The sequence below is a fragment of the uncultured Bradyrhizobium sp. genome (assembly GCF_936943645.1).
In the GTDB taxonomy this organism is placed as follows: domain Bacteria; phylum Pseudomonadota; class Alphaproteobacteria; order Rhizobiales; family Xanthobacteraceae; genus Bradyrhizobium.
The window spans coordinates 1-112114 of sequence record NZ_CAKZJO010000100.1 but is presented as its reverse complement, the minus strand read 5'-3'; the positions used below and the strand labels follow the sequence as shown (position 1 = coordinate 112114).

Genomic DNA, 112114 nt, shown 5'->3' with positions numbered 1-112114 from the left:
CGGCGCGGCCCAGGAATTGAGATCCTCCTCGATCAGCGGCTTGTTACCCTTCGGCTGCTTCGGTCCGGTGAAGCCCGGCGTCAGCGCGAACGGATCGTTCAGGATCGCGATCAGGCTGATGTCCTTGGCCACGGCGTCGAAGGTCGCCTTCGCGCTCGCCGCGGTGCCGCCGGACAGCGTGCCGCGCATGTCGCGCACACGGCCCTTCACGCGCGCGGCGGGTGCGCCGAACACGCGCTTGGCCTCTTCCTGCACGAAGAACGTGCCGAGCTCGAACGGCACGGAATCGAAGCCGCAGGAGAACACGATGCGCGCCCCGCTCTCCTTCGCCGCCGCCTCGTACTTGTCGATCATCTGCCGCATCCAGATCGGCTCGCCGCAGAGATCGAAATAATCCGTGCCGGTGGCGACGCAGGCAGCCAGCAGCTCTTCGCCATAGAGTTGATACGGCCCGACCGTCGTGATGACGGACATGGTCTGCTCCGCCATCGCCTTCAGCGAGGCGGCGTCGGATGCATCGGCCACGATCAGCGGCGTACTTGCCGGCGCGCCGATGGCGTCGCGCACGGATTTCAGCTTGTCGAGGCTGCGGCCCGCCATCGCCCATTTCAGGGACTTGTCGTCCTTGTAATGCGCCGCCAGATATTCGGCGACGAGCTGGCCGGTGAAACCGGTCGCACCGTAGACGACGATGTCGAATTTCGCAGAGGTCATGACTAGCCTTTACTTCTTTGCGTAACTCACGCCCATGCCGGCACGGACGTCGCTTTGAATGCCATAGGGCGGAATCGGATAGCGCAGGCCGTTCTTGGCCAGCGCTTTCATGCCCTCGATTGCCTTGGCGAGATGCGAAGGCTTCAAGGCCATCAGCATCTCCTCGTCCGGTACGCCGCCATAGCGCCGTTCGGCATAGCATGGCAAGGACAGGCTAGGCTCCCCGGTCTTGAGCGCCCGCCCCCAGGAATCCGCGCATGCGGTCTCGCCGACGACGCCCCATTCGAACTTCTTGTAACCGGTATATTGCAGCCCGTTGATGAGGATGATCATCTGCCCGGGCGTCGCATAGACGAGGCAGATGTCGGGCGGATCGAGCCTTCCGCTCGCGAGCGGACTGACGGCGAGCGCCTGATACTGTCCGAACGGAACCACATCCAGCGCCTCCTGGCGCTTGCGCGCGTCCTCGGCGGTGCCGTGCCAGACCCCGACATAGTTTTCACCGGCAAGCCATTTGTCGTCCTGGGGGCTGAGGCCGATCACCGCGCGGCACTGCGCGCCGACGAGATCATCGGCGGTGATGCCGACGGTCCAGCCCAGCCGCGAGGCCATGCTGACGATCTGGTCGGTGGTGTGGATCGCATTCGGCCGCCGGATCTTCGGGATCGCTTCCATGTCCGCGGCGCGCGCGAACAGCTTCATGCCGATCACGTTCGTCTTCAGCCGCAGCAGGCTGTTGAGATCGGCGACGAGGCCGGCAAGATCGATGCGGTCTGCGCTCTGCTGTTGCATGGCTTCCTCCGGGAGCGGCGCGTTCCGCCGCATGTTCTTGTTTTGCAGTCTTGGTTCTAGTCCTTGGCCGGCCCTGGAAGCAACTCGCCGGTCCGGCCCATCAGACGGTAGGCGACGAGGCCAATCCACTCGCGCACCGCGACTTCGGTTCGGCCGAGCCCGTCGGCGCCCATGTTGGTGAAGGAGAACAGATCGTCACGTCCGCCCATCCGCCAGTCCACCGGATAGGCCTCGACATCGAATCCGGCTCTGCGGAAGATTCCCATCGAGCGCGGCATGTGAAAGGCCGACGTCACCAGAAGCCAGCGCTCGCCCGGCTTCGGCTTCACCAGCTGTTTCGTGAAGATCGCATTCTCCCAGGTGTTGCGCGAGCTCCGCTCCAGGATGAGGCGCTCTTTCGGAATGCCCAGATTTTCCAGGATCGGCGCGGAGTAATCAGCCTCCCTGGCATCGGTCGAGACCAGGTTCGCAGTCCCACCGGTAAAGACGATGCGCGCGTTCGGGTAGCGGCGCGCGAGCTCGGCTGGCGCGAACAGACGATCGGCGGCGTGCGCGACAACAGGCGTGCGATGCGCCGCCGACAGATCGGTGTCGACGGAGCCGCCGAGCACGATGATGCCGTCGGGCGCACCGCGCGCGGCGTCCCACGCCGGAAAGCGCGATTCCAGCGGATAGATCAGGAGATTGCCGAGCGGCGAGAACGCCGCCAGCGCCAGCAGCACCAGCGTGGTGACGGCAAGCTTGCGGCCGAGCGCGGCAAAGCGCGTCGCCATCAGCAGCAGCGAGACGATGCCGAGCTCGACCAGAAGGTTGATCGGCAAGAGCGCGGTGCCGATTGTCTTGGACAGAACGAAAAACAGGGGAGCCTCGCCGCGATGATCGTGCCAGTCTGCGCAGGGCTTGACCCGCCCTGCCATGTTCAGAAATCTTCTTGGAAGAGGATCGATCGCCGGGTCAAGCCCGGCTTGAGGAAAGCGACCGGACGCGCACATGACCCATCACCACCTGCATTCCAGCCCCAAGACCTGCCATTGGGGCTTCTTCGAAGCTGCCCTCAAGCCGGTCCTCACCATCGCGAGCGGCGACGAGGTGACCGTCGACACCATCAGCGGCGGCCCGGACATGCTGCCCGACCGCGACAAGTTTCACATTCCCCCCGAGATGTACGAGGTTCATGCCAGCAACGAGCGCATGCTGCCCGGCCATATCCTCACCGGGCCGATCGCGGTCGAAGGCGCCGAGCCCGGCGACGTGCTCGCGGTGGAGATCCGCGACGTTCAGCTCCGTCAGGATTGGGGCTGGAACATGATCAAGCCGCTGTCCGGCACCCTGCCCGACGATTTCCACGAGACGCGAATCCTCAACATCCCGCTCGATCGGGCGCGGATGACCGGCCGCATGCCGTGGGGCCTCGACCTGCCGCTAAAGCCCTTTTTCGGCGTGATGGGCGTCTCGCCGCCGCCGAGCTGGGGCCGCATCTCCTCGCTGATTCCGCGCGCGATGGGCGGCAATCTCGACAACAAGGAGCTGGGCACCGGGGCGACGCTCTATTTGCCGGTGTTCGTGCCCGGCGCGATGTTCTCCTGCGGCGACGGCCACGGCGTGCAGGGCGACGGCGAGGTCTGCGTCACCGCGATCGAGACCGCGTTGCAAGGCCGCTTCCGCCTGACCCTGCGCAAGGACCTGAAATTCGACTACCCCCGCGCCGAGACGGCGACCCACTACATGACCATGGCGATGGACCCCGACCTCGACCAGTGCGTGGTCCGCGCGCTCAGGGACATGATCGCCCTGATCGGCGAGCGGCGAAACCTGTCGCGCGAGGATGCCTACACGCTGTGCAGCCTGGCCGCTGACCTGCGGGTGACCCAGACCGTCAACGGCTCCAAGGGCATCCATTGCATGATCGAAAAGGCCATCGTGCACGGCTGATCCGGCCCCGCGCCTTCCGCCCTGTCAATGCTCCGCCGCCCCTGGCTAGGTCCTGCGGCGTGCTGAGTCGTGGCTATTTTTCCGTGCGATTCCAACGCTCTGAACGTCAAGCGCAGACTGCATTTGACTTCAGCCCCTGAACCTAAATAGAGTCTTAATCGTTACTTTTATGTACCTGCGTATGAGGCTAGCGTTCGGACCATGGCCACCGAAAAAGCCGAGACTGACCGTATTCCCGTAACCTTGGCGCTCTCGACCATCACCTACCTGGAGAAGTTGGTGAGACAGGGCACCCACGGCACCAGCGTTCCCGGCGTCGCACGGACCTTGATCGAGGAAGGCATCCGTCTCGCCATCAAGGACGGGCTTTTGTCGATCCGCGACAATGGCAGGACGTGAGCGCGCGCCGGTGCGTGAAGCGGACGGATCTCGCGAGGCGGATGGCCGACATCTGCAACCTGGGACCGTTTACAAATGCCTGTTCTCTCACCCACCTGGACCGACGAACGAATTGAACTTCTGAAGCAGCATTTCGAGGCCGGCCTCTCCTGCCGCGAGATCGCCGCCGACATCGGCGTCAGCCGCAACGCCGTGATCGGCAAGCTGTCCCGCCTCAATCTGACGCGTGGCCGGACCGTCGACGACCGCAAGGTTCAGGACAGAAGCTCAGCGCCGGCAAGGGTGCGGGCCGTGCCGCGGCTGCAATACGAGATGCTCGCCTCGATCTATGGCGAGACCGATGCCCCCGTGGTCGCAGGTCCCATCGACGAGGCCAATCGCTGCTCGCTGCTGGAGCTGGCCGAGAACCGCTGCCGCTGGCCGATCTCGACGCCGGGCGCCGAGGATTTCTGCTTCTGCGGCAATTCCGCGCCCGACGGCCAGTCCTACTGCACCGGCCACAGCCGCCTCGCCTACCGGCCGAATTCGCGCGCCCGAATGATGCGGGGCTAATCGTCTAGCGTTGGGTGTCCGCGTCGCTCCAAAACGCTGCGCCGCCCAACAACGAAAAACCTCCGGCGGGGCATCACCGGAGGTTCTTGGAGGCTTAGCATCAAGGCGGAAACCGGCGCCTATGATCAGCCAAACATACATGAGTAACTCAGGTAAGTAAACAAGTAAAAGCCGGCAGAATTGCATTGCTCTTATCTGCTGTCCGACGAAGGGCCGGCGCGAAGCCCGCCCTCTCTCGACAACGCCCCCGGCGGGTTCAAGCCGGGGGCGTCCGTCATGTCGCGATGACCTTACCAGTTGCGCTGAGCGCGGAGCAGCAGCGTGAAGCTGTCCTGATCCTTCAACTCGTAGACCGCGGCGGGTTTGGCCGAGCCGGCAACGGCCGGCGCGGCGACCGTACCAGAGTACTTCTGATCGATACGAGTCCAGTTGAAATCACCCGAGAAGGTCAGGTTCTTGACGGGAGTCCAGCGGGTGATCACGCCGACCTGCGCAATGTCAAAGTCCGGATTGCAGGTGCCAGTCAACGCCAGAGCGGTCATACCGGCACTACCGCAGATCAGCCCCTTGGCAGTCGAGCTGTAGCGGACCGCACCGTATGCACCGTACAGAGCGCTGTTCCAGTACGGGTTCCAGTTATGCGTGTATGCGCCACGCATACCGTAGGTCGTGGTCAGCTCCATGCCAGTGCCGGTCGCGTAGACCGCATCGGACACACCGGCGAAGCCGACGCTCTGATAGGCACCGGCACCTGCGCCGCTGTACATCGAGTAACTGGTATTGGCGAGGCTCTGGAAGTTGTAGCGGCTCGCACCCTCGGTGTAGACGCCCTGGATGTTGATCTGGTCACCCGCACCAGTCGGGATGTTCTTGATCGACAGGGCCAGCGCTGCGGCCCACCCCCATTTGTCCGACGCGTGCCCAGTGACTTCGGTGGCTCCGTAGTAACCGGCGTGGTTGTCGTGGGCCGCCACCGATGCCTGGAACAGGCCCCAAGCCTGATCGACGCGGACCATGCCGACGATGTCGGGAGCGCGGGTACCGCCGATCGCGTTGGACCCGTAAGCACCGCCGAGGATTCCGCCGGCCGTCGCGCCAGTTGCGTTCCAGATGTTGGTCTGGCCATAGGCAACCTGATCCTGCGCCGAGATCGCCGCCGTCACGCCCTGACCGAAGTCGGCCGTATAGGTCAGCTGGTTGACGCCGGTCACGCTGCCACCGCCACCGACGAGACCGTCGAAATTGTTGCCGGGATAGTTGGTCCAGGGCGCGTCGAACTGCGACACGGACTTACCCATTGTGAAGCCCGCGAACTGGATGAACGCGTAGTACACACCGAGTGAACCGCCGGCGATGCCGCCATCAGACGGGTTGCCGACGCCACCAAAGCCGCCCGACTGGGCGGCGCCCGAGTAGACCGTGGTGCCCGTGCCGGAGCCGGTGCCGGTGTAGCTGCCCGAGGTCCAGGTGAACACCGCATCGAAATAGGTGCGGACGACTCCGTACTCGGTTGCGGTGCGCGTGTCGATGTTCAAGTCCGCGCGGGAGCGCATGGAGTAGTCGTTGGTCAGCCGGTTGTGAGCACCGGCCACACTGCTGAACTGACCGTTGTAATGGCCGCCCGAGTTGAGCGCGACTTCAGCGCGCAGATAGCCGCCAAGCTTGACGCACGTGTCGGTGCCCGGGATGTAGTAGAAGCCGGCGCCGTACAGCGAGCAGATCCTGACGTATTCAACCGCCTTCGCTTTGACGGGCAGATCGGCTGCCTGCGCTCCACCCACGGCGATTAGACCCGCCGCTGAGCCGAGCAAAAGGCTCTTTACCAATTTCATAGTAACCTCCAAGTTTTCATCACGGCGAGGCGGGCCGTAGCGCCCCCCAGTCCCCGCCTCTCAAATCCGCCCAGCCGCTTCGCGCATCCGGACCACCCACTTGACGCGAGTGATCCGGGCGACCGCCTGCAACGGAACGGTCGAGAATTCCCCCCACCGTCGATGAAATTATGCATCCAGCCATTTGCTAAGCACAATAGCTGATCAAGTAAGCTTTCTAATTCGCTTCTCCGCTGTGTCTCCACGGCAACAACAAAGATGACGTAGTCGGCTGAGTGCGTCATATATGTCGATTTTACAACGGTGGCTTCGCACTGCTCTTGAAACAGATCAGACTTGCGTAAAGTATGGCCCCAATGGCAAGAGCCGGTTCACGGGAGTGACGCTGTGTCCGCGACGAGGAAAGAAGGAGCGCGAATGCGCTCGATCGGCAACCTGGATATCATCCGGCGTTTCACCTGGGAGATATCGTCGATCAACATGCACCTGGAGGAATTGCGGCAGTTCTGGGCGAAGACGCTCGGCATCAGCGGCCCGCAATGGCTGATTCTGATGGCCATCTCCGACCTCGACAAGGACGACGGCATCCCGGTCAACGTCGTCTCCAAGCTGCTGCACGTGGATCCGTCCTTCATCACCACGCAGTCCAAGCTGCTGGAGAAGAAGAGCCTGCTGCGCCGTCGCCCCTCGCCGACCGACGCCCGCGTGGTGCGGCTGTCGCTGACCGACAAGACGCAGAAGCACATCGCGAGCCTGAACGAGCAATACAAGACGATTCGCGAATTCGTCTTTCAGGAGTTCGACGAGAACGAGCTGACGGAGTTCACGGCAAAGCTCGCGACGCTGAAGAACCGCCTCGAGAAGGCCTGCGTCCGGATCTCGCTCGACTTCGACACCTGAGATCCTGGTCAGATACGCCGGGCAGCGGCACCGAGCCGCGATTCGAGCCAGTCGAAGATATATTCGTTGGCAAGGCTCGGATTGTCCGCATGGGACTGCGCCGCCCCGGTCTCGGCCGCGGTGAACACCTTCAGCATGACGTCGGACGCGCCGTGCCGCGAGCTCTGGACGATCTGGCGCGCCCGGTCGGCCTTGAGCCAGCCGTCCTCGCCGAGCGTGATCAGCACCGGACAGTCGGCGCTCGAGGCCATCAGCGGCGCATGCGGCACCGGCACGACACCGACGTCGCTCAGCGCGAATCGGCTGGCAAAGAACGCCCGCTCGTGCAGGTCCCAAAGACCGCCGTCGCAGACGGCGGCGGCAAGCCGCGGCTCCTGCAGCACCGCGCGTGCCACGAAGGACGAGCCCCAGCCATCGGCGATGATCCCGACCCGCGCGAAATCGACGTCGCTGCGCGCTTCCAGATGGTCCATCACGCAGGGAATCGCGCTCTCGAGATCTCCGCGCCGGAGCAGCACGTCGATGTAGTCGTCGCGCTGGTCGCCGAACAGGTCGAGCGCCAACATCGAGAAGCCCCGCTCGCGCGCATGCGGCACGAGCTTGTACAGGAACTCCTCCTTGCGGTGACCGGGCTCGCCGATGCAGATCACGGTCGGCGCCCGCACGCTTCCCGGAGGTGCCGGCAGGAAGTAGCCCTGCAACGCATGTCCGTTGAGCCAGGGGATCGTCACGACCTCGCCGGCGGGGCTGCGCGCTGAAAGATAACGGCGCGCGCATTCCTGCATCGCCAGCACGGCGACCCAGCGACGTTCGTCGGCCTGGTCGAGCGGCATCGCCGCGGCACCATAGTAGTTCATGGCGCGCAGCCAGTTGCGCTGGGCGCTCGCCATGTGGCCTTCCGCGAAAGCGGCCTCGGCGCGCTGACGGTTGGCTTGCGCCAGCCGCTTCCACTCGCGGTGCCAGGAGCGGTCGTCGCCGCGCTTGAGATGCCGCGCGATCATCAGGCATTCGGCGATGGTGGCGCCGCCCTCCTGCGCCGCAGTCAACAGCCGCGTGAATTCAGCGGAGATGTCCTCTCGCTCCGGGCAAAGGGTCCAGTCGTTGGAGAGGCATGCGGGTATCATTGGGAGCTACGCTCTATCTCGCGTTACCCCTGATTGACTAAACCATTTCAGTTCGCCGACCAAGCAGCCGTGCACTGAATGAGAGCCGCTCGAGATCACCATCGCTTGAACGATGAGCCGTGACGCATGCATGACATTCCAATTCGGCATGCAGGCCTGAACATCGGCAAGAACATTGGCAAAAACATTGGCAGGAGGTGGCACGCAAAATCAGCGGCGCACCTCTTGTCATGATGATGATCATACCTACATGAGCGCGCCGCGCGACCATGCCGGCCCGGCGGCTCAACCGAGCCGCCAGCCGACTTCCTGCGTGAAGCTTTCGTAGAAGGCGCGGTCATAGGCCTGCTCGGGCGTCGCGCGCACGCGCTCGTCGAGCCGCTTGGCGTCGTCACCGACGAGGATGCGCCAGCGCTCCGCCTTCACCCCGTCGAGGATGATCTTCGCCGCTTGCGCGGCCGTGGTCGGCGCATCCTCCAGGAAGCTGCGGGCGCGCTCGGCGAACACCGCCTGGATGTCCTCGTCCGACATCTTGTCGGCATCGGGCACGCCGGCCGCGACCATGCGCTTGCGCGTCAGCGCGACCTCGTCGGGGTTGAGGCGCTCCGATCCATCGGCGCTCTGCACCTTGCGCGAATTGGAGACGATCGAGGTGCCGATGTGGCCGGGCATCACCACCGAGCATTTGACGTGCGGCGCGTGCAGGCGCAAATCGTTGATCAGCGCTTCGGTGAATCCCTTCACGGCGAACTTGGCGGAGCTGTAGGCCGTGTGCGCCTGGCCCATGCCGATGGAGGCCCAGAAGCCGTTGACGCTGGCGGTGTTGACGATGTGCGCCTCGTCGGCGGCGACCAGCATCGGCAGGAAGGTGCGCACGCCGAGATAGACGCCGCCCCAGCAGATGTTGAAGGTGCGCTCCCACTGCTCGCGCGTGTTGGTGAACAGGCTGCCGCCGCCGCCGATGCCGGCATTGTTGAACAGCAGGTGGATCCTGTCCGTCTTCTGCTGCTCGGCGAGCTCGTCGCGAAAGCGCTTCAGGTGATCCTCGATCGCGACGTCGGCGACGTGCGTCGTGACGCGCAGGCCCTGCGGCAGCTTCTCGACCTCGCAGAGCCGCTTGGTCTCCGCCATCGCGGCTTCCGAGACGTCGCACATCGCGACGTTGCAGCCCTCGGCCACGAGCTGCCGCGCGAGCTCGCGCCCCATTCCCGTGCCGCCGCCGGTGATGACCGCGATCTTTCCTGCGAAATCCTTCATGGGACTTTCGGCCCCTCCCTTGTCGGTATGTTTCTTCGTCGCCGCGCCGCCAGCGGGCGCGCGCGCGAAATGTAGCAGCGCCGCCTCCGCAAATGAAAGAGATCGGCGATGCCAGCGTTATTTCGGCACGCGGATTATCCGGCATGCGAGGCTATCGTATGTGAGGCAGCCTCGCCCGCAACGCATCCTTCGAAACGCCCGCCGCTGGGGGCCCTCAGGATGAGGGCAGAGGATGCGGCGCCAATTTTCAACTCGCGACAACGCCACGTAGCCTCATCCTGAGGGACCGCTGAAAGCGGTCGTCTCGAAGGACGAGGCGCTTGCTCAGTCGTCGGCGGCAATCGCCGTCGGGAGGCATACTGGCCCTGCGCGGAGCCGTACTTCCCCGGTTCCCGTATTTGACCGGCTTCGGTTTAGGGGCAATTTTTTTACAATCCGAATCGTCAAATGGACTCCGGACGCTGGGTCGAGTCGGCCAGGCCAGCGTGTTGTTTGCGTGTCACAGGCTCTGGCACTCCGCTTGCATCCTCTTCGTGGTCTGCAACTACCGATGAGGTGACAGGAATGTTCGTGACCGTCGTAGCCGTGCTCTGCCGGCTTAGCGCAGCTAGCTCAGGCAGTTGCGTCGAGGAAATCGTGACCGACAGCAACATGACGCCCGAGATTTCGATGATGCAATGTGCGGTCGGCGCACAGGCACCCCTCGCGAAATGGATGGGCGAGCATCCGATCTATCACGCCAATTGGCGCCTGGATCGGTACAAATGCGTGCCCGGCCATTACGAGATCAAGGGCCACGCCTAAGGCCCCGCAAAACTACTGATACGCACTAGCGTATCCGAGGAAACGCCCCGGAGGCCGCCTCCGACGGGCCGCACCGCGCCAGTCGCAATGAGACGGCGCGCGTCCTGTGACATCGCTCACACGCCCCCTTTCATCACGCCACCGCCCGCAAGATCATCGCCCGCGCGCGCCGTCCCTCCGGCGTCGGCATCAGCGCATAATTGTGCGGCTGGTCGCGCAGCAGATGCAGCTCCACCGGTACACCCACCGCCCTCGCCCTTGCCGCGAGGTCGACGCTGTCGGGATAGAGCAGATCGCGCGTGCCCGAAAAGATCGTCATCGGCGCCAGCGCGCGGAAGGCGCCGTTGAGTGGGCTGACGAAGGGATGGCCGATATCGAGCGCGCCGGCATAGAGATGCCCGGCCTCGACGATCCCCGGAATGTCCTGGAGCGGATCGCGCCTTGCGATCTCGACCTGCTCGGGACGGCTGACCGAGGCGTCGGCGGCGGGCGAGATCAGCATCATCCGGTCCGGCTGCCGATGCCCGCGATCGCGCAGCCATTGGCACGCGGCAAGCGCGAGCCCCGCGCCGGCGGAGTTGCCGACCACCGTCACCTTCGCGGGCCCCGCGTCTTCCAGCAGCATGCGCAGGATCTCCGCTGTCGCCGGCACCACATCCTTCGCGGTGGCGCGCGGCGCCAGCGGATAGATCGGCACGACGCAGACGACGTTCGCCTTGCGCGTCATCTCGCCGACGAAGCGCCAATGCGCCGGCACGATCTCGTTGATGTAGCCACCGCCATGCAGGAACATGACGAAGTTGCAGCCTTCATGGCCCGAGGACGGCGCAGTGTAATAGACCGGCCATCCGCCCATCTTCGTCAGCGTCGCCTCGACGCCGCGGCCGAGGTTCGGCGGCTCGAACGTAACAGGCTGCAAGGCGAGCTTCTGCACATGCGCCTGCACCGCTTCGGCGGATGCGAGCTGCTGCTTGTAGGGGAGCTGTGCCAGCAGCGCGTTGAACAGCCTGCTCTGCAGGCTCGGCCCGGGCTCGCGGCTCCGCGGTGCGCACATGACAGGACAAAACTGCAAGGCCGACACAAGTCTTGCGACGCTCATGGTCCCCTCTCCGCCGGGCTTTCGCATCCATATGGCGACGAAGACGCTTGCCGGAAGGTCGCCATGGGGCAATATAATGCGAGCATTCGCTCGCTTTTCCTACTCGCATTCGGATCGCAACGCCATGGCGCGCACGCCGCCGACAAAGCCTCGGAAAAACGCCCTGCAGGCGCGATCACGCGCCACCGTCGACGCGCTGGTCGAGGCGACCGCTCGCATTCTGGTGCGCGACGGCTTCGAGAAGACCAGCACCAACCGGATCGCGGAAGTCGCCGGTGTCAGCGTCGGCTCGCTCTACCAGTACTTTCCGAGCAAGGAGGCGCTCGTTGCCGCCGTGATCGACCGTCACAACGAGGAGATCATGGGCATCGTCCGCACGGCGCTGACCGAGGTCGCTGACCTCCCCGTCGACAAGGCGGTGCGCAACCTCGTCACCGTCGCGATCGAAGCCCACCGCATCAACCCGAAACTGCATCGCGTGCTCGCCGAACAGATCCCCCGCACCGGCCAACTGAAGGACGTCGAAGCCTTCAACCGCGAGATCCAGGCCCTCGTGCGCACCTACCTCGAAAGCCGCCGCAAGGAGATGCGCAAGGTCGACCTGGATGTCGCAACTTTCATCTGCGTCAGCGCAATCGAGTCGGTGGCGCACAACACGGTGCTGAATGGGGCGGAGATGCTGTCGGAGAAGATGGTGAAGGTGCTGGTGGACGAGACGACGAGGTTGGTGGTGGGGTATTTGAGGTAGAGCAAGCAGCTTGCCCATCGACGAACATCTCTCACCAACCCGTGATGCCGTCAGTTCGAACCGGGCTCCGGCGCGTCAATACAGATTGAAAGGGCAGGCATGGAGACTTGATCATGTCATTTCGAAATTGCTCGATAGCGGCCGCCCTGTCTCTTGTCGTGATCGGAATTCCTCAACTCGCCTCAGCCTTGCCGAAACAGGGCACGGGAAAATGTCGCTGCACCTGCGTTGCGCCGAGCGGGATGGGCGGTCAGATCTGGGGCGACAACATCTATAGCGCCAGCGGTTTCTCGTGCGGCGCCTTCACCGGCAAGACCTGCACAGTCGACAATCCAAACACCGGCGGAGTTGCGACTGGCGAGATCATCGGCTGCGAAGCGGCATCGGCATCACGACGCTCAGTCATTATTTTCAATCCCATCACCGGCGGTCAGCTCGTGCCCTCGAAGCGCTGAGCCCAGTGCTTCCGAGTTGCGACAATGGTGCACTTGTTTCGGTCGAGACGGTCCCGCGAGATCGTTGGGGTGTGTTAGATTGACTAAGTGCACTGGTGCAGTCCAGCACTGTCACCGTGATTCCGGTGTCCACACAATGGGAAGACCCTATCGAGCGCACTGATCGAGCATGCCGACAAGCTTCGGCCTGCCGCCCCCAACGCTCATTCCCTCGAACCCGAGGAATATGGGTGCCTCATACGAGAATTGCACCGCCACGCCAACATTCTCTCCCTTGCGAAGAGCGGCTGTTTCCTTTTGCGACAGAGGGTATGTGACATTGAACAGCCCGTTTTGAATCCGCTTGGACTTCGGACTCAGTCGATACACCTGCCCGTCGATCAAAAGAGAATGAGCGGCCATATTCATGAGCTCTGTGTCCCTACGAAGAGCATCGAAGATAGCGATCAAGAATGCGCGGCGCTTTTCGCAGTAGAGGATGAACTTGTTGATTCCGGATTCCTCGGTTGTTCGCTGTCCCTTCAGATAAAGTTGTCCGTCCGTACTTTCGATTGTCCAGACAGGTCGGGTCCGCCCGTTATTGACGACATTCAACCGTTCCAAAGTCGCCTTGTCGATTTCCTGCATCCCGTCAGGGCTCGCGGCGGCGCTCAACGTGAAAAGATCTGGATCAACATCCATCGAGCGCATGTATTCGACTGCCAGAGCGGAGATGACCTGAGCAGTCCCTTCAACGCGATCATCGGCCCGCACCGACTTGAATTGGTGAACGCCGTATCGGGAGCTCTGTCTTAAATATCTGAATTGACCGCCCAAATAGGCGTATGCGCACGCGCTGTAGCAGCCGCCCTCATCAATATCGGAGGACTTCGAGGAGAAAGGTGATTTCCGACCGACATCGGTAGAAAAGCCATATTTCCGAAACAGGCGGCCGAGTTCTAGTCCCGCAGCCAAGCTTCCGCCGGGAGAGTTCAGATAGACAATAGACCGGTCGGGAATACGATTCTGCGTTACATATCGCTCAAACCGCTGGGGTGCGTCCGGATCGATGTCTCCGTCCAAGAAAACGAACCACCGATTGCCCGCTATCTCAATGGGTAACTCCGGCGGGAATCCCTTTACGGTCATGTTCGATTGCGCGTCCGCTGATCCCGACTGAAAAGCCAACAAGAGAGCGAGCGTGTAAATCGTTCGCCTCACCATGGCTGTCACAAGCTGCGCCATCGATTACATTTCCTGCCCCAAACGCCACAAGGTAGCGTGCGAGCACAGGCCGCCGCTACACCTTTTGGTAGAAGCAGGTTGGTAGAAGCAGGCCTCACGCACGACAAATCGATTCGGAAAATGACATCCAATCAATGACATCGCTACTGTGCATGGGGTTGTTTTCGAGCATTTTGGTTTGCCGACCATCTAAACAGCCACCGCTGCCGACCGTCGCGCACGCATCCTCGGCCAGCGCGCGCCCTACGCCCCGGCCCATCCACCCGACAGATCATTTGGAAAAAATGGTCGGAGCGAGAGGATTTGAACCTCCGACCCCTAGTCTCCCAGGCACGGGCGCTGGCTGCAGCATTTATCAAGCCTTCCAATAGGTTATCCTGCCTTGACGGCAGGTATTCGGGACCTTTTTCGGGACTTCTCCCGGTTTTCCTGCATGGCCTCGATCGCGCCCGCGATCTCGTCATCCAGGACGTGAGCATATTTGAGCGTGGTCCTAATGTTGCGATGGTTGAGCGCCTTCTGGACCAGCTTGAGGTTCCGACTGTCGCGAAGGAGTTTCGTCGCGAAGTCGTGACGCTTGTCGTGGAACCGGAAATCCTCCACCCCCGACCGCGCACGATGGCGTTTCCATTCGGTCTTGAGACCACTGTACGTGACAGGGTAGCGGGCTCCCTTGGAGAGGTGGCGACGCTTCTGGGTTCGCTTGGCCACGTAGGTGAAAACAAACTCCTCGTGGTGCCCGCGAAGCGGCCAGAGGATACTCCTGATCAGCGGCGTTATCCGGACTACGATCTTGCGGCCACCCTTTCCGGCCTTGATGATCTGTCGGGCATCCCAATCGACTTCCGACCACCTCAGCAAGCATTCGCGCAAGCGAACGCCTGAGGCATCCGCGAAATTCATGATCGGCCGGTAATCGTCCCGGCCAGCGGCATCCAGACGATCTAGCTCGTCCGCCTTCAGCTCCCTAACCCGCTCCTCCGGCTCGTCCAGCATGTGCTTCGGCCAGTCCGGTTCAGCGTCAAATTTGACGTTCCAAGCCTTCGCCCTGGTGAAGAGCTTTTTGAGCACCTCGGTGGTGCTGCGATTCACCGTTGCCGAAGCGACCAAAGGCGCCGGCGGAGCACCCTTCGGCGGCGGGTTCTTCCGGTGCACCGTCCGGCGATGTGCCCGCCGCCATGCCACCAGCTTGGTAACGTCGTCATCAGTGATCTCATTGATCAACTTGTCCGGGCCGAAATAGGAGATCAGCCTGGCAAGGTCGCGTTCGGTGGTATCCGCACCAACATGATACTGACCCTTCTCAAGCCAATACCGATCGGCAACGTCGTCGAGCCTCAAAGAGACGGCAGTCCTGCCGGCGACTTCAAGCTCTTTGCGCGCCGCGACCTTCCTCAACCGCTCGAATTTTTCTGCTTCTCGCTTGCCAGCATGGCCCGTCGAGCCGTGAAACCGATGACGTTTGATTTGGAAGTCGTAGTGGTAGAACGGCGAGCCTTTGGGGCGGTAGACGGACACGGCACGTCTCTCCTGGTCCGACGGGAAATGAACTCTTCAACGAACTCCGGGGTGTAGCGCCGGCGCTTATTCTTGCCGCCGCGACTCAAATCGACGTAGCGAATCTCACCAGCGTCCGCATAGCCATCCAAGGTTTTTACAGAGACCTTCAGCCGCTCGGCGACCTCTTTGGGAAACAGCAAAATCATGCGCGTTCCCCCTCGCCTGCGATCGCCTTCAAGCGATCGAACACGGGAGAGATCAAGTCGGAATGACTGATGAAGATAGCGGCCTCACCATCGCGAGGCTCAATGAATTCGATCTCTTCGACAGTGATCGCCGTGCACAAAGCGTGGCTGAACCAAATCGCCAGCCCCTTAGGTTCGATTTCGCCGCTGTCCACCACACGCTGAAAGACCGGAAGCGCCTGGGAAGCCGCACATACCGCAAAACGCGGCGAAATTCCGATACTCGTGAGCCTGGTCACCAGGTGAACTGCGAGAACCTCAGCGAGCGTAAAGGCAGTCCAGCCGCCAAAACGGCCTGGCTTGCTTAGCAGACCATTCCGATTTCGCCACGAGCGAAGTGTTTCAGCAGAGCAGCCGACCGCGCTGGTGACAGCAGCTGAGTAATATCTGTCGCTTTTCAAAGCCAAACATCTCGATCTCCAGACGATTTGTTGGCATCCACCCGGCGAATCAGCCGGAGCTTCCGTCTTCATTCTCCAACATCTCGATCTGCACCCGATCTGTTGGCCACACATCCGCGCTGCCCTAACGGCGGATTGGAAGGTCGGAGTTGCCCAAACTCCGCAATGAACTTCCACTCGCTTTCATGCCCTGATTTGCGAAACGACGCAAGAAAAACGATCTTCCGCGAAATTTTCAGCTGAGGAAAAGCCCGCGCAGCGCCGCCGCGACCCGGGCCGCTTCAACTCCTCCAGCCGCTACCATCCGAAGCCTCACTCCTGCGTCCGGCAGCCAAGACGCCCGGCCGCCGCGAGATGCCTACGGGCCCGTGCGACAGGGTCATTTTTCTTGAGTTCCCCCAGCTCATGCTCGAGCCGATCGAGCCAAGGGCCGTATTGCGGACCGTGCTGAACGATCACTTCGGAAACAAGGCTGATCGCGGAGAGCAGCCATTCCTCTGTGAAGCGACTCGCTGAGCGAGGTGCCATCGGCGTCATAAATCGGTCACCTCTTGTCGCACTCGATCCGGCCGATCAACGCGCATTCCCGGCGCCAGCGCGATCTTCTCGATGATCTTCAGTTTCAGATGCAGGCCGTGACCGTCGCCGTATTTCGGCTTCTTGGTGTCATGGCCCATCAGCTCGTCCTTGAGCTCGTCCGTGGCCGCGGTCTCGCGCAGCCGGTCCTTGAAGCCGTGCCGCAGCGAATAGGCCGTGTGCCGCTCGCTCTCGCGCAAGCCGTGCTCCTCCAGGAACTTGTTCACCGCGGCCGAGAAGGCATCGCCATTGTCGCGGTAGCGCGGGAAGCCGTCCGGGAATTGCCGCATCGCCTCCAGCGAGATGCCGACCAGCGGGATGTCGCGCCAGGAGAACTCGGTCTTGAGCACGCGCTCGTCGGGACGGACCTGGATGTGCGGAATGTTGGACTCGAGGTGAATGTGCGCCGCGCGCAGGTTGATGATCTCTGAGGGTCGCGCGCCGGTGTTGATCATCACCAGCAGCGCGGCGCGCTCCTCCGCGTTCATGGCGTCGAGGCGACCTGGCGCCAGCAGGCGGTTGACGATCCACCACGCCGAGAACGGCGGCCGCGGCCGCGAGCCTTCGCCTTCGAGCCGCAGGCCAGTGAACACCGGCTCGAGCTGCAGCCGGTGCCGGCGCGCCACAGCCGTGAGCATGCCGGTGATGTGGGTGAGGTTGCGGTTGGCGGTCTCGGCGACCACCTGGCCATCGACCACGCGCTCGGCCCAATGATCCATGAATAGCAGGGCGTCGTCGCGGCTGATGCGGTCGATCGCCTTGTCGCCGATGATCTCGGTCAGGCGCGCGATCGCGCGCAGCTTGCCGTTGCGCCATTTGCGCCGCTGGTTCTTCGAGAACCTCGCCAGCGTGGTTTTCTTCGCCACCTCGAACTCGCCGACCAGGCCGGAGAGCATGATCTGCGGCAGCGGAACGCCTCCAAGGACGGCCGCGACGGTTGCGCCGTCATGGCGTCGCGCGCCCACCGCTAGCACATCGAGCCGGCGGATGATCTGCTCGGCGCTCTCCTGCGCGGCGATCTCGGCCGGCTTGTAGTCGAGATGCAGCGTATTCGCCCTGCGGCGCGCTTCTTCGACGTCAAGAAGGGCCTTGCGCGTCCCTGCGCCGGCGGCGAACTGCCATCCCGCTTCCAGATCAAGATCGATTTCGCGGGCAATCCGCGAAGCCTTCACTGCGCTGCGATCATGAGCGACCCTGATACCGGTGGAAATCCGAATGTTGATCCGCGGCTCAACCGTCGCAAATTTCGGAGGCCGGCGCCGAACAAAGTACCAGACGCCATCGCGGTTTGTCAGTCGTCTCGATCTCACCGCGGCCGGGGCACGCCGTTGGTGTCGAGAACCCTGAAGCGCTTCTTCGATTGTGCTCATACTTCGTCGCTCAAGTTCAGAAATGGCCCAGCACCGCCCACACCGCCGCCACTCTCTGTGACGGCGGCGCGGCGTTCCCGCAGCAAAGTTCAGGCCCGACCTTCCAACGCCAGCCTTTCGACAGGCTCGCCGGTCAGATCGGCAATCAAACCGTAGATCAGCCTTGCATCCGTGCAGCCGCAGCCGCCAAGCTGATCTCTTGGGTCGCCATTCCAAATCGACCGGTAGAGGACGCGGGCCTTCGCTTGAACGCCCTCGAGCGAGCTGGCGCGGAGCTGCAGCATCTTCTGCCACATGGCACGCAGATCTTCGTGCAGCTGCTCCGAACGCTTGTCGAGCTCGTCGACGCGTAATTCGCGCCTCAACTCCTCGAGATCGAGCTGCCAGCGGTCAAGCGCGGCGACCAGTTCGTCGGCCCTGGCCTGCCCCTCGTGATCCTGGACTTCGCGCCAGAGATGAGCACATTGAGGAAGCGGGCGGCGATCTTTATCAAAGCGGTGGCTCTCGTCGCGCTCCCACTCCTCGTCTGTGCCGACGAAATCCCAGCGCATCAGCGGCTTGCCTCGCAGCTTTTCGATATCCGCATCGAGGCACCAGAGCCGGCCACGCCGCTGCGCCTGATAGGGATGCTCGACCTTGAGATCGACTTGCTCGACGTCATAGGTCACCGGATCGTCAGGACGCCAGGCGAGCTCTGAGGGGCGCTCCGGCATCTGTTCATAATAGGCCTCCCAGGCGGCTTCGCTGGCCTCGCAGGCTCGCTGGTAGGCCGGCTGAACGCTCTCGACGCGCGCCGCCAGCTCAACCAACCGTCGATCGTCTGGCGGAAGTTGGTCGAGCGAATGAGCGATCGAAGGGGTCGCGACGATGGGCAGGACGGCAACGCTGTTCATGAATACTCTCCGAGATACGCTTACGCCCGCCTCACGCGCGGGCGAGCCATGGTCGCACCGCGATACGTCGATTTTTTGGGTCATGGGGTCAGGTCCAGTTTTAGGCTTCTCACAGCCCCGCCGGTGACAGACCGGCAGCCGGGGGGTGAGAACCAGCCTGGACGACTGGTCGGCAGCGCTTTTAAGCCTTGCGGCTCTGGACATGACGCACCGCCCCCGGCCATAATGGCCAGGTGGCGCGCCCGCCAAGGCGCTCCCAAAAGCGCCATAGGAAACCCGCCAAGGTCTCCTCCGCGCGCATTTCAGCGGCCCCGCCAAGGGCCGCCATAGTCCAAGTCCGGGTTCTCACACCCACGGGCAGATTCTATGATTTGTGACCGGTTGCCAAGCCCCTTTGGGGCCAGTATCGGCATGCCGCCTTCTCATCTGACCAGGTGAACCCATGACGAGAGAGCCACGCGGCCGCGCGCCGGCCTCGCCGGAGCGTCAACGCGTCAAGATCGCGGAAGCGGTTTCGATCTTGGGCTTGGAGGCTCGCACCATCCGGGACATGGCTGCGCGCGGCCAGATCTCCGGTGCGGCCAAGCCAAGAGGAATCTGGACGTTCGATCGCGACGGGCTGCAGCAATACCTTCGAGATTGCGAAGCGGAGGTGCAGCAGAGGGCGGAGAGCCTGCAAATCAACCGGGTCGCTCCCGCCAGGCCAACCAACACAAGGCGCCCACGGCCGCTGCACGCCGATAGCATCAGCGCCGTGATCGAAAGATTGCGGAAGCTCGCGAAGGCTAGGCCGGACGAGTGACGGCGAGATCGGTAAATCCCCTGCGTCGCACTGCGAAAGGTCCAAAGGCCGGAGTGGAACGGCTTGATCACGCGCCCTAGTTGCGCTTGGATGCACGCTTTAGGTCTTGGGGAGACCACAATGCGTATTTCAGCGATTTTGGCGCTCTGTGCGCTGCTGGGCGGCTGTGTCACCGGTGGAGACACCGTCGCCTTCCGAGCTTCCAACCCGCAGCAACAGACGATGATGCGCGACGGGCAGCCCGCCTTGGTATCACGGCAAAAAAGCTCGCTGGTGCTGGTCCGCCCCGCAGCTCGGCAGCTCCAGGTCAACGGCAGGCCGGTGTTCGTCGTCGGCATCAATAATCTCGGCCGGCAGCCGGTCGACTTCCGCGTCGGCCAGGTCGAGGCCTCGCAGCACGTCGCCGGCTCCGACTTCGAGATGAAAGTTGTCACCTATGAAATGCTGGTCCAGGAGGAAAAGAACCGGCAGGTGGCGGCCGCCCTGCTCACCGGCATCGCGGCCGGCGCGAACTCCTACAGCGCATCCCGAGCCGGATACGGCCATTACACGACGCCCAGCGGCCGCACCGGGACGTTCTACAGCCCGACCGCGGCAGCGATCGCGCAAGGCAACGCAGCCGCCCAGAACGACGCCATGATCGCCAACACCGTCGAGGCCGGCCAGCGCAACATGGCCGCGCTCGAGCAGGCGGTCATCAAGGACAACACGCTGATGCCCGGCGAGTGGTACGGCGGCCAGCTCCACCTGGCGCCGCCGACCGACACCGGCGGTGGTCAGAAGACGTACACCATCGTCATCACCGTCGGCGCAGATCGGCACGTCGTCGAGGTCGCTCAGGGGCCGGCGGGCGCTTAGCTCTTGCCCGTAATCCTAACTTTTGAAAAGGAGTGCACACGATGGAAGGCGTTCGAACGAGCGACGAAAAGACAGTGATGATCTTGACCGAACAGGAACGCGCCCACCTTGCCAAGGCCCTGGTCAAGACGAGCGGACTCTCCGCCGACGAGCAGGCCACCATCGACGCGGCAGTCGAATTCCTGACCAGGATGGCGCGAGCCGCGCGATAGCCGCCGCCCATGACAGGCATCACCGACTTTATTGCCCTCGACGTCGAGACCGCGAACGCGGATCTCGCGAGCATCTGTTCCATAGGACTCGCTCATTTCAAAGGCGGCGAGCTGTTCAAAACCCTCACTATTCTAGTTGATCCGGAAGACGAATTCGATCCGGTCAATATCGGCATCCACGGCATCCGGCCACAAGACGTTGCTGGGAAGCCGACCATGGCGAAGGTCTTTCCCGTGATCGGTGCAGCGCTGCAGGACGCCGCGATCGTGCATCACAGCCCGTTCGATCGGACCGCGCTCTGGCGCTCTGCGGAGAAGTACGGCGCGGGCGGCCTCCCTTGCTTCTGGCTCGACAATCTCCAGGTCGCGCGCCGAACATGGGATCGCTTCAAGGACGATGGTGGATATGGACTGGCGAATCTCGCCCAGGCGTTCGGCCTTTCGTTCCGCCACCACGATGCCGCGGAAGACGCCAGGATTGCCGGGCAGCTGCTGCTCAAAGCCGTCACGGATGGCGGCACATCGCTACAGCAATGGATCGACGAACTAGGCTATGCATCGGCTTCGCATGGGATAGCTCCGAAGCGGATCAAGCCTTACCGATCTCCAAGGGTTGCACGCGAAGGCGATGGTGATGGTCCCCTGCTCGGCGAAACCGTGACGTTCACCGGCCAACTGACCATCGCCCGCGAGGCCGCCGCTGCTCAGGCAGCCATCGCCGGCGCCGACGTCGCCGATAGCGTCAGCAAGCGAACGACGGTCCTGGTCGTTGGGGATCAGGATCTCCGCGCGACGAAGGGCCAAGAGAAAAGCACGAAGCACCGGCGGGCCGAGGAGCTGATCGCGAAGGGCTGCGCGATCAAGATCGTCGGCGAAAGCGATTTCATGCTCATGACGGCGAGCTAAGCGAGGGATCAAGAACTAACATGGACAACGGCACTTTGATCAGCTTGACTTCCGCCATCGTCGCCGTTGCTGCCGCCGGCATATCGATATGGCAGGCAACGGCCGCCCGGCGCCAGGCCGCAGCTGCTCACGGCGAACTCGATCCCACCTTCCATGTTGTCAAAGCGTCGAATCTTGGCATGCCTCCGTGGCGGTTCGATTTCGTTGCCAACAATTTCAACCGCCGAGCGATTGAACTTCTGGAAGTCGGTATACAGATCCCGAATTGCGTTGTTTACCGAGAGCATGAACAGAGCCGGGAAGTCATCCGCTCGATCATCCAGGGTGCCAGGCAGGACGGGGACATCGCATTATTTGATTTTACCCGATCGGTCGGCTTCACACTGCCAGGCGTAGCGCCGAACTCAGCGGACCCTGGGAATCCGCTTTGCCTTTGGCCCAAAAGGGAACGCGCTGGTGCCCCCGACCGTCATGATCGAGATCTCAACGCAGTGGACCTATGCCGACGGAGGCAAGAGGCATATCAGGAAATTTAAGAAGGAGATATCCACCGTCGGCGAAAGTTGAGCGGGCAGGAAACGCCTCAGGCCCGGCCGGCCGGCTCCGAATTCCTCGCTTCGACAATGCGCCGGCGACTGACGAGCCTCGGCCTGTGCTGTCTGCAGCAGCACCGCGATCAGATCGATATAACATCAAGATCGTGGTTATCGCCTGTCGACGGGAGGAGCACCGGGCGGCAAGAACACCTTCGATAGTCGCTGGCTCTGCGCTTGCTTCGCTGCTGCCAGCATTTTCTCAGTACTCTGGATATAGATTGCCAAAGTCACATCATCCATCGCTGCAATCTGCGCCACCACAGCCGTAAGCGCTGCGGCAATCTCGCTACCATTTTCGATTGCAGCTTCCCGTGGCCTCTTGCTCATCGATGCCTGCCCTCCGAATCGCAGTACCGCATCATTGTAAAACAACCTTGCCACCGTCGTTCTGAAAGTCGATCAGCTTGCCGGCGAGTTCGCGAACCTGCTCGCGGCCGAAGAAGCTGCCATTGAGCGACAGGAACATGGTCTGCGGCTGCGCGGCCGGCGGCGCCGGCGCGGCAGCGGCGCTTGCTGCATCACCGCCGCCGGGGGCAGCGACTGTACCACCTCCACCACCGCCACCAAGGCTTACCCCATTCAACTTCGCAATGTACGCTGCTGTCCCCACGGCAGATGCCGCCGCCATGATTGCACCCATGCCCGGAATGCCCGTCGCATTGCCGGCTGCGTAGGCTGACACGGCCGCTTCGTAGCCTTTGACAAGAGCGGTCGCCGACGAGATAGCCTTGAAGATCGCGAATTGCTTTGCGCCCTCATCGCCGACCAGGCTGGTGATATCGCCCATGGCGCTGTCGACGATCCCAGCCAGAGCCGAGTACTGGCGCGCCTGAAGCTGGACCGAATCGAGCCGCGCCCTTTCCTCGATCTTGCGCCGGAGCGCGGCGGCCTGCTCAACGGTATAGGTGCGATTCCTTTCGAACTCGTCGAGGTCGGCCAGCTGCTTGGCATAACGCTGCGCCATCAGCTCGTCCTCGGTCGCGACGCTGTCCTCGAATCGCTGCTGCTTCAGGGCCTGCAGGTCCTTCTGGTACTTGTCCTCGATCTGCAGGCGCAGCGTGGCCGCCTCGGCCGTCGTCGCGATCTTCTTCTGCTCGAGTTCGGCAAGGTCCTTGAGCTGGTCGTCGCGCTGGATACGCAGCTGCTCGTCCTCGGCCGCGATCGACTTGCGCAGGCGATCGAGCTTGTCCTGTTGCGACTTGCGCTCGCTGTCGGACATGCCGTCGCCCGTATCGCCGCTGCCGGCGTTTGCCTTCTTGCGCTGGTCGACGACCTCCTTGGCGGCGGCCGCAGCTTTGTCCTTGAGGCCCTGCCACCACTTGTCCCACTCCTCATCCGTGGGAGGAGCCTGCAGCGAGCCCCGCAGCTTGCCGAACGTGTGCTCGATGTCGTGATAACCGACATCGGCGGCCGTAATTGCGCCGTTCGTGACTTTCTCAATGGTCTTCGGAATGAACCCGGCGGTGTTGTTAAAGAGGTTGACGATGTCCTCGCCGAACTCATCCAGCTCAATGCGATTCTGCTGTATGGCGCGCTGCACCTGGCCGAACAGCATCACCCCCATCTTTACGCCACCCTGGATCGCATCAGCGAAGCCATGAGTTTCGCGACCCGCATCCGCAAGGTTGTCGGCAACGTTCTTGATCAGCGGCGACAGCGCCACCGCCAGCTGGTTGCCGATGCCGGTCAGTGCCAGGCGCGCCGTAGTCCAGGCGTCGTTCGCCGCCTCGATCGAGGCCGCATCGATATCGGAGACGGCGACACCGAAGGCCTCGACGTCCTTGGTGGCATTGCGGATGCCATCGCCGCCGCCCTCGAACAGGCTGATCATCTCCTGTCCCTTGACGCCGAGCTGCTTAAGCGCATCGGCCTGCTGCGCCGTGTTGTAGCCGAGATCCTTGAACTTGTCGGCGAGCGTCGCCAGGCGCTCATCGACCGGCAGATCGAGGAACGCCTTGGCCGACAGCCCGAGCCGCTGCAGCGCCTCATAGGCCGGGCCCTGGCCTGTCCGCGCCGCTTCCGCCAGCTTCTGGTTCATCTTGCCGACCGAGGTGGAGAGCATTTCCATCTCGACGCCGGCGAGATTGCCAGCATGGGTGAGCGACTGGATTTCCACCACCGTGCCATTGAGGCGCGCCGCCAGCTTGGACTGCACGTCAATGGTCTCCATCGACTTCGCGATCAAGCCCGCGGCCAGCGCCGCGCCAGCGCCGGCGGCGGCCGCGGCATAGCCGGCCAGGTGCGCGACCTGGCTGTTCAGCCCGGTCGACAGTTTGCCGACGATGCCCTCAGCCTTCGCCGCGGCCTTGTCGAGCCCAGAGATATCGCCGCCGATCACGATCGACAACGAACCGAGGACAGCGGATTGAATCATTATCGCCTCCGCGCGTCGGAATGCTACCGTTTCTGCGGTTGATCTGAGATGACAGAGCCGCGGCAGATCTGAACGCGGTCGGCAGTCTCTGCCTTCCGAAGCGCGACGTAGCAGCCGACATCGGTGAACTCGCGCTGCAGATCCGGCGTTGCCGCGAATTCGGCCGCCCATGCCTGCTCGCCCGTAAGGGCGGCCGGCGCCTGTGCGGCGCGCGTCGCGGGCGGCTTCGCCGCGATGGGCTGCGGCACAGTGCGCTGCGCCTGGACAGCCGCAACACGCGCCCGAACCTGCGCAATCCGCTCCGAGGCGACTTCGGCGGATGAATTCAGCGGATCAACGAAACCAGACATGCGCTGCGCTTGGTCGGGTGGCAGCGATGCTAGGTAAACGGCAGCAAGGCTGGACATTCGGAACCCCTTTCTGTCTTGCGGCGAGGGGCGCTTGCCGCGTCCCTCGCCGTCGTTCGGTTGACCACTTTGGCGGACCTGGCTGGAGGTAAGAGCCGGGCCTAACGAGAATCCTGCGCAGATTCCCCTGGTGTTCATAGGACCAATTAGGACCAATCAATTCTACCGAAGCACCCCGCGCGCGCCGCGCCCCCGCCCCCTCCGCGCGCGAGCGCATTCGACGCCCAAAACCCTCGCATCTTCCCACTGACTATTCGGAAGCCGGCGAGCCAAGATGTTCCGCAATGACTTTTTCCAGATCGATCTGGACGTGCTCCGGTAGAGAAGCGGCGCGCGCTCTGCACTGTTTGGCGTATTCCTCTCGCATTTTTCGAAACTCTTGCCGGAGAAAGAAGATCACGTCCCGCTGCGACGCTTTAAACTCCGTCGCGAGGCGCGTAGCCAAGTCGATGTGCATGGCTTCCATCAAAGCGATCACGTGGCCGCTGCCTTTGATCACTTCTCTCCGTGCGTCCGCTGCGACGATCAGCGCCCCACACTGGATCGCGAACTCCACTCTTTCTCGTTCGTTTCGGCGTTTGATCTCGATCAGCTTCTGCTCGGCGATCTGGTCCTGCACCGTGTTTGTGGGCGGCACGCTGGCGCCGGTTATCGGCTCGTTGCCGGCGCTCTGGCCTGGCAGCCGATCAAGCAGCGGCGCCTCAAGCCTGGTCGACAGACCATTGCCAAAACGCTGTGACACGTCGAGGGAGCGTTTGAGCTGCTGGCAGGCCACCGTTTCGCGGATCCGCGCCCCACGACCTTCGCCCACGATCGCAGCGCCCTTGATCTGACCCGCGTTGATCCACTGCGTCACCCGAGCCGGCGCCACGTTCCGCCGGCGCGCAAATTCCGACTTTGAGATCACGTCCGGATCGTGCTGCTCGGTCGGGCCGTCGGTCAAATGAGCCTCTTAAAACCAACTTTGAAGGCAGGCTTTTAAGACTATAAAAACCGGCTCAGACTGGAGAACCGTCGCGGTCCGAATTACTCGCGGTGGGCGTTTCGCCAGAGGGACCCGTGATCGGGCCGAAGGTCACGATGAGCTTCGCGAGAAATGGTTCCGGAGAGAACCATTGTGGTCGAACGGCCGAACAGAGATCCAGCTCAACCTTGCCAGCCCGTGCGAGGTCAATCGACCCCGCGCTGATCGGAATGAAAATGGTCGTTGTGCTCGACCATTTCCCGAGAGGCATCGGACGTGCACTCGTCGATCAGCGCGACTGCGCCGGCGGGCAGCGTGTTGGCAACCTGGTCGGAGAGATAGACCCGCTCGGTTGCCTTGAACTCGATCTCGTCCATCACGTCCACGATCAAGCACTGTTCGATCTCCCGGACCACGCGCAGGCGTGCAGCGCGGCCGACGAGCTGATCGTGCGAGACGCCGATCGTGCCGGCAATGATCTTCAGAGGCGAAGTGGTGACGCTGTAGAGCTTCATCGTTTGCGAATCCCGCAGTTGGAGAGGTTGCCACGTGATCGAGAAATGGTCCTAGCTCGCGACCATTTCCTCGATCAGCTCAATCGATTGATCTGTACGGGCCGCCTTCACCAGGTTGACGGGCGATAGCGCTGTACCGGGAAGCGCGCCCATGGCCGTATCGCAAAGCCACACGCGTTCGCCCTTTTTGAACTCGACGTCGCCGCGCACCTCGACGGTGACGTGAAGGCTGTTCTCCGACAGCACCCGCAGCCGTGCAGAGCGGCCGACGAGCTGATCGTGCGAGACGCCAATCGTACCGGCGATGATCTTCAGAGAAGTGGTCACGCTGTAGAGCTTCATCGTTTGCGAATCCCGCATGCTTGAGAACGGATGCGGCCAGCAAGCCAGCTTCCTCGCTGGAATTCTAGGAACAATCCGGACCAATCAATTGGTCCGATAGGTCCGGGAGGAGCCGGGAGGTTTCGGGAAGAAAGGCAAACGATCAGGCCAAAGGCAAATCTGTTAGATCCACAAGTGGTTAGCTTCCTTTTGGGAGGATACGGGAAGATCGGGAGGTTATTTATGATCTTGTATTGCGCGCCTGCGCGCGCGCACGCGCATGTAGGCATCACGGGAAAATCCTCCCAACCTCCCACGCGCGTTGATTTCGCTCGCGTTTCATCCTCCCGGGAGGATTTCGGCCGGGAGGATGACATCCTCCCGGAAGGTCCGATCTGAGATGTAGTTGCCCTTCATCGTGCAGCATCGGAGGCCTTTCGATCCGCGAAGCGCAGTCCGATCCACCAACGGACGTTCGAGTGCAGCCGTTTGATACCTCGTTCCTTGAGATGCAGCGCGAACCGCCTGGCCGACAGCGGCGCTTCGCCCCGAACATCGCACCACCTGACATATGCCGCATATAGGATCGAAGCCTGGATGCGATCAGCCGAAGATCCTCGCACCAGGGAGTCATCGAAGAAGCTCGACAGCGCGTCTGCAACGACAACGCCGCCTCGCCTAGTAGTCGCCGGCCGCACCACATCGCGAAACAGCTCCGCGAGAAACTTCCGCCGCGCCGGCTCGCTTGACGCAGACCAAGCGACCTGCAGCAGGCCGACCTCCGAATTGACGTCAGGCATGCTCATGCTCCTCTGCTCGTGAAGTGTGGAAGTGTGCACCCGGAGGAAATTCAACGATCGTCCCAATCCGGGAGCTTGGCTCGCATTTCCCCCCTTCAGGGGGCGCGGGGGCGGCACTCGATCTGCCAGAAAGGTGCGGCATGACCTGGCTCGGAAGCCGGTTCGGGAAACTGCGCCGCGTCGGAACCGTTTCTCCAGTGAGATCGGGCGATTTCATCAGTCTGCGAGGGTTTCGAGGGTTTTGCGAAGGTTTCCAAAAGTAAGTGCGAGGGTTTTTCTTCTTTTCTTTCATTTGATTAGGAGGAAAACGCGAGGGTATCGAAGGTTTTCCTCGTGTAGCGCGCAAAACAACATCGCATAAATCGTTGAGCAGATTGCGCCCGGCGGCAGCGCTTGCACCCCGCCCGTCGCTACGTGTACGCGCGCGGAAACCCTCGAAACCCTCGCAGGATGAGTTTATCGCTCTGAATGCGCTGATCATTTCCAGACTGCGATAGTTTTTTCATACCTTCGCAAAACCCTCGAACCTTCGGATGCAAATTTGCAACAACGCGAGGGTTTGCGCTCTCAAAAGCTACGCTCATGGAGGGGGAACGGGGGCAGCGCTGGCGCTGCGCAACGCGATTCCCGTCCACCAGACAAAGCGGCTGCGAGACGAGCGCAGCCCTCGTCGCTTCAGCGCTGATGCGAGCCGACAACTCGTCCAACGAACACAGCCGGCGCTCTCAGCCCAAGCGTTGAAGCGATCGAGGATCTTGGAGGCCTGCTCGCGGCGATGGGCCCCCTCGATCGCATGCGCATCCAGGAAAGCCGAGAGGCATTCATCGTCGCTGCGGTGGAGATCTGTGCGCTCTGGAGGGTCGAGCTTCGGCGCCCTCAGAGCGGCGAGGCAGAGATTGCCCACCACCTCGGTCAAGAACTGCCGTTGCACATCCGCGCCGGCGCTCGACCAGGCGGCACGCAACATCAACAGATGCCCGTCAGCCTGGCGGCTTTCGAGGCGCACCCGCGCCGGCCGCCTCAAAGCTTGACCTCCTTCATTCGCGCCATCGCGGGCCCTCGCGGATGCCGCGGGAAATAGCCGCGCACGCCATTGGCGTAACCCTGCCGAGGCGTCTCGCTCGCTTGCCCGGAGTCGCCGATCAGCTGCATCAGCTTCTCCCAAGGGCTCGCGACGACCAGATCGGGGCGGCCGTTATCGACCGCGAACTTGTTAAACTCCCTCAACTCCTCTTCGTCGCTGCAAATCTCGTCGACCAGGGGGCCGGCGGCACTGAGGTGACTGTCCAAATTGATGTACGCGCCGCGAAGCTTTGCCTGCAGCTTCTTCGCGTCTTTCATCCGCTTTTCGATAGCGGCCCCTAGTTCGGCTGCTGCAGCCTCCTGGCGCCGGCGGTCCGCTTCCTTGATCTGAGCGCGAAGACGGTTTTGAAGCGCCTTGTTCTCGGCGATGGCCTTCTCGACTTCTTCGACCTTCGCCGGCGATTCGAACGATGCGATGCCGAGGCGCTCATTGAGATCGACCTCGGCCGCTTCGGCTGCGAGCAGCTGATCTTCGAGTTCCGGCAACACGGCAGCGAACTCCGCCGCGGTCTTCAGCTTTGGCAGCTTGTCGAGGAGAGAGCTGATCAGGTTCATGGCAGTCTTGTCCCTGCTGATTTGAGGTTTCGATCTGGAGAGGAACGATGGAAGAGGCGCCGACGTCTAGGCACCAATTCGGAACAATCAATTGGTCCTAAGCGCCCGGCGGCTTGAACACCTCGTAGAGAGCTGGACGATGTCCCTGAATATGCTTGAGAATTGACTTGATCTCTGGAACGCCGTCCGGAGCGTGCTTCCTTGTTAGCCCCTCAAACTCCCGTGCGACACGCGCTGCAAGTCCACCCCGCGTTGGCCATGCTGATTTCGGCACGAGGCTGACGAGAACGCGATCAATCGGCAGGTCATAGTCGTGGGTTGGTTTGGCTCCGGCCTTCTGGCCCCACTCGTGCAGCTCGAGCGCGCCGCTCTCGACGGCCAGCTTGAACTCTTCCTGAAGAGCGCGGAGGATCTCGTGAATCGCTGAGACTTGCACCTTGCGGGTTTGCAGTTCGTCGTCGAGAGCGGCGGCCGCGCGCTTGTCGCCCGATTGTTGAGCCGCGAGCAGCTTTCCCGCCAGCTCTTCCACCTGGACATCGTCGACCAGCAACCTGCCCTGCAGACGATTGTGCAAAAACCCGTAGAACTGCGCGGCGGATGATCCCGCCGGCGGCTGCTCGAAGGAAGTCGACGTGCGCGCCACTCGCGCGTCATAGAGAATGCTTCCAGTGGGCGATTTGAGCTTGCCGCGATCGGCGTCGAGCAGCAACAGCTCACAAGCCACACGTCCCTCGATTTCGGTACGCGTTGGGTCGCCAGGATCTCGAATAACGGAGAGCTTCAGTCGCCCGTCATGCAGCAAGCCGCAGAGCTCGTCCCAGCAGGCTTGGGGCGATCGCGTTCGTTCACCCAGCGTGCGCCGGCGGCCATCGGCACCGACCTGGTCGGATAGCCCCATGCTTTCGGTCAGCCCGCAATAGTGCAACAAGGCATCCCAGAGGCTGAGATCGTCTTCACGGTCGTCCATCACGTCACCCCCCTTGGATTTGATGCGAACAGTCTGACGACACCGCGCGCAGCGGCGGCCGCAGATCCACAAGAGCCGCGTTGACCGCTGAGGCGATCTCGATCAGATCAATCCGCATTCCCGGAACGTGCAGCGCTTCGCCGTCGTCAACGAATTCGACGAAAGGAACGGCATGGCCGGCGCGGACAGGGTGAACCAGGGCGACCAGTGGCCGATCCTGCGCATCCGTCGCGCGCTTGAGCAGCCGCGTCACCGTGTGGAGCATCTTGGCAGCAGCGCCGGCGGCCCCCCGGGGCGAGATGCCACGGTCGAGGAGCCGCTGAGACATCAGCACGCCAGCCACGTCAGCAGTGATCCTGGCGCGATCCGCGAGCCGGTTACGGGGAGCCGGCGACTGTTGGCGCCAGGCGGCCGCAGCTGCCGGCGAGCACTTTGCGAGGTCGATCGCAACGTGAGGCGGATAGAACAGGCGTGGCGCACGCGACATCACTGGCGCCCTCCGAGCACCGCGCCTGCGCCAACTCGACACTCAAGAGCGCGAGCTGTGTCGATCGAATGCTGGAGGGTCTCGCTCGTTGTCAGAACGAACGAGGAGAGAACAGTCTTCGGGAGAATTTCGGGACTTTTTGCGCGGAACCGCGCACTTTGGTGCCATTCCGTTCCAAATGCGGCACAAAGGCCGTACCCGGCAAATTCAGCACCTTTTTGAATTTGCTGGACAAAAATGGTCGGAGCGAGAGGATTTGAACCTCCGACCCCTAGTCTCCCAGACTAGTGCGCTAACCGGGCTGCGCCACGCTCCGAACGTCGTTCCATTAGCTAGGATCGGCGCGATGCGCAAGGCGAGGCCGCAGCATTTTGGTGCCTCTCCTCGATCGGCTTGGAGCCCCGGCCACCCTGCGGAACTGCCGCAAGCGGTCGGAATACCGCCGCTCACCCGTCGTTCAGCGCCTGATCCAGCATCTCGCGGCAGGCCACGAGGTCGGCGAGCGCCTTGCCGAGGCGTTCGCGGTCCAGCGCGCTGGGGCCGGCGGGCGCGGCAGGGCTGCCGCCCTTGCGGAAGGTGGTCAGGATTTCCTCGTCGTCGACCTCCGAGAAGCGGAAGTCGATGCCTTCCTCCTCGTCCCCCTGGTAGTCGTCATCGTCGGCGTCAGCGACGCCCTTGATCGGCGCCTCCTCGTCATCGGGCTCCATCAGGCTGGCGCCGATGGCATCCTCGATGGCGCCGAACGAGACCGCGGCGGCGCTGTCGGCGAGGCCCTGCACCGATTTGACGCCGTGCTCCTTCAGGATCCGCTGCACGCCGCGGATGGTGTAGCCCTCCCCGTACAGGAGCCGGCGGATGCCCTTGAGCAGGTCGACGTCGTCGGGGCGGTAATAGCGGCGGCCGCCGCTGCGCTTCATCGGCTTGATCTGGGAGAAGCGGGTCTCCCAGAACCGCAGCACGTGCTGCGGGATGTCGAGCTCCTGCGCTACTTCGCTGATGGTTCGGAACGCATCCGGCGCCTTGTCCAAATGCCAATCCTTATCCGTTGGGCGTTACGCCTCGGGTTGGACCTTGCTGCCGTCACCATTGGTGCGGTGCTGGGCGTTGATCCGCTGCTTGAGGATCGCCGACGGCTTGAACACCATGACGCGGCGCGGCGAGATCGGCACCTCGGTGCCGGTCTTGGGGTTGCGGCCGATGCGCTGGCCCTTCTTGCGGACCATGAAGGACCCGAACGAGGACAGCTTCACCGTCTCGCCCTTTTCCAGGCAGTCGGTGATTTCCTTCAGCACGAGTTCCACGAACGCAGAGGATTCCGTCCGCGACAGGCCCACCTTCTGGTAGACGGCTTCGCAGAGATCGACACGCGTTACGGTTTTACTTTGATCGGTCATCGCCCTGCCCCACATCACGGCGAACAATTGTTGTCTGAAATTATGAACTTACGATACGGCGGTCAACAGCGTTCATCAATGCAGACGCATCGATAGTCCCAGCTGATTCCGGCAAAATTTTATCGACTGTGGCTCTACCAGCGCACGAGCGCCGAGCCCCAGGTGAAGCCGCCGCCCATGGCTTCCAGCAGCACCATGTCGCCCTTCTTGATGCGGCCGTCCTTGCGCGCCACCGACAGCGCCAGCGGGATCGAGGCCGCCGAGGTGTTGCCGTGACGGTCCACCGTCAGCACCACCTTCTCGGGCGCGATGTGCAGCTTGTGGGCGGAGGCGTCGATGATTCGCTTGTTGGCCTGGTGCGGCACGAACCAGTCGATGGTCTCGGCATTGAGCCCGGTCGCCTGGAAGGCATCGACGATCACGTCGGTGATCATGCCGACCGCATGCTTGAAGACCTCGCGGCCCTCCATGCGCAGATGGCCGACGGTCTGGGTCGAGGACGGCCCGCCGTCGACGAAAAGTTTGGCCTTGTGGCGGCCGTCGGAGCGCAAGTGAGTGGTGACGATGCCGCGGTCCGTCGCGGCATTGCCCGCCTGCGCCTGCGCCTCGAGCACCACCGCGCCGGCGCCGTCGCCGAACAGCACGCAGGTGCCGCGGTCGTTCCAGTCGAGGATGCGCGAGAAAGTCTCGGCGCCGATCACCAGCGCGCGCTTGAAGGCGCCGGTCCGTAGGAAATTGTCGGCCGTGGCGAGCGCGAACACGAAGCCCGAGCACACCGCCTGCAGGTCGAAGGCCGCGCCGTGGTTGATGCCGAGCCCATGCTGTACGGCGACAGCGGTCGCGGGGAAGGTGTTATCGGGCGTCGAGGTCGCGAGCACGATGAGGTCGATCGACTGCGCGTCGAGGCCGGCGTCGGTCAGCGCGGCCTGCGCCGCCCGGATCGCCAGATGCGAGGTGAACTCGCCCTCGGCCGCGATGTGGCGCTCGCGAATGCCGGTGCGCTGCACGATCCACTCGTCGGAGGTGTCGATACGCGCCGCCAATTGGGCGTTGGTCACCACCTGCTCCGGCAGGTAAGAGCCGCAGCCGAGCACGACCGAACGAATTTGAGTCACGAAACAGCCTCCTGCGCGGCCTGCACGGAATTGAGTGCACCACCCTCGCGGTTGAGCATCTGATTGATCTTGTTCAGGAGATCGTAGTGAGCCATCTCATAGCCAACATCGATCGCATAGGCAAAGCCTTCGGCGCTGGTTCCGCCATGGCTCTTGACCACGATCCCGTTCAGCCCCAGCAGCACGCCGCCGTTGGACTTGTTGGGATCCATCTTGTCGCGCAGGGCCTGAAAGGCGCGGCGGGCAAGGAGATAGCCGAGCTTGGTCAGCCAGCTGCGCTGCAATTCGTTGCGGAGCAACTCGGCCATCTGCCGGGCGGTTCCCTCGGCGGTCTTGAGCGCGATGTTGCCGCTGAAACCCTCGGTCACGATGACGTCGGCGACGCCCTTACCGATGCCGTCGCCCTCGACGAAGCCGATATAGTCGAGCTCCGGCAGGTTCCTGGCGCGCAGGATCTCGCTGGCCTCGCGGATCTCCTCGTGGCCCTTGACCTCTTCGGTTCCGATATTGAGCAGGCCGACGGTCGGCCGCTTCTTGTTGAACAGCACGCTCGCCTTGGCCGCGCCCATCACCGCCATCGACACCAGATGGTGGGCATCGCCGCCGAGGGTGGCGCCGAGATCGAGCACCACCGATTCGCCGCGCTTGGTCGGCCAGATCGCGGAGATGGCGGGACGGTCGATGCCCGGCAGCGTGCGCAGGCAGAACCTTGCCATCGCCATCAGCGCGCCGGTATTGCCCGCGGAAATCGCGACATCGGCCTCGCCCCGCTTGACCGCGTCGATCGCCATCCACATCGAGGAGGTCTTGCGGCCGCGCCGCAGGGCCTGGCTCGGCTTGTCGTCCATGCCGACCGCCACATCGGTGTGGACGATCTTCGAGGCGGCTTTCAGCTTCGGATGGTTCTCGAGCTCCGCCTCGATCCTGGCACGGTCGCCGACCAGCAGGAATTCGGTATCGCGATGCCGGCCAAGCGAGATGGCCGCGCCCGGAATGACCACGGCGGGGCCGACATCGCCTCCCATGGCGTCCAGCGCGATGCGAACCTTGCTTGGCATAAAAGTCCTGGAAACCTGGTCTGGTGCGGTCTTGGGAATCAGCGGGGCCGCAAAATGGGTTCGCCACGGACATGGCGACCGGCCAAGCGCCACGCCGCACCCGGGCCGGGGCGCGACAATAGCGTTTTGTTACCCCGAAACAACCTCTTGCCCCCAGCCTTTTGCTTTCCGGACGATCCGGCCGCGAATCCCGGATTTCACAAGAAACATATTGAAATCAAACAGATAAATGACTGTTTTAGACCAAGGCGGCAAATGCCTCACGCGCGCTCGCAAGGCGATCCCCCGTAGTCATCCCACCGCCTAGTCCTTCTTGTTGTCCTGCTTGTTGTCCTGAAGCGCCTTCAGCGCCGCGAACGGGTGGTCCTCCGGATCGGGCGCGGTGACCTCCGCCTCGAACACGGCCCCCTCCTTGCGCGGATAGGGATCGATCGCCAGGAACAGGGCGTCGGTGGCGAGCCGGCCGAGGTCGATGATGCCATTGACGATGGCCTCCGGCGGGTCGACGACCTCGGGCGGCTCCTCGTCGTCCTGCCCTTCCTCGATCAGGTCGGCAAGGCGCCGCGCCTCGGCCTCGGGGGCGAACATCAATTCCACCCCCTCCTCGATCTCGCTCTCGATCGGATCGAGCGTGACCACGCAGGTCTGGCCGACCCTGGCCCTGATGGTGCCGGTCACCTGAACCCGGCCGCCGCTCTTGGGCAGCACGTCGAAATCGGCCTGGGCGGACAGGATCTCCCGCACGCCCGCGATCTCGGCCATGGCCTGCCGCTCGGCAGCCGAGGCCTCGAGCTTGCGATGCAGGCCGGTATCGGGAATCTGCGCCACGATGACGGGCGCCCGCCAGGGATCGGGCTCGGATCCGGTATTCGGTCGGCTCATGGCGTGACATCCTCGGAACGCGCTGGAGGAAAGGTGAAGGAGGCCTGCAGCAGCGCGGCCTCGCCGGTCTGGCCGAGTGCGGCCTCGCTGGCCCTGGCATAGGCCGCGAGCCGCCTGGCGTGGTCCAGGCCGGTCCCATTCAAGATATTCTTGCAGATCGCCTCTGCCAGGGCCTCGCCGCCCGCCTCGACGGCCTGGTCGTAGGCCTGGACGCGGCCGTAAAAGGCCTCGCCGAAGGCCCGCATCCGCTTCGGCACGGTCTGGTCGCCCACCCCCATCTCGCGCAGATTGTCGTCCATATCTTCGCAGAAGCGGTCGAACAGCGCCTGCGACAGCTCCGAGGCGCTCTGGACCGTGCGCAGGCGGCGCAGCAACAGCCACAGATGCAGCAGCAACAGGTCGAAACGGCCGTTAACCGTGTCGGGCACGCCCAAGTCGCGGTAAAATATGGGTTCTCGCGCCTGCGTCACGATCATGCCATAGATGGCTTCAATGGTGCCCGGCGGGGTTAGCCGGGGTTTCCTGAAGTGATTGAACGGCCAAAGCATTGTGGTTTCCGCAAGCGGGCGCGCGCGAGTTGCATTCAGACGCCCAGCCCGGTACTTCAGCGCCTCGCGCGACGCAAGGGGACGGAATCAGTTCCACGATGACGACAACGAACCAGACCAGCCCGCGCGCAGCTCAGCGACGCGGCCTTCATGCACGCTGGCGCGGCGTTTATCTGCGCTGGCGCGGCCTGCGCATGCTCGCGGCCGTGACCCTGGTCGGCGCCGCCCTTGCCGGCTGCACCGGCGAGCAATTCCAGAAGGGCTATATCCTGCCGCCCGGTGCGCTGGAGCAGATTCCGATCGGCGCGAGCCAGGACCAGGTGCTGATCGTGATGGGCACGCCCTCCACCGTCGCCACCCTCGACGGTGAGGTGTTCTACTACATCTCGCAGCGCTCGGAGCGCATGGTCGCTTTCATGAACCAGAAGGTGATCGATCAGCGCGTGATCGCGGTCTATTTCGACAAGAACCGCCGCGTGCGGCGGTTGGCGAATTACGGCCTGCAGGACGGCAAGATCTTCGACTTCATCAGCCGCACCACGGCGACGTCGGGTCAGGAGATGAGCTACCTCGCGCCGCTGTTCAAGCTGCTCAGCTTCAACTAAGTCGCCGCAGCGTTTTTCGAGCGGCGTCGGGACCGGCTGGCGTCGAGGCAAGGCTTCAGACAAGCGTCTGAGCGCTTTCCAATTCCGCAGGAAGGCATATGACCCTTGCCTGCGGCGTCGTGCCGCCCTCCGCGCGATATCTGTCGTCGCGCGCGACTTGCCGTCGCACGTGCGGTTCCCTACGCTCCCTGCAAAGAAAGAAGCAGGGAGGGATTCGTGCCCAAGAAACTTCAGAACACTTTGTTGTCCCGCCGTCGCGTGCTCACCGCTGCCGCCGGCCTTTCGGCCGCAGCGATCCTGCCGCGATCGAGCCTTGCGGACTGGAAGCCGACCGAGACCGTTCGTCTGATCGTCCCGGCCGCAGCCGGCGGCTCGACCGACGTGATGGGCCGGCTGCTGGCCGCGCATCTGCAAACCGCCTGGGGCCAGTCGGCCGTGGTGGAAAACCGCTCCGGCGGCGGCGGCACCATCGGCACCGCCGAAGTGGTCCGCGCCAAGCCTGACGGCCACACCATCCTGATCGGCAATCCCGGCCCGAACGCGATCGCCTACAGCATCTTCAAGAATCTCACCTACAAGCCGGACCAGCTTCAGCCGGTCTCCAACATGATCCGGATTCCGAACATCGTGTCGGCACATCCGAAGACTGGCATCAAGTCGATCCCCGAGCTGATCGCCTACCTCAAGGCCAATCCGGACAAGCTCAGCTACGCCTCCTCCGGCGTCGGCCAGAGCCCTCACCTCACCGGCGCCTGGTTCCTGCAGCTCACCGGCCTCAAGATGACGCACATCCCGTTCCGCGGCGCCGGCCCCGCGCTGCAGGCCGCGCTCGCCGGCGACATCCAGATCCTGTTCGACAATCTCTATCCGAGCCTGCCGCAGGTGCAGAACGGCACGCTCACCGGCCTCTGCGTCACCACCACCGAGCGCAGCGAGCTGGCGAAGGACCTGCCGACCATGCGCGAGAGCGCACCGGAGCTTTCCAACTTCGACGTCTCCTCCTGGTTCTCGGTGTTCCTGCCGAAAGGCGTCTCGCCGGAGGTGCTCAACGCGCTCAATCTCCAGGTCAAGGCGATGCTGGAGCGCGACGAGATCAAGAAGCAGATCGTCGCCATGGGCGCCCGCACCGACTACGGCACGCCCGAGCAGTTCGCCGCCTTCGTGGACGCCGAGACGAAGAAGTTCGCCGGCATCATCCAGAAGGAAGGGCTGCAGATGGACGTGCAGTAGCTGCACGCTCCATTGTCCCAGCCCAAATGTCTCTTGACTTAGAGCGCACTCAAACTCGTAGTTTCCGTGCGTCGTGATGAGAGACAGGCATGAAAATCGGCGAACTCGCAAAGCGTTCCGGCCTCACGGCCCATACGATCCGCTACTACGAGCGGATCGGGTTGTTGCCTTACGCCGATCGGGATCGATCGAGCCGACGTGACTACGATCCCTCGATCCTGGTCTGGATCGAGTTTCTCGGCCGCCTGAAGACGACGGGCATGCCGATCCGGGACATGCTGCTTTACGCGGAGCTCCGGGATCAAGGCAGCGGCACCGAGGCCGAGCGGCGCGCACTGCTGGAGCGGCACCGGGAAAGCGTGCGTGCCCATGTCGACGAACTCAATGCCTGTCTTCTCGTCCTCGACACCAAGATCGGCGGTTATGCCGAAACGGAACAGAGGATGAAAGAATATGACGCAACACTTGCCGAACGCCGGCGAAAGCCGGTTGGAGCGCGGTCGTCGCGCGCTCGCTGAAATCGACGGAGACGCCGGCCACAAGGTCGTGGCGGCGCTCGGCGACATCGCCCCGGACTTCGCCACCTACATATTCGAATTTCCATTCGGTGACATCTACTCACGGCCCGGGCTCGACCTCCGTTCGCGCGAGATCGCAACGATCGCAGCGCTCGCGGCCATGGGGAACGCGACACCTCAGCTCAAGGTGCATATCGAGGCAGGCCTCAATGTCGGCCTCAGCCGCGATGAGATCGTCGAGATCCTGATGCAGATGGCCGTTTATGCCGGCTTCCCGGCCGCGCTCAACGGGCTGTTTGCCGCAAAGGAGGTGTTCGCGCAGGTACGCGATGACGATTCAACCTGATCCCATCGCGCCTTAGGACGCCTTGTTGATTTTCTTGACCTTGGCATCGGTGGCCTCGATCGCCAGAGCGAGTTCCAGGATGGCCTTGGACAACAGTTCGGAGGCCTCCTTCTGGTCCTGCGACTTGGCGGCGCGGAGTGCATAATTGCGGGCGGATGAGAGCGACATGGATTGATCTCCGTATTTGTTCGCATGCAGCGAACGAGGTTCTTCTCACGCAAAACCCCGCGGCTCGCGCCGCGGGGTTTTCTCTTGTCACGTCTGCGAGGCTCAGTGCGCCAGGATCGCCAGCAGCAGCAGGGCCACGATGTTGGTGATCTTGATCATCGGGTTCACCGCGGGGCCCGCCGTGTCCTTGTAGGGATCGCCGACGGTGTCGCCGGTCACCGCCGACTTGTGGGCGTCAGAGCCCTTGCCGCCGAAATGACCGTCCTCGATGTACTTCTTGGCATTGTCCCAGGCGCCGCCGCCCGAGGTCATGGAGATCGCGACGAACAGACCCGTCACGATCACGCCGAGCAGCATGGCGCCGACGGCCGAGAACGCCGCCGACTTGCCGGCCACACCGCCCCCCGCGATCGCGTAGATCAGGAAGTAGACGACGATCGGCGACAACACCGGCAGCAGCGAGGGGATGATCATCTCCTTGATCGCCGCGCGGGTCAGCAGGTCGACCGCCTTGCCGTAATCCGGCTTGTCGGTGCCCTGCATGATGCCCGGCTTCTCGCGGAACTGGCGACGAACCTCCTCGACGATCGCGCCGGCGGCACGGCCCACCGCGGTCATGCCCATCGCGCCGAACAGATACGGCAACAGGCCGCCGAACAGGAGGCCGACCACGACGTAGGGATTGTTCAGCGAGAAGTCCGGATTGACGCCGGCGAAGTAGGGATGGTGCGCGGAGTCCCCAACGAAGAACTTGAGGTCCTGGTTGTAGGCCGCGAACAGCACGAGAGCACCGAGACCGGCGGAGCCGATCGCGTAGCCCTTCGTCACCGCCTTGGTGGTGTTGCCGACCGCGTCGAGCGCGTCGGTGGACTTGCGCACCTCCTTGGGCAGGCCCGCCATCTCGGCAATGCCGCCGGCATTGTCGGTGACGGGGCCGAAGGCGTCGAGCGCGACAACCATGCCGGCCAGCGCCAGCATGGTGGCAGTCGCGATCGCGATGCCGAACAGCCCGGCGAGGCTGTAGGTGATCAGGATGCCGGCGATGATCACGATCGCGGGCAGCGCGGTCGCTTCCATCGAGACGGCAAGGCCCTGGATCACGTTGGTGCCGTGGCCGGTCACCGAGGCCTGGGCGATCGACTTCACCGGACGATAATCCGTGCCGGTGTAGTATTCGGTGATCCAGATGATCAGCGCGGTGACGACGAGGCCGACGACGCCGCATTCGAACAGCGCCATGCCGGTATAGTCGACGCCGTCGAGCTTGCCGAAGCCGATCAGGTAGTAGATCACCAGCGCGATGCCGATCAGCGACAGGATGCCGGTTGCGATCAGGCCCTTGTAGAGCGCGCCCATGATCGACTGGCTCGGCCCGAGCTTGACGAAGAAGGTGCCGATGATCGAGGTGATGATGCAGATGCCGCCAATCGCGAGCGGCAGCGTCATCATGTTGGCGAGGATCGGCGTCTTGGCGAAGAAGATCGCGGCCAGCACCATGGTGGCGACCGCGGTCACCGCATAGGTCTCGAACAGGTCCGCGGCCATGCCGGCGCAGTCGCCGACATTGTCGCCGACGTTGTCGGCGATGGTGGCCGGGTTGCGCGGATCGTCCTCGGGAATGCCGGCCTCGACCTTGCCGACGAGATCGCCGCCGACGTCCGCACCCTTGGTGAAGATGCCGCCGCCGAGACGCGCGAAGATCGAGATCAGCGAGGCGCCGAAGCCGAGTGCCACCATGGCATCGATGACGATACGGCTGTCAGGCGCAAGCTTCAGCGAATGCACCAGGAAGCCGAAATAGAGCGTCACGCCGAGCAGCGCGAGACCCGCGACCAGAAGGCCGGTGATCGCGCCGGCCTTGAAGGCGAGCTCGAGGCCACCGGCGAGCGACGTCGTCGCGGCCTGGGCCGTGCGCACGTTGGCGCGGACCGAGACGTTCATGCCGATGAAGCCGGCCGCCCCCGACAGGACGGCGCCGATCAGGAACCCGACGGCAACGTAGATACCGAGGAAATAGACAAGCAAGATGAAGATCACGACGCCGACGATCCCGATCGTCGTGTACTGGCGCCGCAGATAGGCCTGCGCACCCTCAGCGACTGCTCCTGCAATTTCCTGCATGCGCGGCGACCCCGCATCCGCGCTCAACACCGAAGACGTCGCCCAAATCGCGTAGACGACGGAAAGCACTCCGCAGAGCACAATCAACCATAATGCTGTCATGTGATTTTTGCCTCAGATCCTTGATGTACCCCCGGCGCCTTTGTTGTCCGTCGTGCGGTGCGGCGCCTTGATTTCGAACAAAACCGCCCCTTGCCCAAAAGGGGCGGCTTCAGTCGCCAACAAGCTTGCCAAAATCAAATTGAGGGTGCAACGCCGGATGAGGCCGAAAACGCCGATCTCGGCATGTATTTAGGCTGGATCCAAAGCAGCATTTGGCCGCCGGTTGCCGCAGCGCGGGCGGGATACCTCCAAACCGGGCTAAGCCCGCCCGTGGCCATGCCTAGGCCGCGGACTTCACGGGATGGCGGGATGAGGATGCGATCTCGAGTGTCTGACCATCATCCATCGTCCGCAGCGTTGAGACCTTGACCTCGTAGACACCACCGTTGGGACCGGGCTCCAAGCGAACCGCGATCGTCTGCTCGGGTCTCACAGGACCAAGCGCCACATCCTGATCAGGCAGCACTAGCGTTGCCAGCTCGTTGACGAAAACCACCACGTAGATGCCCTTCGGCATGTTCTTCGTCGCCCATTGCCGCAAATGACCATGATACGGCTGCCGGCTCCATGCCGATGGCAGGCCCGGGTCGACCTGGATATGGATGTTCTGGCTGATCGGATGGATGGTGGCCACCATCTTCGCCTGATCCGGCTTCCATTGCGCCGGCATCGCCGCGTCGGTTCGCCAAAGGCATTCGAACTGCGCGCACTGACTCGGCAAATTGTCGTGAATCTTGCATCCGCGGCCGGGCTTGCATTGCCCGCACCACTTTCCGGCGGCCTTCTGGATTTCGTCAATGTAGTAGACCTTGCAGCAGAGCGAGCAGCTTCCGCATTCCCTGCCGGGAACGGGCTGCAGCTTGCTTTCCGTCGAAGCCGTCGTCATCCGAATCAAGTCCATCAGTCGCGATTGCCGATATTACCCGCTTTTTCCGGCAAAGCAGAGAGACTGCGCTCGTCTGCCCTCGGGCGTTCGGTCGCACCAGGGCTAGAAATGGCTATAGGAAAGACGGTGCAGCGTCACGTCGCGGCCTTCCGCGTCCGTCCATCGCGGGATCTGTTGGACGGCGATGATAGTGCCGATCGCGGTGACCGGAACGCCCGCCAGGTCGGCTTCCCGTGTGAAATCCGCGCAGCGCGATTGCGGAACCGCACACAGGATTTCGTAATCGTCCCCGCCGGACACGAGCTTCTCAAAGCCGACAGCGGAGACCGCGGCAGCAGCAGGCGGCGATAGCGGGACGCGATGCGCCTCGACCAAGGCACTGACGCCCGAGGCGGCGCAGAGCTTGGCGAGATCACCCGCCAGGCCATCGGATACATCCATCGCTGCGCTCGCATGGGCGAGCACGGTGCCGGCCAATGCATTGCGCGGCAGCGGAACGCGGTAGCGATTGATCAGGTGGTCCCGCGCAACCTGGTCAACCGTCAGCACGCCTGCGCCGCCGGTGAGCAAGTCGAGACCGAGGGCGGCATCGCCGATCGTACCGGTCACCAGGATGCGGTCGCCCGGCCGCGCGCCGGTGCGGCCGACCATACGTCCCTTCGGCACGCGGCCGAACGCGGTGATCGAGATCATCTGCGGGCCCGGCGTCGACACCGTGTCGCCGCCGAGCAGCGGGCAGCCGAAGCTCTTCGCGTCCTCGCCCAGTGCGTCCGCGAACGGCCTGAGCCAGGAATCCTCCTTGGCTCGCAACGCCAGCGTCAACACGAAGCCTGCCGGCGTCGCTCCTTTCGCCGCGAGATCGGACAGGTTCACCCGCAGCGCCTTGCGCGCGATGGTGTCAGGGGGATCGCTGGCAAGATAGTGCACGCCCTCGACGATGGCGTCGGTGGTGATGACGATATCGTCGCCGGCTGACGACAGCACCGCAGCATCATCGACCAGCCCGAACGCGCCGGGATCGGTCGCCAGCGGCTTGAAATAGCGCGCGATGAGGGAGTCTTCGGGGGAAGCTCGGTATTGGTCCTGCGTCACGATAACCAGACCCGTCATCCTGAGGTGCGAGCCCTTGCGAGCCTCGAAGGATGCGCGGCCGAGGTGCACCTTTAGTGGCACGCCGCCGCCCTTCGAGGCCTCCGCTTCGCTCCGGCACCTCAGGGTGACGGCTACGGCGGAGGTCGTCGTCCCGATTTACCCCCGCCCGAACTCGTCGCCGCGAAATTGCCGGCCGATCTGGTCGAGCACGGCGTTGACCATGCCGGTCTCCTCGCGGTCGACGAAGGCGTTGGCGACATCGACATATTCGGAGACGACGACGCGGCCCGGCACGTCCTTGCGGTGCTGGAGCTCATAGGCCCCTGCCCGCAGCACCGCGCGCAGGATCGCCTCGATCCGCTTGAGCGGCCAGCCCTTCGACAACGCCTCGTCGATCAAGGGATCCAGCTTTTTCTGGTCGCGCACGACGCCGGAGACGACGTCGCGGAAGAACGCGGCTTCCGCTGGCAAATAGGTGTCGCCCTCGACCTCGTTGCCGAGCCAATGGCTCTCGAACTCGGCGAAGATGTCGTTGATGCCGGCGCCCGCGATATCCATTTGATACAGCGCCTGGACGGCGGCGAGCCGCGCCGCACCGCGCCGGTTCGCTTTCTTCTCTCCAGCCGCCGCCGGTTTCTTCGGTTCAGCCATGGCCTTAAGCCCGCGCCAGGCGGCGCTTGATGCGCAGCATGGCCAGCGCCGCGCGCGCGGCATCGCCGCCCTTGTTGAGCTCGCTGGCGCGCGCCCGTGCCCAGGCCTGGTCCTCGTTGTTGACGGTAAGGATGCCGTTGCCGAGCGGCAGCTTGCGCGCCACGGCGAGGTCCATCAGCGCGCGCGAGGATTCCTGCGAGACGATCTCGAAGTGGATGGTGTCGCCGCGGATCACGCAGCCGAGGGCGATCACCGCGTCATAGGGCTTGCCGTTCGCCGCCGCTGCATCCACCGCGATGGCCACGGCCGCCGGAATTTCCAGCGCGCCCGGAACGGTGATGACGTCATGGGTCAGGCCGGCCGCCTTCAGCTCGGTCACCGCGCCGTCCAGAAGCGCGTCCTGGAGATCGTCATAGAACCTTGCCTCGACGACAAGCGCGCGCGCGCCGGAAATGTCGGTCTGGTCCTTCAGGGGTGCGCGCCGCGCGTCTGCCATCGTTAAGATCCGTTCTAGGGGGGTCGGCGCGTTATGTAGTCGCCGCAAGCACATAAGCCAAGTTAGAAACTGTCATTCCGGGGCGCGAAGCGAACCCGGAATCTCGAGATTCCGGGTTCGATGCTTCACATCGCCCCGGAATGACGGCTCGGCCGTCACTTCATTTCCGTCAGCCGCGCCGCATAGCGGGCCATCAGATCGACCTCGATATTAACCTCACTGCCCGCCTTCCAGCCGCCGATCGTGGTGACCTCGAGCGTATGCGGAATGATCAGCACGGAAAAGGTCACGTCCTTCACCGTATTGACCGTCAGCGAGACGCCGTCGAGCGTGATCGAGCCCTTGGTGGCGATGAACCGCGCCAGCTCGCGCGTGGTCGAGAGGAAGAACCGCGCCATGTCGGGCAGGTCCTCGCGGCTGACGATGGTCGCGATCCCGTCGACATGGCCGGCGACGATATGGCCGCCGAGCTCGTCGCCGATCTTCAGCGCCCGCTCGAGGTTCAGTTTCGTGCCGAGCTTCCAGTGCTTGGCCGTGGTCAGCGCCAGCGTCTCCGCCGCAGCATCGACGTCATACCAGGTCTTGCCGCCTGCGACGCCGGAGGCAACGACCGTCAGGCACACGCCGTTGCTGGCGATCGAGGCGCCGTCGGCGATGGTGGCCTGGTCATAGCTGCAGGCAATGCGCAGCCGGTGCAGCTGACCCTGCGCCACGGGCGTGAAGCTGACGATCTCGCCGATGTCGGTGACAATGCCGGTGAACATTACGCGCGCTCGTAGATAGTGAGAGTATCCTTGGAAGTATCCTGTCCGAACGTTTCGCTAGCATGAACCTTGTAGGCCGGCGACTGCGTGATTTTCGACAGGGGCAATGCATCGAGCGCATCGACGCCGGCAGGGCCCACCTCTTCCGCGCCGCGGAACAGCCAGATCTCGTCGGCGAGGTCGGCGGACACGAACGAGGCCGCAACGCGGCTGCCGCCCTCGACCATCAGCCGCGTGATGCCCTTCTCGGCCAGCGCATGCAGCACGGCCGGAAGATCGAGCCCGGATGCACCGTTCGGCGGCATGCGCATGATTTGCGCACCGGCCGCGCCCAGGCGGGTCGCCGCCGCGGCTTCTGCAAGCTCGGACCCAATCACCCAAAGCGGCGTCTCGCGCGCGGAGCGCACGAGCTGGCTTGAAGCGGGGATGCGCAGGCTCTGGTCGAGCACCACACGCACCGGCGAGCGCGCCTCCATGCCCGGCAGGCGACAATTGAGCTGCGGATCGTCCGCCAGCACCGTGCCGATGCCGATCAGGATCGCATCGCTCTGCGCGCGCAGCAGATGCACGCGATTGCGCACCGCCTCCCCCGTGATCGCGACCGGCTTGCCGCCGGCGGCGCCGATCTTGCCGTCGGGCGAGACCGCGAGCTTCAGGATCACGTGCGGACGCTTGTCTCTGATGCGGCGGAAATGGCCGGCATGGTCGAACGCCGCTTCCGCAGCGCAGAGGCCCACGTCCACCGCGATGCCGGCGGCACGCAGGCGTGCATGGCCCTGCCCTGCGACATCAGGATTGGGATCCTCGATCGCCGCCACCACCCGCTTAATGCCGGCGGCGATCACCGCGTCGGCGCAGGGCGGCGACTTGCCGAAATGCGAGCACGGCTCCAGCGTCACGTAGAGCGTGGCGCCGCGCGCGGCCTCGCCGGCTCGCCGCAACGCCTCGGGCTCGCCATGCGGCCGCCCGCCCGGTTGCGTCCAGCCGCGGCCGACGATGACGCCGTCCTTGACGATGACGGCGCCCACGGCCGGATTGGGCCAGGTGCGCCCCTGCCCGCGCCTGCCCAGCGCCAGCGCCAGCTGCATGAAACGAAGATCGGCGTCCTTGGCCTCGCGGGCCTTCTGCGCGAACTGATCTTCCAGGATACGGAAGATCATTTGCGGATCGCGGCGAGCCGCGCTTCCTCCTCACCGGAGAGCTCGCCGAGCACGTCGGCGAAATCCTTGGCCTCGCGGAAATTGCGGTAGACGGAGGCGAAGCGCACATAGGCGACGTCGTCGAGCGTCCGCAGATGCTCCATCACGGTCTCGCCGATCACCTCGGACGAGATCTCGGCCTCGCCGCCGGTCTCGAGCTCGCGCACGATGGTGGAGACCATCTTCTCCACCCTTTCAGGCTCGACCGGCCGCTTGCGCAAGGAGATCGACACCGAGCGCATCAGCTTGTCACGGTCGAACGGCACGCGGCGGCCGTTGCGCTTGATCACCGTGAGCTCGCGCAGCTGCACGCGCTCGAAGGTGGTGAAGCGAAATTCGCAGGCGACGCACACGCGCCGCCTGCGGATGACGGAAGAGTCCTCGGTCGGACGCGAGTCCTTTACCTGCGTATCGAGACTGTTGCAGTTCGGGCAGCGCATCCGATGACCTTAACCGGTTTTCTTGGCCTTACTGATAGATCGGGAACCGGTCGGTGAGCGCCTTGACCCGTTCCTTGATCGCGGCTTCGACCAGCGGCGCCTTGCCGTCGGAGGACTGCGCGATCGCGTTGAGGACCTCGGCGATCATGCCGCCGACCTGCTGGAATTCGGCGACGCCGAAGCCGCGGGTGGTCGCCGCCGGCGTGCCCAGACGAATACCTGACGTGACGAAGGGCGACTCGGGGTCGAACGGAATGCCGTTCTTGTTGCAGGTGATGGCGGCGCGAACCAGCGCCTTCTCCGAGGCGTTGCCCTTCAGGCCCTTCGGGCGGAGGTCGACCAGCATCAGATGGTTGTCGGTGCCGCCGGAGACGATGTCGAAGCCGTGGCTCTTCATGGCTTCCGCCAGCGCCTTGGCGTTCTCGACGACGTTCTTGGCGTAGACCTTGAAGTCCGGACGCAGCGCTTCACCGAAGGCGACCGCCTTGGCCGCAATCACGTGCATCAGCGGGCCGCCCTGCAGCCCCGGGAAGATCGCCGAGTTGAACTTCTTGGTCAGCGCCTCGTCATTCCACAGCATCAAGCCGCCGCGCGGGCCGCGCAGCGACTTGTGCGTCGTCGTCGTGGTGATGTGGGCATGCGGCACCGGCGAGGCATGCACGCCGCCCGCGACGAGGCCGGCAAAGTGGGCCATGTCGACCAAGAGATACGCGCCGACGCTGTCGGCGATCTCGCGGAAGCGCTTGAAGTCCCAGGCGCGCGAATAGGCCGAGCCGCCGGCGACGATCAGCTTCGGCTTGACCTGTTCGGCCTGCTTGGCGACCGCATCCATGTCGATGATCTGGTCCTCGCGACGCACGGTGTAGTGCGCGGCCTTGAACCACTTGCCGCTCATGTTGACGGGGGAGCCGTGGGTGAGATGGCCGCCGGCCGCAAGGTCGAGGCCCATGAAGGTGTCGCCGGGCTGCAGCAGCGCCAGGAACACCGCCTGGTTCATCTGGCTGCCGGAGTTCGGCTGCACGTTGGCGAATTTGGCGCCGAACAGCTTCTTGGCGCGATCGATCGCAAGATTCTCGGCGACGTCGACCCACTCACAACCGCCATAGTAGCGCGCGCCCGGATAACCCTCTGCGTATTTGTTGGTCATCACCGAACCCTGCGCTTCCAGCACGGCCCGGCTGACGATGTTCTCGGAGGCGATCAGCTCGACCTCATGGCGCTGACGACCGAGCTCGCCCTTGATGGCAGCAGCGATTTCGGGGTCGGCCTGCTCGAGCGAGGCGGTGAAAAACGAATCGGGCGCGGAGGCGGTCTTGGCTGAGGTCATCTTGCGAATATCTCCACCGCCGCAGCCTTTTGGCGGGCTACGGGCGGGTCTGGTGTGGCGATCGGAAGCGGCGAGCGCGATCTACCACATCGCCCGCAACAGGCCAAGGGTTTGCGGGTCGGGCTTGATATTTGTGCAAGATATGGTGGGGATTGGAGGTTTTCGGCAGCCGGGGCGGGTTCGAGGAACCGCCCGACCGCCTAAACCCGAAATGGGGCCGAGTCGGGCCTTAAAGTCTCACCCCTGGCCGCGGGACAGCGGCCGATGTCACGTCACAGCCCGGTATACCCCGCCTTCACCGGGTCCACGCTGCCGTCGAGCTGGCGCAAATAAGTCAGGCCGCAGACTGTCAACCTGTGCGGGTCCTTCTCGCCGGCTTCCATCAGGGTGGTGAGGTAGTTCGTGACCTTGGCCCTCGCCTCCTCGCTGGCCGCGGCGGTGCGGTTGGCGAGCAGGTCATAGGTCTGCATGATGCGGTCGATGGCGGCTTCCATGGCACCCTCTGGTTCGTCGATGGTTTGGGACTGTTGATCAGGCAACCGCGCGGACCTCAGACTCCGCCTGAAACCTCGATATCGCCTTGTTGGCGAGCCTGATCTTGTTGAATTCACCGTGCTGGATCAGCTTGATGATCACCTCGAGCAGGCGTTCGTTGGTGACGAGCGTATCGGGGATGGCGCCGGAGCGGCGAAGGTAGTTCGCGGCGATGGCGTAGGCCTCGCTCACGAGTTCCACGTTCATCGCCTGAAGCCCGCGCTCGATCAGCATCGCAATGTCTCCGATCCGAAGGAGATAAGCGCCAGGGGCGGAACTGGTTCCTCGCAGCCGCGAATTTTTTCGCAGGTGCAAAATGAAAACGCGCCGGTCCGGGGCAACTCCGGGCCAGCGCGCTTGGGGAAGTCAGGCACGTTTCGGGAGGCTTGCCGGTCTTGTTGCGGGCCGGCTTGGCCTTGTCCCTTGGAAAAATCAGAGGCGATACAGGATCTGGTCGGTCCAGAACCGCTCGAGGCGATGCAGCGACTTGTTGAGGGTCGAGAACTCCTCGCCCGAGATGCCGCCGACCTGCTCGACCGTCTTGACGTGCTTCTGATAAAGCGCATCGACGATGCGGCGGACTTCCTGGCCCTGCGGGGTCAGGCGGATGCGCACCGAGCGGCGATCGACGCGCGAGCGCTGATGATCGAGGAAGCCGAGCTCGACGAGCTTCTTCAGATTGTAGGAAACGTTGGAGCCGAGATAGTAACCGCGCGTGCGCAGCTCGCCCGCGGTCAGCTCCTTGTCGCCGATGTTGTAGAGCAGGAGCGCTTGCACCGAGTTGATGTCCGCGCGGCCCCGGCGATCGAATTCGTCCTTGATCACGTCGAGGAGCCGGCGATGCAGCCGCTCCACCAGAGTCAAAGCTTCCAGATAGAGCGACTGCACCGAACCCTGCTGGCCGGAGACGCGCTCTGCGGTATCTGCCGCAGTTGCGACGGCTTTCATCATGACACTTCCCCTGTTGTCGTTTTTATCGACACTTATTCGACGAAACTTGTGTCCCGTCTGATAGGTGCAACTTAAGGGGCGCGTTTGAAGATCGGCTTAAATAAGAGAATAAAGAGATCATGAATTTAAGACAGTGAATTGCGGATTAAGCCTGTGCCACAAGCACTTTTCGCAACCCTCTGTTGACCTTCGCAAGGTCCTGTTCACCCTCCGTCCGGCCCAACTGTCGCATTCCAGAACAGCCCCGCCCCGTTTCGAAACGCGCGCGTAAGAGCTGTGGCGGAACCGGCTGGTCAACGAAAACTTACCGCAAATTTTAGGCAACCAGCGGTCAACCAAACGGGCAGGACGAAGCAGGCCCCGCTCTCGTGTCCCGGACGAGCGGAGCGAACATCCGGGACCCAGAAAGCCACAAACGAGATCTCGGAGAGATGGGCCCCGGCTCAGCGGCGCATCACTGCGTGCTGCGCAGCGTCCGGGGCACGAGAGCATTTTCGATATTTGCGAGCCGCCCTACGGCGGCCGTTCGCGCGCGGCCATCCAGGCCAGCGCGAGATAGGCGGCGAGCATGAAGGCTTCGACGCCGACGACGATCAGGCTGCCGCCGTAGATTCCCGGGAACATCAGCTCGATCACCGCCATCGACACCACGGTGGTCAGCCACACCACCGCGCCCCATGGCGTTGCCAGCCACAGGCCGACCGCCGCGACGAGCTCGATCACGGCGAAGTAGACGGTGGCGGCCTGCCAAGCCATCGACTGGTTCTCGAACGCCTCGTCCTCGCCGCCGACGAAGCCGGTGACCTGCGCCCAGTGATAGAGCCCCTTGAGGATCGACAGCAGCGCCATCACCCGCAGGAACAGCACCAGGCGGCGCGTCCAGACATTGTCGTCGGACTCGGTCCGCTCCGACGAGATCGCAGCGACCGACATGGCGGTCTCCCGCGCCGTCTCTCTGGCGGTGTCTCTGGCAGCGTCCCTCGTGCCGTCGCGGGCCGCATCGCGGGTGGAGATCTCGGACATGGACCCCTTGTGGCTGCTTCGCCCCGCAAAATCAATCGGCCGCGCCGTCCGTTCAACTCTGCCTTGCGGCAGGTCAAGCCGCGGTGACGGGAACCGTGCGAGCTGGTATAAGAATAATTCCAGCCGGAGGAAGAGTGATGGCGATCAAATACGGACGTCCGATCGAATTGCGCGAGGTCTCGCGCCACGAGGGCACGATGGTGCCCCATGCCCTCGATCTGACCGTCCGCCCGCGCCGCAACCGCAAGGCCGAATGGGCCCGGCGCATGGTGCGGGAGAACGTGCTCACCACCGACGATCTGATCTGGCCGCTATTCCTGATCGACGGCAACAACAAGCGCGAGCAGGTCGCCTCGATGCCCGGCGTCGAACGTCTCAGCGTCGACCAGGCCGTGCGCGAGGCCGAGCGCGCCATGAAGCTCACCATCCCCTGCATCGCGCTGTTTCCCTATACCGAGCCGTCCCTGCGCGACGAGGAAGGCTCGGAAGCGACCAACCCGAACAATCTGGTCTGCCAGGCGGTGCGCGCGATCAAGAAGGAGTTTCCCGAGATCGGCCTGCTCTGCGACGTCGCGCTCGATCCCTTCACCAGCCACGGCCATGACGGCCTGATCTCGGACGGCAGGATCCTGAACGACGAGACGGTCGCCGTGCTGGTGCGCCAGGCGCTGGTGCAGGCCGAGGCCGGCTGCGACATCATCGCGCCCTCCGACATGATGGACGGCCGCGTGGCCGCGATCCGCGAGGGGCTGGATCGCGCAGGTCAATCCGACGTGCAGATCATGGCCTATGCGGCCAAATACGCCTCCGCCTTCTACGGCCCGTTCCGCGACGCGATCGGCTCGGCCAAGACGCTGACCGGCGACAAGCGCACCTATCAGATGGACAGCGCCAACACCGACGAGGCGCTGCGCGAGGTCGAGCTCGACATCGCCGAAGGCGCCGACATGGTGATGGTGAAGCCCGGCATGCCCTATCTCGACGTGGTGCGCCGCGTGAAGGACACTTTTGCGATGCCGACCTTCGCCTATCAGGTGTCGGGCGAATACGCGATGATCGCAGCGGCTGCGAACAACGGCTGGCTCGACGGCGAGCGCGCGATGATGGAGAGCCTGCTCGCCTTCAAACGCGCCGGCGCCGACGGCGTGCTGAGCTATTTCGCGCCGAAGGCGGCGGAGAAGCTGCGCAGCCAAGGATAAGCTGGCACAACAATCTCCGCCGTCGTCCCCGCGAACGCGGGGACCCATACCGCGTGATCTATCGGCGATGCCGACTATTGGTACCGGCGAAGAGATCCACTTCTCGTCTTCGCCAAACTGCTCCCTGTGGTTATGGATCCCCGCGTTCGCGGGGACGACACCGAATATGCGGCACCGGTATCGGCTCTCCCAATACCAATCCTCCCCGCCCCCGAATCGCCGGAATATTTCGGCTTGTTAATGCCCCTGCGCCCTTGGCAGGGGGAGAGCCTGTTCCCATGTCCTGCCTCGAGGGTTTTCCCTCTGTTTCCCCCTTGGGAGGACGGACATGTCGTACGAGACGGGCAATTCAGGCGCCTGGCGCAATGACGGCGGGGTGCAACCGCATGCCTACGATCCCTATCTGCACCCGGAACTGTTCCGCGGCGTTGCGACGCGGCGGGTGTTCGCCTTCCTGATCGACATGGTCGTGATCTCGGTCCCGGTGATCCTCGGCTACATCTTCATCGCCTTGTTCGGCGTGGTCACCCTCGGGATCGGCTGGGCGCTGTTCTGGATCGCCTGGCCGGCCTCCGTGGTCTGGGCCATCGTCTATTATGGCGCCTGTATCGGCGGCCCCTCCTCCGCCACGATCGGCATGCGCCTGATGGATCTGGAGCTGCGCACCTGGTACGGGGCGCCAGGCTATTTCGTGCTCGGCGCCACCCATGCCGTGCTGTTCTGGGTCTCGGTCTCGTTCCTGACGCCCTTCGTGGTGCTGGTCGGCCTGTTCAACGGCCGCCGGCGCCTGCTGCACGACATCGTGCTGGGAACGGTCGTGATCAACACCTCCGTCCGCGCGCCCATGCCGCAGGGCGCAAGGACATACTGAGAAGCTGGCGATCAAGGACCTATCAACCTGGATCACTTAAGCTGTCTGACCTGACCTGCCGAGTAGACCAATTGACCAAGGGCTTCCGTAGCGCGATGCTGAGACCCACTTCGGAGGCCCACGACGTCCCTTGACCCAGCACTCGCGCGACACCCCCCAATTCTACCTGACGGCGCCCTCTCCGTGCCCCTATCTGCCGGGCCGGCATGAGCGCAAGGTGTTCACGCACCTGGTGGGGGAGCGCGCCGGCGATCTCAACGACCTCCTGACCCATGGCGGTTTCCGCCGCAGCCAGTCGATCGCCTACCGGCCGGCCTGCGACCAGTGCCGCGCCTGCGTCTCGGTCCGGGTCGTCGCCAACGAGTTCCGCCCCTCCCGCAACTTCCGCAAGGTGATGGCGCGCAATTCCGACATCATCGGCGAGCAGCGCAGCGCGGTCCCGACCTCCGAGCAATATTCGGTGTTCCGGGCCTATCTCGATGCCCGCCACCGCCATGGCGGCATGGCCGACATGACGGTGCTCGACTACGCCATGATGGTCGAGGACAGCCATGTCGAGACCCGCATCATCGAATACCGCAAGCGCGGGCCCGACAGCGGCATCACCGGCCGCGGCGAGGAGCTGATCGCGGTGGCGCTCACCGACGTGCTCAGCGACGGCCTGTCGATGGTCTATTCGTTCTTCGAGCCGGGCCAGGTGAGCCGCTCGATGGGCACCTTCATGATCCTCGACCACATCGCCCGCGCCCGCCGGCAAGGGCTGCCTTACGTCTATCTCGGCTACTGGATCGAGGGCTCGAAGAAGATGGACTACAAGGCCCGCTTCCTGCCGCAGCAGCGCCTCGCCCCCTCGGGCTGGCTGCGCATCGACGCGCAGGGCGATGAGGCGTCCGAGCCGCAGGACTGAGGTCCGACTTCGCGGCTTTCAGGGGGCCGCAGCTTCGGCCACTTCCGATGTCGCGAACTTTGTAGCCCCCTCCTCACCGACGATGAACTTGAGCGCCGCAAGTCCCGGCAGGAAGAAGTAGCCTCCCCCAAGCGTCGTTGTGAAGTTCGCCAGGGAGACCTCTCCACCGCTCGGCAGACCCGGCAACGACAAGGCCTTCGGGAAGGTCTGAGGGTCGGACGACCCGACGAACGGATCATCGGCGTGAAGGTTGACGAAACTCGGATTCCGCGCCCAACGCTGCTGGACGAACTCGAACTGCCGCTCGAGATCCGCATTGCAGGCGATGAAGAAGATCCCCTTGCGCGTCTCGCCGTTGCTGTCCTCGCGATACGGCCGGCCGCGACGAAGAAGCCTGTGCAACTTGGTCGACTTGATGCTCGACTCAATGTCGACGCCGAGCGTATCCCGCGGATTCACCCGTCGAATGTGAGCCCCCTTCGGGCAGGTGAAGCCGTTGGCGTCGTCGACACGGTAGCGGAACGCGTCAAGTTCCGAATCCGTTTTTGGATTGCTCGGGTCGTATTTCCACGCGAGCGGCCAGCCATTGTCCTGGCGGCCCATCAGTTTATTGCAGATGTCTTGACCGTTCGCCTGCCGAAAGGCGCTGAACGCCTCGACGTCCTGCTCGATCTGGCGCACGGCGAGATAGCTTCCGTTCAGGGCAAACCGACCGCCGTGGTGATTGGCGAGACCTGACTGCCTCCATCCCACCACGTCGGGGCAATAAGTGAGCTCATCATATTCGTTGCGATAGCCCAGGATGAACTCGCCAGGCTGGACGACGCTGTCGTCATACAGCGTATCGGCCTGCTTCTTGTCTTTCTCTGACCGGCGCGGTCGGAAGCTGTCGTCTTGCTTCAATCCTTTGATGACGGGCTGCGCCAAGCCGTCGCGAAACCCGAATGCTTCGCGCAATTTCTCTTCGTTGTCGCCTTCCAGTTTTTGAAATGAGCAAGGATCGTTATCGACCTGGATGGCGCTGAATATCGTCTCATCCGGGCGCGAAATGATCGGCCCGACGTCTCTCTCCGTCCATTCCGCAATCAGGACATGTACGGCATCGCCGCTGTCGCCATCGACGTCGGACCAGCGCCATGCGCGGGGATTGTCCCTCAGCAGCAACGCGCGCGCATCGCTGCCCATGCCACTGCGGAAGGGCGTCGGGAACGGATGAAGGGTGTCTTCCACGCATCCGAGCTTTGCCAGCCCCGAGAAACTGAACGCGATCGCCGCAGCCTTCGCGATTGGATGCGTTCTCGACTTCCCGACCTCTTCTGCGTTGGCAACGACGCCGCTCTCCACGAATTTTGCGAGCCACGCCCGGGCCGCCGTCTCCTTCCCGTCCCGGATCGTCAGCAGCCAGAACCGACTGTCTTGCAGCCAGCCGTAGCCGCTCCTCAGCATTCCCTGGATGTCATCGAAATGATGCGCGAGATGCGCTGCCGGCGCTTTCATGATTCGATCGCCCTCATGATTAGGTCGTCGTTGCTGTCGTTGCGCGCTCCGAACAGAGCGTCGCGCAGTCCGGTCGCGAGGTTGATCTGGTCGACCGACTCCTTGCGGGCGTCGAAGCGGAACATGTGCGGAAGCATGCTGTCGCGCGCATATGACTTGAACTGAAGCTCGCACTTCACGCCCCGGAATACGATAAATCGCGTCGGCGGGAAGCTGCGCGCATGAACGACGGCGGGCTGTCCGATCGCTGCCGAACCACGGGGCTTCAACGTGGTCCACCGCCAGGCGAGGTTGGTCCCGATCGTGGCACCATTGATGAAATCGTCGAGATAGCCGCCGAAACTGCCATCGTAGTTCGAGCAGAACAGGTAGCGGCGCCCGTCCTCGATGATGTGCCAATGGCCGAAATGAATGCCCGGCGCACTTCCCAGCCGGCTCTCGGTGAAGATCACACGTCCAAACAGTGTCACGATGCGCAGCGACACCCGGATCCACCAGGCACTCCAGCCGTTCGGACTGCGGAGATCCGTCAGGCTAACCATATGGGCGGTTTCGCGCACCACCAGCCCTTCGCTGTTGTCGATCGATGGATCGACCTGTTGGGCACGCAGCACATCCTCTTCGTAAGGTTGAAAGAACCAGTTGCCAACCATCGCGAGATCCTGATTGATCCGGGACAGCAGGCCGACCGCGCAGATCAACACGACGATCGCGAGAACGACCAGGGCGATGATCTGCCACCCGAAAAGGTTGGCAGTCCATGCCTTGTATGCGTCCACGATCGTCCAGGGCGAGAAGATAAAGGCGAACGCGAGCGCGACGAGGGCGAAAGCGATCGGCACGCTGAGCAACAGTCCGATCCGATAGGTAAGCCATGACGACCACGTTTCCGTGGGCCGGTCGAGCTCGCGCCCCACGCTCTCCAGCCAGCGTCGCCACGTCCTGGAAAGGGCTGGCAGAGCGATCAGGAGGAGCCATACCAAGACCCCGAGCCCGAGCAGCGCAAGTACGATGCGGATACTGACGCCAAGTACCCAGCAACTCGCCATTGAAATGAAGGCCACGACGTCCGTCACGCCGGAATAAGGCGGCCCGAACAACCAAGTGTAGATGCCAAGCGCACCGCGCGGCACTGCGCCGACCAGCCAGACTGCGAGTAGCCACAGCACGAACAGCGTTAGCACGTAACCGGCTTTTGCGGAGATGCTCGCGCCTTTGCCGCGCCAGTACGACCGCGGCGCCGGATCCAGCGCCCAGCCGAAACGACGATTCTGGAATGCCCGTTGCGCAAGCGCCAGCGCGAACGCAGCGCGATCATCGCCATACAGCATGGCTTGCTTCATGGCCCGCGCCTCGTCTCGCGTCCACTCAAGCAGCTCCTGCTCCTTCTCGATCTGTCGAGCCGTCCGGTCGCGGGCGCCGATGAAGCCGCCATCGGCGATGCTGAGATGCTTCATCAACATCTTGTGCAGCTTGTCGTTGCGTTCGCTCCGCAGCGCAGTGGCATCGCTCGGCCAGAAGGAGCTGTACAGCGACCACATCGCCTCGCTCCAATGGTAGACGAGCCGGTAAATCATATCGTAGGGATCGATTCCCTCTTCGATCGCAAGCTCGAGCATCAACCAGGGCCTCTTGTCGACTGCGTCGGCCCTCGCCGGCAGCAACGCGATGGAGGCGAATTGGACCACCTCGACGTCTCGGAACAGAGAGTACAGCCCCTTGGAAACGGGGCTGTCTTCCGAAAGATCGGTCGTGCCGTTCCAGCCTGGCACTGCGATGCAGATCATCTGCTGGCGGACTATCTTGAGCATGCCCGTCCTTCTCCCGCCTGCTAAATGAAACTCACGCGCATCCGCGACATGAGCGGTCCGTCATAGGTGACGGGCTTGCCCTCGCCCCGCGTCAGTTGCAGCTCGGGCAGGATCAACAGACCGATCAGCGCGCTGGTCAGGATCTTGACCGCGTAGACCATGGCCGGACACTGGCGGGTACCGTATCCGAACATCAGCCAGCGCAGATCTTCGTTCGTGCCCCAGTTGCGCGCCGGAGAAAATTGGCTGATGTCTTTGTCTATCGCGGTATCGAACATTGCGGCGATCCCCCAGATCGCCATCTTTCCGCCGGCGGGGCATTTGGCATTGTGCCGCGCACCCGTCTCGAATTCCGTGTCGCGCGGCACATCGCGCGCGAGCAGCGGAAAAATCGGGCGGAAACGCAAGAGTTCGAGGACATGATCTTGCACCAGCTTGCGGAAGGCCTGGTCCTCCCAAACCTGGTTCGGACCCATTTTCAGGAGCCGCTGCGCCTGCTCGCGCAATGCCTTGTGAACATCAGGGCGCCCCAGCAGCTCTTGCACGGCGAGCGCCCCCGATTGCACGGTGACCGGATGCGAGATCCAGGCGAGGCCAACGGCGTTCCGCTTGATGACATTGAACGGACAGGACGTCCCCCATGCGAGCTGGATGTCGTTGCCGACGCCGGCGATACGCGATCTCAGTGCGTCAGCGTTGAGTTCAGCCCTGCGCTGCACTCTCAGCGTCGCCGAGCTGCCAGCCAGTAGCTGCCCCGCCACATAGCGGATCTCGAGGAGATATTGACGCTGCAGCCCGGGATCATCGAGGCTTCCGGTCGCGCCCGCTGCCACCTTGTTGGTCGCCTCCCCAAACAGGGGATGCATTGCGCGAAACACGATCCACATCAGGTAATCCTCGATGAGATCGAACGATTTTCTCTTGCCGATCAGCCGAAGCTTCTCAACATAATCTCGGGCCGCAAGATCGGCCGCGGCGGGCAATGTCGCGTCCAGGACAGCCAACCGATCATCCAGCAGAAGCCTATCCCCCTTGTATGTGGCGTCGGGATCCATGCCGATCAGATAGTCGCCGGCCGACAGGTTCGCCGCGTGCGCGGTGTTGGAGAAACTGTTAGGCCGGGTCAGCACCTTTTTGACAGCGTCGGCCCGGGCCGCCATGCCCAACCAGCCGCCGACGAACGGCCAATGCCGAAGCACCGCACCGACCGCGCGCAAAGCGCCCGGATGACGATTGGCCCAGCAAAAGATTCCGTAGAGGAGGCTGCGGAGCCCTGGCGGCATTGCATCAGGAGTGCCGGCTGAGAGTTTCATGCTGCGTACCCGTCCTTCCGCCAATCTGCGAGCACCGCGGCGGCCCGTCCTTGATAGTGGGGCATGCCCAGACGCTCCGCTGCCTCCGCGACCCGCCTGAAATGCGCTTCGGCGCCCGCGAGATCGCCGGCCTGCCGCAAGGTCTCCGCAAGCTCGTAAACGGCTTCGGTCTGGTGACCGTATTCTTCGGCGGCGTCCTCGACGGCCTTGCGACCGACCGCGATGGCGTCGTCGAGCCGATCGAGCTTGCGATAGGCCAGGCCGAGGCTCACGCGCATGAACGTCCGGCCGTAGGGCCCGGCCGCCTCGTAGATGCGGTCGGCGAACCCCTTCTCCAGCATCGTCGCCGCCTCGGCGGCCTTGCCGTTGCGCGCGAGCGCGCTGCCGAGAACACCCGTGCAAACCGACAGCATGGTCGGGACGTTATGCGTCATGCATTGCTGCACGCCGGTGCGCATCAAGGTCTCGGCCCGATCGAGATCCCTGCTCTCGATCCAGATCTGCGACTGGACGGTGTCGATCAGCAGACGGGAATAGGGATGGTTGATGCTCGACAGGATCTCATAGGCCTTGGCACAGAACGCGTGTGCCCTTGCACTGTCTCCGAGCCGCCAGAGCGTGCTGGCATGAAACGCATACAGATTGATGATAGGGATGGCGGCCCATCCGGGTTGGACGCAATGCGCTGACAGCTCAGGTCCGTAGTCGGAGAGCAGAATCTGCCCCTCCATGGCGGCCTCTGCGTATCGACCGAGAGCGTGGAGGTTCATCAGGCGGGTCTGATGCGCCGCCATCATCATGTGGCGGCGTTGCGCCAGGCGGGCCGCGTCGAGCCCTCGCGTGGCGTAGCGCAGACCCTGCTCGAAGCGACCGCGCATCCACAAGAAGACCGCCGTCTCGGTCGACACCGCCGCCCGTGCGCGCTGATCGTTCAGTTGCACCGCGATCGCTTCCGCACGCTCCATATTGCTGAAGATGTCGTCGATCTGCCCGAGGGCCAGCATCGCTCCGATGGCTTCCAGGCGAAGCGCCAGCTCCAGGGTCTGCGCAACCGAGGCGTCATCGACACGGCGGGCTGCCTGAAGACCCTTCTCGAACAGCTGGAGCGCTTCCTGATTGGCCGAGCGCGAGATCGCACGCGCCATCGACTTGACGGTGAATCTCGCCGCCTGCTCCCATTCCTCGCCCTTGAAGGCATGGTGCGCCAGCGCCGGCGCGATATCCGCCTCGGCCGCTCCCGGCCGCGCATGAAGCGCCAGGAAGGCCTGGCGATGCAGCGCCTTGAGCCGCGTCCGCGTGAGGGTGCCGAGCACGACGTCGCGCACCAGTGCGTGGCGAAACGCGAACGCGTGCTGCTCGAGCCGGCCGAGCGCCTGATCCGGTCCGGTCAGCAGCCCGGATGCAACGCAAAGACCCAGCAATTCTTCGGCACGCCCCAAGTCCACGGCCTGCATCGCGGCGATCAGTTCGCCCGTGATGGGGTCGCCGAGGATCGCCGCCGCCTCGAGCGCGGACTTGGCAGCTTCGGGCAGCCTGTCGACGCGCGCGCCGATCACCGCGGCGATCGAGCCCGGCACGCGCAGCTCTCCGGGCGGTCGCTGCAGGCGGTATGCCCCCGGCGTTCCCTCCAGCGATCCGTCGTCGATCAGCGTGATGACCAACTGCTCCAGGAAGAAGGGATTGCCGTCGGCGCGCGCGACCAGTTCGTTCATGATGCCGAGCACGGACAGATCGTCCCCCATCAGGGCGCGCGCCAGCCTGAGCAGCTCGCCGTCGCGAAGGGGCTCGATCAGGCGCTCCGCAAACCACGGGGCCTGGCGCCACTGATGCTCGAAATCGGGTCGATAGCTGACACAGACCAGGATGGGCAGACCCTGAAGCTTTGGAAGCAGCGCCTCGAACAACCGCCGGCTCTCGCGGTCGGCCAGGAAGACATCCTCGAGCACGAGCACGAACGGACCTGCCTGGGCGCGTCTGCGCACGAGCCACAGCAATGCATCACCGATCCGGCGCCGCCGCTGGACCGGATTCAGCGCCAGCCAGGCCTCGTCCGGCGCCGCCAGACCCAGCAAGTCATTGACCGCTGCCAGATGCGCGGCACCTTCGCTGGCCCATTCGGCGGCCAGGATCTGCCGGACGGATTGGGGGTCCGTCGCGCTTGTTTGCGGCAACCCGGCCAAGCTTGCGATCAGGTCCGCGGCGGTGCTGTAGGCGCGCGCGCTTGCATAACCTCTCGCTTGCGAAAGGCAGACCTCCGTGCCCTGACTTGCAAGCGCGGCGATCCAGTCGGCGATCAAGCGGGACTTGCCGATCCCGGCATCGCCGCACAGCCCGATCGTCCGCATCACGCCGGTTCGAACGATGTCGAGATCTGCAGTGAGGATCCGCAAAGACTCTTCGCGGCCGACCAGGGGCGCCCAGCGCTGCTTCCGCGTCAGCGGCGCGGCCGCCGAGCTTTCAGTGGCGACCACGACCTCATGGAGCTCGACCGGGTCGTCCAGCCCGCGCACCGGCCGCGTCCCCACCGGCCGCGTGTCGATCTGCTGCGCGACCAGGCGCTGCGTCGCGGCACTGATCAGGATGCCGCCGGGCGGCGCCATCTTTTCGAGCCGTGACGCCAGATGAATCGTCTTGCCGTCCGCCCCGTAGTGCGACCAGCCGTATTGCCCGACGACGCCGACCAGGACTTCGCCCGAATTGATGCCGATGCGCAGCATCGGACTGGCCATGCCATGAACCTCGTGGCCGGGAACGGTTGCCCTCTGCATCTTGAGCGCGGCAAGGCACGCGCGCAGGGCATGATCCTCCTGCGCCACGGGCGCACCGAACAGGGCGACGAGCCCGTCGCCGAGCAATTGACTGACCGTGCCGCCATAGGTCCCGACCGCTTCGGCCAGATGGTTCAGCGCCTTGCCGAGATAATTGCGGGATTCCTCGGGGTCGGAATGCTGGAGCAGCGATGTCGAGTCGCAGACGTCGACGAAGAGAACGCTGACCTGCTTGTTCTCGGTCAACATCTGTGACCGAACCGCCGCATGATCATGCAGCGGAACAACCCGCACCGCACGGTCAGTTGTGCTAATCGCCGATGGACCGGAGGACTGCTCCACGGCGCGATCGAGGCGCGCGCCGCATTGAGAGCAGAAGCGATGCTCGCGAGCGACACGGGCTGAACATGCGGGACACTTGGTCACGGCAGTACACGCTCATCAATGACTACAACGCAGCAATCAACGCTTTCTGGCCTGATCATCGTCCCCTCCCAGGACGTGAACCCGCGCAGCAAAAATCAATCCATCACCAATGGCGGCGCCACTGGCCTCGCGCGCCTACCTTGCGCGCAACCCGTTCGAATTGTCCGGAGAGAATGCGATCGGCGCATCTACTCCGGCGCGGGACCGCCGATTATCCCGCGGGGAGAAAAATCAATCCTGAAAAACGCAACGTCATAATATGGCCTGTCAGTAACTGTGGCCTATCAGCAATTGAAGGTAGTATACCCTCTTCGTACCAATTGAAAAGCGGTCATTCGCCGGCGCGCGACGAAAGCGTCGGTCGCCGGCCGGTGCGCATTTTCGAAGGACCGGACCCACGTTCGCGCGAAACGGGTACGGCCGGCGCGCGCCAGGGAGCAGTTCGCCGCAGTGCCCTCCGCACGAAACGTGCGGGCAGTCCCTGCACTCATCCAAACAACGTGTCGAACAACAGCTTCAGGTTCAGGACCACGATCACGCCTGCGACGATCCACGCGATCGCCGCGACGTAGGAGGGAATCGCGAACTTGCCCATCTTGCGGCGGTCGGAGACGAAGCGGACCAGCGGGATGACGGCGAAGGGCAGCTGCATTGACAGCACGACCTGGCTGAATACCAGCAGATCGGCCGTGCCGCGCTCGCCATAGATCGCGGTGACCACGATCACCGGAATGATCGCGATGCCGCGCGTGAGCAAACGGCGCGCCCAGCTCGGCAGGCGCAGATCGAGAAAGCCCTCCATCACGATCTGGCCGGCGAGCGTCGCCGTCACCGTCGAGTTCAGGCCGGAGGCGAGCAGCGCCACCGCGAACAATGTCGAGGCGATGCCGAGGCCGAGCAGCGGCGACAGCAGCTCGAACGCCTGCCCGATCTCGGCGACATCCGAATGCCCGCTCTTGTGGAAGGTCGCAGCCGCCACGACGAGGATCGCGGCATTGATGAACAGCGCCAGCATCAGGGCGATGGTGGAGTCCGTCGTCGCCCATTTGATCGCCTCGCGGCGGCCTTCGTCGTTGCGCTCATAGGCGCGCGTCTGCACGATCGAGGAGTGCAGGTAGAGATTATGCGGCATCACGGTCGCGCCGATGATGCCGATCGCGATGTAGAGCATCTCGGGGTTGGTGAAGATCTCGCTCTTCGGCATGAAGCCGCGCAGCACCTCCGCGACCGGCGGCGCGGCGGCCGCGATCTGGACGGCGAAGCAAACCGCGATCACCACCAGCAGCGCGATGACGAAGGCCTCGAGGAAGCGGAAGCCGCGGTTCATCAGGAGCAGCAGCAGGAAGGCATCGAGGGCTGCGAGCAGCGCGCCGCCGATCAGCGGAATGCCGAACAGGAGTTTGAGCGCGATCGCCGTGCCGATCACCTCGGCGAGATCGCAGGCGATGATCGCCGCCTCGCAGGCCAGCCAGAGCAGGAAGTTGACCGCCGGCGAATAGGTGGCGCGGCAGGCCTGCGCGAGATCGCGGTCGGTGACGATGCCGAGCCGCGCCGCCAGCGACTGCAGCAGGATCGCCATCAAATTCGAGAGCAGGATGACGGAGAGCAGCGTGTAGCCGAATTTCGATCCGCCGGCGAGATCGGTCGCCCAATTGCCGGGGTCCATATAGCCGACCGAGACGAGATAGCCCGGACCGACGAAGGCGAGCAGCCGCCGCCACCAGCGGCCCGCGGCCGGAATGGCGATCGTGGAATTGACCTCGGCGAGGCTCTTGGTGGCGGGCGCATCCGCGCGCCAGCCGGCAGCGTCGGGCGTCAAGTGGGGAGATCGGGCATCCATGAGCCCAGAATACCCGACTTCGTTCTTATTGCAACTCATTTGCAACTGCATCTGGCCGCATTGGTTCCCTCCCGGCCGCTGTTCGCCCCCTGTCGGAAACCGGGTGGGTTTGGCGGGCCCTGGCACCGGATACTCGCGCCAATCCGACTTCGCAGGAAATGAGCCATGTCAAACCCGCCTCGCCTCCCCACCACCTTTGGCCGCCTCGCCTGGTCCAACCTCGCGGCGCAGTCGGCCGAGCAGATCGCTTTGGCCGCCGCCCCCATCGTCGCCGTGCTCACGCTCGGCGTGGCGGAAGGCCAGACCGGCCTATTGCAGACCGCGCTGACCCTGCCCTTCGTGCTCTTCGCGATTCCGGCCGGCCTGCTCGCCGACCGTATCTCGCGTCGCTCGCTGATGGCGGGGGCCGAGGCGCTGCGGGCCGCGGCGCTTGCAACCATCGTGCTGCTGCTGGGGCTCGGCGCGCTCAACCTGCCGCTGCTGGCATTGCTCGGCTTCGCTGCCGTGTGCGGCACCGTGGTCTACAGCGTGGCCGCACCGGCGCTGGTGCCCTCGCTGGTCAGCGCGGAGCTGCTGCCGGCGGCGAATGCCCGCATCGAGCTTGCGCGCACCATCGCCTTTGCCAGCGGGCCTGCGCTCGGCGGCACGCTGGTGGGCTGGTTGGGCGCGAGCCCGGCCTTCGGCTTTGCCGCGGCGCTCTCGGCGATTGCGGTGGTGCTGCTCTCCGGCATCTTCGAGCCCGCGCGCGCGCCGGCGCCGCGCCGCCATCCGTGGCAGGAGATCCGCGAGGGCGCGGCCTTCGTGTTTCACCATCCGCTGCTGCGGCCGGTGTTCATCACCCAGTTCATCTTCAACACCGGCTGGTTCCTGCAGATCGCCGTGTTCGTGCCCTATGCCGTGCGCCATCTCGGCCTGACCGCCGCGGGCGTCGGCACGGTGCTGACGATGTACGGCGTCGGCATGGTGATCGGCGCGCTGCTGGCCACGCGCGTGATGCAGCGCATCGCCTTCGGCACCGTGGTCGGCCTCGGCCCGGTCACCGGCTTCGTCGCCGCGGTCGTGATGGCGCTGACCGTGCTGGTGCCCTCACCCTGGCTCGCGGTCCTCAGCTTCTTCCTGCTCGGCGTCGGACCGATCCTGTGGGTGATCTCGACCACGACGTTGCGCCAGTCCGTGACGCCGCCGCGCCTTCTGGGGCGTGTCTCCGCCATCAACATCATGAGCTACGGCGCCCGCCCGCTCGGCTCGGCTCTGGGGGCGATCGTCGGCGGGCTCTGGAGCGCGGAAGCCTGCCTCTATCTCGCCGCCGCCGTGTTCGGCGCGCAGGCCCTGGTGATCTGGCTGTCGCCGGCCGTGGCGCTCGACCGGCAGCCGGTGATGGTGGGGGATGAGGTCGCGGCGCGGTGCTAGCCGCGCTTGCAGGTCGAGCAACGACTTCCGCCGTCGTCCCCGCGAACGCGGGGACCCCAGCGCGAGCGCTTTGCGCTCGTCGCGATAACCCCAGGGAGAAGTTGGACGAAGGCTCGCCGTTACACATGTCCGCTGGGACTGGCACCGTCCGCATTCGATAGATCACGCGGTATGGGTCCCCGCGTTCGCGGGGACGACGAACCTAATTCGCCAGATACCGCTCGTAGCTTCCCGTCACCGGCTCGCTGGCATCGACATCAGGATCGAGCGTGTAGAGATCCTGCGCGCGGCCGATGCCGCGTAGCGCGTAGCGGCCGGTGGAGACGAGATAGCGCCGGCCGGCCGCATCCAGGCCCTTGTAGAATTCGGAGGACGCCAGGAGTTCGCGGTCGACCGAGCGGCTCATCGAGGCGATGCGGCTGACCTCGTTGACGGTCGGGCCGACCACCGTGAAGTCGAGCCGGTCCTCGCTGCCGATATTGCCGTAAAAGACCTCGCCGACATGCAGGCCGATATAGGCCGAGGTGGTCGGGCGGCCGTCGGCCTCTCGCCGCTTGTTCAGCGCCGCAACGTTCTTGCGGAACAGATGCTCGGCGCGGAGCGCAGCGCGCCGCGCATCCGACATGTCTTCGCCCCAGAACATCGCGAGCACGCCGTCGCCGATCAGCTTGAGCACGTCGCCGCCGGCATCGTGGATCGCGTCGATCACGGCCTGCGCATAGTCGTTGAGGAACGGGATGATCTCGTCGGGGCCGATGCTCTCGCTGATCCCTGTCGAGCCGCGCAGATCCGAGTACCAGAGCACGGCGTTGATGCGCTCGGTGACGCCGCGCGAGATCCGTCCGCGCAGCACCTGCTCGGAGGCGTCGCGGCCGAGATAGACGCGCCCGAGCGTGCGCGCGATGTCGACCTGCTGCGCCGATTTGATCGCGAGCCCCAGCACCGGCACGAGATCGCGCAGCGAATCCAGCTCGGCTTCGCTGAAGCCGCTGTCGCGCCGCGTGGTCCAGCAGGAGTAAAGACAGTCCATCAGACCGAGCGCGCCGTTCTCGCCGAAGCGGTGCACGAAGGCGAGATAATGCTTGTGGCCCTTCTCGGCGAGCTCGCCGATCTGCGAGAAGTCCATCGACGGCGCGTCGGCGAGATCGATCACCATCTCGTCCTCGCCATTCTCGAGCATGTGGAAGAACACCGAGCGGCGCCAGCTCTTGGCGGCGTCGCCGTCGGCGGTCGAGCCGTATTCGAACGCGTCGCTCTCGTTGCTGGGCCGGTCGCTCCAGCGGAAGCCGCGACCCTCATAGATCGGATGCAGCGTGTCGATGACGACGAGGCCGCGCGACAGCTCCAGCCCCTCGGCGCAGCAGCGCTCGCAGAAGCCGCGGAGCAGTTCGTTTTCGGGCAGGCCCGTGAGCCCCTGGCCGGTGAGCCAGTTCATCAGCGCAAGGCGCGAGGTCAATTGCATGCGCCATTATGGCGTGCATTCGTGACGAGCGGAAGGCCATGCGCAGCGCCGCGCGACAAAGGCTCCCGTCTACGGCAGGTCGAATATGCCGCAGGCGCTGTTGACGCGCTCACGCCGCAAGCTGCAAATGGAACCGATGACACTGCCGACCAGAAATACAGCGATATGAGCCAGCGCCAGCTTCCGATCATCCTGGCGCTCGGCACCACGCAGACCCTGGCCTGGGCGTCCAGCTATTATCTGCCGGCGCTGCTCGCCGATCCCATGGCACGCGACCTCGGCGTCTCCTCCAACTGGATTTTCGGCGCGTTCTCGGCCTCGCTGGTGATCTCGGCGATGCTCGGCCCGCGGATCGGGCGGCAGATCGATCTCGTCGGCGGACGGCAGGTGCTGTCGGCCTCGAACCTGACCATCGCCGCCGGGCTCGCGCTCCTTGGGCTCTCGCAGTCCGTTGCGGTGATGGTGTTCGCCTGGCTCGTGCTCGGCATCGGCATGGCGATGGGGCTTTACGACGCCGCCTTCGCCGCTCTGGGGCGCATCTATGGCACCGAGGCGCGCCGGCCCATCACCGGCATCACGCTGATGGCGGGCTTTGCCTCCACCGTCGGCTGGCCGCTCACGGCCTGGGGGCTGTCGCATATCGGCTGGCGCGAGACCTGCTTTGCCTGGGCGGCGGCCAACATCCTGATCGGCCTGCCGCTCAACTTCTTCATGCTGCCGGCGATCAAGGGCGCCAGCCACGCGGCGGCCACGACCGAGAAGCCGCATCTGCCGCTCGATCGCACCATGCTTCTGCTGGCCTTCATCTTCGCGGCGGTCTGGACCGTGACCGGCGCCATGGCCGCGCATTTCCCACGCATCCTGGAGACGACGGGGGCAACGCCGGCCGAGGCGATCGCGGCCGGCGCCCTGATCGGCCCGGCGCAGGTCGGTGCCCGCATGCTGGAGGCCGGCTTCCTCAGCCGCTTCCATCCGCTGTGGTCGACCCGGCTTGCCTGCCTCACCCACCCGATCGGCGCGGTCGTCGTGGCGATCTTCGGCAGCGCCGCGGCGAGCGCGTTCGCGCTGTTCCACGGCTCGGGCAACGGCATCCTGACGATTGCGCGCGGCACGCTGCCGCTGTCGATCTTCGGGCCGAAGGATTTCGGCTACCGTCTCGGCATCATCGGCGCCCCCGCACGCATGGCGCAGGCCGTGGCGCCGCTGGCCTTCGGGCTGCTCATCGACCTCATGGGCGCCAAGGTGCTGATTGTTTCCTCTGCGCTCAGCCTCTCGGCGCTGGCGGCGCTGTTCCTGATCCGCACCAGGCCGCGGCCGGATTGACCGGACCAAGAATTGACTGGGTCAAGGCTTTCGCGCACAAGCGGCCCATGAACGAAGAACCTCGCCCGCCCCGCACATTCCAAGGCCTGCTGCGCTGGGCGACCACGCCGCCACAGGCCTGGGGCGTCTATCTGCTCGCCGTCCTCCTGGTCTGGCTGGTCTCGTTCTATGCCGGCTCGCTGAAGCCGAAGAAGACGCCGGAGGCGAGCCCGCCCACCGTGACGGCGCCGAAAAGCTGATTGAAGCGTCAGTCGTAGAACTCCGGCGCCAGCTTCTGGCTGTCGCGCTGGGCCTTGTCGTGGTTGATCCAGAGCTGCGCCTTTTCCTTGGCGAGCGTGTCCGCGATCTTCTGCATCGAGGCCGCGGTCTGGTCCTTGTCGACGTTCATGCCGGGGACGCGGCGATTGTCCCAATTGTCTTTGAAGTGCACGGCATCGCCCGACAGCACCACCGCGCCCGTCTTGGGCAGCTTCACCAGCAGCGACTGGTGCCCGGGCGTGTGGCCGGGCGTCGACAGGATGGTCACGCTGCCGTCGCCGAACACGTCCTTGTCGCCGCTGAGCAGCTCCACGGGGTGCGACGGCTTGAAGCGCGGCGTGTTGTTGGCGCCGGGCCAGTCATATTCAGCCTTCTGCACGTAGAGCATCGACTGCGGGAACAGCTCGACATTGCCGGTATGGTCCGGATGGGTGTGCGAGACCGCCATGGCCTTGACGTCGTCGGGATTGACGCCGAGCTGCTCGAGCTGGGCGGCCAGCGTCTTCGGGCGCCGCCAGGTCACGGCCTTGGGATCGGCGGGCACCAGACCGTTCGGCATGGCGGCGACGGAATCGGCGATGCCGGTGTCCCACAGGAACCAGCCTTTGGCGTGCTTGATCAGATAGCAGGTGTCGACGAAGTCCATCGTCTTGCCTTCGTTCAGCCCGGGCGTCCAGCGCGAGATGTCGCCCGCGGTGCCCTCCCCGCAATTGAGCACGTAGAGCTTCTCGACGCCGGTCGATTGCGCCGATGCCGCGGCGCCTGACAGCGCCAGTGCGACGACGGCGAGAGCGAGCTCGGTCCTGCGCATCATGATTCCTCCCTTGCGGCCGTGCGCGCCGCGACCGAAGTTCAACCCCGGCCGCGCGACGGAATTCCGGTCATGTCAATGCGGACAAGTCTCGACCTCCACCGTGACATGGCTGAGGCCCTTCAACCCCGCGAGCCGCCGCTTGTAGACCGCCGGCGGCTTCGGCTTGTCCGACACCACCGACAGCAGCACGGCACAATGGCCGGGGCCGACCTGCCACAGATGCAGGTCGGTGACGCGGTCGTCACCGGCCTCCATGCGCGAGCGGATCACCCGCTCCAGCTTCTCGTCGGTGCGCACGTCGAGCAGCACCGCGCCCGATGACTTGACGAGGCCGAAGGCCCAGCTCGCGATCACGACGCTGCCGATCAGCCCGACCGCCGGATCGGCCCAGACCCATCCCGAAAACATGGCGACCGCCAGCGCGGCGATCGCCAGCACCGAGGTCGCGGCGTCGGTCATGACATGGACATAGGCCGCGCGCAGGTTGTTGTCGTGGTGACGGTGGCGATGGCCGTGGTGATCGTGGTCATGATCGTCGTGATCATCATGCGCGTGGCCGTGTGCGTGGCCGTGATGATGATCATGGCTGTCGCGCAGCAGCCACGCGCTGGCGAGATTGACGCCGAGGCCGAGCGCGGCCACCGCCATGGCCTCGCCATAGACGATCGGCACCGGATTGATCAGCCGCAGCACGCTCTCATAGGCGATCTCGAGCGCGATCAATCCCAAGATGATCGCGCTGGCAAAGGCGGCGAGATCGCCGAACTTGCCGGTGCCGAAGGTGAAATGCGCATTGCCCAGATGCCGGCGGGCGAAGCGGTAGGCAAAGGCGGCGATGCCGAGCGCAGCCGCATGCGTGCCCATGTGCCAGCCGTCGGCGAGCAGCGCCATCGAGCCGAACAGCGAGCCGGCCACGATCTCGCCGACCATCATGACCAGCGTCAGCACGACGACGAGCCAGGTGCGCCGCTCGTTCTCGTCGTGCTTCTCGCCCAGGAAGGCGTGGTCGTGAGTCCATTGCTCGATGGAATGCGAATGCATCGAATTCTCCAGGAGATTCAGGTCTGTTGAGGTTCATTATAGACCGGCGGGCAGCACTTTTCGAAGGTTCGATCGTCCCCCGGATTGACAGTGCTTCTTAGTTTCGATGTAATCCGGCCATGGGGATTTGAGCGATCTCCCCACGAGGCGACATGCCCAAGTATCGCGTCCCGTTCGGTTTTTGCGAGGACGCAACAACATGTCTACTTTCACGACCATTTCATCCGATAAGCTGGCGCGCCTGATCGGCACGGCCAATGCTCCTGTCCTGATCGACGTCCGCACCGAGGAGGATTTTGCCGCCGACCGGCGGCTGATTCCCGGCTCGATCAAGCTCAGCCACGAGACCGTCGCGGAATGGGGCGGTGCGTTTGCCGGCCGTGCGGCCATCGTCTCCTGCCTGCGCGGCGCCAAGCTGGCGCAGGGCACCGCCGCCTGGCTGAGGCAGCTCGGCGCGGAGGCCGAAACCCTGGAGGACGGCTTTGAGGGCTGGAAGGCGGCCAAGCTGCCGCTGGTCGACGCCCGCAAGCTGCCGCCGCGCGATGCCAAGGGACGCACGGTCTGGGTGACGCGGGCGCGGCCGAAGGTCGATCGTATCGCCTGCCCCTGGCTGATCCGCCGCTTTGTCGACCCCAACGCGGTGTTCCTGTTCGTGGCGCCGTCCGAGGTGGTCGCCGTGGGCGAGCGCTTCAATGCCGCGCCCTTCGACATCGAGAACGTGTTCTGGAGCCACCGCGGCGAGCTCTGCACCTTCGACGTCATGATCGAGGAGTTCGGCATCGCCACCCCGGCCCTGCTCCGGCTCGCGGCGCTGGTGCGCGGCGCCGACACCGCGCGGCCCGATCTCGCGCCGGAGGCCCCGGGCCTGCTCGCGGCCTCGCTCGGGCTGTCGCGCATGTATGACGACGACCTCGAGCAGCTCGAGGCCGGCATGACGCTGTACGATGCCTTCTACCGCTGGTGCCGCGATGCGACGGCCGAGACCCACAATTGGCCGACCAACAAGGTGAAGGCGTAATGGACACCCGTAACCCTCAAGCAGGAGCTGATGCCGGGCACGGCATCAGCTTCAACGAAGCCTTTCGCGTCTGGCTTCGCGTCGCCTGCCTGAGCTTCGGCGGGCCCGCGGGCCAGATCGCGGTGATGCACCGCATCCTGGTCGAGGAGAAGAAGTGGATCTCCGAAGGCCGTTTCCTGCATGCGCTGAACTATTGCATGCTGTTGCCGGGCCCGGAGGCGCAGCAGCTCGCGACCTATGTCGGCTGGCTGATGCACCGCACTACCGGCGGGCTGATGGCGGGCGGGCTGTTCATCCTGCCCGGCATCATCGCGATCATGGGCCTCAGCATCATCTACGCGGCCTACGGTAACGTCAGCTCCGTCGAGGCGCTGTTCTTCGGCCTCAAGGCCGCCGTCCTCGCCATCGTCGTCGAGGCCGTGGTGCGCGTGGGCAAGCGCGCGCTGAAGAACCGCATCATGATCGCGCTCGCAGGCATCGCCTTCGTCGCGATCTTCTTCTTCGCGGTCCCCTTCCCGATCATCATCATCGCGGCTGGCCTGATCGGCTATGCCGGCGCGCGCAGCGGCCGGCCGGAGTTTGCGCCGGCCGGTCACGGCCATGGCGGCGGCGGCGCCGCGATCGACAGCATGCTCGGCGACGCCGTGCCCGATCACATCCGCCCCGACACCGCCCGCGCGATCCGCGTCGCTGCCCTGTGGCTGGCGCTCTGGCTGGTGCCGGTGGCCGCGCTGTTGCTCGTGCTCGGGCAAGGCAACGTCTTCAGCCAAATCGCGCTGTTCTTCTCGAAGATGTCGCTGGTCACCTTCGGCGGCGCCTATGCCGTGCTGGCCTACGTCGCCCAGCAGGCGGTCGAGCATTATCACTGGCTGAAGCCGCACGAGATGCTCGACGGCCTCGGCATGGCCGAGACCACGCCCGGCCCGCTGATCATGGTGCTGCAGTTCGTCGGCTTCATGGCGGCCTATCGCGACCCGGCCGGGCTGTCGCCGATGCTGGCCGCGACGCTCGGCGGCCTGCTCGCAACCTGGGTCACCTTCACGCCCTGCTTCCTCTGGATCTTCGTCGGCGCGCCCTATATCGAGCGCCTGCGCGGCAACACGGGCCTTGCCGGCGCGCTCGGCGCGATCACTGCGGCCGTGGTCGGCGTCATCCTCAACCTCTCGATCTGGTTCGCGCTGCACACGCTGTTCCGCGAGACCGTGCCGGTGCATGCGTTCCCGCTGAACTTCGACAGGCCGGTGCTGAGCAGCGTCGATATCCCCGCGCTGGTGCTGGCGATCGCGGCGGCGACTGCGATCTTCCGCTTCAAGCTGGGGATGCTGACGGTGCTGGCGGGCAGCTGCGCGGCGGGCGTGGCGCTGCGGCTGGCGGGGGTGATTTGAGGCTTGCCCTCATGCGGTCGTGGTATCCGATTTGCAGCGCGTAGCACGTAGGGCGGATTAGCCGCAGGCGTAATCCGCCATCTTCGTTCCGCCGATATTCGGCGGATTACGCTTCGCTAATCCGCCCTACGATCTTCGGATGGGTGGAACCCTTGCGAAACCCATCCTAGGACTGTGTAAGGGCATCACCGAAATTAACCCTGTCGGCAAATGATCCGCCGGGACGCGGCTGCCTGCCGACAAGTTGCCTCATTGGAGCGGAGAATTTTCAGCAGCGCTAACGTCGATTGGAGGCGCATTATGCTGAGAATGGCGTTGTTGGGCCTGCTGATCCTGCTGAGTGTAGGAATGCTGTCGGCCATGGAGCTGAGAACTCCGCCGCGTCGCGTGGTCGTGACCGCCGCGCCGCCAGCCGAACAAGCCATCGGCCCTTCTGCGTCATATGACGCGCTGCCGAAGGCTGATCGCCTCGATATCGCCGCCGCGAGCAGCGAGACGCCGACGCAGGCGCCTGCGGTTGAAGACCGTGCCGCTCCCCCGCAGGACATCCATATTGGTTCGCCGGAGCCGAAGCCGATTGCCCGTCATCGGCGCGAGCCGAGGAAGCTCGCGACCGCGAGACGTTCCAAGCCGAAGCCAAAGGCGATCGCCGTCAAGCAGGCCGCCAATCTCCAGCGCTCAAAGGCCGCCGCCAATCCCGAGTCCTGCCGGCTGAAGGCGTTTGGTGGCTTGCTCAAGGCACTGAACATGACCGGCTGCGAAATCTGAGGACGCTTCCGGGCGCGACCCGCGTCGTCCGCTGCCCGTCGGGCAAAACAGCCCGGTCAGTTTGCGCTGCCCGCCTGTCAAGCCCCGCTCCACAAAAATATTCCACTTTACCGAAATTCGGATTTGTCGTACACACTGACCACCCTGGCCCGAGACGAGGGGCGGATCGCGATCGTCACGAACCGCGGGCTGGGCAGCGATGGACGCGACGGCGTCGGGCGCGATGGCATTGCAGGGCGGGCAACCGTGAGCAATGGCTCTCGCGCATACGACACGGCGCCGACAGCGTCTTCGCATGGCTTCGGGGGCGAGCACACGCCACCCCCCGGAGTTCCAGCGAGGATGTGCGCGGACGGAGAAGTCGTGTGGTCCCGACGCCCGGGGTTCTGGCGCCAAGTCTTGCGGTGATGAGCGACCCGACCGGGTGCGCGCATCGATCATCCACAAGACGACGGGGGCAATAGTGCAACGCTCCCCGAGGAGAGCACGAAGGACACCGTTAAAACCATTCGCGCAGGGAAGGCCGGGCGACCGGCACACCTGTGGTCCACCCCGTGTGCATTTCTATCGCGCACGGATCTCGGGTGCCAGCCGGCGCCCGGCCTTCCCTGCGCCCTTGTCTCTGAGGGCGCGGCACATGAAGCAAGACTCGGGCGAGGAGCGTCGCGAGAACGCCAGCGTGCGTCTGCTGTTTGAAGGTGCGAATGGAGAGCGATGGCCCCGCCCTTGGCTCCGTCATTGCGAGGAGCCCTTGCGACGAAGCAATCCAGACTGCATCCGCGGAGGAATTCTGGATTGCTTCGCTGCGCTCGCAATGACGCGGAGGCAGCAGCGGCCACCGCGATGACCGTGGTTGTAGCCCTACCGCATCATCATCCGCGCGATCGCCTCGCCGATCACCACCGTCGTGAAATGCGTGTTGGCGCGGCAATCGGACGGCATGATCGAGGCGTCGGCGATGCGCAAGGCCCCGATACCCTTCACCGTGCCGTCGGGGTTGACCACGCCATTGGGATCGCCAACGCCGCTCATGCGGCAACTGCCGGCGGCGTGCTGGATGTCGCCGGTCTCCCGGCGGAGCACCGCGTCGAGCTCGTGATCCGGCAGGCTGGCGGCCTGCGGCAGCGTCAGATCCGTGTCGGCGAGCCGGATCCAGTCGGCGATGCCGGAGAGCGCCGGCTGGGACGTGATCACCGCGAGCCGCCTCACTGCGTCGATCATGCGCAGCATGTCGCGGGGATCGGCCAGCATGTTCTCCTCGACGACAGGATCGATCGACGGGTCCGTCGAGGCCAGCTTGAGCGTGCCGCGCGAGTACGCGTTGAACAGCCCGGCGCCGATCGCGCCAGGCATGCCGATGCCGCGATGATTGAAGGCGATCAGGATCATGTCGCGCTTGCCGCCGTCGGCAAGGCCCGAGGAATAGGTCACGCAGCAATTGGTGTGGCGGGTGTCGGGATCGGTCGGCCGCAGCTTTTCGTGAAGCTGGATCGTGGCGCGAAACAGCGGGTGATCGAAATAGTGGCGGCCGACCGGCAGATCGCGCGCGACCGCGATCCCCATCGCCTTCAGCTCCTCGGCCGGGCCGACGCCCGAGCGCAGCAGAATCGCCGGACTGTGGATCGCGCCGGCGCAGAGCACGATCTGCCGTGCGCTGATCTCCTGAATGCCCTGCCCTTCGACGTGAACGCGGACGCCAGTGGCGCGGCCGTCGCTGATCAGGACGCGATCGACCAGCGCATGCCCGCGGATCTCCAGATTGGCGCGGCCGCGCGCCGGCTCGAGATAGCCCTCGTTGGTGCTGATGCGGCGCAAGTCGCGGCTGTTGATGGGATAGCAGGCGACGCCCTCGCCGTCGGCACCGTTGAGATCGGCGCACCAGGGATAGCCGCTCGCCAGCGCGGCATCGCGCAAGCCGCGATCGATCGGGCCCCATGTCTCCGGCGGTGCGCGATAGACCGGCAGCGGCCCGCCGCTGCCGTGGCCCTCGGCATCGCCGAACTCGAAATCATCCTCGATCACCGAGAACAGCGGCATCACCTCCCGGGACGACCAGCCGGTGCAGCCATGGGCGGCCCATTCGTCGAAGGCATCGGCGACGCCGCGGATTGCGATCTGGCCGTTCATCATCGAGGAACCGCCGAGCCCCTTGCCGCGCCAGTAGAAGCGCGGCTCCTGCCCGGCCACCCGGCGCGACAACAGCTCAGGCCACTGCCATTTCTCCTGGTACTCGCGCTTGTGGATGATCGGGATCGGGTTCGGCGTCCGCACCTCCCACGGTGCCTCGTCGGCGCGCCAGTCGCGGCCGGCTTCGAGCAACAGCACGCGCCGTGCGGGATCCTCGGACAGCCTTGCGGCCACGGCAGCGCCGGCGGAACCGCCGCCGACAACAATGACATCGTACATCGGGTTAAGTCTCGACATTCGGAAGGACCGGCATGTCGGACGATATCAGAGCGCGCCCACTTCCGGTATGCGAATTGGAGGCGATGCTGTCGCATCCCGTCATTGCGAGCGCAGCGAAGCAATCCAGGACTGCTGCCGCGGAAAGATTCTGGATTGCTTCGCGGAGCCTGTCATCGGGCCGCGCTTGGCGCGGACCCGGTGGCTCGCAATGACGGCGGAGAGATAGGTGCACAATCACAAACGCTGGTGCCCCGGACGCTGCGCAGCGCTCTCCCGGCGATGCGAAGCATCGTCCGGACGCGGTGCGCTGCAGAGCCGGGGCCCATGCCTCGCGAGCCCAATTATCGCGAGCCCACGTCTCCGGGCAATCCGTGCGGCGTGCGTCCCGGCTCAGCGCAGCAGCGTTGCACGCTGCAGCGCGTCCGGGACACGGAACCGCTCTACCCGATCACCTTGCCGAACTTGTTCGACTTCGGGAAACCCTTCGGCGGCAGGCGGCCGGCATCGGCGCGGGTGCCTTGCCACTCGGTGAGCTCCTTCATGGTCGCGGAGAATTCGCGGCCCGCGGAGTCCTTCCAGGTCAGGCCGGCCTTGGCCTCGAACACGGCGATGTCCGACAGACCGCCGTCCTTGTATTTCTGCAGGCGCACGCCGCGGCCGCGGGCCATCTCCGGCACCTGGTCGAGCGGGAAGACCAGCATCTTGCGGTTGTCGCCGATGACCGCGACGGTATCACCGAGCACCTCGGTGATCGCGCGTGCCTCGTTCGGCATGTCGACGTTGAGGACCTGCTTGCCCTTCTTGGTGGTGCCGACGCAATCGTCCTCGTTGACGACGAAACCCTGGCCCTCGTGGCTGGCGACCAGGAATTTGCGGCCGCCCTTGTTGACGAACAGCGCGACGGGCGCGGCCTCCTGCTCGAGATCGATGAACAGGCGGATCGGCTCGCCATGTCCGCGGCCGCCCGGGAGCTTGGCGACATCGAGCGTGTAGAACTTGCCGTTGGTGGCGAACAGCAGGAGCTTCGAGGTCGTCTCGGCGAAGAACGCGAAGCCGAGCTTGTCGTCCTGCTTGAAGGCAAGCCCCGAGAGATCCTCGACGTGACCCTTCATGGTGCGGATCCAGCCCTTGTCGGAGACGACGACCGTCACCGGCTCGCGCTCGACGAGGGCTTCTTCCATCGCCGCGAGATCGTGCTCGGGCGCGTCGGCGAAGGTGGTGCGGCGCTTGCCGAGCGGCGTCTTCGGTCCGAACATGTCGCGGACCTTGCCGACCTGCTCAGCGACCTTCTTCCACTGCTCGGCTTCGGAGGCGAGCACGCCTTCGATGCCCTTCAGCTCCTTGCGCAGATCCCGGTCCTCGTTGCGGATCTCCATCTCCTCGAGCCGGCGCAGATTGCGCAGGCGCATGTTGAGGATGGCTTCCGCCTGGATCTCGGTGAGCTTGAAGGCCTTGATCAGGGCCGGCTTGGGCTCGTCCTCGGTGCGGATGATCTTGATCACCTTGTCGAGGTTCAGATAGGCGACCAGATGGCCGCCGAGCACTTCCAGCCGATGCTCGATCTGCGCCTTGCGGTAGTTGCTGCGGCGGATCAGGACGTCGCGCAGATGGTCGAGCCATTCGCGCAGGCACTCCGCGAGCCCCACCACCTTGGGCACGCGGCCCTTGATCAGCACGTTGAGGTTCAGCGGAATCTTGTTCTCGAGCTCGGTGAGGCGGAACAGCGATTCCATCATCAGGGCGGGATCGACGTTCTTCGACTTCGGCTCGATGACGATGCGGACGTCTTCGGCCGACTCGTCCCTGATGTCGCCCACCAGCGGCAGCTTTTTCTGGTCGAGCAGCTCGGCGACCTTCTCGATCAGCCGCGACTTCTGCACCAGGAAGGGAATCTCGGTGACGACGACGACCCAGGTGCCGCGGTTACCCTCTTCCTGTTCCCAGCGGGCGCGAACGCGGAAGGAGCCGCGGCCGGTGGTGTAGGCTTCGGCGATCGCCTGCTTGGAATCGACGCAGATGCCCCCGGTCGGGAAATCGGGCCCCTTGACCCATTTCATCAGCGCCTTCGACTTCGCGTCGGGCTTCTCGATCAGGTGCAGCGCGGCCTCGCACAGCTCGGCGGCGTTGTGCGGCGGGATCGAGGTCGCCATGCCGACGGCGATGCCCTGCGCGCCGTTGGCGAGCAGGTTCGGGAAGCCGCCGGGCAACACGACCGGCTCCTTCGACTGGCCGTCGTAATTGGCGCGGAATTCGACGCCGTCCTCGTCGATGCCCTCGAGCAGAAGCCGCGCGACGTCGGTCATGCGCGCTTCGGTGTAGCGGTAGGCGGCCGGGTTATCGCCGTCGATGTTGCCGAAATTGCCCTGGCCGTCGACCAGCGGATAGCGCGAGGAGAAGTCCTGCGCCAGGCGCACCATGGCGTCGTAGATGGCCTGGTCGCCATGCGGATGGAACGAGCCCATCACGTCGCCGACGATCTTGGCGGACTTCTTGAAGGCGGTGCCGGGGTCGAGCCTGAGCAGGCGCATGCCGTAGAGGATGCGGCGGTGAACGGGCTTCAGGCCGTCGCGCGCATCCGGCAGCGCGCGGTGCATGATGGTGGAGAGCGCATAGGCGAGGTAGCGCTCTTCCAGCGCTTCCTGCAGCCGGACCTCATGAATTTCGGCCGGTTCTTCCGGCGGAACGATTCGTTTTCCCATGCCGCCCGGTTAAACCGTGGAAGGGAATCGGGCAAGGATGGATTGGTTCCCTGTGGGCGGTTAGTGGCCCGCCCAGCCGGCTGTCACGGTCTGGGTCGTCGCCTGGGACGGTGCCGGCGCATTGGTCAGGCAACGCCGGGCGGCCTCGATCTCAGCCTCCGTCGCGCCCTTCGACCGCGCCCATGTCTCTGCGGCCGCAGCGGAATATTTGGCCACATAGTACCGAACGACGGTGCAGGATGCCCGGCGAAACACGCCGGGTTGCGGCTCACCGGCCATGGCATCAGGCGCAAACGCGAACAGCGCCGCGGACAAGGCGAATCCCCTGATCAACATTTAGGCTGTCCCCTTTGTGGAACCTCAAGGGCGAACTCGACCAGCCCGATTTCGTTCCGGGGAACCCCATGTGCTGAAGCAAGGCAGAATCCCGCCCCGCTCATGGCGCAGGGATCGCCGCTCTCGCCTGCTGCCGGGTCAGGGCGTTGATGAAGCCTGCCCGCGCGTCGGAATGGCCCTGTCCGCGCGGCTCCAGCACGTGGCGCAGCAGGAAAAGTCCCGTCAGCCGAAAGCCATCCTGCAGATCCTGATCCGTGAGCTCGCTGGCGGTTTCGCCATGACGCAGGAAAGGCGGCAGGCGCAGCAGCCGGTCGCGCCACGGCTCGCCCGCGCCGCGCGACACCGCACCGCCGGATTTCGGCGAGACATAGATCAGGTCGGTGGTTTCGCCGGTCACCGCGCAATTCTCCAGCGCCAGCCCGAAGCCGAGCTCGGCCAGCATCGCCAGCTCGAAATGGATGAGGTGGACGGCGGCGCTGCCGATGTCGTCGAAATCGTCCAGCGAATGTTCGAGCAGCGCGAAGATCTCCTCGTGCGGATCACGCTCAGGGAGCAGCCGGGCGATCGAGGCCAGATGGGTGACGCCGTAGACCCCGTGGGACGATCCCAGCAGCGTCGCCGCGCGCAGCTTCAGTCCCTCCACGGCATAAGTGCCGAGGTGCTCGTCGAGCCGCGCCCGCCACACCGCGCTGACGCTGTTCCCCGGCTGGAGCAGCGGCCGCAGCCGCGAGCTGGCGCCGCCACGGACGAGGCCGAGATGGCGACCATGCGCGCGCGTCAGGAGCTCGACGATGGCGCTGGATTCGCCATGCCGCCGCACGCCCAGCACGATGCCTTCGTCGGTCCATTCCATGTGGTGAAGTGTAGCGGATTCCAGCCGTAAATCGTAGGGCGGATTAGCCGAAGGCGTAATCCGCCAAAACTGCCGGTGCACGTCCAACTGGCGGATTACGCTTCGCTAATCCGCCCTACGCCACCGCGCAAAACCTCACGCGTTGAACCAGCCCTGCGCGTCGCCGCTGAAGGAGAAATACAGGCCCATCATGGTCAGCGCGCAGGACACGATCTCGATGGCGCTGTCGAGCTCCAGGCCCTTCTCGCCGATGATCTGGCCGAGCGATATCACCGACAGCACGAGGGCCGCCGCGAGCACCCAGCGCGGCCAGTTCTTGCGCCCATGCGCGGCGAGCCGAACGAAGTAGAGCAGCAGCAGGATCATGCCGCCGGCGAGCAGGGTCGCCGTCATGATCATCTGCTCGGTCATCTCGGCATTGGGCGTGCGGTCCTGCACCGCGACCGAAACGGCATCCAGCATCAACGATGCATAGAGCAGCGCTTCAAAGCGCCGGACATTGCTGGGCACGCTCATCGCAGACCGATCTGTTCTTGTTATTCCTTGGGGAAGTCGAGGCCCATCTCGCGATAGCGATCGGGATCGTCGCCCCAATTCTCGCGCACCTTGACGAACAGGAACAGATGCACCGGCACGTCCAGGATCTGCATCAGCTCCTTGCGCGAATCCGCGCCGATCGACTTGATGGTGGCGCCGCCCTTGCCGAGCACGATCTTGCGCTGGCTTTCGCGCTCCACGAAGATCGTCTGCTCGATGCGCACCGACTTGTCCTTGCGCTCCTCCCACTTGTCGGTCTCGACCGTGGACTGGTAGGGCAATTCCTGGTGCAGCTTCCGATAGATTTTCTCGCGCGTGATCTCGGCCGCCAGCTGCCGCATCGGCGCGTCCGACATCTGGTCTTCGGGGTAGAGATACGGCCCCGGCGGCACCATCTCGGCAAGCGTCTTGCGGATGTCGTCGACGCCGTCGCCCGAGATCGCGGAGATCATGAAGGTCCGCGCGAACTTCATGCGCTCGTTGGCGGCCTGCGCCAGCGCCAGCAGCTTCTCGCGCTGGACCAGGTCGACCTTGTTGATGACAAGGATCTTGTCGTGATTGACGCTGGCCGCCTTGGTCAGGATCGCCTCGGCCTCCTCGTCGATGCCCGTCTTGGCGTCGAGCAGCACGCAGACGAGATCGGCATCATGTGCTCCGCTCCAGGCGGTCGAGACCATGGCGCGGTCGAGCCGCCGCTTCGGCAGGAAGATGCCGGGCGTGTCGACCAGGATGATCTGCGCATTGTTCTCGATCACGATGCCGCGGATCAGCGCGCGCGTGGTCTGCACCTTGCGCGAGACGATCGTGACCTTGGCCCCGACCAGCGCGTTGACCAGCGTGGACTTGCCGACATTCGGCGCGCCGATCAGCGCAACGAAACCGCAGCGCGTCGCAGGTGGCGTCTCGCCGCTCGTTTCAGCCGTCATTGCCGCCGCCAACGCCTTCACGTTCGATCATTACCGAAGCTGCTACTTTCTCCGCCGCGCGCTTGCTGCCGCCGATGCCTTCGGCCGGTGCCAGCCCCGGCAGGTCGACGGCGACGCGGAATTGCGGGTCGTGGTGCGGGCCGGTGCGCTCGACCTCGCGGTAGACAGGCGTCGGCAGCCCCTTCCCCTGCGCCCATTCCTGCAGCACGGTCTTGGGATCGCGCAAGGGACGGCGCGGCTTGTGCATGCGCTCGGTCCAGTTGCGCTTGACGAACTCGGCCGCGGCCGCGTAGCCGCCGTCGAGGAAAACAGCGCCGATCACGGCCTCGCAGATGTCGCCGAGGATGGATTTGCGCAGGCGGGCATCGGCGCTGGAGCCGACCGAACCGAGCTTGATGTCGTCGAGCAGGCCGAGCGACTTGGCAACGTCGGCGCAGCTTTCCTTGCGCACGAGCTCGGCAAGACGCTTGGACAGCTCGCCCTCATCGGCATTCGGGAAGGCATGATAGAGCATGTCGGAGACGACGAGCCCGAGCACGTGGTCGCCGAGGAATTCCAGCCGCTGATAGCTGTCGCCGCGCTTGCGCCCGGACTTCAGCGCCGAGACATGCGTGATCGCCTGCATCAAGAGGTTCGCGTCGGCAAAGCTGTGGCCGATCCGCGCCTCGATCGCGGCGTTGGCGTCCGCCGCCTTGGCCTTGCTACTCCGGGCCCGCTTCTTCTTCGCAGGCGTCTTCGGTGCAGCTTCGCTCTCGGGAGCGGCTTGCGCCTCGATGGATTGGGTCGCGATGTCCTTGGCTTCGTCTTTCATCGGACGATTTTGAAGAACCGATTCCAGCGCACCGCCCACGGCCAGCGCCAGAACATCCAGGCATGCTCGCCTTCGGCGATGGAGAAGAAGATCATCTGGGCGCGGCCGATCAGATTCTCCCGCGGCACGTAGCCGACCTGGCCGAGGAAGCGGCTGTCGGTGGAATTGTCGCGATTGTCGCCCATCATGAAGAAATGACCAGCGGGCACGGTGTAGACGTTGGTGTTGTCCACGTAGCCGTTGTCGGCGCAGTCGAGCGTCTCATAGGACACGCCGTTCGGCAGCGTTTCCTTCCAGCGCTTCACCCGGGAGATGCCGCCGCCTTCCGAGCCGCAGGGCTCCTCGCCGACATATTCGCTCATCCGCTGCCGCTCGACGGGCGTGTCGTTGATGTAGAGCAGCCCGTCCCGCATCTGGATGCGGTCGCCGGGAAGACCGATCACGCGCTTGATGTAGTCGGTGGAATCGTCCTTCGGCAGGCGAAACACGACGATGTCGCCGCGTTGCGGGTCCGAGCCCCAGATCCGCCCGGAGAACAGCGGCGGCGAGAACGGTATCGAATAGTGGCTGTAGCCGTAGGAATATTTCGAGACGAACAGATAGTCACCGACCAGCAGCGTCGCCTTCATCGAGCCGGACGGGATGTTGAAGGGCTGGAACAGGAAGGTACGGATCACCAGCGCGATCAGGAGAGCGTGGATCACGACCCGGATCGTTTCGCCGACGCCGCTCTCAGTTTTCGTTCCCGAAGTCACGCTCATTGCTCTCTCAATTCCGGCCGGCGATCACAGAGCGCCCTCCTCCCGCGAACGGCCCACCGGTTCGCGGCGCAAGGAGATTGTCCTGATTCTGATAGTGAGGGCCAATTCCGGCGTAAAGCCGAATTTGCCCAAGCTGATTTGCGTCCGCGGACTTTTAGACGGTTGTCGGAGGCCACGCAATCAAGGATCGCATCAAAACTCGATAAGATATTGATTTTCAATAGGAATTATAAAAGAACCGCAGCCGCAATCAGGACTTGGCCAGCGGGACGGCGGAAATGATGACAAAGGCCTGCGCCAGCGGCCAGTCGTCGGTGATCGACAGGTCGATCCGGGGCTCGAACCCGTCCGGCGTCAGGGCCTGAAGCCGGGCCAGGGCGCCGCCGGTCAGTTGCATGGTCGGCCGCCCGCCCGGCAAATTGACCACCCCCATGTCGCGCCACCAGACCCCGCGCCGAATGCCGGTGCCGAGCGCCTTGGAGCAGGCCTCCTTGGCCGCGAAGCGCTTGGCATAGGTCGCCACCACCATCTTCTCGTTCTTGGCGCGGCGCTCCGCCTTGGCCCGCTCGGCCGCAGTGAAGATGCGGTCGAGGAAACGCTCGCCGTGACGCTCGATCACCTTGGCGACGCGGGTGATGTCGATCAGGTCGGAGCCTATGCCAATGATCATGCCCGGCTCCGGCCGCGGTCCATCGCCGCGCGCATCTTGCGCACCGTCTCGGCGAGGCCCACGAACAGCGCTTCGCCGATCATGTAGTAACCGATGTTGAGCTCCATGATCTCAGGCAGCGCCGCGATCGTCTCCGCGGTCGCATAGTCGAGCCCGTGACCGGCATGGACCTCGAGCCCGGCGGCCGTGGCCAGCTTCACCCCCGTCACGATCCGCTTCCACTCGGCCTCGGCTTTCTCGGTGTGGCCGTCGGTGACGGCGTCGCACCAGGCGCCGGTGTGGATCTCGATCACGGGCGCGCGCAGCCGCGCCGCCATCTCGATCTGGGCGGGATCGGCGGCGATGAAGAGCGAGACGCGGATGCCCGCATCGGTCAGCCGCGCGATGTAAGGCGCAAGCGCATTGTGCTGGCCGACAACGTCGAGCCCGCCTTCGGTGGTGACCTCCTGGCGGCGCTCCGGCACAAGGCACACGGCATGCGGCCGGGTGGCGAGCGAGATGCGCATCATGTCGTCGGTCGCCGCCATCTCGAAATTGAGCGGCTTGGAGATCTCGGCCTTCAGGCGCGCCATGTCCTCGTCGCGGATGTGCCGGCGATCCTCGCGCAGATGGGCGGTGATGCCATCGGCGCCGGCCTCGATCGCCAGCAGCGCGGCGCGCACGGGATCGGGATGGCGGCCGCCGCGCGCGTTACGCACGGTTGCGACGTGATCGATGTTGACGCCGAGGCGGAGCTTCGAAGCGGGCATTTCAGGACTCACGAAATCGGAAAGACGATTACGACGGACGTCTATCCATTAACACGTTCGACTTTGGCGACGACGGCCTTGGCGCGCAGCTGGGCCAGGATCGCGCTCAGATGCTTGAGATCGTAGACTTCGAGATCGATCGTCGTCTCCGTGAAATCGGGCGAGCGGCGCTGCATGCTGATGTTGTCGATGTTACCGTCGTGCTCGGCGATCACGGTCGCGATCTGCGCCAGCGCGCCGGGCTCGTTGACGTTCTCGACCTTGATGCGGGCCGGGAAGCGCTGCGGCGCGGAGTCCTCGATGTCCCAGCGGACGTCGAGCCAGCGCTCCGGCTCCTCCTCGAAATCCTTCAGCGCCGGCGCCTGGATCGGGTAGATCGTGATGCCTTCGCCCGGCGTGACGATGCCGACGATGCGGTCTCCGGGCACGGCGCCGCCGTTCGGCGCGAACTTGATCGGCAGATCGGAATTGATGCCGCGAATCGGAATCGCGACCGGGCTGCGCGGCGGCTCCGACGATTTCTCCTTGAGCTTGGCGGCGAGCCCCTTCTTCACGCCGTAGCGCGCGATCCGCTCCTCCTTGTAGTCGGGATACATCGCACGCGCGACGTGGGAGGCCTTGATTTCGCCGCGCCCCACGGCCGCCATCACGTCCTCGATCGAGGTGCGCGCGAGCCGCGGCAGCGCGCCCTTGAGCTTGTCGTCGGCGTATTCGATCTTGGCGCGCTCGAACAGGCGCTCCACGATGCGCCGGCCCAGGCCGGCATATTGATCGCGCACCGCGGTCCGGGTGGCGCGGCGGATCGCAGCGCGGGCCTTGCCGGTGACCGCAAGCGTCTCCCAGGCCGAAGGCGGCGCCGATTGCGCTTCCGAGGTCAGCACCTCGACCTCGTCGCCGTTCTGCAACTCGGACGACAGCGGCGCGAATTGGCCGTTGATCTTGCAGCCGACCGCGCTGTTGCCGACGTCGGTATGCACGGCATAGGCGAAGTCGATCACGTTGGCATGGCGCGGCAGCGCGATCAGCTTGCCCTTCGGAGTGAAACAGAACACCTGGTCGTGGAACAGCTCGAGCTTGGTGTGCTCGAGGAATTCCTCCGGATTGGCGCTCTCCGAGAGGATGCCGATGGTGTGGCGCAGCCAGGCGAAGGCGTTGGATTCGCGCTTGAGGAATTCGGTCGGCGAGCCCACGCCTTCCTTGTAGAACACGTGCGCGGCGATGCCGCGCTCGGCGATCTGGTCCATCGCCTCGGTGCGGATCTGCAGCTCGACACGCTGGTTGCCGGGGCCGATGACCGTGGTGTGGATCGAGCGGTAGTCATTCTGCTTCGGCGTCGAGATGTAGTCCTTGAACCGCCCCGGCACGACCGGCCAGGTGGTGTGAACGATGCCGAGCGCGCGATAGCAGGCCTCGATGTCGTTGACGACGAGGCGGAAGCCGAAGATGTCGGACAATTGCTCGAAGCCGACCGACTTGCGCTCCATCTTGGTCCAGATCGAAAACGGCTTCTTGCGGCGGCCGTAGACCCTCGCCCCCAGGCCCCGGTGGCGCAGATTGTTGGAGAGCTGGTCCTCGATCTCGCCGATCAGATTGCGGTTGCGCTCGGCGAGCGCGTCGAGGCGCTGCATCACCACCGAATAGGCCTCGGGATCGAGGGTGCGGAAGGACAGATCCTCCAGCTCCTCGCGCATTTCCTGCATGCCCATGCGCCCGGCGAGCGGCGCGTAGATGTCGAGCGTCTCCTCGGCGATGCGCCGGCGCGATTCGGTCGGCACGAAGTCGAGCGTGCGCATGTTGTGCAGACGGTCGGCGAGCTTGACCAGAAGCACGCGGACATCGTCTGCAATCGCCAGCAGCAATTTGCGCAGATTCTCGGCCTGCTTGGCCTCCCGCGACACCAGCTCCAGCCGCTTCAGCTTGGTCAGGCCCTCGACCAGCGCGCCGATCTCCGGCCCGAAAATCTGGTCGATCTCGGCCCGCGTCGCCTCGGTGTCCTCGATCGTATCGTGGAGCAGCGCGGCCACGATGGTGGCGTCGTCGAGCTTGAGGTCGGTGAGAATCGCCGCCACTTCGAGCGGATGCGAGAAATACGGATCGCCGGAGGCGCGGGTCTGCGAGCCGTGCGCCTTCATGGCGTAGACATAGGCGCGGTTCAGCAGGTCCTCGTTGGTGTTGGGATTGTAGGACCGGACGCGCTCGACGAGGTCATATTGACGCATCATCCGCGCGCGGGGCTTGGCCGGGCGCGCGACCGGCGCAGTCGGGGCCACGGCAACCGATTCGGTTGCGGCCTGCATCTGCGAGGGTCTGCGACGCCGATATACCATTCCGTCCTGCCTTCAAACGGGCCTGGGCCTGCCCGTTGTATACATCTTAGCTCCGATCGCGTTTGTGTCCGATCAATTCAGTGACAGGGCGCATCGCCAATCGACCACGCTATGGTAACCACGAAAACGTCAACAAAAGCAAAGGCCCGAACAATGGTTCGGGCCTTTGATAAAATCACAGGAAATCGACGATCGCGACGGACGATTTACTCGTCCTCCTCGGGCTGCTCCTCGGGCGGGGCGAGGCCTTCGAGACCCTTCAGCAGCTCCTCCTCGGTCATCCGCTCGACAGCGACCTCGGTATCGTCGGCATCGACGCTGGCGCCGGCGGAACCGATCAGCGGCACCGTGTCCGGTTCGGGCTCGTCCACCTCGACGAACTTCTGGAGCGAGTGCACCAGCTCCTCGCGGAGGTCCTCCGGCGAGATGGTCGTGTCGGCAATTTCGCGCAAAGACACAACAGGGTTCTTGTCGTTATCGCGGTCAACCGTTAGTTGTGAACCGGACGAAATCATGCGGGCACGGTGGGCGGCCAGCAGGACCAAGTCAAACCGGTTGTCGACCTTGTCGATACAATCTTCTACGGTGACGCGAGCCATGGACTGTCGCTCCGTTGTGGGTGGGACGAAATATGTGGATGATTGGGGCTAGTTATAGGGGTCAGGCCGGTTTCGCAAGGCCAATTTGTGATTTGGCCTCGCCAAACGGCTCTGCTACCCCCACATTGGGGCTGGGATGGGTGGTTTCCCGGGCTGCCATCGAGGGCAGCGTCGGGTCTATGCAAGTCCGCCATAACTATACCTTGATTGCCCCGACTTCTCCGGATTTGCAGTTTCGAGGGTCTTAGCGGCACTTTAGAAATGCGCGGCCTGCTGTCGCCGCGCCAACAATAAAACGATCAATCACGAACACACTACGCGAGCAAACTGAATGTCACCTTCTCCGACCAACAAGATCGCGCTCTTCATCGATGGGGCCAATCTCTACGCGACGGCCAAGACTCTGGGCTTCGACATCGATTACAAGCGCCTGCTGAAGGAGTTTCAGAGCCGCGGGACGCTGCTGCGGGCATTCTACTACACCGCGATCATCGAGGATCAGGAATACTCCTCGATCCGCCCGCTGATCGACTGGCTGGACTACAACGGCTACACCGTCGTCACCAAGGCGACCAAGGAATTCATCGACGCCTCCGGCCGCCGCAAGGTCAAGGGCAACATGGACATCGAGCTCGCCGTGGACGCCATGGAGCTCGCCGAGCACATCGACCAGATGGTGCTGTTCTCCGGTGACGGCGACTTCCGCTCCCTGGTCGAGGCCGTGCAGCGCCGGGGCGTGCGGGTCACCGTGATCTCCACCATCGCCAGCCAGCCGCCGATGATCGCTGACGAGCTGCGCCGCCAGGCCGACGTCTTCACCGATCTCGTCGAGCTACAGTCCAAGCTCGGCCGCGATCCGTCCGAACGCCCCGCCCCGCGCGACCGCGGCGAGCGTGGCGAAGGCCGCCACCACGCCCCGCAATTCCTCCAGCGCGCAACCACGATGGCGCCGAGGGGCGATGACGACTTCGAGGAGTGAGGCGGCACGGTCCAGCCGCCAGCCTCCCACCGTCGTTCCCGACCGTGATTGTCCGCTCTGTCCGCGCCTGGTTGCCTTTCGCGCGGCAAATCGCGCGCGCGAGCCGTCGTGGCACAATGCGCCGGTTGCGCCCTTCGGCGACATCAAGGCGCGCCTGTTGATCGTCGGCCTCGCACCGGGGATGCAGGGGGCCAATCGCACGGGACGGCCTTTCACCGGCGATTATGCCGGCGACCTGCTCTACGCCACGCTGCTCGAATACGGATTTGCCAAAGGTACCTACCAGGCGCGGCCCGATGACGGCCTGAAGCTGGTGGACTGCCGGATCGCCAATGCCGTGCATTGCGTTCCGCCGCAGAACAAGCCACTGCCGGTCGAGATCAATACCTGCCGGCAGTTTCTGGTCGCCAATCTCGAGACGATGCCGAAGCTGCGCGCGATCATCGCGCTCGGGCGGATTGCGCACGACAGCGTGCTCAAGCCGCTGAAGCTGAAGGCCTCCCAGGCCCCCTTCGGCCATGGCGCCGTGCATCAGGCCGGTGCGTTCAGGCTCTACGACAGCTATCACTGCTCGCGCTACAACACGAACACCGGCGTGCTGACGCCCGACATGTTCCGCTCGGTGTTCGCCAAGGTGAAGACGGATCTCGATTAGGCTTTCGCGGGATTGGCCTTCAGCCAGTCGAGGACGTCGCCGGCGTTCCGGTCCGGCGGAAACACCGGATAGAACACGTGCGTGATGCGGGCGTCGTCGATAACAAGCGCAAGGCGCTTGATCAGCGTCAGGCCCGCGACCTCCATGGTCGGCAGCTTCAAGGCGTTGGTGAGCGCCAGCTTCTCGTCCGAGAGCACGGGGAACGGCAGATGCAGCCGTGAGGCCATCTCGGTCTGGTATGCGTTGCTCTGGGTCGAGAGGCCGAACACATGGGCGGCGCCGGCAGCCTTCAACTCGGCGAACAGATCGCGAAACGCACAGGTCTGCGGCGTGCAACCGCGCGCGCCCGGGATCATGTCCCAATCGTCCACCAGCGCGATCTTGCCGGGCTCGCCGGTGCGCGGATAGGCGAATACCACGGTTCGGCCGTGCAGGGCCGACAGCGTCACGGAGGTGTCGTTGGTCGCCAGCAGGCCGATCGGCGGCACCACCATGCCTGCAAGATGCGCGGCCCCACCGTCGTCGGCGGGCGCGGGAATCTGGCTCCAATCGACCTCGAGCAGGTTCCGCTGATTCATCGCGCTATCCCCTCGCCCGCAGCAGGCGCCCCTTCTCGCGGCTCCAGTCGCGCTTCTTCTCGCTCTCGCGCTTGTCGTGCAGCTTCTTGCCCTTTGCAACCGCGAGCTGCAATTTGGCGCGACCACGCTCGTTGAAATAGAGCTTGAGCGGGATCAGCGTCATGCCCTCGCGGTCGACGGCGCCCATCAGCTTGTTGATCTGCCGACGATGCAGCAGCAGCTTTCGCGGCCGCTTGGGCTCGTGATTGAAGCGATTTCCTTGCAGGTATTCGGGAATGGTGGCGTTGATCAGCCAGATCTCGCCGTCCTTGGAATCGGCGTAGGATTCCGCGATCGTGCTCTTGCCGTTGCGGATCGACTTGACCTCGGTTCCGGTCAGCGCAATGCCCGCCTCGATCGTATCCTCGATCGCATAGTTGAAGCGGGCCTTGCGATTTTCCGCCATGACCTTGATTGGACGTTCGTTTTTATCGGCCATAGTGGACAAACCTGAGGAAGATGCAGGCGTAAGCTAGCAGTCTGGTTGAAGCGCGCGCGTCACTTCTTGAGGAGATCGCGGATCTCGGTCAGCAGCACGACCTCGGCCGACGGCCTCGGCGGCTCCGCGGGCTTCGTCTCTTCCTTCCGCTTCAGCGTGTTCATGGCGCGGATCACCAGGAACAACACGAAGGCGACGATGATGAAGTTGATCGTGAGCGTCAGGAAGCTGCCGTAAGCAAGTACGGCGCCTTGCTTTTTCGCATCCGCTAAATTGGTGGCGGTGACCGCCTTGGACAAGGGGACGAAGTAATTCGAGAAGTCGAGCCCGCCGGTCGCGGCACCGATGACCGGCATGATGATGTCACCGACCAGCGATGTGACGATGGCGCCGAAGGCCGCGCCGATGATGACGCCGACGGCGAGATCGACGACGTTGCCCTTCATGGCGAACTCACGGAACTCCGTGAGCATTTTCCTACCCTTCTCGTCGACGCTCATGAACGGCTCCCCGACTGGCTGGATCAGTTGATCAGCCCAGCATGAACCATGGCGCTGCGCACGGCAACGCGCGTCGACTCGGTGACCGGCACCATCGGCAGCCGCAGCGTCTCGTCCAGCTTGCCAAGCAGCGACATCGCATACTTGATCGGTGCCGGATTGCTCTCGATGAAGAGGTTGTTGTGCAGCGGCATCAGCTTGTCGTGGATCGCAAGCGCCGCCTTGGTGTCGCCCTTCTGCCAGGCGGCGTGGAATTCCGAGCACAGGCGCGGCGCGACGTTCGAGGTCACCGAGATGCAGCCGTGACCGCCATGGGCCATGTAGCCGATGATGGTGGCGTCCTCGCCCGAGAGCTGGTTGAAGTCCTCGCCCATGGCGGCACGTTGCTGCGACACGCGGACCATGCTCGCGGTGGCGTCCTTGACGCCGGCGATGTTCTTCAGCTCCCACAGCCGCGCCATGGTGTCGACCGACATGTCGATCACCGAGCGCGGCGGGATGTTGTAGATGATGATCGGAATACCGATGGCGTCGTTGATCGCCTTGAAGTGCTGGTACATGCCTTCCTGGGTCGGCTTGTTGTAGTACGGCGTCACCACCAGCACGGCATCCGCGCCCGCCTTCTCGGCGTGCTGGGCGAGCTCGATCGCCTCCTTGGTCGAGTTGGAGCCGGCGCCGGCAACAACAGGCACGCGGCCCTTGGCCTCCTCGATGCACCACTCGACCACCTTCTTGTGCTCGTCATGGCTGAGCGTCGGGCTCTCGCCGGTGGTGCCGACCGGGACGAGGCCGTTGGTGCCTTCGGAGATCTGCCAATTGACCAGGGAGCGGAACGCCGCCTCGTCCAGCGAGCCGTTCTTGAACGGGGTGACCAAGGCGGTGAACGATCCCCGGAATTTCGTCTTGGCTGCCATGGACTTCCTCCGTACGCGGCTATTTCTCGAGCAAGCCCTTTCATATCGGGTCTACCCCGCCGGTAAAAGGCCCGCAGCCGTGTGACGCACCGTTTAGGCCGCGATTTTGCCGCGGTGGTGGTGCAAATCGGCCCGAGGTAAGCGGCTGTTGGTATTTTGTCCGCATATTCAATCAAATACAGCTAGATCTTGAGCCACTTGACTGATTCGGGGCGACGAAACCCGTGACCTCATTCCCTCGTGCCGCCTGGCGATCCACCGGCCTCGTCCTGTGCCTGATGGCAGGGCTGTCGGTCGGCAGCGCCGTCCTGGCCAAGTCCAATGAGACGGCCGCGGAGACCGCCAAGGACACGGCAAAGCCCGCCGCCAAGGACGCAGCGAAAGGTTTGTCCAAGGGAACCAACAAGGGAGCCAACACGGGAGCCGGCAAGGGAACCTCCAAGGACGCAACCAAGGGCGCGAGCAAAGCCACAACGGCGGCCCCCGCCAAGGACGCCGCGAAGAAGCCGGCCAAGGATAGCGGCAAGGATACCGGCAAGGATGCGGGCAAGAGCGCCGGCAAAGGCGCCGCGAAGGACAAGCCCAAGCCTGCCGCGGCGGCGGCTGCGCCGAAGCCGCATCCGGCCGCCAGCAGTTCGCCGAAACCGGCCCACGCGCCGGCTGCGACGGCGACCGTCAGACCTTCCGCCCCCGCCCCGCGCCCCGTCGCAGCCCCCGTGCTGGCTCCGGCAACCCGTCAGCATGCCGCGCCGCGCAAGCCGGTTGTCCCGGCCGCGGTCGCCGCGACGTCGTCGACGCCGCAGGGCGACAAGGAGACGCTGGAGAGCGTCATCGAGCTGGTGCGCAAGCGCAAGGCGGGCGACGCCACCGATGCCGCTGCCGGCATCTCCGATCCGGTTGCGCGAAAGCTCGCGGAATGGATCATCCTGCGCAGCGAGGACAATGGCGCGACCGTGGAACGCTACCGCGCCTTCCTCTCCGCCAATCCGAGCTGGCCCTCGCAGACCTTCCTGCGCCGGCGCCTCGAAGCTGCGATGTGGGACGACAGGCGCGACGAGTCCGTCGCATGGTCCTGGTTCGAGAACGAGTCTCCGATCTCCGCCAAGGGCCGCTTCACGCTCGCCAGGGCGATGCTGGCGCGCGGCGACCGCGCCAACGCCGAGCGGCTGGTGCGCGAGGCCTGGCGCAGCGATCCGATGTCGGAGGACACCGAGAACAACGCGCTCGAACAGTTCGGCGCGCTGCTGACGGCAGGCGACCAGAAGGCGCGGATGGATACCCTGCTCTACGGCAGCGAGAACGAGGCCGCGATGCGCGCTGCCAGGCGCCTCGGCGCCGGCTATGTCGCGCTGGCCAAGGCCCGCATCGCCGCCGTCAGGAAGGCGCCCAACGCGCGCGCGCTGCTCGATGCGGTGCCGCGCGAGCTGCACAGCGATCCCGGCTTCATCTTCAGCAAGATCCAGCTCTTGCGCCGCGAGGAGAAGTTCGCTGAAGCGGCGCAGCTGATGCTGTCCGCGCCGAAGGATCCGGGCCGCCTGCACAATCTCGACGAATGGTGGATCGAGCGGCGCCTGCTGGCGCGCAAGATGATCGACACCGAGGAATTCCGCAGCGCCTATCTGATCGCGCGCGACGGCGCGCTGCCCTCGCGCGACATCTACAAGACCGAGCAGGAGTTCACAGCCGGTTGGATCGCGCTGCGCTTCCTCAACGATCCCGCCGCCGCCAGCCAGCATTTTGCCCGCATCGGCGTCGGCAGCGTCAATCCGACCGCGCTGGCGCGTGCCGGCTATTGGCAGGGCCGCGCCGCGGAAGCGATGGGCCGTCAGCAGGAAGCGCGCAACGCCTATGCGCGCGCCGCCGAACAGTCGACCAGCTATTACGGCCAGCTCGCGCGCGCCAAGCTCGGCCTGCCGCAGATCGAGCTCAACAGCCAGCCGCGCGGCCGCGGCGCCGAACGGCTCGAGATCGTGCGTGCCGCGCATCTGCTCTACGAGCTCGACGAGCGCGAGATGGCAATCCCGCTGCTGGCCGACATGGGCGAGAATGGCGATCCCGAGGCGCTCGCCGGCCTCGGCGAGCTCACCCAGCGCTACAACGACGCGCGCGGCATGTTGCTGCTCGGCAAGGCCGCGCTCAACCGCGGTCTGCCCTTCGACTTCTACGCCTACCCCGTCAACGGCATTCCGCAGTTCACGCCGATCGGCCCCGAGGTCGAGCGCAGCATCGTCTACGCGATCGCCCGGCAGGAAAGCGCGTTCAACCCGCGTGTCGTGTCGCCGGCCCAGGCCTACGGGCTGATGCAGGTGACGCCGGACGCCGCGCGCTACGTCTGCAAGCGGCACGGCGCCACTTACGATCTCGGCCGGCTGAAGAACGATTCGGTCTACAACGCCACGCTTGGCTCGGCCGAGCTCGGCGGGCTGCTCGAGGATTACCGCGGCTCCTACATCATGACCTTCGCCGCCTACAATGCCGGCCGCGGCAGCGTGAAGAAGTGGATCGACCGCTACGGCGATCCGCGCGATCCCAAGGTCGACGCGGTCGACTGGGTCGAGCTGATTCCGTTCTCGGAGACGCGCAATTACGTGCAGCGGATCATGGAGAACCTTCAGGTCTACCGCGCCCGCTTCGGCGGCGGCACGCGCCTGCAGATCGAAGCCGATTTGCGCCGCGGTGCCGGCAGCGTGGAATAGCGGCGCTCCTGGTCGGCTGCGCGTAGATTAATGCCACCATCTTGCTGCGCATGAACAGCAACAGATCATGGGCGGCGATCCGTGATGCTGCCGGTCCTCCAACGGTCTGGATTGGTGGACAATAAAGGAGGCATTCACCCCGCAATGCTTCGGCAACCGCTTTCACCGAACGACCATGTCGCTCCTCGGCCTCCGCGATAACCAGGAGAATGTTCCGCTGTGGAACAGTAAGATCCAGAGCGCTCGCCCAGACCGATTAAACGTCGGAAATCAGCAGGTCTAACGACCTCATGGCCCGGCGATTTGTTCGGCCGGGTCTCCTTTTCCGAGTCGTCCGTCGCCTCGACCGCGAGCCATATTCTTAGCCATATCAGACAATGCAGAAAGCCCCCGGCGGTTTCCCGCCGAGGGCTCTTCGGTTTAGTTCACTAGGAACTTACCAGTTGCGCTGAGCGCGGAGCAGCAGCGTGAAGCTGTCCTGATCCTTCATCTCGTAGACAGCAGCCGGCTTAGCAGTACCGGCACTTGCCGGCGCCGCGATCAGACCAGAGTACTTCTGGTCAAGACGCGTCCAGTTGACGTCTGCCGAGAAGGTCAGGTTCTTCACCGGGGTCCAGCGGGTGATCAAACCCACCTGGCCGATGTTGAAGTTCGGATCGCAGTTGCCGGTCAGACCAAGCAGTCCAACCATGCCGGCGCAAACGGTCGCCTTACCGAGCGTGCCGTAGTTGACCGAAGCCCAAGCACCGTAGATCGCGGTGTTCCAGTAGGGATCCCAGTTGTGGGTGTAAGCACCACGGAAGCCCCAGGTCTTGATCGACTCTTGCTGACCGCCCGTGACGTAAACGGTGTCAGGAGCATTGGCAACGCCGAGGCTCTGATAAGCGCCCACGGCACCGGTGCCGCTGTACATCGCATAGTTCACGCCCGCCAGGCTCTGGAAGTTGTAGCGGGTCGCACCGTCGGTGTAGACGCCCTGGATGTTGATCACGTCACCCGCGCCGGTCGGGATGTTCTTGATCGACAGAGCCAGCTGAACCGCCCAACCCCACTTGTCGTCGGGATGGCCAGTCACTTCGGTAGCGCCGTAGTAGCCGACATGGTTGTCATGCGCAGCGACCGACGCCTGGAACAGACCCCATGCCTGGTCGACACGAACCATGCCGACGAGGTTCGGCGAACGCGAGCCGCCGATGGAGTTGGAGCCGTACGAACCGCCGATCAGGCCAGCAGCGCTGATGCCGCTCATGTTCAGGTTGCCAGCCTGGTAGTAGGCCGTCGCGTCTTCAGCCGAGAACGACGCCGTCACGCCCTGACCGAAGTCAGCGGTGTAGGTGAACTGGTTGACACCAGTGACCGTGCCGGAACCGCCGACGAGACCGTCGAAGTTGTTGCCGGGATAGTTGGTCCAGGGCGCGTCGAACTGCGACACGGCCTTACCCATGGTGAAGCCAGCGAACTGGATGAAGGCATAGTACACGCCGAGCGAACCGCCAGCGACACCGCCGTCAGACGGATTGCCGACGCCACCGAAGCCACCCGACTGAGCAGCACCGGAATACAACGTGGTGCCGGTGCCGGAGCCGGTGCCGGTGTAACCGCCAGTGGTCCAGGAGAACGTGGCGTCGAAGAAGGTACGGACGACGCCGTACTCAGTGGCGGTACGCGTGTCGATGTTGAGATCTTCACGAGCGCGCATGGTGTAGTAGTTGCTCAGGCGGTTGTGCGCACCGGCCGGAGAACCGTTCGAAGCGTTGTAAACCGAGTTGGTGCCCAGCGCGACTTCAGCGCGCAGATAACCACCCAGCTTGATGCAGGTGTCGGTGCCCGGGATGTAGTAGAAACCCGCGCCGTACAGCGAGCAGATCCTGACGTATTCGACCGCCTTGGCCTTCACGGGCAGATCGGCTGCTTGAGCTCCGCCCACGGCGATCAGACCCGCCGCTGAGCCGAGCAAAAGGCTCTTAACCAACTTCATGTTAAACCTCCAAGTTGCTCTTCAGGGAAGGTCACTGACCGGACGGCCAATTCCCCAACCCCCTCTAAATCACCGCCTTGGCCCCCTTCGCGCCTTCGGACACACCCGCATGAACGCGAGGGACTTAAGCGAATGACCTAAACGGGACGACCTCGGGATGCCCCCCTCCGTCGCTCAGTCACAATTACCGAACGTCCTTGCACACACAACAAGAGAACGCTCCGAAACGGGCCGATGAAGCTTGTTTTCCAGCGGGTGTTGCACAAATAACACGCAGATGTGATCGCAGCGCACTCGCAACATATTGTTTTTATTGTGGTTTTTAAGACGGTTCCATTCGCCGTCAAAACTCCTCACCTGGGGCAGGCCCGACCGCGCGCGCCCCTGTTGCGACGCTGAGGCGGGTCGAATCGTAGAATCAGGCCGAGACCCGAGGGCGAAATGCCGATAGGGGCGGGCCGGCTGCTCATCTACCCATCGGAGGCCCCGCCTCCGCCCCGCACCGGGCAGCGGCGACTCTATATGGAGGGCTCTATTGGGACGGCGGCGGGGAGCAAACCCCTCCGATTTCGAAAATCGCTGGGAATATTCGAGCGAAAACACGCGCTTCCAAATTGACCGGTCCAAGCAATTAGATGCATAAGGCTCGCACCGGAGAGGTGGCCGAGTGGCTGAAGGCAACGCTTTGCTAAAGCGTCATACGGTCTCAAGCTGTATCGAGGGTTCGAATCCCTCCCTCTCCGCCACCCAGCAGCAGAATCAATCGAGATCTGTGGGTTCTTTCACCTGAAAGCGGCAACGCGGCTGTTGCGAAAGCCTGGCGCAAGGATCGGCGCGGCGCGTTCGATTCGCGTCCGTCCTTATATATGTGTGCGTCTTAGCGGTGGAACCGCCAGACCCGCCAATGCGAGGGCGAAATCAGCACGGCCTCGTCGGCCCAGACGTTGAACCAGACGCCGGACCTGCGCCGGCACGGAAAGGTCCACGGCAGGATCCCCGTCTTGTGGAGCCGCCCGAGTTCCAAATCGCACTCGTCGGGCGCGATCTGAATCGGCAGCCATCGTCCATTCGTGTCGGGATCGCTCATGCCGCTCGGGTCTAGGTGGCGGCACGACGAAGAAGCTTGATTCAGCGCAACCAGGCCCACCCGTGCGAACACGGGGGTGGATGCGGATGCGCTTCTCGGTTCAGTGGGTGGAGACCCACGCCCTCGCCTCGCGCTGCGCGACCGAGATCTCGGCTTCCGACATCTGGCCCGCGACTTCCTGGCGCAGGGCCACCGCGTCCTTGCGGCCCTTCAGCGCGGCGAGGTTGAACCATTTATGCGCGGCGACGAGATCGACGAGGCCGGAGCGGCCGCTCGCCCAATAGATCCCGCGCTCGAACAGCACGTCCGACAGCGCGCTCGCGTCGATCGGCGTTGCGGTCTCCAGATCGAAAGTACCCTGAAACATAACGCATCCCCTTTTTCTTATGCCGCCTCGTTCCCCCGAGCGCGGCTCCCGTCCAATTCTGATGTGCATGACCCATCCCCGGATCATGCACTGTTCAACTCATCCCCAGGGCTTCGTGCCCGTTGCCGTTTGCCGGCTTGTTGGAGGCGATGATGGCGGGCAAATTTGAATGGCAGTTTAAGTATCGCGATGAAGCAGACGTAAACGCGCCTGCGCGCAACCTGCGCCGGGATTTCAAAAAATCCCTGATTTGCAGGCGCTTCTGTAGTTCGTCAGACTCTGTTTACCGCAGAATTTTGGGAGAACGATAACCATCGTGCACGGTGGCCCGCGTCATGTGGTTACGTTGTGTGGGGCGGATCGAAGGCGTGGCTGCGCCCATGCTGTCATTCCCCGCCACCGGGTCTCGCCTTTGGCGAGCCCGATGACAGGCTCCGGCGGGGAATCCAGTACGCCGCAGCTTATCGATTCAATCACCGCCGTCTCGGATTACTGGGTCGCCCGGTCGGAGCCCGGCGGTGACACCGGGAATGGGGAAGCGGCACGCACACAGCGCGCAATCAAGCCACAGCCTCAACCAGCCCCAAGGCCGTTCGAGCAAAGCAGCACAACCGCGTCGCGTGTCAGATCAGCAATGTCGGGAAAGGGAATGCCGGCAATACCCCGGCTTCAAGAGAACGAGGGCGTCGGCGAACACGTCAGGACCAGATCTCACGTTGGCCCGAAGGCCGCTAGTGAAATTGCGGAGCCCCGCAAGGAGAACCGCACCGAACGAAGAAAACTCGTTTCTTCTGCCGGACCGTCAAGAGAACGATCCGACCGTTGACCTGATGTCTCGCCGACACCCTCTATCGTCGACCAGAACCTCTAGGAGGCGCTGATGACGTGCCGGCTGCGAGAGCCGGCAACTTCAGAAGTCGAAGTTACTTCTTCTTCTTCGCGACCTTGCGGGTCTTCTTCGCAGTCTTCTTCACTGCGCTCTTCGCCTTCTTCGCCTTCTTCGCTTTCTTGGCCATGTTGCCCTCCGATGTGTGAGATGGCTTTAATCGCTGCATGCAGTCGCGGATCGATTGCACACCAATCCCGAATACACCAACACGACGAAAAAAACATCTTCTCACTTAAGGAAGTGTTGACGACGCAGTGCGCGTACGCCAGCCGCGTTTGATTTGCGGACACGCAGGGACACGCGTCTGCGATTGCAATTGCTTCTCGCAGCAGCGACGTCGGCGAGCGCGGCGATTTCAAAAAACTCTATGCAGCAAGTGTTATTCTGCGCGCATGCATGACGCATGGTCGGAGCGATGAAGCACGATGCGAAGCGTTCGACCGCCGCGCGAAGGCGAGTCGCGGACTCTGAGTCGCGAATTTTGGCAACGAAATTATTTTCATGCTTAACGGCGGAAGCGCTCATCGGAGCGTGTGCAAGTCGCCGTTTTTCGCGAATCGCGTGGCGGCGATTCGGTCGTCGCATCACAGTTGATCGGGATGAAGTTTGATGCCGAGGATGCGCGCAAGCGTCACATCGAGGAACGAAAGCGAGGTGACGAAACGTATCCGTCACCTCGTTCGAATGCGCGACGTCAGACGCCGAGCTTGGACTTGAGCAGGTCGTTGACGCTCTGCGGGTTCGCCTTGCCGCCCGAAGCCTTCATCACCTGGCCGACGAACCAGCCGAGCGACTGCGGCTTGTCCTTCACCTGCGCGGCCTTGTCGGGATTGGCCGCGATAATGTCGTCGACAACCTTTTCGATCGCCGAAAGATCCGTCACCTGCTTCATGCCGCGGCTTTCGACCAGCGCGCGGGGGTCGCCGCCCTCCTGCCAGACGATTTCGAACAGATCCTTGGCGATCTTGCCCGAGATCGTGCCCTCGCCGATCAGATCGATGATGCAAGAGAGCTGCTCGGCGCTGACAGGAGAGCCCGTAATATCCCGGCCTTCCTTGTTGAGACGGCCGAACAGCTCGTTGATCACCCAGTTCGCCGCCATCTTGCCGTCGCGCGCGCGGTTGCCGAGCTTGTCGAGCACGGTCTCGTAGAACACCGCGCTCTCGCGCTCGGCGACCAGCACGCTCGCATCATAGGCCGACAGGCCGAGATCGGCGACGAAGCGCGTCTTCTTCTGGTCCGGCAGCTCCGGCAGCTTCGCCTTCAGCTCGTCGACGAACGCCTGGCTGAACTCGAGCGGCAAGAGATCGGGATCGGGGAAGTAGCGGTAGTCATGCGCCTCTTCCTTGGACCGCATCGAGCGCGTCTCGCCCTTGTTGGGATCAAATCGACGGGTCTCCTGCTCGATCTGCCCACCATCCTCCAGGATCTCGATCTGGCGCCGCGCTTCATACTCGATCGCCTGGCCGATGAAGGTGATCGAGTTCATGTTCTTGATTTCGCAGCGGGTGCCGAGCGGCGCCCCGGGCCTGCGCACGGACACGTTGACATCGGCGCGCAAGGATCCCTTCTCCATGTCGCCGTCACAGGTGCCGAGGTAGCGCATGATCGAGCGCAGCTTGGTCACATAGGCCTTGGCCTGCTCGGCGTCGCGGATGTCCGGTTTCGAGACAATCTCCATCAGCGCCACGCCACTGCGGTTGAAATCGATGTAGGACAGCGACGGCGACCGGTCGTGCAGCATCTTGCCGGGATCCTGCTCCAGATGCAGCCGCTCGATCCCGATGGTGGCGGTCTTGCCGCCGTCGAGATCGACGATCACCTCGCCCTCGCCCACGATCGGAGATTGGTACTGGCTGATCTGGTAGCCCTGCGGCAGGTCCGGATAGAAATAGTTCTTGCGGTCGAACACCGAACGCAGGTTGATCTGCGCGTTGAGACCGAGCCCGGTCCGGACAGCCTGTCTGACGCATTCCTCGTTGATCACAGGCAGCATGCCCGGCATCGCCACGTCGACCAGCGAGACCTGGCTGTTCGGCTCGCCCCCGAACGCGGTGGACGCACCGGAGAACAGTTTCGACTTCGACGTCACCTGCGCATGGATCTCCATGCCGATGACCATCTCCCACTCACCGGTGGCGCCCTTGAGAAGCTTGTGCGTGGCCGTGCTCATGTCTTGCTCCCGAGCAGCGTGGCAACGATCCGCTGCCACTCCGCTTCCAATGAATCCTTTGCCGCCGCCTGGCCGGCCTGGCGGTACCAGTAGCCGGCATTGCCGAGATCGCCTTCGACGCGGTGCAGATAGGCATGCACCCAGGCCGCGTCGCGGCTGCCGTCGTCCTGAACAATCCTGTGTGCCTGATCCCAGTCGCCCTTGGCGGCCCACCACAGACCTGTGAGCGGCGCGTTCAGCTCCGGCGCGGGTGCCGCGCTGTCGAGGCTTGCGATGAAGCCGGCGACATTCACCACCACCTCGCGGGCGTGAAGCGGCCGGCCGCCTGCTCGATCACCTCGCCGAGCGAGAACAGCGTCTCCTCGTCGAAGGGACGGCCGATCAGTTGCAGGCCGAGCGGCAGACCTTGCGCGTCCTTGCCTGATGGCACGGCGATGCCCGGCAGGCCCGCCATGTTCACGGTCACCGTGAAGATGTCGTTGAGATACATCTCGACGGGATCGGCGCCGCCCTTCTCGCCGATGCCGAAGGCCGCCGACGGTGTCGCCGGCGTGAGGATCGCGTCGATGCCCTTCGCGAAGCAATCCTCAAAATCCTTCTTGATCAGCGTGCGCACTTTTTGCGCGCGCAGATAATAGGCGTCGTAGTAGCCGGCCGAGAGCACATAGGTGCCGATCATGACGCGGCGGCGCACCTCCGCGCCAAAACCTTCGGCGCGGGTATTCTCGTAGAGCTCGTTGATGCTCTTGCCCTGCTCACGCAGGCCGTAGCGGACGCCGTCATAGCGCGCGAGATTGGACGACGCCTCCGCCGGCGCCACGATATAATAAGCCGGCAGCGCGTATTTGGTGTGCGGCAGCGACACTTCGACGAGCTCGGCGCCCGCCGCCTTCAGCCAGGCCGCCCCCTCGCTCCACAGTTTCTCGATCTCGGCCGGCATGCCGTCGAGACGATACTCCCTGGGAATGCCGATCTTCATGCCCTTCACGGACTTGCCGATGGCGGCCTCGTAATCCGGCACGGGAATGTCGACCGAGGTGGTGTCCTTGGGATCATGACCCGCCATCGAGCGTAGCAGCATCGCGGCATCGCGCGTGGTGCGTGCGATCGGACCGGCCTGATCGAGCGAGGAGGCAAAGGCGACGATGCCCCAGCGCGAGCAGCGTCCATAGGTCGGCTTGATGCCGACGGTCGCGGTGAAAGCCGCCGGCTGGCGGATCGAGCCGCCGGTGTCGGTCGCGGTCGCCCCCATGCACAGCAGCGCCGCCACCGCCGAGGCCGAGCCGCCGGACGAGCCGCCCGGCACCAGCGTGGTGTTGCTGCCCTCGCGCCGCCAGGGATTGCCGACGGGACCGAAGCACGAGGTCTCGTTGGCCGAGCCCATCGCGAACTCGTCATTGTTGAGCTTGCCGAGCATCACAGCCCCGTCGCGCCAGAGCTGCGAGGTCACGGTGGACTCGTAGGTCGGCACGAAATTGCCGAGGATCTTCGAGCACGCCGTGGTGCGCACGCCCTTGGTCGCGAACAGATCCTTGATGCCGAGCGGGATGCCGGCCAGCGGGCCGCCCTCGCCCCTGGCGATCTTCTCGTCCACGGCCTTCGCCATGGCGCGCGCCTGGTCCGGCGTCTCCATCACGAAAGCGTTGAGCACGCGCGCTTTCTCGATCGCGGAAAGATGCGCGTCGGTCAGCTCGAGCGACGTGAAAGTCTTGTCGGCGAGACCCTTGCGGGCCTCGGCGAGCGTCAGCGATGTCAAATCGGTCATTTATTGATCGGGCTGCAGAAGAACGGAGACAGGGTCTTGTCGTTGGCCGGGTCGTCTTTTTTGGCGGCCGCATTCGCGGCGGCCTCGATCTCGTCGAGCACGGCATTGACGGCGACATTGGGGTCGGCAGCCTTGCCCTGCCGCTCCATCTTGTCGAGGTAGTTCATGTAGGCCTGGTAGGCCTTCTCATCGTCGCAAAGCATGCACATCGGACAACGTCCTGACTTGAAGACTACTCGACGACCTTCGGCACCAGGAAGAAGTGGCCTTCGGTCGCGGGCGCGTTGGCAACGATATCGTCAGCGATCTCGCCGTCGTCGACCACATCCTGCCGCTTCTTCATCTGCATCGGGGTGACCGAGGTCATGGGCTCCACGCCCTCGACATTGACCTCCGAGAGCTGCTCGACGAAGGCGAGCATGGCATTGAGCTCGCCCTGCAGATGCGGAACCTCGCCCTCGGAAACCGCAATGCGCGCCAGATGCGCGATGCGGCGGACGGTAGCGGCGTCGACGGACATCATATATGGCCTCTCACGGCAAAACCCAGCACGGTAAAACCTGAGTGCCGTATAGCAGAGGCCGGTTTTGCGCCGCAACCGGCGTAGCCAGCCTATCCGGCCAGCGCTTTCATGCGGGCAAGCGCCGTTTTGGCGAGATCCCGGGTCAATTCGGCCGCGGGGACCTCACGGCCCAGCGCGATGGCCTGTCCAGCCCACAGATTGGTGAAATCCACCCTGCCCTGCTTCTCGGCGGCCGCCTTGAGCGGCCCCAGCGCCGTCGCGGCGTGGGGAAACGGCGGCGCATCCGGCGAGACCGGGCCTGCCTCGCGCATCAGGCGGTTCTGGACCCCGCGCGCGGGACGGCCGGTCATGACATTGGTGATGACGGTGGAATCGTCACCCGCCTCGGCGAGCGCCTTGCGGCCGCCCGCGCTGACCTTGGACTCCGCACAGCGCAGATAGGCGCTGCCGATCTGCACGCCGGAGGCGCCGAGTGCAAAGGCCGCGGCAATGCCGCGTCCGTCGGCAATGCCGCCGCAGGCGATCACCGGCACCTTCACGGCATCGACGACCTGCGGCACCAGCGCGAAGGTGCCGGGCTGCTCGGAAATCTTGTCGGTCAGGAACATGCCGCGATGGCCGCCCGCCTCCGCGCCTTGCGCGATCACGGCATCGACGCCGTGCTGCTCGAGCCAGACCGCCTCCTTCACCGTCGTCGCCGACGAGATCACGATGCAGCCGGCCGCCTTCACCCGCTTGAGCAACGCCTGCTCGGGCAGGCCGAAATGGAAGCTGACGACTTCCGGCTTCAGCTCCTCGACGACCTCACAGAAGGCCGCGTCGAACGGCGCGCGGTTCGCGGCCGCGATCGGCGCCGCGGGATCGAGACCATGCTCGGTGTAATAGCCCGTGAGCCGCTGCTTCCAGCGCGCTTCGGCCTCGGCCGTCAGATCGACCGGCGTGTGGCAGAAGAAGTTCATGTTGACCGGCGCCTTGACGCGCTGGCGGATCAGGCCGACCTGCTCGCGCGCCTTTTCGGCCGAGATCATCGCGCAAGGGAGCGAGCCGAGCGCCCCGCCCTGCGCCGCCGCAATCACCAGCTCCGCATCCATCACACCGGCCATCGGCGCCAGCACGATCGGGAATTCGGTCTTGAAAAGGTCGATCAGTCGACGGTCAGGCCACATGGTTGTTCTCTCTCGTTTCTCTTACCCTCCCCCTCCAGGGGAGGGTAAGAACTCTATGCCGCGACCACCGAGTTGCGCCGCCCGGCAAGAAGCTGCTCAGCTTCAACCGCAATCCGCTCGACGATCTCGGCTGCGGGCGGAATATCATGAATCAGGCCGACCGCCTCGCCGGCAAAGACCGCGGCGACCTCGAAATTGCCCGCGGCCTTCGCCGCAGCATACTCGACGGCGACCTCGCTTGCGCGCTGCATGAGCTCGATCTCACGGCCGGTCCAGCGCCTGATGTGATCGTTGACCAGCGAGCGCGCGGTGAAGGGCGCCGGCCAGAACAGGCTGCGCGACCAATCGAAGATGACGCCGCGCACCGTGTCATTGCCGCCGGCGGCACGAATACGCTCCTTGGCCTCGCGCGCACCATTGGCCTCCACGCTCGCGTAGAAACGGGTGCCGATCAGGACGCCGGATGCGCCCAGCATCATCATTGCGGCGAGGCCCCGGCCGTCGGCAATCCCGCCGGCCGCGACGACCGGCACACGTCCGGCCGCGAGATCGACGATCGCAGGCACGATGTCGACCGTGGTGCGCGATGCGCCATGGCCGCCGGCTTCGGTGCCCTGCGCGATCAGGATCTCCGCACCGGCATCGAGCGCCTGCCTCGCCATGTCCTCGCTCTGCACCTGGCAGATCAGTCGTACGCCGCGCGCCTTGATGCGCGGCGCGAATGGCGCGGGATCGCCGAATGACAGCATGATGGCCTGCGGGCGAGCGTCGAGCGCGATGTCGAGCAGCTCGGGTTGTCGTGCCAGGCTCCAGGTGATGAAGCCGATGCCGAAAGGCGCAAAGCCCTTCAGCTCCGCGGCCTCCGTCTCAAGCCGGACACGGTCACCGTATCCACCACCCAGGATGCCGAATCCGCCGGCCTCGCTGACGGCGCGCGTCAGCCGGCTGCCCGCGATCGTGTCCATGGGCGCCGACAAGATCGGATGCCTGATCCCGAGCAACTCCGTCAGCGGCGTGGCAATCGGCATGAGTCCTCCCACTCTGGACAGGAAGATTAGGCGCGAATAACATTCTTCAAAATTGAATTCTACAGAACGCTGCCATCTCAAAAGAGAAACGGGACATGGAACTCAGCGATCTCCAGACTTTTGCCGCCGTGGCCCGCACCGGCGGCATCACCCGCGCTGCGGAAGAGCTGAATACCGTGCAGTCCAACGTCACCCAGCGCGTGAAGGCGTTGGAGGCCGAGATCGGCACGGCGCTGTTCGAACGTCACAGCCGCGGCATGACGCTGACCGGAGCGGGCAAGCGCCTGTTGCCTTACGCGCAACGGATGGCCGCGCTTTCGCGCGAGGCCGTGCTGGCGGCGCGCGATGACGGCGAGCCGAAGGGGCCGCTCGCGATCGGCTCGATGGAAACCACCGCGGCGGTGCGGCTGCCGTCCCTGCTCGCCGACTTCCACCGCCGCTTTCCCGCCGTGCGGCTGTCGTTGCGGACCGCGCCGACTGCCGACCTCGTTGCCGGCGTGCTCGACGGCGCGCTCGACGGCGCCTTCGTCGCGGGCCCGATCGCACATGTCGATCTCATGGCGACGAGCGCCTTCCGCGAGGAGCTGGTGCTGGTCAGCGCGCGGCGCTGGGCCTCGCTGGCCGAGCTGCGCGCAGGCACGCCGGAATCCGGCCCGACCGCGCTGGTGTTCCGCACCGGCTGCACCTACCGCCAGCGGCTCGAGCAGGTCTTCGTCGATTTCGGCTGGCCTTCCGCCGCACGCTTCGAGCTCGGCACGCTCGACGGCATGATCGGCTGCGTCGCCGCCGACATGGGCGTGACGTTGCTGCCGCGCGCGGTCGTCGAACGCAGCGCGATGAACGGCAGCGTCTCGATCCACACGCTGAGTGCTGCGCATGGGCGCGTCGAGACGCTCTTCATCCAGCGTCGCGCCGGCCATCAAACCAGCGCGCTGAGCGGCTTTGCCGCTTGCCTCAAGACCGAAGAGGACGTCATCGCGGCCTGACGCGATGACGCCCTCTCGCCCGGTCTCAGCGTGATCTACAGTCGAATGTCCTCATAGGACTCGATCCGCCGCGGGCCGACCGAGGTCGCCTCGTGCGAATCCGCATCAGCGAGATTGCCGAAATCCAGCTTGGTCAATTTCGCAAGGTCGGCGATCGAGACCTGGAAGACGCTGACGTCCTCCTCCGACATCTTTTCGCGCAGATCCACCTCCTGGATGCGATCGATGTCCATGATCAGCTTTCGCTGGCTCATCAGGAAGGCCGCCGCCTTGAGCGCGTCATCATCCTCGTTGCGCCGGATCAGGATCTTCCAGAAATATTTCGGGATCTGGACGCCCCCGAAGCTCGGATCCTTGTGCGGCCGTCCGGACGGATTGGGCAGATCCGAGCCATCGGCGTCCGGCCCGTCAAACACCGGACCGTTCATGACGATGCCCTTCTCCTCGCCTTCGAGCAGGACGTCGCGCGTGTAATCCTCCAGGCCCGCCCAGAGCTGCTTGCCCTGGTTGAACGAGAAGAACTGCGGCGAGCAGTTGGTGAAGTGGAAGGAATCGTCACCATGCTGCTTGGCCGCGGCGACGGTGTCGCCCCAGGTCGCATCAAGTCGGCGCACGAGATGACCGCGGTCGAACGGATTCTTGCTGCGGTCCGCCTCAAGGGTCGCCTGCTTGCGGTAGAACTCGTCACCGATCTGCGCATCGTCGTCGATGCGCGGATCGCGCAGCCAGGAATCGCCTTCACGCTTGCCGACGTCCTGCTGCTGGCCGCCGTCGATATTGACGCAGCTGAAGAAGGCGAGCCGGCGCTCCTTGTTCATGACGACGCTGTAGTTGAAATATTTCAGCTCGGATTGCTTGGAGCTTCCCTTCAGCGTCGCGATTTGGGACTTCTGAGCGGCCGGAATCTTCGGCAAAGGCACCGAGAATTTGCCGGTGCCGAGGAAGTTCGCCTTGTAGCCCGGACGCGATTTCAGCGTGCTCTGATCGATGTGCACGGCCTCCATGGGCAGGCCGTTGTTCGCGCTGATGTGCGGCAGCAGGCCTGCCGGCGGCGGGATCAGCGGCGTGCCGCCGTTGGGTATGCCGCCGTTCGGTGCGCCGCCATTGCCGCCCGCCGGGCTTGGTGCGGGCGGCAGCGGAGCGAACGGAATGTCCTTCCTGAGCATCGGCAGCGGCACGCGGATCGGGACCACCAGCGATGCGCCGTCGAGCGACTGCTCGACCCAGATGTTGGCGCCGAACGCAGGCACTGTCGCCGGCGCGCGAACCTTCTCGATCTCTTGCCGGGTCGGCGGCTCCTCCTCGTCCAGCACCGGCTTGATCATCGGATGCGAGCCGACGGCCACCTTGAGATCGGCAACGATCGCGCTGATCCGGATGCCTTCATTGGCGATCCAGTCGATCAGGGCCTCGTCCATCGACGGCTTCCACACCTTGCCGTCCTTGGTCAAAGTGCGGCCCTGCGCGTCCTTCCGGGGAACGCCGCTGTGATGCAGCGCGACGACCTGCCAGAACCGGTTGAACGCCGGCGAGCCCGACGATCCCGCCGTCGTGTCGGTGTTGTACCAGAGGAAGTCACCGACATATTTGAGCAGCTTGTTCTCGCGGACGCAGACCTGCTTCATCTGCCCGCTGGGGTGCTGGATGATGGTGAGATATTCGCCGGGGTCCGCCTTTCCGGGGGCGCCGCTGAGCGGCAGCCATCCGAAGTCCTCGAGGTCCTCCCCGCCCGATAGCGAGGTCGGCGCCACCGCGACGATGGAAAAATCCAGCCTGTCGTTGGTGTAGAAGAACTTGCCCGGCTCGAAGCCGAACCGCACCGGTACGCGCTCCTGCCCCGAGATGTCGAGCTCGTAGTTGAAATCGGCGATCGAATTGGCGGCCTCGGCCGGCTTGCCGAACACATGATGGTTGGTCATGAGCAGGTTCGGTCCGATCAGAAAGCCCGAGCCATAGCCGAGCAGGTTCGACTTGGGATCCCTGAGCTGGATGCGGCAGACCGAGCGCGAGGCGGCGGTCCCCTTGGCGAGATAATTGATGCTGTCGAGGTCATTGCCCTGGATGATCCGCTCCAGGCCGATCTCGGCCTTTTCCACGTCCTGCGTCTCGGCCAGCAGCTGGCGCTGGCGCAGGCGCATCTTATCGACAGTCATCTCGATCGGACCGTCGCCCAGCTTCTTGTTCAGGGCGTCCGGTGAGAACTCGGCTTGCTTGAATCGCCTTTCTGAGCCCGCGATCAGGCTTGGCTTGATGAGCATCGTGACCTCTCAAATGACTGGACGAATATTGGACAGGGTCGGGAGCGCAGTGAAAATCTGCGCCAAGGTTGCGGCACAGGCTGGATGCCGGGCGCCGCCACGCGCTCTGGAAAATTGGGGGCACGCGCCCCACACCACTTTAGCCTTATAGATTTGCCGCGCCGCAACCAGAGCGTCAATCGCGCGGCATCATGTCATGCCTGCGCCTTCACCCATGTGAGATTTCCCACAATTGATCGATGCAAGTGTGCGTCATCATTGCGCGCACGCTGCGCCCCGCCGCCGGACGGTCTAGCGCTTGAGCTGCCACCGCCGCAGCGCCACGGCGGCCCAGATCGCCTCGACCAGACCGAACGGCCAGGCGCCCTGGAGAAAGCCGTAGGCCGAGCCGAGCGCGCAGGACGCGGCGAACAGCAGGACAAACCAATGGCTGCGATCTTCCAGCGCATAGGTGACCAGCATCGCGGTGACGGCAAACAGGCCGAATATTGTCAGCGCATCCATGGTTCCGGGTTCACTCCGCGGCGCGACGCGTGATATGCGCTAGGCCATGCCGGCTCTTATCCTGCCCCTCGTCGATGCTGCAACCCACTGGCCCGCGCGCGGCGCGCTGGTCGGGCTCGATCTCGGCACCAAGACCATCGGCGTTGCCGTGTCCGATCCGGACCGGCGGCTCGCAACCGGCGTCGAGACGGTCCAGCGCAAGCAATTCAAGCAGGACGCGGCGCGGCTGCTGGCGATTGCGGCCGAACGGAAAGTGGTCGGCTTCGTGCTCGGCCTGCCCATCAACATGGACGGCAGCGAGGGTCCGCGCGCGCAATCCACCCGCGCCTTCGCCCGCAATCTTGCCGGTCTGACCGCCCTCCCCATCGGCCTGTGGGACGAGCGCCTGTCAACCGCGGCGGTCGAGCGCGAGCTGATCGGCATGGATGTGAGCCGCGCCAAGCGCGCCGAGGTGATCGACGAGCACGCCGCGATCTTCATCCTGCAGGGCGCGCTCGACCGCCTCGCCAATCTCGGTCCAGGGACCGCCTGACCGATGGCCGTCGTGATCGCGGCGCTGCTGCCGGTCTTCATCCTCATCGTGCTCGGCGTCGTGCTGAAGCGCAGCCTGATGCGGCTCGACACGCAATGGCACGGGCTGGAGCGGCTGACCTATTTCGTGCTGTTCCCGATGCTGCTGATCCAGACGCTCGTGAAGGCCGACCTTTCCAAGGTGCCGGTCGCCGGCGTCGGCGGCGCGCTGCTGCTGTCGGCGCTGGCAATGTCGCTGCTCTGCCTTGCGCTGCGCCCTGCTCTTTCGCGGCTCGGCATCGACGGCCCCGCCTTCAGCTCGATCTTCCAGGGCGCAACGCGCTGGCAGACCTTCGTGGGCCTGTCCATCTGCGCCAACATGTTCGGCGATGTCGGGCTGGCGCTCGCCTCGGTGGCGATGGTCGCCATCATCCCGCTTGTCAACGTGTTCAGCGTCGCGGTGCTCGCGCATTACGCGGCGCCCGAGAAGCAGTCCGTGCGGACCATCGTCATGACGGTGATCCGCAATCCCCTGATCTGGGCCTGCGCGATCGGGCTCGTCGTCAATGTCACCCACCTGCCGCTGCCAAAACTCTGGCACGAGGTCGCCGACGCGCTCAGCCGCTCCTCGCTCGCGATCGGCCTGCTCGTCACCGGCGCCGGCCTGCATCTCGAAGGGTTGCTGCGCCCCAGCGCCAGCGCTGCGATCGGGGTCGTCTTCAAGCTAGCGCTGATGCCGGCGCTCGCCCTCGCGCTCGCCGTCTGGTTCGGGCTGTCGGGCGAAAGCCTGGCGATCGTCGCGATCTGCTCGGCAGTCCCGACCTCCTCGAGCGCCTATGTCCTGGCACGCCAGATGGGCGGCGACGCCCCGCTATTGGCTCAGATCATCACGCTGCAGACGATCTTGGCGGCGATCACGATGCCGATCGCGATCGCGATCGCGCAGTCCATCTAGCTCCCCAACCACATCGTCAGCACCACCGCGGTGAGATTGTTCAGCGCGTGCAGCACGATGGTGAGCCAGAGCGAATTGGCGCGATAGCGCATGTAGCCGAACCACAGGCCGATGGTGAAGACTTCGGCGAGGAAGTACAGGTCGTACTGCAGGTGGACGACCGTCCAGACCAGCGATGACAGCAGGATCGCGCCGGGCACGCGCAGGAAGCTCGCCGACCAGCCGCGATAGAGGAAACCGCGCGCCAACACCTCTTCCGACATCGGCGCCGCCACCGCGAACGCAGCCAGCAGCATCAGCGCTGCGCCCTTGTCGCGGCCCGATTTCAACAGATCAGTCATGAAGCCCGGGGTCGCCTCGCGGCCGAGCGCGCGCGACATCGTCTCCCAGACCAGCACGATCAGGATGAGGCCGACCGCGCCGAACAGGAGCTGCTTCCATGACGGCCAATGCAGCGCGAGATAGTCGACGAAGGAGGCCTTCTTGATGGCGATGGCGAGCCACACGGCGGCCAGCGTTGCCGGCAGGCCCATGATCACCGACAGCGCCAGCGCCTGAGGCTCATGGCCGACCGCCTGGATCGAGGCGAGGTCCATCGGCAGGCCACGCAAAGCCGCCAGCAGAACGATGGCGCCGATCTGCCCGACGAACATCGCGACGAAGATGAAAAGGCCCCACAGCGCGGTGCCCCAGAACTTCCAGACGCGGGGCGTCACCGGCGTCACGGTCAGAGGCGGGTGGTCGGGATTGAGGGAGTCCATCAGGAGGCTTTCGTCAGGAGGGCTCACGGCAATGCCCGGGTGAGCAATGCGCGTGCATCGGCACTCTCCAGCTCCACGGCGCCGTACATGCTGGCACGATCCGCAGCAAGCCGCGTGTTCGCGAACAGTTCGGCATTGCGTGGGGAGACGCCGTTGAGCGCCGCGGCCCCGGCAAGGACGGCCAGCTTCTCGACAGCCAGCCGCGCGACGCGCTCGCCGTCGGCGCGGCGGAAAGTCTTGCCGATGAACGCGATCGTCTCCCCCGCACCGGGCAAGCCCTTGGTCTCGGCCGCGAGCGATTGCAGCACGGCCACCGCGGCCTCCGGCTCGCGCGAAAGTGCGCGGAGCACGTCGAGGCACATCACGTTGCCTGAACCTTCCCAGATCGCATTGACTGGCGACTCCCGGTAGTGTCGCGCCAGAATGCCGTCCTCGACATAGCCATTGCCCCCGAGGCATTCCATGGCCTCATAGAGGAACGGCGGCGCGCTCTTGCAGGTCCAGTATTTGATCGCGGGCGTCAGCAGCCGCATATAGGCGGCCTCGGCCGCATCATGCGGCGTGCGGTCGAAGGCGCGGCACAACCGCATCACCAGGGCCGTGCTCGCCTCGACATGCAGCGCCATGTCCGATAGCACAGCCTGCATCAGGGGCTGGTCGGCCAGATGCTTCTGGAACACGCTGCGGTGACGGGCGTGATGCAGTGCATGCGCCAGCCCCGAGCGCATCAGGCCGACGGAGGCGATCGCGCAGTCCTGCCGCGTCAGTTGCACCATCTGGATGATGGTACGGATGCCCTTGCCCTCCTCGCCGATCCTTTCGGCATAGGCGCCTGTGAATTCGACCTCGGACGAGGCATTGGAGCGGTTGCCGAGCTTGTCCTTCAACCGCTGGAACTGGATCGCATTGACCGAGCCGTCAGGCGCGAAGCGCGGCATGAAGAAACAGGTCAGCCCCTGTTCGGCCTGCGCCAGCACCAGGAACGCATCGCACATCGGCGCCGACATGAACCATTTATGGCCGGTGATGCGATAGGCTTCACCCTCGCGCACCGCGCGAGTCATGTTGGCGCGCACGTCGGTGCCGCCCTGCTTTTCGGTCATGCCCATGCCGAGCGTCATGCCGCGTTTGTCCCACCACGGCGCGAAGGTGGGATCGTAGCTCTTGGTCGACAGCACCGGCATCACCTTGCCGAGCAGGTCCGGCTGCATCGCCAGCGCACCGACGGAGGCGCGCGTCATCGTGATCGGGCAGAGATGGCCGGTCTCGACCTGGGCTGCCATGTAGAATTTGGCCGCGCGAATGACTTCGGCGGCATCGCCCGCCGGCTTGCCTTGCGCGGTCCATGTCGAATTGTGCGCGCCGGCATGGGCGCTGTGCGCCATCAGCTCGTGATAGGCCGGGTGAAACTCGACCTGGTCGCGGCGATTGCCCTTGGCGTCGAAGGTGCGCAGTTTCGGCGTGTTCTCGTTTGCGAGGCGCCCGCGATCGGCCATCGCGGCCGAGCCCCATTGCTTGCCGAACGCGGACAGTTCGCGCTCCGCCGCCGCGCCGCCATTGGCCTTCACGGCCTCGACCAGCGGCCGATCGACTGTGAACAGGTCAACGTCCTCGAAAGGCGGCGACTGGTTGAAGACCTCGTGGGTCGCAAAGCTCGGCTGGGTCATCAGGTTTCCTCGGCGCGGAATCAGTTCCGGCGCGGCTGGATCGGGAAATCATAGGCGGCCCCACCCGCCCCTGGCAGGGAAAAATGCCACCACTCCTTCGAATAGTTCACAAAGCCTTGCCTGGCCATCGCAGCGACCAGGCGCTTGCGCCATGCGCGCTGCTGCGGGCTGATCGACGGTGCCGCGGTATGGCCTTTGGTGTCGGTGCAGTCATAACCGGTGCCCATGTCGACGCTGCCTTCGGGCGCGCGCGCTTCGACTGGCGCGGTGCAATCGGCATAGGTTTTGGTCGGATCATATTTGCCGGAATTGTCGGCTTTCAGGTCGACCAAGGTGAGATCGAGCGCCGCGCCCGTCGAATGCTGCGAGCGGCTCGCGATGTAGCCGAGGCGGAACAGCTCGGTCTTGGGGATTTTTGGATTGTAGCGCCGCTCCGCCGCGGTCTCGCGACCGTTCTGCGACCATTTCACCATGTCGAGCGAAGCCCGCGCCGGCCGGTAGCAGTCAAACATCTTGAGCGAGAGATTTTGCGCGGCGAGGTCCTGCTGAACCGCCTTCAGCCGCAGCCCGACCTCCTGCTTCACCACGCATTCGCCGGCATTGTAGCCGGCGAGCGGACGGCCGACGAAATTGTTCGACGTGGCGTAGCGGATGTCCTGAATGATGGTCGGATCGATGTCGCGCAAGTAAACGAAGCCGCCGGGGAGCGATTGGGCGTGGGCGGCGGAAGCGGTCACCATCAATGCAAGCGCAATTCGAATTGATTTCACGAGATGTCTCCCGACCGTCATGGCCGGG

At 64.4% G+C, this 112114-nt stretch carries 114 protein-coding genes and 2 tRNA genes (1 of these 116 cut by a window edge); 32 read left to right on the top strand and 84 right to left on the bottom strand.

Translation table 11 applies throughout. The annotated features are described in order from the left end of the window. The 3 genes in view from Q0743_RS28855 to Q0743_RS28845 are tightly spaced (at most 56 nt apart) and all read right to left on the bottom strand, a layout consistent with a single transcriptional unit that may run on beyond the window. A protein-coding gene (locus tag Q0743_RS28855) for a saccharopine dehydrogenase NADP-binding domain-containing protein (RefSeq protein WP_298244849.1) crosses the window boundary here: on the bottom strand, nt 1-714 show its 5' portion. 465 nt of this gene lie to the left of the window's left edge; only the first 714 of its 1179 coding nucleotides appear in the window; its start codon is at nt 712-714; its stop codon lies off the left edge, out of view. Between the two features lie 9 nt (nt 715-723). Next, nucleotides 724-1506 carry a DUF169 domain-containing protein gene (locus Q0743_RS28850; RefSeq protein WP_298244848.1) on the bottom strand — a complete coding sequence of 261 codons (783 nt, stop codon included), beginning with the start codon at nt 1504-1506 and terminating at the stop codon, nt 724-726. Nucleotides 1507-1562: 56 nt separating this feature from the next. Further along, nucleotides 1563-2279 carry a YdcF family protein gene (locus Q0743_RS28845; protein WP_298244853.1) on the bottom strand — a complete coding sequence of 239 codons (717 nt, stop codon included), beginning with the start codon at nt 2277-2279 and terminating at the stop codon, nt 1563-1565. A 217-nt stretch (nt 2280-2496) separates the two neighbouring features. Here Q0743_RS28845 and Q0743_RS28840 point away from each other — a divergent pair, with 217 nt between their 5' ends. The 3 genes from Q0743_RS28840 to Q0743_RS28830 all read left to right on the top strand — a co-directional run bounded on the left by Q0743_RS28840 (nt 2497) and on the right by Q0743_RS28830 (nt 4389). Continuing rightward, the gene (locus Q0743_RS28840; protein ID WP_298244847.1) at nt 2497-3438 is read left to right on the top strand and encodes an acetamidase/formamidase family protein; all 942 of its coding nucleotides are present in this window, start codon (nt 2497-2499) and stop codon (nt 3436-3438) included. A gap of 201 nt (nt 3439-3639) precedes the next feature. Next, nucleotides 3640-3837, top strand: a complete 198-nt coding sequence (locus Q0743_RS28835; protein WP_007603456.1) for a hypothetical protein — start codon at nt 3640-3642, stop codon at nt 3835-3837. Nucleotides 3838-3912: 75 nt separating this feature from the next. Continuing rightward, a complete protein-coding gene (locus Q0743_RS28830) occupies nt 3913-4389 on the top strand; it encodes a GcrA family cell cycle regulator (RefSeq protein WP_298244846.1) in 477 nt (158 codons plus the stop codon). Nucleotides 4390-4679: 290 nt separating this feature from the next. Here the strand turns inward: Q0743_RS28830 and Q0743_RS28825 are convergent, their stop codons facing one another. Next, on the bottom strand, nt 4680-6221 hold the full coding sequence (locus Q0743_RS28825) for a porin (RefSeq protein ID WP_298244845.1): 1542 nt from the start codon (nt 6219-6221) through the stop codon (nt 4680-4682). Nucleotides 6222-6608: 387 nt separating this feature from the next. On the opposite strand from Q0743_RS28825, the gene Q0743_RS28820 reads away from it, so the two are divergent. Next, nucleotides 6609-7121, top strand: coding sequence for a MarR family transcriptional regulator (locus Q0743_RS28820; RefSeq protein WP_298244844.1), 513 nt, complete (start codon nt 6609-6611; stop codon nt 7119-7121). An 8-nt stretch (nt 7122-7129) separates the two neighbouring features. Here the strand turns inward: Q0743_RS28820 and Q0743_RS28815 are convergent, their stop codons facing one another. Both Q0743_RS28815 and Q0743_RS28810 read right to left on the bottom strand, forming a co-directional pair. Beyond that, nucleotides 7130-8245: an alpha/beta hydrolase gene (locus Q0743_RS28815; protein WP_298244843.1), complete on the bottom strand. Its 1116-nt coding sequence runs from the start codon at nt 8243-8245 to the stop codon at nt 7130-7132. A 285-nt stretch (nt 8246-8530) separates the two neighbouring features. Beyond that, nucleotides 8531-9502, bottom strand: coding sequence for an SDR family NAD(P)-dependent oxidoreductase (locus Q0743_RS28810; protein ID WP_298244842.1), 972 nt, complete (start codon nt 9500-9502; stop codon nt 8531-8533). A 564-nt stretch (nt 9503-10066) separates the two neighbouring features. Here Q0743_RS28810 and Q0743_RS28805 point away from each other — a divergent pair. Next, nucleotides 10067-10306, top strand: coding sequence for a hypothetical protein (locus Q0743_RS28805; RefSeq protein ID WP_063194838.1), 240 nt, complete (start codon nt 10067-10069; stop codon nt 10304-10306). A gap of 133 nt (nt 10307-10439) precedes the next feature. Here the strand turns inward: Q0743_RS28805 and Q0743_RS28800 are convergent, their stop codons facing one another. Further along, nucleotides 10440-11360: an alpha/beta hydrolase fold domain-containing protein gene (locus Q0743_RS28800; RefSeq protein WP_298244841.1), complete on the bottom strand. Its 921-nt coding sequence runs from the start codon at nt 11358-11360 to the stop codon at nt 10440-10442. On the opposite strand from Q0743_RS28800, the gene Q0743_RS28795 reads away from it, so the two are divergent. Together Q0743_RS28795 and Q0743_RS28790 are read left to right on the top strand one after the other, a co-directional pair. Then, entirely contained in the window at nt 11359-12153 is a 795-nt protein-coding gene (locus tag Q0743_RS28795) for a TetR/AcrR family transcriptional regulator (RefSeq protein WP_298244840.1), read from the top strand. The two genes, Q0743_RS28800 and Q0743_RS28795, sit on opposite strands and share 2 nt — an antisense overlap. A gap of 113 nt (nt 12154-12266) precedes the next feature. After that, complete coding sequence (locus Q0743_RS28790) at nt 12267-12608, top strand: hypothetical protein (protein ID WP_298244839.1); 342 nt, start codon at nt 12267-12269, stop codon at nt 12606-12608. Nucleotides 12609-12755: 147 nt separating this feature from the next. Here the strand turns inward: Q0743_RS28790 and Q0743_RS28785 are convergent, their stop codons facing one another. From Q0743_RS28785 to Q0743_RS28765, 6 genes are all read right to left on the bottom strand, one after another. Next, on the bottom strand, nt 12756-13832 hold the full coding sequence (locus tag Q0743_RS28785; RefSeq protein ID WP_298244838.1) for a hypothetical protein: 1077 nt from the start codon (nt 13830-13832) through the stop codon (nt 12756-12758). A gap of 372 nt (nt 13833-14204) precedes the next feature. Then, the gene (locus Q0743_RS28780) at nt 14205-15299 is read right to left on the bottom strand and encodes a tyrosine-type recombinase/integrase (RefSeq protein WP_367184947.1); all 1095 of its coding nucleotides are present in this window, start codon (nt 15297-15299) and stop codon (nt 14205-14207) included. Further along, nucleotides 15227-15538, bottom strand: coding sequence for a helix-turn-helix domain-containing protein (locus Q0743_RS34320; protein WP_367184945.1), 312 nt, complete (start codon nt 15536-15538; stop codon nt 15227-15229). Before Q0743_RS34320 ends, Q0743_RS28780 begins: the two co-directional genes overlap by 73 nt. Continuing rightward, on the bottom strand, nt 15535-16050 hold the full coding sequence (locus tag Q0743_RS28775) for a hypothetical protein (protein WP_298244836.1): 516 nt from the start codon (nt 16048-16050) through the stop codon (nt 15535-15537). Before Q0743_RS28775 ends, Q0743_RS34320 begins: the two co-directional genes overlap by 4 nt. Before the next feature lie 461 nt (nt 16051-16511). Beyond that, nucleotides 16512-17726, bottom strand: coding sequence for a tyrosine-type recombinase/integrase (locus Q0743_RS28770; protein WP_298244835.1), 1215 nt, complete (start codon nt 17724-17726; stop codon nt 16512-16514). Nucleotides 17727-18013: 287 nt separating this feature from the next. Further along, on the bottom strand, nt 18014-18817 hold the full coding sequence (locus Q0743_RS28765) for a hypothetical protein (protein ID WP_298244834.1): 804 nt from the start codon (nt 18815-18817) through the stop codon (nt 18014-18016). A 442-nt stretch (nt 18818-19259) separates the two neighbouring features. Here Q0743_RS28765 and Q0743_RS34315 point away from each other — a divergent pair, with 442 nt between their 5' ends. The 5 genes from Q0743_RS34315 to Q0743_RS28745 all read left to right on the top strand — a co-directional run bounded on the left by Q0743_RS34315 (nt 19260) and on the right by Q0743_RS28745 (nt 22131). After that, on the top strand, nt 19260-19619 hold the full coding sequence (locus Q0743_RS34315) for a helix-turn-helix domain-containing protein (protein WP_367184944.1): 360 nt from the start codon (nt 19260-19262) through the stop codon (nt 19617-19619). Between the two features lie 120 nt (nt 19620-19739). Beyond that, a complete protein-coding gene (locus Q0743_RS28760) occupies nt 19740-20477 on the top strand; it encodes a hypothetical protein (protein WP_298244833.1) in 738 nt (245 codons plus the stop codon). Nucleotides 20478-20554: 77 nt separating this feature from the next. Next, entirely contained in the window at nt 20555-20689 is a 135-nt protein-coding gene (locus Q0743_RS28755) for a hypothetical protein (RefSeq protein WP_298244832.1), read from the top strand. 9 nt (nt 20690-20698) lie between these two features. Beyond that, nucleotides 20699-21595 carry an exonuclease domain-containing protein gene (locus Q0743_RS28750; protein ID WP_298244831.1) on the top strand — a complete coding sequence of 299 codons (897 nt, stop codon included), beginning with the start codon at nt 20699-20701 and terminating at the stop codon, nt 21593-21595. A 20-nt stretch (nt 21596-21615) separates the two neighbouring features. Further along, nucleotides 21616-22131 (top strand): hypothetical protein, encoded by a 516-nt coding sequence (locus Q0743_RS28745; RefSeq protein WP_298244830.1) that lies wholly within the window; start codon nt 21616-21618, stop codon nt 22129-22131. Nucleotides 22132-22299: 168 nt separating this feature from the next. On the opposite strand, the gene Q0743_RS28740 is transcribed toward Q0743_RS28745, so the two are convergent. From Q0743_RS28740 to Q0743_RS28655, 18 genes are all read right to left on the bottom strand, one after another. Then, the gene (locus Q0743_RS28740; protein WP_298244829.1) at nt 22300-22518 is read right to left on the bottom strand and encodes a hypothetical protein; all 219 of its coding nucleotides are present in this window, start codon (nt 22516-22518) and stop codon (nt 22300-22302) included. A 31-nt stretch (nt 22519-22549) separates the two neighbouring features. Further along, complete coding sequence (locus Q0743_RS28735) at nt 22550-24565, bottom strand: hypothetical protein (RefSeq protein WP_298244828.1); 2016 nt, start codon at nt 24563-24565, stop codon at nt 22550-22552. 23 nt (nt 24566-24588) lie between these two features. Next, nucleotides 24589-24972 (bottom strand): hypothetical protein, encoded by a 384-nt coding sequence (locus Q0743_RS28730; RefSeq protein ID WP_298244827.1) that lies wholly within the window; start codon nt 24970-24972, stop codon nt 24589-24591. 250 nt (nt 24973-25222) lie between these two features. Beyond that, nucleotides 25223-25915 carry a hypothetical protein gene (locus Q0743_RS28725; protein ID WP_298244826.1) on the bottom strand — a complete coding sequence of 231 codons (693 nt, stop codon included), beginning with the start codon at nt 25913-25915 and terminating at the stop codon, nt 25223-25225. Nucleotides 25916-26142: 227 nt separating this feature from the next. Next, nucleotides 26143-26451 carry a hypothetical protein gene (locus Q0743_RS28720; RefSeq protein ID WP_298244825.1) on the bottom strand — a complete coding sequence of 103 codons (309 nt, stop codon included), beginning with the start codon at nt 26449-26451 and terminating at the stop codon, nt 26143-26145. A 51-nt stretch (nt 26452-26502) separates the two neighbouring features. Further along, nucleotides 26503-26793, bottom strand: a complete 291-nt coding sequence (locus Q0743_RS28715; protein ID WP_298244824.1) for a hypothetical protein — start codon at nt 26791-26793, stop codon at nt 26503-26505. Between the two features lie 392 nt (nt 26794-27185). Beyond that, nucleotides 27186-27572: a hypothetical protein gene (locus tag Q0743_RS28710; RefSeq protein WP_298244823.1), complete on the bottom strand. Its 387-nt coding sequence runs from the start codon at nt 27570-27572 to the stop codon at nt 27186-27188. A gap of 580 nt (nt 27573-28152) precedes the next feature. After that, nucleotides 28153-28596 carry a hypothetical protein gene (locus Q0743_RS28705; protein WP_298244822.1) on the bottom strand — a complete coding sequence of 148 codons (444 nt, stop codon included), beginning with the start codon at nt 28594-28596 and terminating at the stop codon, nt 28153-28155. After that, nucleotides 28593-29210, bottom strand: coding sequence for a hypothetical protein (locus Q0743_RS28700; RefSeq protein WP_298244821.1), 618 nt, complete (start codon nt 29208-29210; stop codon nt 28593-28595). The genes Q0743_RS28705 and Q0743_RS28700 overlap by 4 nt, the downstream gene beginning before the upstream one ends. A 97-nt stretch (nt 29211-29307) precedes the next feature. Next, on the bottom strand, nt 29308-30177 hold the full coding sequence (locus Q0743_RS28695; protein WP_298244820.1) for a hypothetical protein: 870 nt from the start codon (nt 30175-30177) through the stop codon (nt 29308-29310). Between the two features lie 4 nt (nt 30178-30181). Then, nucleotides 30182-30520, bottom strand: coding sequence for a hypothetical protein (locus tag Q0743_RS28690; RefSeq protein WP_298244819.1), 339 nt, complete (start codon nt 30518-30520; stop codon nt 30182-30184). Between the two features lie 382 nt (nt 30521-30902). Beyond that, nucleotides 30903-30980 (bottom strand) — tRNA-Pro (locus tag Q0743_RS28685). A gap of 130 nt (nt 30981-31110) precedes the next feature. Next, nucleotides 31111-31692 carry a MerR family transcriptional regulator gene (locus Q0743_RS28680; protein ID WP_298244818.1) on the bottom strand — a complete coding sequence of 194 codons (582 nt, stop codon included), beginning with the start codon at nt 31690-31692 and terminating at the stop codon, nt 31111-31113. A 24-nt stretch (nt 31693-31716) separates the two neighbouring features. Further along, the gene (locus tag Q0743_RS28675; protein WP_026311906.1) at nt 31717-32058 is read right to left on the bottom strand and encodes an integration host factor subunit alpha; all 342 of its coding nucleotides are present in this window, start codon (nt 32056-32058) and stop codon (nt 31717-31719) included. Between the two features lie 134 nt (nt 32059-32192). Then, the gene (locus tag Q0743_RS28670; RefSeq protein WP_298244817.1) at nt 32193-33173 is read right to left on the bottom strand and encodes a beta-ketoacyl-ACP synthase III; all 981 of its coding nucleotides are present in this window, start codon (nt 33171-33173) and stop codon (nt 32193-32195) included. Beyond that, complete coding sequence (gene plsX / locus Q0743_RS28665; RefSeq protein WP_298244816.1) at nt 33170-34231, bottom strand: phosphate acyltransferase PlsX; 1062 nt, start codon at nt 34229-34231, stop codon at nt 33170-33172. The genes Q0743_RS28670 and plsX overlap by 4 nt, the downstream gene beginning before the upstream one ends. Nucleotides 34232-34534: 303 nt before the next feature. Further along, entirely contained in the window at nt 34535-35113 is a 579-nt protein-coding gene (locus Q0743_RS28660; RefSeq protein WP_298244815.1) for a DUF177 domain-containing protein, read from the bottom strand. Continuing rightward, nucleotides 35110-35661: a ubiquinol-cytochrome C chaperone family protein gene (locus Q0743_RS28655; RefSeq protein ID WP_298244814.1), complete on the bottom strand. Its 552-nt coding sequence runs from the start codon at nt 35659-35661 to the stop codon at nt 35110-35112. Before Q0743_RS28655 ends, Q0743_RS28660 begins: the two co-directional genes overlap by 4 nt. Nucleotides 35662-35759: 98 nt before the next feature. Between Q0743_RS28655 and Q0743_RS28650 the strand changes: the two genes are divergently transcribed. From Q0743_RS28650 to Q0743_RS28635, 4 genes are all read left to right on the top strand, one after another. Beyond that, nucleotides 35760-36266: an outer membrane protein assembly factor BamE gene (locus tag Q0743_RS28650; RefSeq protein WP_298244813.1), complete on the top strand. Its 507-nt coding sequence runs from the start codon at nt 35760-35762 to the stop codon at nt 36264-36266. A gap of 216 nt (nt 36267-36482) precedes the next feature. Beyond that, nucleotides 36483-37496: a tripartite tricarboxylate transporter substrate binding protein gene (locus Q0743_RS28645; RefSeq protein ID WP_298244812.1), complete on the top strand. Its 1014-nt coding sequence runs from the start codon at nt 36483-36485 to the stop codon at nt 37494-37496. Nucleotides 37497-37585: 89 nt separating this feature from the next. Continuing rightward, nucleotides 37586-38014, top strand: coding sequence for a MerR family transcriptional regulator (locus tag Q0743_RS28640; RefSeq protein WP_298244811.1), 429 nt, complete (start codon nt 37586-37588; stop codon nt 38012-38014). After that, nucleotides 37950-38360 carry a carboxymuconolactone decarboxylase family protein gene (locus tag Q0743_RS28635; RefSeq protein WP_298244810.1) on the top strand — a complete coding sequence of 137 codons (411 nt, stop codon included), beginning with the start codon at nt 37950-37952 and terminating at the stop codon, nt 38358-38360. Before Q0743_RS28640 ends, Q0743_RS28635 begins: the two co-directional genes overlap by 65 nt. A gap of 12 nt (nt 38361-38372) precedes the next feature. Here the strand turns inward: Q0743_RS28635 and Q0743_RS28630 are convergent, their stop codons facing one another. The 14 genes from Q0743_RS28630 to Q0743_RS28565 all read right to left on the bottom strand — a co-directional run bounded on the left by Q0743_RS28630 (nt 38373) and on the right by Q0743_RS28565 (nt 50114). After that, nucleotides 38373-38528, bottom strand: coding sequence for a hypothetical protein (locus Q0743_RS28630; RefSeq protein ID WP_298244809.1), 156 nt, complete (start codon nt 38526-38528; stop codon nt 38373-38375). Between the two features lie 102 nt (nt 38529-38630). After that, nucleotides 38631-40751, bottom strand: coding sequence for a sodium-translocating pyrophosphatase (locus tag Q0743_RS28625; protein ID WP_298244808.1), 2121 nt, complete (start codon nt 40749-40751; stop codon nt 38631-38633). Between the two features lie 280 nt (nt 40752-41031). After that, entirely contained in the window at nt 41032-41637 is a 606-nt protein-coding gene (locus Q0743_RS28620; protein WP_298244807.1) for a hypothetical protein, read from the bottom strand. 102 nt (nt 41638-41739) lie between these two features. Beyond that, nucleotides 41740-42747, bottom strand: coding sequence for a thiamine-phosphate kinase (thiL, locus tag Q0743_RS28615; protein WP_298244806.1), 1008 nt, complete (start codon nt 42745-42747; stop codon nt 41740-41742). A gap of 138 nt (nt 42748-42885) precedes the next feature. After that, on the bottom strand, nt 42886-43380 hold the full coding sequence (nusB, locus tag Q0743_RS28610; RefSeq protein ID WP_298244805.1) for a transcription antitermination factor NusB: 495 nt from the start codon (nt 43378-43380) through the stop codon (nt 42886-42888). A gap of 4 nt (nt 43381-43384) precedes the next feature. Then, nucleotides 43385-43876: a 6,7-dimethyl-8-ribityllumazine synthase gene (gene ribH, locus Q0743_RS28605; protein WP_092228692.1), complete on the bottom strand. Its 492-nt coding sequence runs from the start codon at nt 43874-43876 to the stop codon at nt 43385-43387. A 155-nt stretch (nt 43877-44031) separates the two neighbouring features. Next, complete coding sequence (locus Q0743_RS28600; protein ID WP_298244804.1) at nt 44032-44640, bottom strand: riboflavin synthase; 609 nt, start codon at nt 44638-44640, stop codon at nt 44032-44034. Beyond that, nucleotides 44640-45800 carry a bifunctional diaminohydroxyphosphoribosylaminopyrimidine deaminase/5-amino-6-(5-phosphoribosylamino)uracil reductase RibD gene (gene ribD, locus Q0743_RS28595; RefSeq protein ID WP_298244803.1) on the bottom strand — a complete coding sequence of 387 codons (1161 nt, stop codon included), beginning with the start codon at nt 45798-45800 and terminating at the stop codon, nt 44640-44642. The genes Q0743_RS28600 and ribD overlap by 1 nt, the downstream gene beginning before the upstream one ends. Then, nucleotides 45797-46279: a transcriptional regulator NrdR gene (gene nrdR, locus Q0743_RS28590; RefSeq protein ID WP_027529969.1), complete on the bottom strand. Its 483-nt coding sequence runs from the start codon at nt 46277-46279 to the stop codon at nt 45797-45799. The genes ribD and nrdR overlap by 4 nt, the downstream gene beginning before the upstream one ends. Before the next feature lie 28 nt (nt 46280-46307). Next, complete coding sequence (gene glyA, locus Q0743_RS28585; protein WP_298244802.1) at nt 46308-47606, bottom strand: serine hydroxymethyltransferase; 1299 nt, start codon at nt 47604-47606, stop codon at nt 46308-46310. Between the two features lie 272 nt (nt 47607-47878). Then, the gene (locus Q0743_RS28580) at nt 47879-48100 is read right to left on the bottom strand and encodes a hypothetical protein (protein WP_028144414.1); all 222 of its coding nucleotides are present in this window, start codon (nt 48098-48100) and stop codon (nt 47879-47881) included. Between the two features lie 37 nt (nt 48101-48137). After that, entirely contained in the window at nt 48138-48374 is a 237-nt protein-coding gene (locus Q0743_RS28575; RefSeq protein WP_298244801.1) for a hypothetical protein, read from the bottom strand. A 198-nt stretch (nt 48375-48572) separates the two neighbouring features. Continuing rightward, the gene (locus Q0743_RS28570; RefSeq protein WP_018320040.1) at nt 48573-49091 is read right to left on the bottom strand and encodes a MarR family winged helix-turn-helix transcriptional regulator; all 519 of its coding nucleotides are present in this window, start codon (nt 49089-49091) and stop codon (nt 48573-48575) included. A gap of 513 nt (nt 49092-49604) precedes the next feature. Then, the gene (locus tag Q0743_RS28565) at nt 49605-50114 is read right to left on the bottom strand and encodes a DUF6163 family protein (protein WP_298244800.1); all 510 of its coding nucleotides are present in this window, start codon (nt 50112-50114) and stop codon (nt 49605-49607) included. Between the two features lie 137 nt (nt 50115-50251). Between Q0743_RS28565 and hemB the strand changes: the two genes are divergently transcribed. The 3 genes from hemB to Q0743_RS28550 all read left to right on the top strand — a co-directional run bounded on the left by hemB (nt 50252) and on the right by Q0743_RS28550 (nt 53091). Then, a complete protein-coding gene (gene hemB, locus Q0743_RS28560; RefSeq protein ID WP_298244799.1) occupies nt 50252-51313 on the top strand; it encodes a porphobilinogen synthase in 1062 nt (353 codons plus the stop codon). Between the two features lie 328 nt (nt 51314-51641). Next, nucleotides 51642-52184, top strand: coding sequence for an RDD family protein (locus Q0743_RS28555; protein WP_298244798.1), 543 nt, complete (start codon nt 51642-51644; stop codon nt 52182-52184). 130 nt (nt 52185-52314) lie between these two features. Beyond that, a complete protein-coding gene (locus Q0743_RS28550; protein ID WP_298244797.1) occupies nt 52315-53091 on the top strand; it encodes an arginyltransferase in 777 nt (258 codons plus the stop codon). A gap of 18 nt (nt 53092-53109) precedes the next feature. On the opposite strand, the gene Q0743_RS28545 is transcribed toward Q0743_RS28550, so the two are convergent. From Q0743_RS28545 to Q0743_RS28525, 5 genes are all read right to left on the bottom strand, one after another. Further along, complete coding sequence (locus Q0743_RS28545; protein ID WP_298244796.1) at nt 53110-54588, bottom strand: Dyp-type peroxidase; 1479 nt, start codon at nt 54586-54588, stop codon at nt 53110-53112. Continuing rightward, nucleotides 54585-56399: a hypothetical protein gene (locus Q0743_RS28540; protein ID WP_298244795.1), complete on the bottom strand. Its 1815-nt coding sequence runs from the start codon at nt 56397-56399 to the stop codon at nt 54585-54587. The genes Q0743_RS28545 and Q0743_RS28540 overlap by 4 nt, the downstream gene beginning before the upstream one ends. 20 nt (nt 56400-56419) lie before the next feature. Continuing rightward, a complete protein-coding gene (locus Q0743_RS28535) occupies nt 56420-57712 on the bottom strand; it encodes a cytochrome P450 (protein ID WP_298244794.1) in 1293 nt (430 codons plus the stop codon). Next, entirely contained in the window at nt 57709-60729 is a 3021-nt protein-coding gene (locus tag Q0743_RS28530; protein ID WP_298244793.1) for an adenylate/guanylate cyclase domain-containing protein, read from the bottom strand. The genes Q0743_RS28535 and Q0743_RS28530 overlap by 4 nt, the downstream gene beginning before the upstream one ends. A 664-nt stretch (nt 60730-61393) precedes the next feature. Beyond that, nucleotides 61394-62746: an Nramp family divalent metal transporter gene (locus Q0743_RS28525; RefSeq protein ID WP_298244792.1), complete on the bottom strand. Its 1353-nt coding sequence runs from the start codon at nt 62744-62746 to the stop codon at nt 61394-61396. Between the two features lie 165 nt (nt 62747-62911). Here Q0743_RS28525 and Q0743_RS28520 point away from each other — a divergent pair, with 165 nt between their 5' ends. Further along, a complete protein-coding gene (locus Q0743_RS28520; RefSeq protein ID WP_298244791.1) occupies nt 62912-64156 on the top strand; it encodes an MFS transporter in 1245 nt (414 codons plus the stop codon). Nucleotides 64157-64358: 202 nt separating this feature from the next. Here Q0743_RS28520 and Q0743_RS28515 read toward each other — a convergent pair whose 3' ends face one another. After that, nucleotides 64359-65618 (bottom strand): adenylate/guanylate cyclase domain-containing protein, encoded by a 1260-nt coding sequence (locus Q0743_RS28515; RefSeq protein ID WP_298244790.1) that lies wholly within the window; start codon nt 65616-65618, stop codon nt 64359-64361. Between the two features lie 165 nt (nt 65619-65783). Here Q0743_RS28515 and Q0743_RS28510 point away from each other — a divergent pair, with 165 nt between their 5' ends. Together Q0743_RS28510 and Q0743_RS28505 are read left to right on the top strand one after the other, a co-directional pair. Continuing rightward, nucleotides 65784-66941 (top strand): MFS transporter, encoded by a 1158-nt coding sequence (locus Q0743_RS28510; RefSeq protein WP_298244789.1) that lies wholly within the window; start codon nt 65784-65786, stop codon nt 66939-66941. 47 nt (nt 66942-66988) lie between these two features. Further along, complete coding sequence (locus tag Q0743_RS28505; RefSeq protein WP_298244788.1) at nt 66989-67180, top strand: hypothetical protein; 192 nt, start codon at nt 66989-66991, stop codon at nt 67178-67180. 8 nt (nt 67181-67188) lie between these two features. Here Q0743_RS28505 and Q0743_RS28500 read toward each other — a convergent pair whose 3' ends face one another. Beyond that, nucleotides 67189-68013, bottom strand: coding sequence for an N-acyl homoserine lactonase family protein (locus Q0743_RS28500; RefSeq protein ID WP_298244787.1), 825 nt, complete (start codon nt 68011-68013; stop codon nt 67189-67191). 72 nt (nt 68014-68085) lie between these two features. Continuing rightward, complete coding sequence (gene dmeF / locus Q0743_RS28495) at nt 68086-69054, bottom strand: CDF family Co(II)/Ni(II) efflux transporter DmeF (RefSeq protein WP_298244786.1); 969 nt, start codon at nt 69052-69054, stop codon at nt 68086-68088. Between the two features lie 199 nt (nt 69055-69253). On the opposite strand from dmeF, the gene Q0743_RS28490 reads away from it, so the two are divergent. The 3 genes from Q0743_RS28490 (at nt 69254) to Q0743_RS28480 (ending at nt 72225) form a co-directional block, all read left to right on the top strand. Continuing rightward, nucleotides 69254-70072, top strand: coding sequence for a chromate resistance protein ChrB domain-containing protein (locus tag Q0743_RS28490; protein WP_298244785.1), 819 nt, complete (start codon nt 69254-69256; stop codon nt 70070-70072). After that, nucleotides 70072-71457, top strand: coding sequence for a chromate efflux transporter (gene chrA, locus Q0743_RS28485; RefSeq protein ID WP_298244784.1), 1386 nt, complete (start codon nt 70072-70074; stop codon nt 71455-71457). Before Q0743_RS28490 ends, chrA begins: the two co-directional genes overlap by 1 nt. Before the next feature lie 300 nt (nt 71458-71757). Next, nucleotides 71758-72225 (top strand): hypothetical protein, encoded by a 468-nt coding sequence (locus Q0743_RS28480; RefSeq protein ID WP_298244783.1) that lies wholly within the window; start codon nt 71758-71760, stop codon nt 72223-72225. A gap of 861 nt (nt 72226-73086) precedes the next feature. On the opposite strand, the gene Q0743_RS28475 is transcribed toward Q0743_RS28480, so the two are convergent. The 12 genes from Q0743_RS28475 to rpoZ form a co-directional block, all read right to left on the bottom strand. Continuing rightward, nucleotides 73087-74631 (bottom strand): GMC family oxidoreductase, encoded by a 1545-nt coding sequence (locus Q0743_RS28475; protein WP_298244782.1) that lies wholly within the window; start codon nt 74629-74631, stop codon nt 73087-73089. A gap of 440 nt (nt 74632-75071) precedes the next feature. Continuing rightward, nucleotides 75072-77330 carry a DNA topoisomerase IV subunit A gene (gene parC, locus Q0743_RS28470; protein ID WP_298244781.1) on the bottom strand — a complete coding sequence of 753 codons (2259 nt, stop codon included), beginning with the start codon at nt 77328-77330 and terminating at the stop codon, nt 75072-75074. A 60-nt stretch (nt 77331-77390) separates the two neighbouring features. Then, complete coding sequence (locus tag Q0743_RS28465) at nt 77391-77666, bottom strand: hypothetical protein (RefSeq protein WP_298244780.1); 276 nt, start codon at nt 77664-77666, stop codon at nt 77391-77393. 100 nt (nt 77667-77766) lie between these two features. Then, nucleotides 77767-78519 (bottom strand): DNA repair protein RecO, encoded by a 753-nt coding sequence (recO, locus tag Q0743_RS28460; protein WP_298244779.1) that lies wholly within the window; start codon nt 78517-78519, stop codon nt 77767-77769. Nucleotides 78520-78654: 135 nt separating this feature from the next. Beyond that, nucleotides 78655-79035, bottom strand: a complete 381-nt coding sequence (locus tag Q0743_RS28455) for a hypothetical protein (RefSeq protein WP_298244778.1) — start codon at nt 79033-79035, stop codon at nt 78655-78657. Nucleotides 79036-79055: 20 nt separating this feature from the next. Then, on the bottom strand, nt 79056-79982 hold the full coding sequence (gene era, locus Q0743_RS28450; protein WP_298244777.1) for a GTPase Era: 927 nt from the start codon (nt 79980-79982) through the stop codon (nt 79056-79058). Further along, nucleotides 79972-80793 carry a ribonuclease III gene (gene rnc, locus Q0743_RS28445; protein WP_298244776.1) on the bottom strand — a complete coding sequence of 274 codons (822 nt, stop codon included), beginning with the start codon at nt 80791-80793 and terminating at the stop codon, nt 79972-79974. Before rnc ends, era begins: the two co-directional genes overlap by 11 nt. Then, nucleotides 80790-81554 (bottom strand): signal peptidase I, encoded by a 765-nt coding sequence (gene lepB, locus Q0743_RS28440; RefSeq protein ID WP_298244775.1) that lies wholly within the window; start codon nt 81552-81554, stop codon nt 80790-80792. The genes rnc and lepB overlap by 4 nt, the downstream gene beginning before the upstream one ends. Before the next feature lie 250 nt (nt 81555-81804). Further along, nucleotides 81805-82224 (bottom strand): holo-ACP synthase, encoded by a 420-nt coding sequence (gene acpS, locus Q0743_RS28435; protein WP_298244774.1) that lies wholly within the window; start codon nt 82222-82224, stop codon nt 81805-81807. Then, nucleotides 82221-82973, bottom strand: coding sequence for a pyridoxine 5'-phosphate synthase (locus Q0743_RS28430; protein WP_298244773.1), 753 nt, complete (start codon nt 82971-82973; stop codon nt 82221-82223). The genes acpS and Q0743_RS28430 overlap by 4 nt, the downstream gene beginning before the upstream one ends. Before the next feature lie 41 nt (nt 82974-83014). After that, nucleotides 83015-85300: a bifunctional (p)ppGpp synthetase/guanosine-3',5'-bis(diphosphate) 3'-pyrophosphohydrolase gene (locus Q0743_RS28425; protein ID WP_298244772.1), complete on the bottom strand. Its 2286-nt coding sequence runs from the start codon at nt 85298-85300 to the stop codon at nt 83015-83017. A 206-nt stretch (nt 85301-85506) separates the two neighbouring features. After that, nucleotides 85507-85899, bottom strand: coding sequence for a DNA-directed RNA polymerase subunit omega (gene rpoZ / locus Q0743_RS28420; protein ID WP_008133017.1), 393 nt, complete (start codon nt 85897-85899; stop codon nt 85507-85509). 331 nt (nt 85900-86230) lie between these two features. Here rpoZ and Q0743_RS28415 point away from each other — a divergent pair, with 331 nt between their 5' ends. Beyond that, entirely contained in the window at nt 86231-86878 is a 648-nt protein-coding gene (locus Q0743_RS28415) for an NYN domain-containing protein (RefSeq protein WP_008133019.1), read from the top strand. Then, nucleotides 86859-87533: a uracil-DNA glycosylase gene (locus Q0743_RS28410; protein ID WP_298244771.1), complete on the top strand. Its 675-nt coding sequence runs from the start codon at nt 86859-86861 to the stop codon at nt 87531-87533. The genes Q0743_RS28415 and Q0743_RS28410 overlap by 20 nt, the downstream gene beginning before the upstream one ends. On the opposite strand, the gene Q0743_RS28405 is transcribed toward Q0743_RS28410, so the two are convergent. The 4 genes from Q0743_RS28405 to dapA are packed head-to-tail and all read right to left on the bottom strand — an operon-like array spanning nt 87530 to nt 90003. Then, on the bottom strand, nt 87530-88111 hold the full coding sequence (locus tag Q0743_RS28405) for a peroxiredoxin (RefSeq protein WP_298244770.1): 582 nt from the start codon (nt 88109-88111) through the stop codon (nt 87530-87532). The two genes, Q0743_RS28410 and Q0743_RS28405, sit on opposite strands and share 4 nt — an antisense overlap. Before the next feature lie 4 nt (nt 88112-88115). Continuing rightward, nucleotides 88116-88589: an SsrA-binding protein SmpB gene (gene smpB, locus Q0743_RS28400; protein ID WP_018644570.1), complete on the bottom strand. Its 474-nt coding sequence runs from the start codon at nt 88587-88589 to the stop codon at nt 88116-88118. A gap of 59 nt (nt 88590-88648) precedes the next feature. Further along, the gene (gene mscL / locus Q0743_RS28395) at nt 88649-89089 is read right to left on the bottom strand and encodes a large conductance mechanosensitive channel protein MscL (RefSeq protein WP_298244769.1); all 441 of its coding nucleotides are present in this window, start codon (nt 89087-89089) and stop codon (nt 88649-88651) included. A gap of 23 nt (nt 89090-89112) precedes the next feature. Beyond that, the gene (gene dapA / locus Q0743_RS28390; protein WP_298244768.1) at nt 89113-90003 is read right to left on the bottom strand and encodes a 4-hydroxy-tetrahydrodipicolinate synthase; all 891 of its coding nucleotides are present in this window, start codon (nt 90001-90003) and stop codon (nt 89113-89115) included. Between the two features lie 278 nt (nt 90004-90281). Here dapA and Q0743_RS28385 point away from each other — a divergent pair, with 278 nt between their 5' ends. Further along, complete coding sequence (locus Q0743_RS28385; protein WP_298244852.1) at nt 90282-92699, top strand: lytic transglycosylase domain-containing protein; 2418 nt, start codon at nt 90282-90284, stop codon at nt 92697-92699. A 436-nt stretch (nt 92700-93135) separates the two neighbouring features. On the opposite strand, the gene Q0743_RS28380 is transcribed toward Q0743_RS28385, so the two are convergent. Then, the gene (locus Q0743_RS28380) at nt 93136-94677 is read right to left on the bottom strand and encodes a porin (RefSeq protein ID WP_298244767.1); all 1542 of its coding nucleotides are present in this window, start codon (nt 94675-94677) and stop codon (nt 93136-93138) included. 653 nt (nt 94678-95330) lie between these two features. Between Q0743_RS28380 and Q0743_RS28375 the strand changes: the two genes are divergently transcribed. Continuing rightward, nucleotides 95331-95423, top strand: a tRNA-Ser gene (locus Q0743_RS28375). Nucleotides 95424-95554: 131 nt separating this feature from the next. Here the strand turns inward: Q0743_RS28375 and Q0743_RS28370 are convergent. From Q0743_RS28370 to Q0743_RS28330, 9 genes are all read right to left on the bottom strand, one after another. Further along, the gene (locus Q0743_RS28370; protein ID WP_298244766.1) at nt 95555-95764 is read right to left on the bottom strand and encodes a hypothetical protein; all 210 of its coding nucleotides are present in this window, start codon (nt 95762-95764) and stop codon (nt 95555-95557) included. A 100-nt stretch (nt 95765-95864) separates the two neighbouring features. Further along, nucleotides 95865-96131, bottom strand: a complete 267-nt coding sequence (locus Q0743_RS28365) for a hypothetical protein (protein WP_298244765.1) — start codon at nt 96129-96131, stop codon at nt 95865-95867. Nucleotides 96132-97714: 1583 nt separating this feature from the next. Further along, on the bottom strand, nt 97715-99193 hold the full coding sequence (gene gatB, locus Q0743_RS28360; RefSeq protein WP_298244764.1) for an Asp-tRNA(Asn)/Glu-tRNA(Gln) amidotransferase subunit GatB: 1479 nt from the start codon (nt 99191-99193) through the stop codon (nt 97715-97717). Further along, the gene (locus tag Q0743_RS28355; protein ID WP_298244763.1) at nt 99190-99492 is read right to left on the bottom strand and encodes a hypothetical protein; all 303 of its coding nucleotides are present in this window, start codon (nt 99490-99492) and stop codon (nt 99190-99192) included. The genes gatB and Q0743_RS28355 overlap by 4 nt, the downstream gene beginning before the upstream one ends. After that, nucleotides 99483-100958 (bottom strand): Asp-tRNA(Asn)/Glu-tRNA(Gln) amidotransferase subunit GatA, encoded by a 1476-nt coding sequence (gene gatA / locus Q0743_RS28350; protein WP_298244762.1) that lies wholly within the window; start codon nt 100956-100958, stop codon nt 99483-99485. The genes Q0743_RS28355 and gatA overlap by 10 nt, the downstream gene beginning before the upstream one ends. Continuing rightward, nucleotides 100955-101167, bottom strand: a complete 213-nt coding sequence (locus Q0743_RS28345; protein WP_212245013.1) for a hypothetical protein — start codon at nt 101165-101167, stop codon at nt 100955-100957. Before Q0743_RS28345 ends, gatA begins: the two co-directional genes overlap by 4 nt. A gap of 23 nt (nt 101168-101190) precedes the next feature. Further along, nucleotides 101191-101478 (bottom strand): Asp-tRNA(Asn)/Glu-tRNA(Gln) amidotransferase subunit GatC, encoded by a 288-nt coding sequence (gene gatC / locus Q0743_RS28340; protein WP_028143922.1) that lies wholly within the window; start codon nt 101476-101478, stop codon nt 101191-101193. Between the two features lie 92 nt (nt 101479-101570). Further along, nucleotides 101571-102647, bottom strand: coding sequence for a nitronate monooxygenase family protein (locus tag Q0743_RS28335; protein WP_298244761.1), 1077 nt, complete (start codon nt 102645-102647; stop codon nt 101571-101573). Between the two features lie 53 nt (nt 102648-102700). Next, nucleotides 102701-103675 carry a nitronate monooxygenase gene (locus tag Q0743_RS28330; RefSeq protein ID WP_298244760.1) on the bottom strand — a complete coding sequence of 325 codons (975 nt, stop codon included), beginning with the start codon at nt 103673-103675 and terminating at the stop codon, nt 102701-102703. A gap of 95 nt (nt 103676-103770) precedes the next feature. Between Q0743_RS28330 and Q0743_RS28325 the strand changes: the two genes are divergently transcribed. Next, nucleotides 103771-104661 (top strand): LysR family transcriptional regulator, encoded by an 891-nt coding sequence (locus Q0743_RS28325; RefSeq protein ID WP_298244759.1) that lies wholly within the window; start codon nt 103771-103773, stop codon nt 104659-104661. A 35-nt stretch (nt 104662-104696) separates the two neighbouring features. On the opposite strand, the gene Q0743_RS28320 is transcribed toward Q0743_RS28325, so the two are convergent. Both Q0743_RS28320 and Q0743_RS28315 read right to left on the bottom strand, forming a co-directional pair. Next, nucleotides 104697-106919, bottom strand: coding sequence for a DNA/RNA non-specific endonuclease (locus Q0743_RS28320; protein WP_298244758.1), 2223 nt, complete (start codon nt 106917-106919; stop codon nt 104697-104699). Nucleotides 106920-107210: 291 nt separating this feature from the next. Next, nucleotides 107211-107423 carry a hypothetical protein gene (locus Q0743_RS28315; protein WP_298244757.1) on the bottom strand — a complete coding sequence of 71 codons (213 nt, stop codon included), beginning with the start codon at nt 107421-107423 and terminating at the stop codon, nt 107211-107213. Between the two features lie 46 nt (nt 107424-107469). On the opposite strand from Q0743_RS28315, the gene ruvX reads away from it, so the two are divergent. Next, nucleotides 107470-107955 carry a Holliday junction resolvase RuvX gene (gene ruvX, locus Q0743_RS28310; RefSeq protein ID WP_298244756.1) on the top strand — a complete coding sequence of 162 codons (486 nt, stop codon included), beginning with the start codon at nt 107470-107472 and terminating at the stop codon, nt 107953-107955. A gap of 3 nt (nt 107956-107958) precedes the next feature. Then, nucleotides 107959-108888 carry an AEC family transporter gene (locus Q0743_RS28305; protein WP_298244755.1) on the top strand — a complete coding sequence of 310 codons (930 nt, stop codon included), beginning with the start codon at nt 107959-107961 and terminating at the stop codon, nt 108886-108888. On the opposite strand, the gene Q0743_RS28300 is transcribed toward Q0743_RS28305, so the two are convergent. From Q0743_RS28300 to Q0743_RS28290, 3 genes are read right to left on the bottom strand one after another with little or no spacing between them, the layout of a single operon-like run. After that, nucleotides 108885-109649 (bottom strand): type II CAAX endopeptidase family protein, encoded by a 765-nt coding sequence (locus Q0743_RS28300; protein ID WP_298244754.1) that lies wholly within the window; start codon nt 109647-109649, stop codon nt 108885-108887. The two genes, Q0743_RS28305 and Q0743_RS28300, sit on opposite strands and share 4 nt — an antisense overlap. 23 nt (nt 109650-109672) lie before the next feature. Then, entirely contained in the window at nt 109673-111316 is a 1644-nt protein-coding gene (locus Q0743_RS28295; protein ID WP_298244753.1) for an acyl-CoA dehydrogenase family protein, read from the bottom strand. A gap of 20 nt (nt 111317-111336) precedes the next feature. Further along, nucleotides 111337-112056 (bottom strand): M15 family metallopeptidase, encoded by a 720-nt coding sequence (locus Q0743_RS28290; protein ID WP_298244851.1) that lies wholly within the window; start codon nt 112054-112056, stop codon nt 111337-111339. Nucleotides 112057-112114 lie beyond the last annotated feature (58 nt).

Coding starts and splice junctions, on each gene's coding strand:
- Q0743_RS28850 (WP_298244848.1), bottom strand. CDS start 1,506: ATGCAACAGCAGAGCGCAGACCGCATCGATCTTGCCGGCCTCGTCGCC.
- Q0743_RS28845 (WP_298244853.1), bottom strand. CDS start 2,279: ATGGCGACGCGCTTTGCCGCGCTCGGCCGCAAGCTTGCCGTCACCACG.
- Q0743_RS28840 (WP_298244847.1), top strand. CDS start 2,497: ATGACCCATCACCACCTGCATTCCAGCCCCAAGACCTGCCATTGGGGC.
- Q0743_RS28835 (WP_007603456.1), top strand. CDS start 3,640: ATGGCCACCGAAAAAGCCGAGACTGACCGTATTCCCGTAACCTTGGCG.
- Q0743_RS28830 (WP_298244846.1), top strand. CDS start 3,913: ATGCCTGTTCTCTCACCCACCTGGACCGACGAACGAATTGAACTTCTG.
- Q0743_RS28825 (WP_298244845.1), bottom strand. CDS start 6,221: ATGAAATTGGTAAAGAGCCTTTTGCTCGGCTCAGCGGCGGGTCTAATC.
- Q0743_RS28815 (WP_298244843.1), bottom strand. CDS start 8,245: ATGATACCCGCATGCCTCTCCAACGACTGGACCCTTTGCCCGGAGCGA.
- Q0743_RS28810 (WP_298244842.1), bottom strand. CDS start 9,502: ATGAAGGATTTCGCAGGAAAGATCGCGGTCATCACCGGCGGCGGCACG.
- Q0743_RS28805 (WP_063194838.1), top strand. CDS start 10,067: ATGTTCGTGACCGTCGTAGCCGTGCTCTGCCGGCTTAGCGCAGCTAGC.
- Q0743_RS28795 (WP_298244840.1), top strand. CDS start 11,359: ATGACAGGACAAAACTGCAAGGCCGACACAAGTCTTGCGACGCTCATG.
- Q0743_RS28800 (WP_298244841.1), bottom strand. CDS start 11,360: ATGTGCGCACCGCGGAGCCGCGAGCCCGGGCCGAGCCTGCAGAGCAGG.
- Q0743_RS28790 (WP_298244839.1), top strand. CDS start 12,267: ATGTCATTTCGAAATTGCTCGATAGCGGCCGCCCTGTCTCTTGTCGTG.
- Q0743_RS28785 (WP_298244838.1), bottom strand. CDS start 13,832: ATGGCGCAGCTTGTGACAGCCATGGTGAGGCGAACGATTTACACGCTC.
- Q0743_RS34320 (WP_367184945.1), bottom strand. CDS start 15,538: ATGATTTTGCTGTTTCCCAAAGAGGTCGCCGAGCGGCTGAAGGTCTCT.
- Q0743_RS28775 (WP_298244836.1), bottom strand. CDS start 16,050: ATGAAGACGGAAGCTCCGGCTGATTCGCCGGGTGGATGCCAACAAATC.
- Q0743_RS28765 (WP_298244834.1), bottom strand. CDS start 18,817: ATGAACAGCGTTGCCGTCCTGCCCATCGTCGCGACCCCTTCGATCGCT.
- Q0743_RS34315 (WP_367184944.1), top strand. CDS start 19,260: ATGACGAGAGAGCCACGCGGCCGCGCGCCGGCCTCGCCGGAGCGTCAA.
- Q0743_RS28760 (WP_298244833.1), top strand. CDS start 19,740: ATGCGTATTTCAGCGATTTTGGCGCTCTGTGCGCTGCTGGGCGGCTGT.
- Q0743_RS28755 (WP_298244832.1), top strand. CDS start 20,555: ATGATCTTGACCGAACAGGAACGCGCCCACCTTGCCAAGGCCCTGGTC.
- Q0743_RS28750 (WP_298244831.1), top strand. CDS start 20,699: ATGACAGGCATCACCGACTTTATTGCCCTCGACGTCGAGACCGCGAAC.
- Q0743_RS28745 (WP_298244830.1), top strand. CDS start 21,616: ATGGACAACGGCACTTTGATCAGCTTGACTTCCGCCATCGTCGCCGTT.
- Q0743_RS28740 (WP_298244829.1), bottom strand. CDS start 22,518: ATGAGCAAGAGGCCACGGGAAGCTGCAATCGAAAATGGTAGCGAGATT.
- Q0743_RS28735 (WP_298244828.1), bottom strand. CDS start 24,565: ATGATTCAATCCGCTGTCCTCGGTTCGTTGTCGATCGTGATCGGCGGC.
- Q0743_RS28730 (WP_298244827.1), bottom strand. CDS start 24,972: ATGTCCAGCCTTGCTGCCGTTTACCTAGCATCGCTGCCACCCGACCAA.
- Q0743_RS28720 (WP_298244825.1), bottom strand. CDS start 26,451: ATGAAGCTCTACAGCGTCACCACTTCGCCTCTGAAGATCATTGCCGGC.
- Q0743_RS28715 (WP_298244824.1), bottom strand. CDS start 26,793: ATGAAGCTCTACAGCGTGACCACTTCTCTGAAGATCATCGCCGGTACG.
- Q0743_RS28710 (WP_298244823.1), bottom strand. CDS start 27,572: ATGCCTGACGTCAATTCGGAGGTCGGCCTGCTGCAGGTCGCTTGGTCT.
- Q0743_RS28700 (WP_298244821.1), bottom strand. CDS start 29,210: ATGAACCTGATCAGCTCTCTCCTCGACAAGCTGCCAAAGCTGAAGACC.
- Q0743_RS28695 (WP_298244820.1), bottom strand. CDS start 30,177: ATGGACGACCGTGAAGACGATCTCAGCCTCTGGGATGCCTTGTTGCAC.
- Q0743_RS28675 (WP_026311906.1), bottom strand. CDS start 32,058: ATGACCGATCAAAGTAAAACCGTAACGCGTGTCGATCTCTGCGAAGCC.
- plsX (WP_298244816.1), bottom strand. CDS start 34,231: ATGCCAAGCAAGGTTCGCATCGCGCTGGACGCCATGGGAGGCGATGTC.
- Q0743_RS28660 (WP_298244815.1), bottom strand. CDS start 35,113: ATGAGCCGACCGAATACCGGATCCGAGCCCGATCCCTGGCGGGCGCCC.
- Q0743_RS28655 (WP_298244814.1), bottom strand. CDS start 35,661: ATGCTTTGGCCGTTCAATCACTTCAGGAAACCCCGGCTAACCCCGCCG.
- Q0743_RS28650 (WP_298244813.1), top strand. CDS start 35,760: ATGACGACAACGAACCAGACCAGCCCGCGCGCAGCTCAGCGACGCGGC.
- Q0743_RS28640 (WP_298244811.1), top strand. CDS start 37,586: ATGAAAATCGGCGAACTCGCAAAGCGTTCCGGCCTCACGGCCCATACG.
- Q0743_RS28635 (WP_298244810.1), top strand. CDS start 37,950: ATGACGCAACACTTGCCGAACGCCGGCGAAAGCCGGTTGGAGCGCGGT.
- Q0743_RS28630 (WP_298244809.1), bottom strand. CDS start 38,528: ATGTCGCTCTCATCCGCCCGCAATTATGCACTCCGCGCCGCCAAGTCG.
- Q0743_RS28625 (WP_298244808.1), bottom strand. CDS start 40,751: ATGACAGCATTATGGTTGATTGTGCTCTGCGGAGTGCTTTCCGTCGTC.
- Q0743_RS28620 (WP_298244807.1), bottom strand. CDS start 41,637: ATGACGACGGCTTCGACGGAAAGCAAGCTGCAGCCCGTTCCCGGCAGG.
- thiL (WP_298244806.1), bottom strand. CDS start 42,747: ATGACGGGTCTGGTTATCGTGACGCAGGACCAATACCGAGCTTCCCCC.
- nusB (WP_298244805.1), bottom strand. CDS start 43,380: ATGGCTGAACCGAAGAAACCGGCGGCGGCTGGAGAGAAGAAAGCGAAC.
- ribH (WP_092228692.1), bottom strand. CDS start 43,876: ATGGCAGACGCGCGGCGCGCACCCCTGAAGGACCAGACCGACATTTCC.
- Q0743_RS28600 (WP_298244804.1), bottom strand. CDS start 44,640: ATGTTCACCGGCATTGTCACCGACATCGGCGAGATCGTCAGCTTCACG.
- ribD (WP_298244803.1), bottom strand. CDS start 45,800: ATGATCTTCCGTATCCTGGAAGATCAGTTCGCGCAGAAGGCCCGCGAG.
- nrdR (WP_027529969.1), bottom strand. CDS start 46,279: ATGCGCTGCCCGAACTGCAACAGTCTCGATACGCAGGTAAAGGACTCG.
- glyA (WP_298244802.1), bottom strand. CDS start 47,606: ATGACCTCAGCCAAGACCGCCTCCGCGCCCGATTCGTTTTTCACCGCC.
- Q0743_RS28580 (WP_028144414.1), bottom strand. CDS start 48,100: ATGGAAGCCGCCATCGACCGCATCATGCAGACCTATGACCTGCTCGCC.
- Q0743_RS28575 (WP_298244801.1), bottom strand. CDS start 48,374: ATGCTGATCGAGCGCGGGCTTCAGGCGATGAACGTGGAACTCGTGAGC.
- Q0743_RS28570 (WP_018320040.1), bottom strand. CDS start 49,091: ATGATGAAAGCCGTCGCAACTGCGGCAGATACCGCAGAGCGCGTCTCC.
- Q0743_RS28565 (WP_298244800.1), bottom strand. CDS start 50,114: ATGTCCGAGATCTCCACCCGCGATGCGGCCCGCGACGGCACGAGGGAC.
- hemB (WP_298244799.1), top strand. CDS start 50,252: ATGGCGATCAAATACGGACGTCCGATCGAATTGCGCGAGGTCTCGCGC.
- Q0743_RS28555 (WP_298244798.1), top strand. CDS start 51,642: ATGTCGTACGAGACGGGCAATTCAGGCGCCTGGCGCAATGACGGCGGG.
- Q0743_RS28545 (WP_298244796.1), bottom strand. CDS start 54,588: ATGAAAGCGCCGGCAGCGCATCTCGCGCATCATTTCGATGACATCCAG.
- Q0743_RS28540 (WP_298244795.1), bottom strand. CDS start 56,399: ATGCTCAAGATAGTCCGCCAGCAGATGATCTGCATCGCAGTGCCAGGC.
- Q0743_RS28535 (WP_298244794.1), bottom strand. CDS start 57,712: ATGAAACTCTCAGCCGGCACTCCTGATGCAATGCCGCCAGGGCTCCGC.
- Q0743_RS28530 (WP_298244793.1), bottom strand. CDS start 60,729: ATGTTGACCGAGAACAAGCAGGTCAGCGTTCTCTTCGTCGACGTCTGC.
- Q0743_RS28525 (WP_298244792.1), bottom strand. CDS start 62,746: ATGGATGCCCGATCTCCCCACTTGACGCCCGACGCTGCCGGCTGGCGC.
- Q0743_RS28520 (WP_298244791.1), top strand. CDS start 62,912: ATGTCAAACCCGCCTCGCCTCCCCACCACCTTTGGCCGCCTCGCCTGG.
- Q0743_RS28515 (WP_298244790.1), bottom strand. CDS start 65,618: ATGCAATTGACCTCGCGCCTTGCGCTGATGAACTGGCTCACCGGCCAG.
- Q0743_RS28510 (WP_298244789.1), top strand. CDS start 65,784: ATGAGCCAGCGCCAGCTTCCGATCATCCTGGCGCTCGGCACCACGCAG.
- Q0743_RS28505 (WP_298244788.1), top strand. CDS start 66,989: ATGAACGAAGAACCTCGCCCGCCCCGCACATTCCAAGGCCTGCTGCGC.
- Q0743_RS28500 (WP_298244787.1), bottom strand. CDS start 68,013: ATGATGCGCAGGACCGAGCTCGCTCTCGCCGTCGTCGCACTGGCGCTG.
- dmeF (WP_298244786.1), bottom strand. CDS start 69,054: ATGCATTCGCATTCCATCGAGCAATGGACTCACGACCACGCCTTCCTG.
- Q0743_RS28490 (WP_298244785.1), top strand. CDS start 69,254: ATGTCTACTTTCACGACCATTTCATCCGATAAGCTGGCGCGCCTGATC.
- chrA (WP_298244784.1), top strand. CDS start 70,072: ATGGACACCCGTAACCCTCAAGCAGGAGCTGATGCCGGGCACGGCATC.
- Q0743_RS28480 (WP_298244783.1), top strand. CDS start 71,758: ATGCTGAGAATGGCGTTGTTGGGCCTGCTGATCCTGCTGAGTGTAGGA.
- Q0743_RS28475 (WP_298244782.1), bottom strand. CDS start 74,631: ATGTACGATGTCATTGTTGTCGGCGGCGGTTCCGCCGGCGCTGCCGTG.
- parC (WP_298244781.1), bottom strand. CDS start 77,330: ATGGGAAAACGAATCGTTCCGCCGGAAGAACCGGCCGAAATTCATGAG.
- Q0743_RS28465 (WP_298244780.1), bottom strand. CDS start 77,666: ATGTTGATCAGGGGATTCGCCTTGTCCGCGGCGCTGTTCGCGTTTGCG.
- recO (WP_298244779.1), bottom strand. CDS start 78,519: ATGGAATGGACCGACGAAGGCATCGTGCTGGGCGTGCGGCGGCATGGC.
- Q0743_RS28455 (WP_298244778.1), bottom strand. CDS start 79,035: ATGAGCGTGCCCAGCAATGTCCGGCGCTTTGAAGCGCTGCTCTATGCA.
- era (WP_298244777.1), bottom strand. CDS start 79,982: ATGACGGCTGAAACGAGCGGCGAGACGCCACCTGCGACGCGCTGCGGT.
- rnc (WP_298244776.1), bottom strand. CDS start 80,793: ATGAAAGACGAAGCCAAGGACATCGCGACCCAATCCATCGAGGCGCAA.
- lepB (WP_298244775.1), bottom strand. CDS start 81,554: ATGAGCGTGACTTCGGGAACGAAAACTGAGAGCGGCGTCGGCGAAACG.
- acpS (WP_298244774.1), bottom strand. CDS start 82,224: ATGATCATTGGCATAGGCTCCGACCTGATCGACATCACCCGCGTCGCC.
- Q0743_RS28430 (WP_298244773.1), bottom strand. CDS start 82,973: ATGCCCGCTTCGAAGCTCCGCCTCGGCGTCAACATCGATCACGTCGCA.
- Q0743_RS28425 (WP_298244772.1), bottom strand. CDS start 85,300: ATGGTATATCGGCGTCGCAGACCCTCGCAGATGCAGGCCGCAACCGAA.
- rpoZ (WP_008133017.1), bottom strand. CDS start 85,899: ATGGCTCGCGTCACCGTAGAAGATTGTATCGACAAGGTCGACAACCGG.
- Q0743_RS28415 (WP_008133019.1), top strand. CDS start 86,231: ATGTCACCTTCTCCGACCAACAAGATCGCGCTCTTCATCGATGGGGCC.
- Q0743_RS28410 (WP_298244771.1), top strand. CDS start 86,859: ATGACGACTTCGAGGAGTGAGGCGGCACGGTCCAGCCGCCAGCCTCCC.
- Q0743_RS28405 (WP_298244770.1), bottom strand. CDS start 88,111: ATGAATCAGCGGAACCTGCTCGAGGTCGATTGGAGCCAGATTCCCGCG.
- smpB (WP_018644570.1), bottom strand. CDS start 88,589: ATGGCCGATAAAAACGAACGTCCAATCAAGGTCATGGCGGAAAATCGC.
- mscL (WP_298244769.1), bottom strand. CDS start 89,089: ATGAGCGTCGACGAGAAGGGTAGGAAAATGCTCACGGAGTTCCGTGAG.
- dapA (WP_298244768.1), bottom strand. CDS start 90,003: ATGGCAGCCAAGACGAAATTCCGGGGATCGTTCACCGCCTTGGTCACC.
- Q0743_RS28385 (WP_298244852.1), top strand. CDS start 90,282: ATGGCAGGGCTGTCGGTCGGCAGCGCCGTCCTGGCCAAGTCCAATGAG.
- Q0743_RS28380 (WP_298244767.1), bottom strand. CDS start 94,677: ATGAAGTTGGTTAAGAGCCTTTTGCTCGGCTCAGCGGCGGGTCTGATC.
- Q0743_RS28370 (WP_298244766.1), bottom strand. CDS start 95,764: ATGAGCGATCCCGACACGAATGGACGATGGCTGCCGATTCAGATCGCG.
- Q0743_RS28365 (WP_298244765.1), bottom strand. CDS start 96,131: ATGTTTCAGGGTACTTTCGATCTGGAGACCGCAACGCCGATCGACGCG.
- gatB (WP_298244764.1), bottom strand. CDS start 99,193: ATGAGCACGGCCACGCACAAGCTTCTCAAGGGCGCCACCGGTGAGTGG.
- gatA (WP_298244762.1), bottom strand. CDS start 100,958: ATGACCGATTTGACATCGCTGACGCTCGCCGAGGCCCGCAAGGGTCTC.
- Q0743_RS28345 (WP_212245013.1), bottom strand. CDS start 101,167: ATGTGCATGCTTTGCGACGATGAGAAGGCCTACCAGGCCTACATGAAC.
- gatC (WP_028143922.1), bottom strand. CDS start 101,478: ATGTCCGTCGACGCCGCTACCGTCCGCCGCATCGCGCATCTGGCGCGC.
- Q0743_RS28335 (WP_298244761.1), bottom strand. CDS start 102,647: ATGTGGCCTGACCGTCGACTGATCGACCTTTTCAAGACCGAATTCCCG.
- Q0743_RS28330 (WP_298244760.1), bottom strand. CDS start 103,675: ATGCCGATTGCCACGCCGCTGACGGAGTTGCTCGGGATCAGGCATCCG.
- Q0743_RS28325 (WP_298244759.1), top strand. CDS start 103,771: ATGGAACTCAGCGATCTCCAGACTTTTGCCGCCGTGGCCCGCACCGGC.
- Q0743_RS28320 (WP_298244758.1), bottom strand. CDS start 106,919: ATGCTCATCAAGCCAAGCCTGATCGCGGGCTCAGAAAGGCGATTCAAG.
- Q0743_RS28315 (WP_298244757.1), bottom strand. CDS start 107,423: ATGGATGCGCTGACAATATTCGGCCTGTTTGCCGTCACCGCGATGCTG.
- ruvX (WP_298244756.1), top strand. CDS start 107,470: ATGCCGGCTCTTATCCTGCCCCTCGTCGATGCTGCAACCCACTGGCCC.
- Q0743_RS28305 (WP_298244755.1), top strand. CDS start 107,959: ATGGCCGTCGTGATCGCGGCGCTGCTGCCGGTCTTCATCCTCATCGTG.
- Q0743_RS28300 (WP_298244754.1), bottom strand. CDS start 109,649: ATGGACTCCCTCAATCCCGACCACCCGCCTCTGACCGTGACGCCGGTG.
- Q0743_RS28295 (WP_298244753.1), bottom strand. CDS start 111,316: ATGACCCAGCCGAGCTTTGCGACCCACGAGGTCTTCAACCAGTCGCCG.
- Q0743_RS28290 (WP_298244851.1), bottom strand. CDS start 112,056: ATGGTGACCGCTTCCGCCGCCCACGCCCAATCGCTCCCCGGCGGCTTC.